The following is a 108,831-nucleotide window of genomic DNA, read 5'->3' as shown; positions in this document are numbered from 1 at the left end:
CTACACTCGACCTGAAAACCCCAGCCCAAGCGCTGGACGAACTGCTCGCCAACCCGGCAGCAGCATGACCGTTGCTTACACCGATGGACACCGCCAGGCCTGCAAGGGTGGTGACGCAGGGAATTCCATGGTGAACGTGGTCAATCCCGGGGCGGTCCGGGGAGTTCGGCGCCGTACCAGCCCTCGACGAGGCGGCGGGCGATGGACACCCCGCCGGGCAGCACGATGTCGCCCCCGAGCGCGGCGTCACGCAGCTCGTCCCGGCTGAACCACTGTGCCTCGACGATCTCGTCGCCGTCGGGCCGCGGACTCCCCCGGCCGGTGGCGTAGTAGCCGAGCATCAGGCTGGACGGGAACGGCCACGGCTGCGCCCCGGCATAGCGGCACGAGTCCACCTGCACGCCGGACTCCTCGAAGACCTCGCGCGCGACGGCGTGCTCCGGTGTCTCGCCGGGCTCGACGAAACCCGCCAGCGTCGAGAACCGCCGCTCCGGCCACGCGGCTCCGCGCCCCAGCAGGCACCGGTCCGCCTGATCAAGCACGAGCACGATCACGGCCGGATCGGTACGCGGATAGTGCTCGGAGCCGTCCTGCGGGCAGCGACGGACGTGACCGGCGGCACGCACCTCGGTGACCGCGCCACACCGTGCACAGTGCCGATGCTGCGCATGCCAGTTCGCCAGCGCGACCGCGTGCACGGCCAGCCCGGCGTCACGGTCACCAAGAACCGGGCCCGCTTCGCGCAGCGAGGAACCGTCGTCCGGCTTAGCGCCGGTGTCGACGGCGAAGTAGGCGACACCGTCGTCGACACCGAGCAGGTACCGCTCACCCGTGGGCGCGTCCTCCGGGGAGACGAAGCGCAGGTCGCCGCCCAGCACGGGGAACGACCCCCCGCCCACCGTCAGCACCCTGGTGCCCGGGTCGCGCCAGGCCGCCTCCAGCCACGCCGCGTCGGTGCGGCGGTGCGCCACGCGGTCGGCTGTCGCGCGGGACAGCGCCAACGGGCCGGGCAACAGGTAGGCCGGGGAGGAATCGTGCACGACGCCCGACATTACGCTGCCCGCCGCCGTCCCTCCGATACGGTCGTGCCCCGTGAGCACCCACATAGCCGCCGCGCCCGGCGAGATCGCCGACACCGTCCTGCTCCCCGGCGACCCGCTACGCGCCGAGTGGATCGCGCGGACGTACCTGGACGACGTCACCTGCTACTCGCGAGTGCGCAACATGCTCGGATTCACCGGGACGTACCAGGGCACACGCGTGTCGGTGCAGGGCACCGGTATGGGGCAGCCGTCGCTGGCGATCTACGTGCACGAGCTGCTCGCCGAGTACGGCGCCCGCACGCTGGTGCGGGTCGGCTCCTGCGGCTCGATGGTCGAGCACGTGCGGATCCGCGACGTCGTCATCGGGCTCAGCGCCGCGACGGACTCGTCGATGAACGCGCTGCGGTTCGAGGGCTTCCATTACGCGCCGACGGCGGACTTCTCGCTCGTGCGCGGCTGCGTCGAGCGCGCCGAGGCCGCCGGCACCACGTTCCACGTCGGGCAGCTGTTCAGCACCGACAGCTTTTACCACGACCGGGCCGACCTGTCCGACCGGCTGCGCGACTACGGCGTGATCGCGGTGGAGATGGAGGCCGCGGCCCTGTACACGATCGCCGCCAAGTTCGGTGCGCGCGCCCTGTCGGTGTGCACGGTCAGCGACAACCTGGTGACCGGCGAGCAGACGACCGCCGACGAGCGCGAACGCACCTTCGGCGAGATGGTGGAGCTGACGCTCGGCGCCGTGTCGGCATGACCTCTCGTGTCGCGGGGTGCGTCGTCGCCGGCGTGCTCTCCGCCGTGGTGGCCCTCGCCGCCGTCTGGCCGCGCGCGCTGGGTCTCGCGGACCGCTACGGCCCGGCCCAGGTCGTGGCGATGCGCGGTGTCGTGGTGCTCGCCGGGCTGGTGCTGCTCGCCGCTCTGCTGGCGACAGCCCGGTGGTGGCGGCGGTCGCGGCCGTACGTGCTGACCCTCGCGGCCGTGACCGGCGTGGCGACGGCGTGCTCGGCGGTGATCCTGCTGGTGCGAGGGCCGGCCGACGACCCGCTCGACGCCGCCGCGCGCGGCGATCTCACGGTGCTGACGTTCAACACGCTGCACGACGGGGTCGCCCCGGACGCCATCGCCGCGCTGATCGACGAGCACGCGGCCGACGTCGTCGTACTGCCGGAGACCTCACGTGCGACGACGCGGGAGGCCGCCCGGATCGCCGGCGGTTTCCAGGTCTTCCACCACACCGTCGACAGCATCACGTCGGCGACCGGCCTGCTCGTGGCCGACCGGCTGGGCCGGTACGAGCCACTCGTGCCGCATCCCGGCGGCGCGCTGGGATCGTTCACCGTCCGCCCTCGTGCCGCGGACGGTGTGCCGATCACCGCGGTGCACGCGTACCCGCCCGCATCCGGTGCGATGCAGCTCTGGCGCACGGACACGGCCTGGGCCGTCCGGGCGTGCCGGCAGGCCCGGGGCGGCATCGTGGCGGGTGACCTGAACGCCACCGTCGACCATCCCGCGCTCGCCGACGCCGAACCGTGCGTCGACGCGGCCGCCGCGCGCGACGCCGCGGCGACGGGCACCTGGCCGGCCGATCTGCCCCGATGGCTCGGCGCGCCGATCGATCACGTCCTCGTGGACGCACGGACCTGGCGGGTCGAGGCCTTCCACGTGCTGGACGCGCGGGGCGGCAGCGACCACCGGCCCGTCGTGGCGGTGCTGCAGCGGCGACCGTGAGCGATCGACTCCGGGCAGGTCAGCCAACCGCGCGCAACGCCTCGACGGTGACGGCGGTCTTCGGCAGTTCCTCGACCTCGGCCGGGTCGAACCAGCGGGCGCCGGTGGTGGACCCGCCCACGTCGGCCAGCACCACCTCGGTCGGGTCGTCGACCACCACGTCGTAGTACGGCCGGACACCGTGCCAGTCGATGGCGAACCCTTCGGGCCCGATCTGCTCCGGCTCACGGTGGCTGGCGACGCCGAGCAGGGCGTGGATCCGGCCCGTCTGGCCGGTCTCCTCGGCCAGTTCGCGCAGCAGCGCCTGAGCGGGCTGCTCGCCGAAGTCGGTGCCGCCGCCCGGTAGGTGCCAGCAGCCGGCGTCCGGATAGCCCGGCGCGACCTGAGTCAGCAGGACCCGCCCGGCCACGTCGCGGACCAGCCCGTACGCGGCGAAACGCTGCACCGTGTGCCGCCCGTCCGGCGCCTGCTGGATATCGAAGCCGGGGAAGTCCGGCATCTGCTCCGGCGGCAGGTCGACCGTGGACAGCGGCAGTTTGAGGATCTGCGCGACGAACGGGCGCAGCTGCAGCGTCTCGGCCTCCTCCATGCTGATCCAGCGCACGTCGTCGACCGTCGGCGACAACGGCTCCGGCTCTCCGCTGATGACCTGAGCCGCGAACACGACACGGTCGGTGTGCAACGTCACCTGCCGCTGCCGGCGAGCACGGGTGTCGGCCAGCACGTCCAGCGCGGCGTTCGCCCGGAGCAACAGCCCCGACTCCGCCGCGGCCTCGCGCACGACCGCGTCACGTGGATGCTCACCGTGCAGCACGCTGCCGCCGGGAAGCGTCCAGACCCCGGGCGTGCCGGACCGGACCGACTCCCGGATGAGCAGGACATGGCCGTTGTCGTCGGTGCACGCCGCATAGGCGGCGATGCGGCGCAGGGGCGTCAGCTCAGCGGTCACGAGATACGAGTGTTCCCGGCCGACCGGCATCGATCAAGGGGAGTCTCCGAGGACGAGACAACTGGTCAAACCGCAAGACAACGGCTGTTTCCACCCGGTAGTATCCGCGTTTTCGCCGCACCGCTCGGGTCCGCTCCCACCTTCGCGCCGGCACCGCACTCACCCCTCCGCCACCGGCACCGACGTGATCAGCTCGCGGAGTTCGTCCGCGTCGAGCAGGTCCGCCCGGCGCAGCGTGAGATCGTCGGGCACGTAGTGGAACGCCGCCGTGACCCGGTCGAGCGGACGATCGTGCAACGTCGCGAACGCCAGCCGGTACGCGGCCAGCTGCACGGTGCGGACGGTCTCGTCGGCGTCGTCGCGCGGCGGGCGCCCGGTCTTCCAGTCCACGACCTCGATACCGCCGTCGTCGGTCTCGAAGACCGCGTCGACCCGGCCGCGCAGCAGCACCCCCGCCACCATCAGCTCGAACGGCGCCTCGACCTCGACCGGAGTGCGCCGTGCCCATGCCGAGGCCAGGAAGGCCTCCTGCAGCGCGGCGATCTCGCGGTCGGCCGCCGCGCCGTCGTCGGCGGACCCGGGCAGTTCGTCGACGTCCAGCAGGCGCGGCGCGCCCCACCGCGACTCCAGCCAGGCGTGGAACCGGGTACCGCGGCGCGCCAGCGGCGACGGCGGGCGGGGCACCGGACGGCGCAACGTCCGTGCGAGCTCGTCGGGGCTGCCGCGTAGCGTCACCAGCTGGGACACGGACAGGTGCCGCGGCAGTTCGACCTCCACCGGCCGCGACTGCGACTCGCGCTCACGCTCGGCCAGCAGCCTCTCGATCTCGTCGTCCCACTCGGTGGCCGGAACGTCCGGCACGAACAGCGCCCCGTCGAGCTCCGCCTGCGCGGCGCGCACCCGCGCGGCGCCGTCCTCGAGCAGTACTCGGCGCTCGCCGAGCGGATCGTACGGCCACTGCAGCACCGGCCGGTTCTCGGCCAGCGGGTTGCTCTCGCCGGGGTCGTCGGCCCAGACCGCCACGTCACCCGCGCCGTCGTCGCAGGCGGCACGGATCTCGGCCAGGAACGGCGACGGCTCACGCGGGCGGACGGCGTCGTCCCAGCGGTAGCCGCTGCAGGCGAGCACGCGTCTGGCACGGGTCACCGCGACGTAGGCCAGCCGTCGTTCCTCGAGGCGGCCCGCGTCGGCCGCGTCGTGGTAGAACCGCTCGACCGCGTCCCGCGCGCCCTGCTGGTCGGCGGCGCCGTCGACGTCCAGGACCGGCAACGCGGCCGCGTCGCCACGCAACGGGTACGGCAGCTCGCCCGGATCGCCCAGCCAGGCGCGGTCGCGCTCGCCGCCTGCCGGGAACACCTTGTCCACCAGCCCGGTGACGAAGACCGCGTCCCACTCGAGGCCCTTCGCTCCGTGCACCGTGAGCACCTGCACCCGGTCGCCGCTGACCTCGACCTCGCCCGGCGCCAGCCCGCGCTCTGCGGTCTCGGCCGCGTCGAGGTAGGCCAGGAACGACGAGAGCCGGCCGCCGGCCCCGTCGCCCTCGTACTCCGCCGCCACGTCGAGGAACCGGTCCAGGTTGGCCCTGCCGGTGGGTCCGCGCCTGGCGGTCAGCTCGACGTCCAGGCCGAGCGTGCGCTCGACGTCGTGGACCAGCTCGGTCAGCGACTGGGCGGTGCGCCCTCGTAGCTCGCGCAGCTCCGCGGAGAGCGCGGTCAGCCGGCGGTAGCCCTCCGGCGAGAACCACTCCGGCCCCGGCAGCGCGTCCAGCGCGTCGACGATGCCCAGCTCGTCGATCTCGTCCTGCGCCGCACCGGCGGGAACCGCGGACGCACCGGTCTGGGGTGCCTGCGCGGCCGCTTCGGCGTGCGCCGTCCGGGACGCCGCCGGGCCCTGCCCGGTCGGCCGGCCCAGGCGCCGGGCCCACCGCCCCAGCGCGTCCAGATCGCGCGGGCCGATACGCCAGCGTGCGCCGGTGAGCAGCCGCATCAGGGCGTCGCCGCGAGCAGGATCGTTCACGACCCGCAGCGTCGCCACGATGTCGCCGACCTCGGGGGTGGCCAGCAGGCCGCCGACACCGACGACCTCGACCGGAAGGTCGACCGCACGTAGCGCCGCCTCGAGACGCGGCATCTGGCTGCGGGTGCGCACCAGCACGGCCGCGGTCCGGCCCTCGTCCGACGCGTCCCAGAACGCGCGCGCCCGCCGCGCCACGTCCGCGGCCTCGTCCTCGGCGGTGAGATGCAGCGACGCCGTCACCTCGCCGTCGCCGAGACCGTCGAACGCGGACAGCTCCGGCACGTCCAGGCCCTCGGCCCGCAACGGCTCGGACAGCCGGTTGGCCACCCGCAGGATGTCCGCACCGTTGCGGAAGCTCGTCGCCAGCGAGTCGAGCCGGGCCGGCGCCGCGTCCGCGGTGCGGAACTCGCGGCGGAACGAGGTCAGCGTCCCCGCGCTGGCGCCGCGCCAGCCGTAGATGGACTGCGCCGGGTCGCCGACCGCGGTGACCGGGTGCCCGTCGCCGAACAACGACCGCAGCAGCACCAGCTGCGCATGGCTGGTGTCCTGGTACTCGTCCAGCAACACGACCCGGTACGCGTCACGTTCGGCCACGCCGACCTCGGGGAACCGCGCGGCCAGGGTGGCCGCCAGCTCCGCCTGGTCGGCGAAGTCGAGCACCTCGTCGGCGCGTTTACGCCGCCGGAACTCGTCGACCAGCGGGAGCAGCGCCACCCGCGCGTCCTGCACGCCGAGAGCCTTCGCGACGTCGGCGTACAGAAGCTCTTTCGTCCGCTGCTTCTCGGCCTTCGGCAGCGCGTGCACGCGGTGGCGCAGATCGGTGGTGAACTCGCGGACGCTGTCCGGTGGGACGAGGTGTCCCGCGAGCTCGCCGTGCAGCGCGAGCACCTTGCTGACGACCGTGGACGGCGCGTAGCCGACCGCGTCCATGTCGCCGTCGTAGGTGGCGACCACCCGCTGAGCGTACTGCCACGCCACCGCCTCGGTGATGAGCCTCGCCCCGGGCTCACGGCCCAGGCGCAGCGCGTGCTCGGCGACGATACGCCCGGCGTAGGCGTCGTAGGTCAGCACCGTCGGCTCGCCGTCGAGCAGGTCGCCGCCGGGATCGATGACGCCCCGGCTGGCGAGCTGGGACAGCCGGCGACGGATGCGCGCGGACAGCTCACGGGCGGCCTTGCGGGTGAAGGTGAGCCCGAGCACGTGTTCCGGACGGACCGCGCCGCTGGCGACCAACCACACCACGCGGGCGGCCATCGTCTCGGTCTTGCCAGAGCCGGCGCCGGCCACCACCACGCCCGGTTCCAGCGGTGCGGCGATGGCGGCCGCCTGCTCGTCCGTCGGGTCGGGCCGGTCGAGCCGCCTGGCCAGCGCGGACGGCGTGATGGTCGTCATGGCGTCACCTGCTCGCCCTCGGGGAACGCGGGGCAGGACGGCCGGGCCGGACACACCGCGCACCAGCCGCCCTTGCGGGCCCGGAACGTGGGCCGGCGCATCCCGGCCGCGGTCTCCTCGACGAGCTCGTGCGCCCACGCCGGATCGTCGGCGTCGCCCAGCGGCGGCTGCGTCTGCTCCCGGGCCTCGCCCTTGGACGGCTTGCCCAGCTGGACCAGGCTCGCGCCGCCGGAGCTGCGACTGCCCTCGGCGACGTCGTCGAACGCGCCGTGCTCCACGGCCAGCTGGTACGTGGCGAGCTGCGCGTGCTCGCCCAGCTCGGCGGCGGTCGGCGCGTACGTGCCGGTCTTGTAGTCGACCACGACCAGACGCCCCTGCCCGTCGGCGTCGAGGCGGTCGACCCGGCCGACCAGCCGGGCCGAGCCGACCGGCACGTCGAAGGACACCTCGGCGCCGACGAGGGTGCGCGGGTTGGCCCGCAGCCACCGCCCCAGCCGCTCGACCATGTCGCGGGCCCTGGCGTACTCGCGCGCGGCGACCCAGCCGGTGCCCACGTCCATGCTCGGCCATGCGTTGTCGAGCTCGGTGAGCAGCTTGTCGTCGCTCCAGCCCTCCGCCGCCGCCCGCTCGGCGAGATCGTGTATCAGGGAGCCGACGCCGGCCCGGCCGAGGTCGCCGTCGGTGGCGCCGCAGGCCTTGAGCAGCCAGCGCAGCTCACAGCGGTTGAACTCTTCGACCTTGGACGGAGAGATGCGCACCGGCGTGCCCGGCTCGCCGAGCGGTTCGGGCACCGACAGCTCACGCATGCCGTACCAGTGGTCCGGGTCGGCGGCCGCGACGCCGGCCGCGGCCAGCCGAGCCAGCTGATGCGCCGCACCGGCACGGCGCTGCTCCGGCTCGTCCGGGTCGCACACCACGCCGCGCAGTTCCGCGGTGACCGCGGGCAGGCTCAGCCCGCGTCCGGGGCTCTGCACGACACGCTCGGGCTCGGCGTCGGCCGGCAGCGGATCGATGTCGTCGAGGAACCGGGACGGCTGCTCGTCCTCGTTCGACACCGCCGTGACGTAGAGCCGGCTGCTCGCCCGCGTCACCGCGACGTAGAACAGCCGCCGCTCCTCGGCGAGGCGCGCACTGGCGCGGGTGACGTCGGAGTCGTCGCGCCGGGCGACCAGGTCGACCAGCACCTCGGTGCGGAGCAGGCTGCCCCGTTCACGGACGTCCGGCCAGACTCCTTCCTGCGCGCCCGCGACGGCGACGACGTCCCACTCGAGACCCTTGGCGGCATGAGCGGTGAGAACGCTCACCGACGCGGACTGCGGGCCGGCGGGGCCGGACGTGTCGGCCGGCAGCTGCTGGTCGCGCACGTGCTCGGCGAACCCGGCCGGGCCCGCGCCCGGCATCCGGTCGACGTAGCGAGCCGCCGCGTCGAACAGCGCGACCATCGCGTCCAGGTCCGCATCGGCGGCCGCGGACGAGCGTCCGCCACCGACGGCCGCCCGCGTCCAGCGGGCCTCGAGACCGGAACGACTCCACACCGCCCACAGCACGTCCTCAGCGGTGGCACCGTCGGCCTCGGCCGCCGTACGGCCGGCCGTCAGCAACGACGCCATCCGCTCGGCCGGCCGGACCGCATCGTCGTCCAGGCCCGCGAGCACGTCCGGATCGGTGAGGGCCTCGACCAGCAGCTCACCCGACGAGCGTTCGCCACCCGCGGCCAGCTCGCCGGCGCGCAGCTCCTGGCGCAACCGCCGGATCGCCAGCGCGTCGGCGCCGCCGAACGGCCCGGTGATCAGGTCGAGCGCGGTCTGGACATCGAGCTCACGCACGCCGGCGGCGAACTCGAGGACGGTCAGCAGAGCCCGGACCGGCGCCTGCTCGACCAGGGGCACGTCGTCGAGGCGGACGTCGACCGGAACCCCGGCGCCGGTGAGAGCGCGCCGCAGCACCGGAACAGCCGAGGCCGACCGCACCAGCACCGCCATCGAGCTCCACGGAACGTCGTCGAGCAGATGCGCGGCACGCAGCCGCGAGGCGATGAAGGCCGCCTCCTGACTGGCGCTGGCCAGCACGTGCACCGACACCTCCCCCGCCGCGGACGTGTCGGCCGCGGTGAGTTCGCGGTGCCGGAACGGCCCGCCGAGCCGAGCGGCCACCCGGCGCGAGGCGTCCAGCAGCCGCGGCCCACTCCGGCGCGACTCGGTCAGCGCCACGACCTCGGCCGGTGACCCGTCGGCGGCCGGGAAACGCTCGTCGAAGCGGCGGATGGCCTCCGGCTCGGCGCCGCGGAACCCGTAGATGGACTGGTCCGGGTCGCCCACCACCAGCAGGTCTCGGCCGCCGGCGCACAGCAGCCGCAGCAGGTCCTCCTGCGCCGGGTCGACGTCCTGGTACTCGTCCACGACGACGAACGGGTACGCCGCGCGTTCGCGGGCCAGCAGCGTGGGGTCGTCGCGCAGCAGACCCGCCGCCGACCGGACCAACTCGGCCTGGTCGTAGGACGGCGGGTGCCGGAACGCGGTCACGCCGCCGTACTGATGGGCGAACCGCGCGGCCGCGACCCAGTCGTCGCGCCCGTGCCGCTCTCCCAGCTCGGCCAGCTCGTCCGGGCCGACGCCGCGCTCGAACGCGCGCATCATCAGGTCGCGCAGCTCACCCGCGAAGCCACGGGTCAGCAGCGCCGGGCGCAACCGCTCGGGCCAGTAGTCCGCACCCAACTGCTCGACGTCGCCGCGCAGCAGGTCACGGACCAGCACGTCCTGTTCGGCGCCACCCAGCAGTCGCGGGGTGGCCTCGCCGGCGGCGACCGCCTCGCGGCGGACCAGCCCGAACGCGTACGAGTGGAACGTCCGAGCCAACGGCTCGCGCACCGTGCGGGCGAGCCTGCGGGTGATGCGCTCGCGCAGTTCGGCGGCCGCGCGGCGGCCGAAGGTGAGGACGAGGACTTGCTCGGGCCGTAGCCCGTCCTGCTCGACGCGGTGCGCGACCGCCTCGACGATCGTCGTGGTCTTACCGGTGCCCGGCCCGGCAAGCAGCAGCGCCGGGCCGCCGCGGCGTTCGACCGCGCGCCGCTGCGCGGCGTCGAGTCGGATCGGCGATGCCTCCGGGTCCGCCGTCGTACCGTGGTCCGCCGTCGCACCGGGGTGCGCCGTGGCGCCGGGGTCCGGCGTGTCCGGGGCCACCGTCGTTCCTGGGGCCGCGGGAGCGTCGGCCACCGGGGCGTCGTTCCGGGCACCGGGTGCCGCGGACGATGCGGCACGGACGAGTCGGACAGCGGGCTGGTCGGCGGATCGCCTCACCGGCAACGGCTCCTCTCCCTGACGACGACGTGCCCATCCCACCACGCGGGTCCGACAGGGTCGCCACGTCCACGCCGCGGGAGCCGGGTGCTCGTCCGTCGGGCGACACGACGGCGTTGCCGCCAGACGACGCGTCGGTACCGTCGGGCGCCGCGACCCTCGTTGCTGTCAGGCGCTGGGGCGTCCGTCCATCACGAGGCTTTCGCACGCGTCACCAGGGCTGTACGGGTGGTGACGCATGGAATTCCATGGTGAACGTGGTCATTCTCCAGGACGGGTGGCCTCCGGCGTACGGGCGGCGGGGAGTCGTGCGACGATCGGATCTCGATGACCGCGCCCACGGAACCGCCAGGCAGGTCGGCCGTGCTGAGCACGGTCGACGAGGCGCCGCTGCCCCCGCGCACGCGACGGCCGATCGACGGGCTCTGGCTGCTGGTCGTCTCGGCGGGCATCACGGCACTGGTGGCGATGTCGATCATCGCCGAGCGGACCATGACCGCGATCACCGCGGACCTGGCCGACCTGAACGACCGGGTGCCCGAGGGACTGGTCGAGATCGTCTCGTTCACCGCGGACCTGGCGGGTGTCGTGATGCCGCCGGTCCTGGTGGTCATCCTGATGATCCGCGGCAGGGTCCGCACCACCGTCGAGCTGCTGGTCGCCGGCGTGCTGGCCGCCGCGACGGCGTCACTCGTCTCCTCGTGGCTGCGCGGCCGCGCGCCGGCGCGCCTGCACGACAGCCTGGTCCCGGTCATCGACGGGGTCGAGGGCACCCCCGTACCGCCCTACCCGGCGATGCTGGTCGCGCTGGTCACCATCGTCTCCAGGCAGGACCTGCGGCGTTCGCGCCACGTCGCGATCTTCGCCATCGCCGGGAGCTTCGGCGTGGGGCTGCTGCAAGGCGAGGCGACCGTGGGCGGGCTGCTGATCGCCCTCGGCATCGGCGCCGCCGCGGGCCTGGTGGTCAGGCTGTTCGGCGGACAACCGTCGGTAGCCCCCAGCGGCCAGAAGATCGCGGCGACGCTCGAGGCGAACGGCTACCGGGTCGACGCACTGCGCGCCGACCGCGACGACCAGTACCGCCACCTCACCGCAGACACGCCCGACGGTCCGCTGAGCGTCATCGTGCTGGACCGCAACGACGAGGGCGCCGGCACCCTGGCCCGCCTCGTCGACCGGGTGCGCACCCGCGAGGACGTGCTGCCGCGGCAGGCGGTCACCATGCGCGAGACCATCGACCGGGTCGCGCTCCAGTCACTCGCGGTCGCCCGGGCCGGAGTGCGGACGCCTCCGCTGCGGTCCGTGCTCCGGGTCGACGGCGACTCCGCCGCCCTCGTATACGACCACGTCGCGGGTCGCGCGCTCGCCGACCTCTCTCCCGACGACATCGACGACGCCACCCTGGACGACCTGTGGCACCAGCTCCGTAAGCTGCAACGCAACCACGTCGCGCACCGTCAGTTGTCCGGGCGGACCATCCGGATCGCCGACGACGGCACGACGTGGCTGCTCGCGCCGTCCGGCGGCGAGGTGGCGGCGACCGACGTCGCGCTTCGCGCCGATCTCGCGCAGGCGCTGACCGCCGTCGCCGTCACCGTCGGTGCGCAGCGCACGGCCGAGACCGCGCTGCGCGTGCTGGGTCCGGGACCGGTGCGATCGGCCGTCCCCCTGCTGCAGCCGGTCGCGCTCACGCCCGGCACGCGGCGCCGTCTCAAGGGCCACCGCGACACGCTGATGCAGCTGAGGACGCTGCTGATCGATCAGGTGGGCGCACCTGCGGAACCGGTCCAGCTGCAGCGCATCAAGCCGCTGTCGCTGCTCACGGGTGTCGGCACGGTCGTCGCCGTCTACCTCGTGGGCACCCAGCTGTCCGACGTGTCGCCGGAGCAGTTGCTGGCCCAGATGCAGTGGCCGTGGCTGCTCGCGGCCGGGGCCGCCATGTTCGCCAACTACGTCGGCATGGCGCTGGGCATCCTGGGCTTCGTCCCCGAGCGGGTGCCGTTCCGGCGGGTCCTGGGCGCCCAGGTCGCGCTGAGCTTCCTCCGGCTCGTCGCACCGACGACGGTGACCAACGTCGCACTCAACATCCGGATGCTCACCAAGGCCGGCGTCGCGGGGCCACTGGCGGCCGCCAGCGTGGCCGCGAACCAGGTCGGCCAGGTGGCCGTGACGTTCCCGCTGCTGGCGGTGCTGGCCGTGGTTTCCGGGACGTCGGCCATCGGCGGGCTGCCGTCGACGACCACCCTCGTCGTCATCGTCGGCGTGCTGCTCAGTGCCGCGCTGCTCGCGTTGATACCGCCGATCCGGTCACGGCTACGCACCGTCTGGAGCGACTTCGCCGAACGCGGCCTCCCCCGCCTGCTGGACGTCCTCAGCGACCCGCGCAAGCTGGTGATGGCGGCCGGCGGCATCCTGTTGCAGACCATCAGCCTCGTGGTCTGCTTCTACGCGGCCCTGCGCGCTGTCGGCGAGGTCGTCGACATCGCCGGCCTGGCGGTGGTCCAGCTGGTCGGCAACACGCTCGGCATGGCGGTGCCCACGCCGGGCGGGCTCGGCGCCGTCGAGGCAGCGCTGGCCGCCGGCGTCAGCACCCTCGGCGTCACCTCGACGGCCGCCGTGACCGGCGTCCTGGTGTTCCGCATCGTGTCCTTCTGGCTGCCGGTCCTGCCCGGCTGGATCTTCTGGACTCAGATGCGCAAGCGCGACCTGCTGTAAACGCGCCCAACAGCGGGTCGCCACCACACCGTCGTCCGCTCACGTGCGACGATCGGATCTCGATGTCCGAGACGAGCGATGCGCCGAGCTCGCGGGGCCGTCCACCCGGGAAGATCCGGGTCGACGAGCCGCCGCTGCCGCGTCGTACCCGTCGTCCCATCGACGGCCTGCAGCTGCTGCTCGTCCTGACCGGGATGACCGCGCTCGCCGCGCTCGCCGTCGTCGCCGAGCGCACCCTCACCGGGCTGACCGCGGACCTCGCGGAGTTCAACCAGAGCTTCCCCAGCGGCCCGGTCCAGACGGTGTCGTTCGCCTCCGAGCTGGCCACGCTGGCGCTGCCGCCGGCGCTCGTGTTCATCCTGATGATCCGCGGCCGGATGCGCACCACCATCGAGCTGCTCATCGCCGGCGTGCTGGCCGCGGTCGCCGCGGCGCTCGTGTCCACCTGGCTGCAGGGACCGGCACCGGAACGGCTGCACGACACGTTCGTCCCGTCGGCCGGCGGCGTCGAGGGCACGCCGGTGCCGGCCATGCCGGCGCTGCTGGTCGCGATCGTCACGGTCGTGTCCAGGCTGGCTCTCAAGCGCATCAAGCAGGTCGCCGCGCTGGCCATCGCCGGCAGCTTCGCGGTGTGGCTGCTCCAAGGCGAGGTCACCGTCGGCGGCATGCTCGTCGCGCTGGGTGTCGGCCGGGCGGTCGGCCTGCTGGTCCGGCTGGTCAGCGGGCAACCGTCGGTCGCGCCGAACGGGCGCAAGGTCGCCGCGGTCCTCAGGTCGAACGGCTACGACATCACCTCGCTCACCACCGACCCGGTCGACAAGTACCGCCGCTACATCGCGGAGAGCTCGCAGGGCTCGCTGGGCATCCTGGTGCTGGACCGCGACGAGGACGGCGCCGGAGTGCTGGCCCGCGCCGCCGACCAGCTGCGTACCCGCGAAGAGGTGCTGCCGCGGCAGATGGTCACCATGCGCAACGCGGTCAACCAGATCACGCTGCAGTCGCTGGCCGTCGCCCGCGCCGGCGCACGCACCCCGAAGCTGCGCAACGTCCTGCGCATCGGCGCCGACGCCGCGGCCATCGTCTACGACCACGTTCCCGGGCGGTTGCTGGCCAACCTGACCGCCGACGAGGTCACCGACGCCATGCTCGAGGACCTGTGGCGACAGCTCGGCCGGCTGCGCCGCAACGAGGTCGCGCACCGGCGGTTGTCGGGACGGACCATCCTGATCGCGGACAGCGGGAAGGTCTGGCTGCTCGACCCGTCCGGCGGCGAGGTGGCCGCTCCGGAGCTCGCCGTCCGTGCCGACCTCGCACAGGCCCTGGTCGGGACTTCGCTGGTGGTCGGCCCGGATCGCACGGTACGTACCGCCATCAAGGTCCTGGGCCGCGACGTCGTCAGCGCCTCCATCCCGTTGCTGCAGCCGGTCGCGCTCGCCCGCTCGACACGCCGGGACCTGAAGGGCCGACGCGAGGTGCTGTCCCGGCTGCGCGACGGCCTGGTCAGCAGCACCGGCTTCGAGGCGCCGCAGCCGATCCAACTGCGGCGGCTGCGCCCGCTGTCCCTGCTGACCGGCGTCGGCGCGGTCTTCGCGGTCTACCTGGTGGGGACCCAGCTCTCCGACATCTCGTTCGGCACGCTGTGGGAACAGACCGACTGGCGGTGGCTCTTCGTCGCCATCGTGCTGATGTTCACCAGCTTCCTCGGCGCGGCGTTGGCGCTGCTCGGGTTCGTGCCCGAGCGGGTGCCGTTCTGGCGCGTCGTCGGCGCGCAGGTCTCACTCGGATTCCTGCGCCTGGTGACGCCGTCGACCGTCGGCAACGTCGCCATCAACATCCGGCTGCTCACCAAGGCCGGTGTCGCCGGGCCGCTGGCCGCGGCCAGCGTGGCCGCCAACCAGGTCGGCAACGTCGCCATCACGTTTCCGGTGATCGGCGTGCTCGGTGTGCTGTCCGGCTCGTCCGCCGCGCCGAACATCGACCCGTCGATCAACACGCTGATCATCGTCATCGGTGTGCTCCTCGCCGCGGCACTGCTGGCGCTGATACCGCCGGTGCGGGCACGGTTGCGGGGGCTGTGGAGCGATTTCGCCGAGCGCGGCCTGCCGCGCCTGCTGGACGTGATGAGCAACCCGCGCAAGCTCGCGGTGGCGCTGGGCGGCATCCTGCTGCAGTCGGCCAGCCTGGTGCTGTGCTTCTACACCTGCCTCAAGGCGGTCGGCGGCAGCGCCAACCTGGCGGCGATGGCCGTCGTCCAGTTGGTCGGCAACACGCTCGGCATGGCGGTGCCCACGCCCGGCGGCCTCGGCGCCGTGGAGGCCGCTCTCACGGCCGGGCTCAGCACGCTGGGCGTCGGCGCGACGACCGCGGTCACCGCCGTGCTCGTGTTCCGCATCGTGTCCTTCTGGATGCCGATCCTGCCCGGCTGGATCCTGTGGACCCAGATGCAGAAGCGCGACCTGCTCTGACCGCCCGCCGCCGGCCCGGCATGTCACCTGATCGTCAGATGTTCACCTGATCGTCGTGCTGACAGCGATCAGGTGAAGTTCGCCGGGTCCATGTGCGCCCGGACTGCACCTGATCATGTCCAACATCTGGACCGATAATGATCAGGTGACATAAGCGCCGTCCTCCGGCCGAGATGTCACCTGATCATCGACGCGGACGAGTGTGTGGCGCCACCATCGCCGGCACGACGGTGACGCCACACGATTTCACTGGTGAGCGACGTTGGCGACGACTACCGGCCGACCTCACCGGACGCGGCCGCCCGGATCACCGCGCCGCGATCGCGCCGGTCCAGGACGCCGTCGGCGACCAGCTGCGTCGTCACGTTCTCGACGTGCCGGACGAACGCCCCGTACGTGTCCCACGTCCGCTCGTCCAGCACCAGGTCGTTGACGGTGCACCCTTCGGCCGTCGACCGGTTCGGCACTTCGCTGTCCACGCCCTCGACAAGTCGGGATCACGCCGTCGTACTGCTCGGCACCCTTTGCTGGAAAGGGCTTTCCAGATGTGGTGAGAGATTAGGAAGATCAGACGTGCCGTGTCAACCCCGCCGGCGTCGGCTCACGCAAGAAAGCGGTGTGGGATCACTACGGCAGGCCTGTGGAGTAGGTGGGGCTCGCACCCCAGTAACTCCTCATCACTGACGCAGTGATCCCACACCGCTTTGGAACAAGCCGGGTGGCAAACCAGGCGGCAGCCCCCGGGTGGCGACCCCGGGCGGTGGACCCGAGCGCGCCACCCGGCGGGACCAGCCTCAGTAGGCGGGCTGCGACGGGTCGATCTGGCTCACCCACGCCGCGACGCCACCGCCGACGTGCACCGCGTCGGCCATGCCCGCGCCCTGGACGACGGCGAGCGCCTCGGCCGAGCGCTGCCCGGACTTGCAGTGCAGCACGACCTGCTTGTCCTGCGGGAGCTTCTCCAGCGCCTCGCCGGTCAGGAACTCGCCCTTCGGGATCAGCACCGACCCGGGGATCTGGTTGATCTCGTACTCGTTCGGCTCGCGGACGTCGACCAGGACGAAGTCGCGCTGGCCGCTCTCGCGCTGGCCGAGCCAGTCGCTCAGCTTCTTCACCGAGATGGTCGACTCGGCGGCGGCCTCGGCGGCCGCGTCGCTGATCGAACCGCAGAACTCCTCGTAGTCGATCAGTTCCGTGATCGGCTCGGCGGTCGGGTCCTTGCGGATCTTGAGCGTCGTGTAGCTCATCTCGAGCGCGTCGTAGACCATCAGCCGGCCGACCAGCGGGTCGCCGATACCGGTGATGAGCTTGACCGCCTCGGTCACCATGACCGAGCCGATGGACGCGCACAGCACGCCGAGCACGCCGCCCTCGGCGCACGAAGGCACCATGCCGGGCGGCGGAGGCTCCGGGTACAGGTCGCGGTACTGCGGGCCGTGCTCGGCCCAGAACACGCTGATCTGGCCCTCGAACCGGTAGATCGAGCCCCACACGTACGGCTTGCCCAGCAGCACCGCGGCGTCGTTGACCAGGTAGCGGGTGGCGAAGTTGTCGGTGCCGTCGAGGATGAGGTCGTAGTCGGCGAAGATCTGCAACGCGTTGTCGTTGTCCAGCCGGCCCTCGTGCAGGACGACGTCGACGTACGGGTTGGTCTCCTTGATCGAGTCGCGCGCGGACTGCGCCTTCGACCGGCCGACGTCGGACTGGCCGTGGATGATCTGCCGCTGCAGGTTGGACTCGTCGACCTCGTCGAACTCGACGATGCCGAGCGTGCCGACACCGGCGGCGGCGAGGTACAGCAGGGCCGGGGACCCGAGCCCGCCGGCGCCGATGACCAGCACCTTGGCGTTCTTCAGGCGCTTCTGGCCGACCATGCCGACATCCGGGATGATCAGGTGCCGGGAGTAGCGGCGGACCTCGTCGACGGTGAGCTCGGCGGCCGGCTCGACCAGCGGTGGAAGGGACACGATCGGCTCCGTATGAGTGCGTGGCATCCGTTGTCTCTGTCGCCAACGGTGCCACGGGCCGCGTGATTCCCCAGCAACCTGTTCGCTTTCTGGACACCCGTCTTGCGATATGGACAGTACCGGCGTGACCATCTCCCCGCGGCGTCGGAACCGGCGTGACCGCGTCCCGGCGGCGGTGTCGCTCACCTGCGGCCGGAGGTGTCGCGGAGGAACTCCCGGATCAGGTCGGCCACCGCTCGCGGGTGCTCCATCATCGCGACGTGTCCGGAGCTCGGCAGCGTCACCAGCCGCGTCCGCGGTCGTGTCCGCCGCCACCGCGCCCGGCCCCAGGAGCCCACGAGCGTGTCGCGCCCGCCCATCATCACCAGCGTCGGGCACAGCACCCGTGCGGCGGCGCCCCAGGCGGAACGGCGAGGCGGCATCGTGTACTGGGCGACGATCGAACGCAGCGTGCCCAGCAGGACGGCGTCCGCGTACGGCTGGTGCATCCACCGCGTGCGCTCACGCACCGCGAGGTCGAACTCCGCGGCCGGCAGCGCCGCCGGGTCGGCGAACAGCACGGCCGCCAGCTGTGCGATCTGCCGCTCCGACGGGTTCGCCCCAGCGGCCGCCAGGATCCGCTCACCCAGTCCGGGCACCGCCATCACCGCCGTGACCTGCGCCGCCCACGGCAGCCGATACTGCGGCATCGCCGGCGACACCAGGCTCAGCGTCCGGACCAGGTCCGGGCGGCGGGCCGCGACGTAGACGCTGACCATCCCGCCGAGCGAGTTCGCCACCACGTGTGACGGCGAGCCGAACCGCTCGAGGAACGCGACGACGTCGGCGACATAGCCGTCCACCGTGTGCCGCGGCGCCGGCGGCGACTCGCCGAAGCCGGGCAGGTCGGGCGCCCACTGATCGGCGTCCGCACGCAGCTCACGCATCAGGGCGGTCCAGTTCGTCGCCGCGCCACCGAGCCCGTGCACGTGGACGATCCGCTCGCCGGCCGGCCCATCGGCCGTCCGAGGGGCGGACGCACGACGGACGAACACCGACCGCCCGGTCGACAGGTCGTACCACTCTCCCGGCCACGTCTCTATCGGCTCCACACGCCGATGCTGGCACAGCGGCACATCGACATCGCCGCAACGGGTACCGTCGTGGCGACGAAGGAGGTGCAGTTGTGTCCGAGAGCGACGTGAGCCGGCCGCGAAACGACTCCGCGGCTGCGGAGGCCGACCTGTACGAGCAGGAACGCGAGATCTCCGACCGTGCGAACAACGACGTCGACGGCGACCGGGAACCGGTCCCGGAAGACGTCGATCCCGCCGATGCGCACGAACAACAGGTGATCGTCGAGTACGACGAGGACGACTACCGCTGATTCCGTTGACCGTGGGACGGTACGATCCCGGCATATCGCGAGTGTGAGGAGTGCCGTGGCTTCCCTGTCCGACGTGCCGGCCCGCGGGGTGCGAATGCCCCGGGACCAGCGCCGCGCCCAACTGCTCGGCGCCGCCAGGGAGATCTTCGTGGCGCAGGGCTTCCACGCGGCCGCGATGGACGAGATCGCGGTACGCGCCGGCGTCAGCAAGCCCGTGCTCTACCAGCACTTCCCCGGCAAGCTCGAGCTGTACCTGGCGCTGCTGGACACCTCCAAGGACGAGCTGCTCGAACGCGTACACGAGGCGCTGGCCTCGACCGACGACAACAAGCAGCGGGTCATCGCCACCGTCAACGCGTACTTCGAGTTCGTCGACAACGACTCCGGCGCGTACCGGCTGCTGTTCGAGTCGGACCTGCCCAACGAGCCGGCCGTCAAGGCGCGCCTGGACGGGCTCACCGAGGTGTGCGCACAAGAGATCAGCCAGATCATCGCCGAGGACACCGGCCTGCCCGAGGAGGAGTCCACGCTGCTGGCCGTGGGCCTGGTCGGCATCGCGCACGTGACGGCGCGGTACTGGCTGGCCTCGGCCGGGTCGATCCCCCGCACCACCGCGGCCGAACTCGTCGCCGCGCTGGGCTGGCGGGGCATCCGCGGTTTCCCGAAACGGGACGGCTGAGGCCGCCCGATTACGCTCCGGGCGCACACGTCAGGTCCAAGGGGACGGGCCGGAATCGCCTCGACTAGCCTGGCGTTGACGAAGACCCGGGCGGCGACCCACGACGCGCTCGCCGCCGGCGCGAAAACGACGAGGAGAGGTGCCTGTGGAGGTCAAGATCGGCGTGCACAACGCCACCCGCGAGCTGACGCTCGAGACCAGCAAGACACCCGAGGAGATCGACTCCGCGGTCCGCCAGGCACTGTCTGACCCGCAGGGCGTGCTGAATCTCACCGACGAGCGCGGGCGTCAGATCCTGGTCCGCACCGAGCATCTGACCTACGTCGAGATCGGCGAGCCACTCGAGCGCCGGGTGGGCTTCGGCACCGCCTGACCGCGCACCGCCTGACGACCGCGCACCGCCCGCCCCCGTGGGGCCGCCACGGCTCCCCGCGGGGCTGGCACGGCCGCCCGCGCGACGGTCACGACCGCCACGCCCGCGGGGCGGTCACGACGACAGGCCGAGCCGGCCCAGCCGTTCGGCGTGGTTGCGCGTCAGCCGCGTGAACAGGTCACCCAGCTGCGCGAGGTCGAGCCCGTCGCCGTCGGCGCCGCCCACCACCAGGGCGGCCAGAGCCTCGCGGTCGACGGCCACCCGCTGCGCCTGCGCCAGCGCCTCGCCGACCAGGCGGCGCGCCCAGAGAGCGAGACGGCCGGCGACCCGCGGATCGTCGTCCAGGGCCTGACGCACCCGGTCGACGACGAAGTCGCTGTGGCCGGAGTCGGCCAGGACCTCGCGCACCAGCTCACGGGTTTCCGGGTCGACCGCCTCCGCCACCTCCCGGTAGAAGTCGGCCGCGATGCCGTCGCCCACGTACGCCTTGACCAGGCCTTCGAGCCAGTCGGACGGCGCCGTGTTGGCGTGGAACTCCTCGTAGGCCGTCCGGAACGGTGTCATCGCCTCGTCGACGGACACGCCCAGGTCACCGAGGCGGTCACGGATGCGCTCGAAATGGTGGAACTCGGTCACGGCCATCGCCGCCAGCGCCGCCTTGTCCGCGAGCGTGGGGGCCAGGCCGGAGTCGGCGGACATCCGGTCGAACGCGATGAGCTCGCCGAGTCCCAGGACACCGAGCAGATCGACGACGCCGGCACGGTACGTGGGATCGCCGCTGGACAACGGACTCGCGGGTGGTGTCACGGCAGCCACGATAGCGGGTGACGGTGCGCCTGCCGGGATCTGATACGGACTTGCCGTACACTGGCGGGTGGTATAGATGACGTCCGGGCGAAACGGGCGTCCCTGAGGACGGACCGGACGTCCGTACGCGCCGGGTCGCGGTGCTCCCCGCCGGTCGAAGGCGGGTGTGTGGCCCCGTGCCGCGCGACGAGCTCGTCACGCGACGCCTCGGGAAACCCTGCGACGAATGAGGCGAGACGCCCTGACAACCTTCACCGACCTGGGGGTCCTACCCTCGGTGGCCGAATCCCTCGAACGGCTCGGCATCACCGAGGCGTTCCCCATCCAGGAGATGGCCCTGCCGGTCGCACTGACCGGCACCGACCTCATCGGTCAGGCCCGCACCGGCACCGGCAAGACGCTCGCGTTCGGCATCCCGCTCCTCCAGCGCATAGTGGCGCCGGGTGACCGTGACTACGCCGAGGCGACCGAGCCCGGCAAACCGCAGGCGCTGGTGGTCACCCCGACCCGAGAGCTGGCCGTACAGGTCAGCGACGACCTGGTGAAAGCGTCGACGACGCGCCAGGTCCGCATCCTCACCGTCTACGGCGGCCGTGCCTACGAGCCCCAGCTCGACGCGCTCGCCGCCGGTGTCGACGTCGTCGTCGGCACACCCGGCCGGCTGCTCGACCTCGCCCGCCGCGGCGATCTCGACCTGGGACACGTCAAGGTCCTGGTGCTCGACGAGGCCGACGAGATGCTCGACCTCGGTTTCCTGCCGGACGTCGAGAGCATCATCGGGCAGACCCCCGAGCTGCGGCAGACGATGCTGTTCTCCGCGACGATGCCCGCCGCCGTGATCAGCCTGGCCCGCCGCTACATGCGCCATCCGGTGAACATCCGCGCGGAGTCGCCGGACGAGACACAGACGGTTCCGGCCACGGCGCAGTTCGTCTACCGGGCGCACCAGCTCGACAAGGAAGAGCTGATCGCCCGGCTGCTGCAGGCCGAGGGCCGCGGGCTGAGCATGATCTTCAGCCAGACCAAGCGCGCGGCGCAGCGGCTCGCCGACGAGCTGAAGGACCGTGGGTTCGCGGCCGCGGCCGTACACGGCGACCTCGGCCAGGGCGCACGCGAGCAGGCACTGCGTGCCTTCCGCAGCGGCAAGGTCGACGTCCTGGTCGCCACCGGCGTCGCCGCTCGCGGCATCGACGTCGAGGGCGTCACCCACGTCGTCAACCTCACCTGTCCCGAGGACGAAAAGACCTACCTGCACCGCATCGGACGTACCGGCCGGGCGGGCGCGTCCGGGGTCGCGGTCACGCTGGTCGACTGGGACGATCTGGCCCGCTGGCGGATGATCAACGACGCGCTCGGACTGCCCTACCCGGAGCCGGTCGAGACGTACTCCAGCAGCGAGCACTTCTTCCACGACCTCGGCATCCCGGCCGGAACCAAGGGGGCGCTGCCTCGCGGCGCCCGCACCCGCGCCGGCCTCGACGCCGAGCAGGTCGAGGACCTCGGCGAGACCGGCCAGGCGCGTTCCCGGCGTTCCACGGGCGCGTCGCGCAACCGCCGGCGCACCCGCAGGGGCGAATCCACCGGTGGCGGGCGTACGCAGGCGCGGACCGAGCGGCGCGAGGGCGACGAGGCGCGGCCGAACAAGTCGCGCCAGCGCAAGCGGCGCCGTACCCGCGGCGGCCAACCGGTCGACTCCGAAGCGGGCGCGTCCTCGCAGGACCAGCCCCGGGACGAGAGCTCGCGCTGACGGAGTGCTCCCCACGGCCGGCCCTGAGCTCCGGGCCTCCCGGGTGACCGCCGGCCGAGGGGTGACCTCGGGGTGGAGTGCGCCGGCGATCACCGGGAGGGTGTCCGGCCGCGGAGGACGCTGACGTCCACGTCCGCGCCGGACCGGGAGTTCGACGACGTCACCAGCCCGCCATCGCCCCGATGGTGCCGGAGCGGGCGCGCAGCCCCAATCGGCACCGCGGCCCATGCTAGGGATGCGCCGACGGCGGCACATCCGTAGTGATTACCTAATTTTCTCCGCGTAGTCACCTGCGCGGAGCGGCGACAGCCTCTACGGTAGGCGAGCATGGCAGAGCCCGCGGATCCGAGCCCCACCGCACCGCTTGCGTGGCCGCACGTCGGCCGTTCCGCCGAGTACACGACCGCGCTGCGGCTTTTGAGCGGGACCGACCCGGCGGAACCTCCGGGGGTGCTGTTGGTCGGCGACGCCGGCGTGGGCAAGTCCAGCATCGCGAACCGGGTCGAGCACGCCCTCGGCGAGTCCGCTCACGTGGTCACCGTGCTGCCGCCCGGCACGATTCAACCCGTCATGCTGAGTGCGCTGGCTCCCCTGCTCTCCAGTGTGTCCGCCAACGACGCGACCAGCCCGGTCGCGGTGTTCCGGGCAGCCGCGCAGCGGCTGGAACACGACGCCGACGGCCGCCCGGTCGTCCTCCGGGTCGAGGACTGCCACCTGCTGGACGGCGCCAGCGCGCGGGTGCTGCGGATGCTGTCAAGCGCGCGACGGGCCCGCCTGCTCCTGACCGGACGCGGCACGCCGGCGCTGCCCGACGACGTCCTCGCGCTGTGGAAGGACGGCCAGCTGACCCGGATCGACGTCGAGCCGTTCGACCGCGAGGCCACGTCGCAGCTGCTGCACACCGCACTCGGCGGCGTCATCGCGCGCGAGACCGACCGCCGGATGTGGGATGCCAGCCGCGGCAACCCGCTGTACCTGCGCGAACTGGTCCGCTCCGCGCTCAGCCGCAGTGAGCTGGACCGCGGCCGCGGCGTCTGGACGTGGACCGGTCCTCCCGTCCCGGGCCGGCTCCTCGAGCTCGTGACGTCCGAGCTGCACCGGTTGACCGCCGACCAGCGTGAGGTGCTCGAGACGGTGTCGCTGGCGGATTCGCTGCCGCTGCCGCTGCTGTTCGAACTGACGGACACCACGTCCGTCGACGTCCTGGTGGAAGCCGGCATGCTCACCGTCGACCAGGCCGCGGCGCCGCCGACGGTCCGGCTCGCGCATCCTGTCTACGGTGAGGCCATCCGGGTCCTCGTTCCGCCCGGCCGCCGCCGGGTCCTGCGCGAACGGGTGGCGCTGCAGCTGCCCGCCCCGGGGCACGCGTCACTACCGGACCTGCTGCGCTGGGTCGCGTGGACGCTGGAAGCCGGCTCGGTCCCCGAGCCGGCGCTGCTGGTCGACGCGGCGTCGCTGGCCAACCACCTGCAACAGGCCGGCGACGCGCAGCGGTACGCCGACCTGGCCCTGCTGGCCGACGCGCCGTGCGACGTCGTCGCCGCGGCGCTGGCCGAACGTGCCCGGGCGAACCGCATGCTGGGCCTGATCGACAACGCCCAGGCCGATCTCGACCGGTTCCACGCGCGCCCGCCCGGCACATGGACCAGCAGGTTGGTCGCGCACGCCGCCATCACCGGCGCGGACGTCCGGTACTACGGTCACGCCGACGTCGCCGGCGCGATCCGGCTGCTGGACGAAGCCCTGGAGCACGCCGCCGGCGACGCTCCGGCGGCGGCCGACCTGCGAGCGCACCGGCTGGCGATGATACTCACCGCCGGGCACACCGGCGCGACACTCGCCGACGCGCTGGAGTTCCTGGACGACGGCTCGCTGCCGCTGCTGGCGCGGGTGCGCCTCGCCGCGCCGGCGCAGCTGACCCTGGCGCAGACCGGCCAGGTGCGCGAGGCGCTCCGCCTCGGTGACCGGTACGTCGCCGCGGCCCGCGCACCACTGTCCGAGGCCACCGCCTACCTGCCGGCGCTACGCGGCCTGGCCGTGCTGCTGCGGCTGTTCGCCGGGGACGTCGACGACGCCGAACGGCTGCATCGCGACGACCTCGACGACGTCGTCGACGTCGCGCACGAGCCCCAGCACCGTGCCATTCCGGGGCTGGTCGAAGGGCGGCTGGCACTGGCACGCGGGCGCTGGTCGGAAGCGTACGGACACTTCGGCGTCGCTGCCGCCGCGCTGCGCGAGCGGGACCCGCTGGGGCTGCTCCCCGCGGTCCTGGCGTTCACCGCCGAGGCGGCTGTCCGGCTGGGTGAGCTCGACGACGCGGCGCGGCAGCGTGACGAATCACTGCGGACGGCGTCGGGTGTCGGCACGGCCGGGCACGGCTGGCCACGGACGTTGCTGTGGGTCGGCCTGGCCCGCCGCGAGGCCGACGCCGTCTCCGCCGCCCTGCGGACCGCGGACCGGGCATCGGCCGAAGGACTGCCGCCGGCGGAGCTGGACGCGCTGTTCGTGGCCGTGCTGGGCGTCGCCGACGGCCTGCCCGCCGACTCCGGGGTGACGCTGCCGGCACTGGCCGACCGGATGGAGTCCGTCGCCGGACACTGCCACGGCATGTCCCGCACCGCTCCGGTGGTCCGGTTCACCCGGGCCCTGGCAGCAGGGGACGCCGGCGAGATCGCCGCGGCCGAGGCGAGCCTTTCGCGGCACGGCATGTGGACCGTCGTGCCGCGCGACAGCGCGGTGACCCTGACCCGGCGCGAGCAGCAGATCGCGCCGCTGGCCGCGGCCGGGCTCGCGTCTCGCGACATCGCGCACCGGTTGAGCATCTCGACCCGCACGGTCGAGAGCCACCTGGCCCGCGTCTACAGCAAGCTCGGCATCTCGAGCCGCGCCGAGCTTCCCCGTGCCCTGCACGATGGCCGCATCGACGGGGACCCGGGCGCGCCGGTGGCCTGACTCAGGTCCGCACGACCACCACGGGCGTGCCGACCGGCGCGTGCTTCCACAACGCCACCGCGTCCTCGAGGTCCTGACGGATGCACCCGTCGGACAGCGGCGTGCCCAGCTGGGACAGCGTCTGCACCTCGTTGCCCGTCTCGGTCTTCACCGGGATGTCGTGGAACCCGATGTTGGAGTTCTCGCCGCGGTGGAACCGGACCATGTATTCCATGGTCTCGGTGCCGTGCCAGCTGACGGCGTCGCGCGACTTGGAGAACACCTCGAAGGTGCCGGTGGGCACCTGATCGAAACGGCTGCCCGAGACCATGTACGTGCGCTTGACGACGTTGCCGTCGCCGACGAGCCAGACCTGCTGGCCGGTGATGTCGAACACGACACGGTGACCGGAGCCGCTGTTGGACGGGAGCGGAGCGGTAGCCGGTGGCTTGACGTTCGGTTCCGGGGTCGACGTGGGCGCCGGTGCGGCGAACTCCGGCCCCGGCACGCGCAACGCCTTGGCGGCCACGGGCTCGTCACGCTGGTTCCCGCGCGAGAGCTCGCCGGCGTCGCGGTCGCTCGCCGGCGGCGCCGCCAGCGCGTCCGGTGACGCGTCCGGAGCGGTCGCCGTGTCGGCCAGCCCGAGCGCACCCACGACCACGGCCGAACAGCTGAGCAGCGTGACACGGGTACGGCTGACCCGTTGGGACGCACGCACATGCGCAGCATCGGACCGGGACGAGACGCCGTAGCGTCCGGGCATCCGCACTCCTCGTGATCGACGACACCACCCGGATACCACCGGGCGGGCACGGCGACGCCGTGAAACCGGTGTGCAATCGTGATCAACCCTAGACCATCGTTCCCGGCCGGACCAGCGTAAGAGACGGATGCACACCGGCCGGACGCCGGGTCGCCCTCAGACGGACGCCGGGTCGCCGTCAGCCCGCCTCCTGCGCGGCCAGGCCCGCCCACGGCGCACGCGGACCGACCGCGGCGCTGCCCTCCGGACAGTGCCGCACATAGTCGCACCAACCGCACAGCGGCGACGGCCGCGGCGGGAACGTCTCGTCACTCGCGTCGCCGTCGTGGAAGGCCTGATCGGCCTCGGCGCACTCGGCCGCGATCGCGTCGGCGCGGTCGAGGTGCCGCGTGAGGGTGCGCTCGTCGTGCTCCCACGCCACCACCTCGCCGGACGGCAGGTGGTGCAGCTCGACGCGGTGGCACGGCGCACGCAACGTACGCGTGGCCGCCGCGGCGTAGACGGCCAGCGCCAGCGACGACCGCGCGTCGTCGGTGCTCAGCACGTGCCGCCCGGTCTTGTAGTCGACGACGACCAGCACGCCGTCGCGTTCGTCGATGCGGTCCACGCGCCCCGACAGCGACGTGCCCTCGTGCACGACGCCGACCGTGCGCTCCACGCCGCGGGGTTCGTCGTCCGGATCCAGCCCGGAGACGTAACGCGTCACCATATCGACGGCGCGCGTACGCCACAGGCCGGCCTGCTCCGCGTCGCGGAAGCCCTCGTCACCCCAGTACTCGGCGACCAGTGACGGCACCACCGCGACGGTGCGTTCCTGCCGCGGCAACCGCCACCATGCGGCCAGCGCGTTGTGCACCACGGCCCCGACCGTGTTGTGCGCCCACGGCGGCCCCTTCGGTGGCGGCGGCCGGTCGAGGTAGCTGAACCGGTACCGGCGGGGACAGTCGAGCCAGGTCGTCAACCGGGTCGGCGTGGCTCTGTACAACCGACGGGGCATGCCGTCGAGAATGGGCCCGCTCATCACCGTCATTGTCGCACCCGTGGCGGGTGCGGCCCGCCTCAGCCACCACCCTCGATGAAGGCGCGCACCGCGTCGGCGATCAACTGCACCGCGATGGCCGACAGCAGAAGCCCCGCGATCCGCGTCACCAGCAAGATGCCGGACTCCCTGAGCACGCGCAGCAGGAAGACGCTGTAACGCATCGACGCCCACAGCGCCAGGTGAACCGCCACCACGCCGAGCGCCAGCGAGAAGTAGTCCATCCCGCCCTCGGATTCCTGGACGAACACCATCGTCGCCACGATGGCGCCCGGCCCGGCGAGCAGCGGCGTCCCCAGCGGCACCAGGGCGACGTTCGCGCTGCCGGAGCCCTCCGGATCGTCCGCCCGCCCGGTCAGCAGTTCCAGCGCGACCAGCAACAGCAGCAGACCGCCGGCCGCCTGCAACGCGGGCAGGCTGATGTTCATGTACTCGAGGATCGTGCGGCCGAACAGCGCGAACACGCTGATGACACCGAACGCGACCGCGACGGCCTGCCACGCGGCACGCTTACGCTCCGCGGCTCGCCGGTTGCCGGTCAGCGCCAGGAAGACCGGGATCGTCCCGGGCGGGTCCATGACCACGAAGAGCGTGACGAACGCCTCGCCGAACAGCTGCCCGTTCATCGGCCACCGACCCCCATCGCGAGTGCACGCAGGCGTTCCCACTGCTCCGGCGCGGTGGTGTTGACGCCCAGATCGTGGCCGGTCTTCCCGGTGCCGTGGTAGTCACTGGCCCCGGTGACCAGCAGGCCGAGGTCCTCAGCGATCCGGCGCAGGTCGCGGCGGACGATCCGGTCGTGGTTCTGGTGATCGACCTCGATGCCGTCGAGACCCGCCGCACGCAACCCGGCCATGGACGCCGCGCCCAGGACCCGCCGTGAACCCCGTCCCCACGGGTGGGCCAGCACACCGACACCACCGGCACCGTGGACGAGCCGCAGCGCTGTGACCGTCGACGGCGCGTACTTCGGCACGTAGCCGACCCGCCCCTCGGACAGGAACCGGGTGAACGCCTGCTCACGGTCGGCGACGTAGCCCTTGGCGATCATCGCGTCCGCGACGTGCGGCCGGCCGACGGACGAGGCGGTGCCCGACACCGCGGTCACCTCGTCGGCGCCCACCGGATAGCCCGCCGCCGTAAGAGCGGCCGTGATGCGGTGCAGCCGGCCCCACCGGTCGGCGCGGATCCGGTCCAGCTCCGCGCCCAGCGCCGGATCGGCGCGGTCGACGAAGTACGCCAGCAGATGCACCCCACGGCCCAGGTGCTCGGTGGAGATCTCGACTCCGCCGACGAACTCGACACCACAGCCCGCCGCCGCCTCGTGCGCGTCGTCCCAGCCCTCCAGGGAGTCGTGATCGGTCAGCGCCACGACGTCCAGACCCGCCGACGCGGCCGCGCGCACCAGCTCGGCCGGGGTGTCGGTGCCGTCCGACACCGTGCTGTGCGTGTGCAGGTCGATACGCAACACGGGCGTCCTGGGTCGTCGGGCCGGAGAACTCACAGATCGTAGCCCCGGGACAGCCACGGCGGCGGCGTTCCGTAAGGCAGCAGGTCCGCTTCGTGGCCGAGATCACGCAGATCCACGACCTCCACGTCCTCGAGCAGCAGCACCCCCGCCGTCGAGGGCGACAGCACCGCCCACAGCCAGGTCCCGCCCCAGTGCCCCGCGTACACCGCACGGTCGGCGGGCCCGTCCACGAACCACAGCGGAACCGCGCGGTTGTGCACCAGGACCTTCGCGCTGGGCTCGCCCTGCACCGCCGTCCCGGGGTCGGGGCCGTCCAGGCCGGCCAGTCCCGCGCCGAGGCCGACGCCCTGCTCCTCGCTGACCAGCACCAGATCGGCCGGGCCACCCAGCGGATTGGGGCCGCTGATCGCCACCCCCGCCGCCCGCACGCCGGTGGCGTCGTCGCCGGCGTGCACCATGGCCCCGACCACCCAGCCGTGCGGCAGCGGCCAAGGCAGCCACATCGGGACCCTGGACCGTTCGCCGAGCCGGCGCACCAGCCGCGCGGACGGCGCGACCAGCGGCGCCACCGGGTACACCTCACCGTGCCTGGCACAGACCCACCGGCTGGACCATGCACCGGGCGGACGCGGTTGATCCCCACAGCGCGGGCAGGTCGGCTCACCTTTCACAGCGCCGACGGTTCCGCGACAGCAACCGCCCGTCAAGCACCTTCCCCGTTTCCCCGGCCTCTTGGGAATGATCACGTCCCGCATGGAATTCCATGCGGGACGTGATCATTCTCGGGGTGGCGCGGGACGGAGTGGTGTGCCGTGTGGGTGAACGGCGCCGAGGGTCACCGTCCGCTCGGCGCGGTCCGCATCGAGGCGCTCGACCGCGGCATCGGGCCGCTCGGCGTCGTCTGCACGGGTCGTGAGCGTCAGGGCGATGTCGGAGACGCGGTGCGGATCGACCGGTTCCATCGACACGTGGGCCAGTGGCATCCGCGCGGCAGCGGCGTCGATCACGGCATCGGCCTCGCGCCGCTCCTGCTGTGACAGGTACTGCCAGACGACGGAGTGCCACACGACGGTCAGCACGTCGTCGCCGACGGGCTCGGCCAGCTGCGCGCGTAGCCACGTCGCGGCGCCCGCCCGGTCCACCGCGACCTCGGGGTGCCGCGCGGCGACCGCGAGCGCTCCGTCGAGGCGCCGGTACCGCTCGACGTCGTCCGGCCAGACGAACGACCGCAGCCGCAGCCTGCCTTCGTCGGACCGCGGGTCGACGGGGTCGCGGTCGCAACCGCGTCGTGCCACGATCTCGACCGGGACCGGAGTGACCGGCACCTCCACCGTCGCGTCGATCCGCACGTCGGCGTCCGGCGGCCCCCAGGACCAGCTGCCGGTGTCGATCCGGTACTCGTCGGGCAGCAGGTTGAGCCCGGCGCTGGCGCCGACCTCCAGCAGCCGGACTCGACGGCGCCCGGTCGCGGCCGCGGCCGCGTACAGTGCCACCACCAGCGGAACCGTCCGGCCCACCTCGTTGGTCTGCGGGACGATCTCGAGGTCGTGCCGTAGTTCGTCCCGGTGCCGGACCACCACGTCGACCGCGGTCTCCCACGCGTAGTCAGGGGCGCGCTCACCGCCGAGGTTGCGGTAGTACGGCTCGAGCGCCGGCGCCCGCCCGGTCAGCACCAGACGGTGCACGCCGGCCAGGAAGCGCAGTTGGACGACGTCGGCGTCGGTGGCGTCCTCCCAGCCCGCGCAGATGTCGCGCACGACGCCGCCGGCCTCCCAGTCGCCGGCCATGCCGCGCATCAGGACGCCGTACAGCGGCGCGCCCATCCGGTCACAGGCGTCCGCGTGCGAGCGGAACCGCTCGGCCAGTGTCACCGCCGACTCGCCGCGTCGAGGTCCCGCTTCCGGCCGGTCTTACACAGCATCATGCTGGCAACGCTAACGGAGTGGATGGACGGCGAAACCGGCCCATCCGCGTTCGGCTGCTGCGCAGGCGCGACGGTGATCGAGTGGAGTCGGTACCGGGACGGGAACCGCCAGGACGATCACGGCTACGACGACGCGGTCGCGGCGGCCCGCGCGGGCGACGGCTTCGTGCGGGGCGCAGCTGTCGGTGGTGCAGAACGACGACATGCGCACCATCACGTCGTGGGCGGTCAGGCGGCGCGGGTGGCTGTAGGCGTCACGACGTGGGCCGGTCGGACTGCAGTGACAGCTTCGCCAGCAGGTCGCGCGCCTGTGCGGCGTGCTGGTGCTGGCAGTAGATCTCGTACCGTGCGGCGATGGTGACGCTCTTCGAGGTGAAGTCCCGCCGGCCACCGGTGAACGCGTACCCGGCGACCCCGAAGATCGCCATGAACACCGCACCCCACGCCACGCTGAACAGGATGATCTGCGCCCAGCCCTCGTTGGTGAACAGGCCGAGCAGCAGTCCGACGAAAAGCCCGAGCCAGGCACCACTGGCCAACCCGCCCAGCGCCGCCTTGCCCCAGGTCAGCCGTCCGGTGACGCGCTCGACCTGACGCAGGTCGGTGCCGACGATGGCCAGCTGCTCGACGGGGAACTTCTGGTCGGACAGGTAGTCGACCGCACGCTGGACGGTCGGGTAATCGTCGTACGTCCCGACCACCATGCCGGTCGGCAGACCCGGAACCGGACTCACCATTGGCACACCTCCTGTCTACTGATGACAGTACCCACCTGGGCAGCGCTGATGAGCGCACTCGTCCGGTTCGCTCAGGTAACGGCGGCGGCGAGCCAGTCGGGCAGCGCCTCGCTGGTGGGCACGCCCAGCGCCAGCACCAGCGCACGGTGTGCCTTGGGCTCGTACGGCTGGACCAGCAGCCGCATGCCGGCCTCGGCGGGGGTACGGTCCGCCTTGGCCTGGTTGCAGGCCACGCACGAGGCGACGGTGTTGCGCCAGCTGCGCGATGCTCCACCCCGTGAGGTGGGCACCAGGTGGTCGATCGAGGACGCGCGCCCGCCGCAGTAGGCGCAGCGTCGCCCGTCCCGGTCGAGCACGCCGCTGCGTGACCACGGCACCTTGCGGCGGTACGGCACCCGCACGAACCGCAGCAGCCGAACCACCAGCGGTGTCGGCAGCTCACGGGTGGCTGATCGGATGAGCTTGCCGGAGTCGGCGTGCTCCATGACGGCCTTCTCGGTCAGCACGAGGATGACCGCGCGGCGGACGGGGACCACCGCGAGCGGCTCGTAGGAGGCGTTCAGGACGAGAGTGTTCACGCACGCACCTCCTCTCCGACCCGCCTGACGCAGCTCGTTGCTGACGACTCTAATGTCGTACGCCGGACAGGAGGGAGACCCGCCGGCGAATTCTGCGCCAACGGTGTCCCCTGCCGGTCGCCGTCCACGGTGCCCCGGCGGCTCCGCCGGTCACAATGGTTTTTCCTGCGGACCGGCCTCGGGCACCGCCTCACCGGCCTCGGGCACCGCCTCGCCGGCGTCGGGCACCGCCTCACCGGACACCGCGCGCCAGACCTCGACGACCCGATCCTGGACCAGGTCGACGACGTCGCGCAGCGGGAGTCCGGCGAACTCGTCCGGGCGGATCGGCTTGCCGACGCGCAACCGGACGGTGGGCCGGCGCACGATCGACGTGAGCGCACCTCCGAGGCTACGCGCGACGGAGCCGGAGCCGATACGGCGCGCGTCGTGGTGCGCGATGGGCACGACCGGAACGCCCGCTTCGGCGGCCAGCCGCCCGACCCCGAACCGGAACCGGCGTGGTGAGCCGTCCTCGGTGGCCGAGACGTCACCCTCCGGGTAGATGCCGACGACCTCGCCACGTGCCAGGGCGTCGTGCGCGGCCCGCAGCGCCACCGCGCCGGCCTGCCGCAACCCGACCTCGATCATCCCGGCCTGCCGTGCGAGCGGACCGATCGTGCGGCTCGCGAATACCTGCGACGACGCCATGAACCGGACATGACCGTGGTCGGCGCCGCAATTGGGCCGTTCGCACGGAATGCTGGGGCGCAGACCGGAGCGGTACAACGTGGCCAGCACCGGCGGCACGTCCGCGATGGTCGTGTGGTTGACGGCGAGGATCGCCGGCCCCCGCTTCGGCAGATGGTCCAGGCCCTCCGGGCGGACCCGGCCGAACAACGCCGTCAAGCCGACGGCCACGGATCCCACGAGTTCCACAATGCATGATTATGACCCGTGCCGGCGCGGACCGCCGCAACGGAGGGGTCCGACACGCCCTGGCGGACAGTCGCGGGCAACCAACCGGGCTACTTCGCGGCGACCTGCCGGGGCACAGCCAGGGTTATTGCGCGGGCAACTCGTCGACCGTCAGCACCTCGTCCTCGGCCGGCGCGGTCACCTCGACGTCGGCGCCGAAATTGCTGAAGGTCAGCACGCCCTTGCCGGCGGTGGCGCCCTTCTCCTCGAACCGCAGCGGTAGCGGCTCACCGGTGGCGGCGACCCACAGCGTTGCGCCGGTGTCCGGGAACAGCAGCCCGACCGCGAGCTTGCCGTCGACCTCGCTGACACCGGTGATCCGCGACGGAGCGGCGGCGCCGAGGACGGCCTCGGCGAAGGTGGCGCCGTCGGAGAAGATCGAGAACCCGGAGCTCGACTTCGGCGAGAGGGCCAGCCACCGGTCCCCGATGGTGGCCTCGACGTCGTCGCCGACCAGCGCCTTCATGCTCTCTTCGTCACCTCGGACGTACACGGCGCCCTGGACCGACACCAGCTTCACCGGGTTGCCCGACTTGATCGTGCCGGTGGAGCCGACGCCGACCTCGAAGACGATGTTGAGCGCGTTGCCGTCGGTGGTGGTGCCCTTGACGCGGTACGACCCGGTGGACTCCATCGCGGAGATGGCACGCTCGAGCGCCTTCTCCGGCGCGACGTCGGCGATGCCGTTCTCCGCGGCGTCGTTGCTGACGGAGATCTGCGCCAGCGGCGCGACCGAGGGGTGTTCGGATTCGCCGCCGCAGCCGGCGACGGCCACCGCAAGCAGAACGGTGGAACCGAGTGCGACCTGTCGGCGGGCCAGTGGCATCGCGGCAGACCTCGTTCGGCTCGACTCTTCAGGGCGTGCGTCGGCGGCCCGGGCGGACCGCCGTCACGGAGCATACCCCCGACAAACCGGAACGTCACCGAAACGTCACCAGACCGACGGCAGACGAATCCGGTCACAACGGTGTATCCTCGGCGCAACAACTTCATACCCACGACAGGGGAGCGCTGCAGCGCTGAGAGTGCGGGACCGACCCGCAGACCCTCGAACCTGATCCGGATCATGCCGGCGCAGGGAGTCAACACCTCGAATCAGCCGCAGCGCGTTCGCGGGCATCGCCCGTGGACGCGCTGCCGTGCGTTCAAGTGCTCCTCGCCGCGTGACGAGCCCGCCGAAAGAGGAGCCGCTCGCCATGAGAAGTCCGCAAGACCCGACACATCCTTCCAACGCGCCCACGTCCCGGATCCGCCGGTGGCGCTGGCGCACCGTCGACATCGTCGTCGCCTCCGTGCTGGCGGTGGCGTTCGGCGTGCTGTTCGCCGTCTGGAACAACCTGATCTATCCGGCCATCAGCGGCCCGTTGACCGGTTCGCCGGCGGCGCCGCTGATCGGCGGGGTGTGGCTGCTTCCCGCGGTCGTCGGCGGCCTGGTGATCCGCAGGCCGGGGGCCGCGTTGTACACCGAGGTCGTCGCCGCGACGGTCTCGATGCTGTTCGGCTCGGCCTGGGGACTGTCGGTCTTCCTGTCCGGCGTGTGGCAGGGCCTCGGCGCCGAGGTGGTCTTCGCGCTGCTGGCCTACCGGCGCTGGGGCGTCGTCGCCGCCGTGTTCGCGGGAGCCGGCGCGGGGCTCGCCATGGGCGTGTACGAGGGCTTCGTGCTGAACGCCCCCTACGCGTGGGACTGGAAGATCGTCTACACGCTGTGCGCCATCACCACCGGCGTGGTCATCGCCGGCGTCCTCGGCTCGGTACTGGTACGCGCGCTGGCCCGCACCGGCGTGCTGGCGCCGTTCGCGTCCGGCCGGGCGCAGGCCGAGGTCTGATGGCCCCGGCCAGGGTGGTCCTGCGCGGTTGGGGCTGGCGCTACGCCGGGCGCCGGGCGTGGGCGTGTCGTGGCGTCGACCTCGACATCGCGCCCGGTGAGCGCGTGCTGCTGATCGGCGCCTCCGGCGCGGGCAAGTCGACGATGCTGCGCGGCGTCGCGGGACTCCTCGACCCCGAGACCGCCGCCGAGCACGAGGGCGCGGTGCTGATCGACGGCGAACCGGCCACGTCGGTCCGGGGCCGCCTCGGCATGGTGCAGCAGGACCCCGAGGCGTCACTGGTGATGTCGCGCGCCGGCGACGACGTCGCGTTCGGCCTGGAGAACGCCGCCGTGCCGCCGGACGCGATCTGGCCGCGGGTCGACGAGGCGATGCGCCGGGTCGGCTTCGGCTACGGCCGCGACCGTGCCACGTCGGCGCTGTCCGGTGGCGAGCAGCAGCGTCTCGCGCTCGCCGGCGCGCTGGTCCGCGAGCCGGCCGTGCTGGCGCTCGACGAGCCCACCGCCAACCTCGACCCGCCGGGACGCGCGGACGTGCTGGCCGCGATCGACCGTTCGCTGACGGCCGAAGACACCACGGTCCTGATCGTGGAGCACCGCGTCGACGACGTCATGGACCTGGTCGACCGCGTCGTCGTCCTCGAACCCGGCGGGGGCGTCGCCGCGGACGGCACGCCGGCACGGGTGTTCGCCGAGCACGGCAGGTCACTGGCCGACGCCGGCGTCTGGGTGCCCGCGCCCTGGGGCCCGGCGCCGCCAGCGCACCTCCCGGGTCCCGGAGGAGCACCGCTGGCCGCGGCACGCGGCGTGTCGCTGACGTACCCGCGGACCAGCGAGCCCGCGCTGCGTCCCACCGAGTTGACCGCGCACCGCGGCGAGGCCGTGGCCGTCACCGGTCGCAACGGCAGCGGCAAGTCCACGCTCGCGATGCTGATGGCCGGGCTGCTGGCCCCGGACACCGGATCGGTGCGGCTGCTCGACGACCCCGATCGCTCCCTGCACGCGTGGCGCGCCCGCGACCTGTGCCGGCGGGTGGGCACCGTGTTCCAGGACCCGGAGCATCAGTTCCTGGCCCGTACCGTCCGCGACGAGCTGCTGATCGGCCCGCGACGGGCCCGGCTGGACCGCACGTACGCCGCCGAGCGCGCCGACGAGCTGCTGTCCCGGCTGCGCCTGGACCGGCTGGCCGAGGCCAACCCGTTCACGCTCTCCGGCGGCGAGAAACGCCGGCTGTCGGTCGCCGCGGTCCTGGCGACGGCGCCGGACCTGCTGGTTCTCGACGAGCCGACGTTCGGCCAGGACGCGCGGACCTGGGCCGAACTGCTCGACCTGTGCGTGAGCCTGCGTGCCGACGGCGCCGCGCTCGTCACCGTCACGCACGACGAGACCTTCGCCGGCGCACTGGCCGACCGCCACGTCGTCGCCGACGGCGGCACCGTCCGGGCACGCGCGGACCGTCACCCGGAGACCACGACATGGACCAGGACATGACCCTGCTGCAGACCCGCATCAGCATCGACGCCGGCGCCCCGCTGGCGCGCCGCAACCCCGTCGCCAAGCTCGCCGCCGCGTTCGTTCCGGCGGTGATGCTGCTGGTCACGGTGGACGTGGTCACCGCGGGCGTGGTGCTCGCGGCGGCCGTGGCCAGCGTCCCCGCCTGGGGCATCGGCTGGCGGGCGCTGTTCCGGCGCGCCTGGCCGCTGTCCGTCGCCGTCGTCACCGTCGCCGCCGGCAACGCCGTGTTCACCGGCACCAAGAGCGGCACGGCGCTGATCGACGTCGGCGCGCTGCTGGTGACCACGGACAGCGTTGGCGTCGGATTGGCCGCCGGCCTGCGAGTGGCCGGGATCGCGCTGCCCGGCGTGCTGGCCGTGCTGACCATCGACCCGGTCGACCTGGCCGACTCGCTGGCGCGCCAGCTGCGCGTCCCGGCACGGTTCGCCTACGGGTCGCTGGCCGCGCTGCGGCTCGCGCCGGTCATGGCCGCCGAGTGGGAGATCCTCGGCCGGGCCCGGCGCGCTCGCGGGTTCGGCGGGGACCGCAACCCGGTGACCGCGGTCCGGGTGTTCGGCGGCCGCGTGTTCGCACTGCTCGTTGGTGCCGTGCGGCGCGGTACCCGGTTGGCCGTGGCGATGGACGCCCGCGGCTTCGACGCCGTGCACACGCGTACGTCGGCGCGGCAGGCGCGTTTCGGCCGCGCCGACGCGGCGCTGCTGGCGGGCTCGGCCCTGCTCACCGCGGCCGCCGTGGTGCTGGCCGTCGCCGCCGGGACGTGGAACCCGATCCTGTCGTGACGCAGCACTCCCCGGCGGGCGACGCCGGCGCTACTCGTCCACGCGCTTCAGCAACTCGGCGACGGTGCGCAGCTCGTCGTCGCTGAACCGGCCGACGACGTACTCGCGGATACCGCGCAGATGGGTACCGCTGGTCTCGCGCAGCCGTTCGTACCCGGCGTCGGTCAGCACCGCGAAGTAACCGCGGCCGTCGCCCTCGGCCTGCACCCGCCGCACGAGCCCGTCGTCGGCCATCCGGTCCACCAGCCTGGTCAGGCCGCTCGGCGAGAGCATGACGCGCTCGGCGAGCTCCGTCATCCGTAACCGGCGCTCGTCGGCCTCGAGCAGCCGCGCCAGCACGTCGTACCACGCCAGGGACATGCCGTGGTACTCCTGCAGATCGGCTTCGAGGCGGCGCAGCACGCGAGCGTGAACGCGGATGAACAGCCTCCACACTTCGAGCTGTTCAGGGGTGACGCGGAGGTCCGCGCCGTCGGTGGCTGTCATGGGTCCCACATCCTAAGCCGCCCGGCCCCGAACGTGGGGACACCCGGCATCGCCGACATAGCATCGGGGGCATGACTGCGCTCCCTTCCGTCGAGGACGTCAACGCTGCCCTCGCGGGTGTCCAGGACCCCGAGATCAAAAAGCCGATCACCGAGCTCGGCATGGTCAAGTCGGTCGACGTCGCCGACGACGGGAGGGTGACCGTCGAGGTCTACCTCACCATCGCCGGCTGCCCGTTGCGCGACACGATCACCCGCGACGTCACCGCCGCGGTGATGGCGCTCGACGGGTCGACGTCGGTGGACGTCCAGCTCGACGTGATGTCCGACGAGCAACGCAAGGAGCTGCAGAAGCAGCTGCGCGGCGGCGCTCCGGAGAAGGAGATCCCGTTCACCAAGGCGGACTCGCTCACCCGGATCTACGCGGTCGCGTCCGGCAAGGGCGGTGTCGGCAAGTCGTCGGTCACCGCGAACCTGGCCGCGGCCATGGCGGCCGACGGCGTCTCCGTCGGGCTCGTGGACGCCGACATCTACGGCCACTCCGCGCCGCGGATGCTCGGCGTCGACGGGGCACGACCCACCGTCGTCGACCAGATGATCATGCCGATCCCCGCCCACGAGGTGAAGCTCATCTCCACCGAGATGTTCAAGAAGGATCGCGACACCCCGGTCGCCTGGCGTGGGCCGATGCTGCACCGGGCGCTGCAGCAGTTCCTCACCGACGTGTTCTGGGGCGACCTCGACGTCCTGCTGCTCGATCTGCCGCCCGGTACCGGCGACGTCGCCATCTCGCTCGCGCAGCTGCTGCCCAACGCCGAGATCGTCGTCGTCACCACCCCGCAGCTTGCCGCCGCCGAGGTGGCCGAGCGCGCCGGCTCCATCGCGATCCAGACGCATCAGCAGGTGGCCGGGGTCATCGAGAACATGTCCTACATGCCGTGCCCGCATTGCGGCCCGGAGCACCGCATCGACGTCTTCGGCACCGGCGGCGGTCAGAGCGTCGCCGACGGGCTCGCGCGGCGGCTGGGCGCGAACGTCCCCATGCTGGGCGAGGTGCCGCTGGACATGCACCTGCGCGAGAGCGGCGACGACGGCAAGCCGCTGGTGCTCAGCGAGCCGGACGCCCCCGCGTCGGTCGCCATGCACGACATGGCGCGGCGGCTGTCGCACCGCCAACGCGGCCTGGCCGGGATGTCGCTGAGCCTCTCGCCCAGCTCCTGACCGCTCCTCCGCGTCGGCCCCGCCCCCGCCCCTGCGCGTTGGTCACCTGATCGTCGTTTGCTCACCTGATCGTCGTTTGCTCACCTGATCGTCGCTTCCGGAGCGATCAGGTGACGACGCGCGATGACAATTGGGAGGTCACATGGACGGTGCTGCACCTGATCGCGTCTCGGATCGCGGACGGGAAACGATCAGGTGACGTACTCGCGGCGAGAGACGCCGGTACGGCACCTGATCAACAAACCGCGCCCCGGTCACGACACCCCGCGCCCGTTCACGACGAACCGCACCCGGTCACGACGAACCGCACCCGGTCACGACACTCCGTCGGACACCACACCGTCGGCGTCGACGTCCACCAGGCGATCGCCCACGCGCAGGTTGCGCAGCCGCGCCTCCGGGTCGACGCCGTCCAGCTGCGGCGCTGCCGTCACGGTGCCGTCCAGCGCCACGTCGACGCCGAACAGCCCTTCGACCACCAGCGCCGCCCATGATCCCGCCGACGAGCACGCCCAGTCGATCAGGTACGGGTACTGTGGTGGCGCCTTCGCCGCACCGCCGTTGACCGGCTCCGCGGCCTCTTCCACGAAATGCGCCTGCCCGGGCGGTCCCTGGTTGGCAGTACGTGCCAGCCCCGGCAGCCACCCCGCGACGACGTCCGCGCGGCCCAGCTGGATCAGCGCCCGCGCCGCGTCCGCCGGCCACGCCGGGTAGGCGCCGTTCCACTGATGGTCCGGGCGCAGGCTGAACGACGCGTCGTCGTCGTACGGCGACAGCGCACGCATCCACGACGGTGTCTGCAGCTCCCGCACGAAGAACGCCACCATCTCGGCACGCTCACGCTCCGGGAGGTCCCGCCCGATGGTCGTGCCGACGGTGGCGAAGTCGTAGCAGTGCCGCACCGGCACCATGCGCCCGTCGGGCTGGCGCGCGTTCCAGTACCCGCCGCCGTCGACGTACAGCTCGCGCACCTGCGTCAGCAGCTCGTCCGCGCGCGCCCGCAGGTCGGCTGCTTCCGCCGTGCGGCCACGGAACCCGGCGACGTCCGCCGCCGCCCGCATGCACCACACGTTCGCGGCGTTCAGCGAGGCCACCTCGTGCACGTACGAGCTGACGCACTCCAGCAGGTTGTCGATCTCGCCGTAGTCGGCGAGCGCATGAGCGCCGCGGAAGGACTCCCACGCCGTCGCCCAGTCCCGCAGGTGCTCGGCCACCGGGCGGCGCGGCCCGTCCGAGGCCGCCAGTTCCACGTCGAGGAAGTCGCGCCGTCCGTTCCACCGGACGTAGTCGCGCACCAGCCGCGTCATCGCGTAGTCGTTGACGGAGTACCAGTAGCCGGCCGGGCCGCCGGTGAGCCACTCGGTGCCGAAGTGCCGGTGGATGTCCAGGGCGATCCAGTGCTCGAGCTGGCGCCGCATCGGTTCCGGGTCCAACTGCGCATGCACCATCGAGCTGAGACTGAAGTCCCAGATGAACGTGGTGGTCTGCCAGTACCGCGGTGTCAACGTGTCGTAGACGCGGCCCAGGACGCTCGCCGGGTTGTCGCGGCGGAACCAGATCACGCCCAGCACGCCCCACCAGTACAGCCGGCGCACCGCGTCGTTGCTGGTCTCGAGCACCGGGACGTGCCCGCTGAACCGGTCGTTCCCGGGCGTGAACGCGGCCTCGAGGGTGGCGTTCCACCAGGCTCGTGTGGCGTCGATACGCCCGGGCACGTCCGCGGCGGCCTCGTCGAAGGCGGCCAGCGCCGCGGCCTCGTCGCCGTCGATCACGTGGACGTAGCCGAACCGGTACGTCTCTCCTGCGGCGACGTCCGCGGTCACCTCGACCGTGCGGTCGAGCACCCGGGCTCCGGGCACGTCGACGCCCTGCACGCTGACCGCTGAGCCCGCCCGCGCCCGGCCCACCAGCGCCGCGCGGCCGTCGGCGGGCGTCAGCGTGTTCGGCTCCGACGGCGGCACCGGCTGCGTCCATCCGCCGGTCGAGCGGGTGACCGTCGACGCGGCGGACAGTCCCAGGCGTACGTTCCGGGGCCGGTCCGACGTGTTGGTCACCTCGACGGCCATCACGACGCCCTGGGTGTCCGGCGGCATCGCCGTCACCGTCGTGATCGACAGGTCACCCAGCCGGGCCCACCGCAGCACTCGGTCCGGGCGCCACCGCGTCGACACCGGCTCGCCGAACGACCGGAACAGCCGCCCGTCCACCGACAGCACGCCGGTGACGGTGTCGCCGTGCGAGAACGGCGGCACGTTGACGCTGCGCACGCCGGTGACATCGTGGTCCACCTGGGCCGCGCCGAGACCGTTGGTCAGCCCCGGCGGGTTGACCATGTCGTCGAATCGCTGCCGGACGACGTCACCGTCGAAGTCGTCCACCCGGGGGATGAACCGCTCAGCCATCACAGTCCGATCTGTCGTCGTGGCATCAACGCGAGGGTGCGGACAGGTCGACGGGACCGCCGACGGTCGGGTCGGCCCAGTCGGTGTTCGGCAGCAACGGGTACCAGCCCGGCCGCCCGGGGTCGCGGTCGTACGGGTAGCCACCCAGCTCGCGATAGAGCTCGGCGTACTCGGCCACCTTGTCGCGGTCCAGCGTCACCCCCAGCCCGGGCCCGGACGGCACGTCGATCGCGCCGTCGCGGTAGCTGAACATCCCGCCGTCGACGACGTCGTCGGCGAGGTGGTGATAGTGCGCGTCGGCGGCGAACGACAGGTTCGGCACGACCGCGCCGAGGTGCAGCATCGTCGCCAGCTGGATGCCCAGCTCGCCGGAGGAGTGCACGGCGACGCCGAGCTGGAACGTCTCGCACACGCCGGCGGCGCGCACGCAGGCACGGATGCCTCCCCAGAACGTCGTGTCCAGCAGGATGATGTCGACCGCGGGGTCGCGGACGTTCGCGGCCAGCTGCTCGAAGTTGACGACGACGGTGTTGGTGGCGATCGGGACCGTGGTGCGCTCGCGCACCCGGCGCAGTCCGTTGAGCCCGTAGGTCGGGTCCTCGACGTAGTCGTTGTTCAGGCCCTCGATGCCCTTCGCGAACCGGATGCCGTCCTCCGGCGACAGCGCCGCGTTCGGGTCGTGCCGCAGCCGGTCGTCCGGGAACGCCTCGGCCAGCGCCCGGTAGCACGACAGCTCGTACTCCGGCGCGAACACGCCGCCCTTGAGCTTGTGCACGGTGAACCCGTGCTGCTGCTTCAGCTCACGCGCGTGCTCGACGAGCTGCTCCGGGGTCCGCACCTCGCCGCTGCCGTCCGGCGCGGGGTAGCGGAAGAACAGGTAGCTCGCGAACGGCACCCGGTCGCGCACCCGGCCGCCGAGCAGCTCGTGCACGGGCACGCCGAGGTGGCGGCCCTGTAGGTCGAGGCAGGCGAACTCGACGGCCGCGAGCAGCTGGGTGCGGTTGTTGTACAGGCTCGCGGTGGGGTTGGCGAGCATGAACCGCAGGACCTCGGTCCGCGCCGGGTCGTGTCCGATCAGGTAGTCACGCAGCGCCCGGACCGCGTCCTCGGCGCTGTGCCCTCCACCACCCATCTCGCCCAGGCCGACGAGCCCGTTGTCCGCCTCGACCTCGACGATGGTGCGGACGAACCGGCCCCAGTGGGCTCCGTTGCTGTGCCGAAGCGGCGCCTGCAACGGGACGGTCACCGTGGTCGCTCGGATGTCGACGATCCGCATGCCCTACTCCTCCCCCGTGTTCTCTTCCGGCAGCGCGACCCCCAGCGCCGCCATGACACCACCGTCGATCAGCAGATCCGTTCCGGTGACGAAGCTTGCTCCGGGCCCGGCCAGATAGGCGACGGCGTCGGCCACCTCGGCCGGCTGCGCGACCCGGCCGACCGGGTGCGTCCGTCCCCACTCGCCGACCACCTCGTCACCTCCGCGGCCACCGCCGAAGCGCTCGGCCGCCGTACGAAGCATCGGCGTGTCCACCGACCCCGGGCAGACCGCGTTGACGCGGACACCGTCGGCTGCGTGGTCCACCGCCATCGCTTTCACCAGCGACAACAGGGCGCCCTTGGTCGCGGCGTACGCGGCGATGCTCTCGTACCGTTCGGCCAGCTCGGCGGCGCACCTGCGCACGTCCTCGTCGGAGGCCACGTCCAGCGGCGTCGGCACGACGGTCCAGCCCTCGTCGTGCGCGCGGGCGCCGAGGCGCTCCAGAGCCGCCGCGTCGCGGTCCACGGCGACGACGGTGTCGCCGTCCGCCGCCAGCCGCTCGACGACCGCCAGGCCGATCCCGGCGGCCGCGCCGGTCACCACGGCCACATTCGTCATCGTGTCTCCCTAGAACTGCCCGAGGTTCAGGCCCCGGGTGAAGAAGCGCTGCGTCGACAGGAACAGCACGACCGTCGGCACCGAGACCAGCAGCCCGCCGGCCAGGACCGTCGGCAGCTGCGAGCCGCCGTACGTGCTCTGCATGCCGGTCAGCGCCGTCATCAGCGGGCGTACCTCGTCGGACTGGCTCAGCGTCAGCCCGAGCAGCAGGTCGTTCCACACGAACGTGGCCTGCAGGATGAACACCGCCACCAGGGCGCTGGCGGACATCGGCAGGTAGATCCGCCAGAAGATCCGCCAGGTCGACGCGCCGTCCACCACCGCGGCCTCGAAGACCTGATGCGCGATCCCGCCGAGGAAGTTGCGCATGACCAGGGCTGAGAACGGGACGCTGATGGCGACGTAGACCAGGATCATGCCCAGCCGCGAGTCGTACAGGCCGACCTCGGCGTAGCCGACGAACAGCGGCAGCACGATCATCTGCAGCGGGAACACGGTGCCGCCGAACACCAGCACGAACCAGAAGAAGCCGTGCCGGAGCCGCAGCGCCACGATCGCGAACCCGAGGGCCGCGCCGACGAGCACCGCCACCGCCGGGCCCAGCACGCTGTAGATCGTGGTGCTGACGACCGCGTCGCCGAGCCCGGCCCGCTCCCACGCGTCGGCCAGGTTGTCGAACAACGCGAAATCGGCCAGCGGCTTCCACACCTCGTCCGAGACGTATCCGGCCATCGGCTTGGACGCGTTGACCAGCAGCAGGTACAGCGGAGCGAGCCAGACCAGCCCGAGCAGGCCCAGGAACAGCGGGCGCAGCACACGAGACATCGTCATCACCCTCAGATCTCGTGCTTGGTGGACAACTGGCGACGCAGGTACGTGATCGCCGCGACGAGCGTCACCACGGTCAGGAACAGCGCCACCGCCGAACCGGCCCCGTAGGCGCTGCTGACGAACGCCTCGCGGTACATGGTCAGCGCCAGCGTCTCGGAGTTGCGGCCCGGCCCGCCTTCGGTCATGGCCATGACGATGTCGAACGTCTTCAGGCTGGCCACCAGCGCCAGGCCGACCACCACCGTCGTCAGCGGCCGCAGCATCGGCCAGAGCATGTGCCGGAACATCCGCCACCCCGACGCTCCGTCGAGCCGGGCCGCCTCGAGCGGCTCCTTCGGGATCGACTGCAACCCGATGACGAACAGCAACGCGTTCACGCCGGTCTGCTGCCAGGCCCACGCACCGATCATCATCAGCGTGTTCAACGGCTCGTCGAGCAGCCAGCGGCTGTCGGCGCCGGGCAGCCCGAGCCCGTCCAGCGCCTGGCTGAGCCCGCCGCCGTTCTGCAGCACGAACGTCCACACGACGCCGACCGCGACCGGCGAGACCGCGTAGGTCAGCAGGAACGGCAGCCGGAACCATGCGCCGAAGCGCATGTCGTGGGTGAGGACGGCGATGAGCAGGCCCAGCCCGACCGGCACGGTGATCGTGCCCACCACCCACATCAGCGTGTTGCGCATCGAGGTGGTGAAGTTCGGGTCGGCGAACATCTCGGTGTAGTTCGCCCACCCGACCCACTCCGGCGAGCCCAGGCCGTCGTACTCGGTGAAGCTGATGGCCGCCGTCCACAGGAACGGCAGGTACAGCAGCACCGCCACGAACAGGATCGCCGGCAGGCTGAACGCCCGCGCCGACCACCGGTACGGGCCGCCTCGTCTCCGCCCGCGCCCGGTGGCGCCCGGCCCGCGCCCGGCGGTGGTGCGGGCGGGCGCGGGCGTGCTCAGCCCCGTCATCGTCGTCTCCCCCAGTTGCGGCTGTGTCGGCGGCGGGTTGTCAGCCCTGTTCGCTCCAGTACGCCTCGGCCTCGGCCTGGATCGTCTCCAGGTGCGGCATCGGGTCGCCCGGGTTGGTGACGAACGCGCTGAACTCGTCCAGCGCCACGGTGAGGATCGGCTGCGGCGTTGCCTCGAAGTACCGCTCGAGCAGCTGGTATCCGTCAGTGCCCGCTTCCTCGTTCAGCGTGGCGAGCTCCTCGTCGTTGATCAGGGCCTTCGGATTGAACGAGACGTCGCCGCGCGCGTTCGCCCACGCGGTCTGCGCTTCCTCGGTGAACCACCAGGACGCGTACTGCAGCGCGGTGTCCTTGTTCTCCGCGTCCTTGGCGGTGCAGATCGGCGAGGTCTCGAAGATCAGCGACTGCTTGCCGAGGTCGGGGTTGACGTTCGGGATCGTGAAGAAGCCGTAGTCCTCGCCGGCGACCATGTCGACGGAGTTGAGCTGGCCGCTCAGGAACGTGCCGAAGTTGATCATCGAGACGGTGCCGGCCTTGAGCTGCTCCTGCGGCGGCGTCTGGTCACCCGGGTCGCCGAAGTAGCCCGCGTCGAGCATCTTCCGCCAGCGGTTCATGACGTCGACGACGCCCTGATCCGTGTAACTGGCCTCACCCGTGGACAACGCCTGGTACAGCTCCGGATCGGTACCGGCCAGCAGGGTCTGGAACCACACGAACGAGAACAGGATGTTGGTCTCGTAGAACGGCGTCTCGCCCGCGGCCACCAGCGTGTCCGCCGCGTTCATGAGCTGGTCCCAGGTCTTGGGCTCCTTGATGCCGTGCTCGGCGAAGATCTTCTTGTTGTAGTACATCACCCAGTACGCGGCGTTCATCGGCACGCAGTACTGCTCCTCGCCGACGGTGAAGTTCTTCCGCAGCTCGGCGGGCACGTTGCCGTCGTCGATGGCCTGCTGCCAGATGTCCGTCGTCGGCGCCACGAGATCCTCGGCGACGAGCTCCTCGAGCTGGCTGCCCGTGTGCCAGGTGAACAGCTCGGGCTTCTCGTCGGTGCGGAACGACTGCTTGATGAACGCGTTGTACTGTTCCGCGTCGGAGTACCCGGTGAACTCGAGCCCCAGCCCCAGGCTGTGCTCGGACACGTCCGAGACCTGCAGGAACTGCGGCTCCCACGCGGCCTTGTCCGTGTAGAACGAGACCGTGCCAGGCGCCTCGGAACCGCCGTACTCGCCTTCGCCCTCCCCGCCACAGGCCGCCAGGACCAGCGCCGACGCAGCCAGCCCGGCCACCGTCGCGCTGTATCGGAGTCTCACGTTGAACCACCTCGTGTGCCGTTGATGAATGACGTGCGGACGTGCCGGCCGATCGGCGTGGAAGCCTTGGCCGGGGTCAGATCTCCGTGCCCTGGTCCCGGGCCCGGATTGCCTCGATGACGTTCGTCAGGTGATCGTGCGTGGCGCGGTAGGCGCCGTCGACGTCGCCGTCGAGGACGGCTCTCGTGATCGTCCGGTGCTCGGCGAAGTCCTCGGACTCGTTTCCGTGCAGGCGGAGAATCTCTTTCTGCTCGTGCGCGTGGACGAGGACGATCGAGTCCACGACCTCCGCGAGCACCGCGTTGCCGGCGGTGTGTGCCAGCGCGCGGTGGAAGTCGAGATTGACCAGCCACAACCGGTCACGTTCATGGGTGAGGCACTGCTCGGCCTCGGCGAGCTTCTCCGACAGCAGGGCGCTGCCCTCGGCGTCACGGACGCGCGCGGCCTGCGCCGCGATCGGAGGCTCGATGACGCGGCGCGCTTCCAGCAGGTCGATCAGCCGCTCTGCGGTCAGGAGCTGGCTGTGCGGGTTGGGCAGCACCGAACGGTGCACGTTCGCGCCGACGTACACGCCGGAGCCGTGCCGGAGCACGACGACCCCCATGGCCTCCAGCCGGCGCAACGCCTCGCGCAGGGTCGGCACCGCCACCTCGAAGCGCTCCGCCAGTGCCCGGACCGTGTCCATCTGCGCGCCCGGCTCGAGCCCCTGGGAGTAGATGAGATCGACCACCCCGGCGGCCAGCTCGTCGGCCAGCGTGCGCCGGCTCACCTCTCCGGTGGTCACGGTCGACTCCTTGGCTGGTCAGGGCGCGATCGGCGCTCGCAAGTCCGTCGGGTGCCCGGAGCGGCGTCCACGGACACCCGACAGATTGATTAGATCACCAGATCAGTTGCCTGTCGACGCTCGTAATGCAATCGAAACGTGACGAATGGACAACATCCTGTCATACCGGTGAACATACGGATTCACACGTGCGAACGGCCGCGACGAGTCGCCCGGACCTTGGTCATGATCATCAACGTTTCGCCCCGTCATGGTGGGGTGGATCGTTGATGATCACGGAGGTGACACGGGGCCATCGGTATCACCGTGGGCGGACCCGTCGGGTGAGCCCGTCGGGTGGACCCGTCGGGTGGACCCGACGGGTGGGCTCGTCGGGGCTGGTGTCAGGTGGCGTCGGGGTCGAACCGTGGCGCCTCGGCGCCGGCCCTGACCGTGTCCGGATCCGCCGCGGCGGCGCCGTCGCTCACGGTGTCCGCCGAGTCCGCCGCGGACGGGGCGGACTCGGCGGCACCCGCGCCGTTCGGGTTCACCTCGGAGCCGTTCGGGCTCACCTCGGAGCCATCTCCGCCGGCGTCGGCATCGGTTCCGCCCGAGCCGGTGGAGTCGCCGGAGGCGTCCGAGCCGGTGGCCGTCCCGGTCTTGCGTGACGTCCGCTCCACCGACCCGTCCGACCGGGAGCCGTCGCGCGACTTGCCGTTGGTGGCGTGGCCGTTCTTCGGCTCGTCCTCGATGCCGAGGTCGTCCAGACCGAGGTCGACGCCGTCGAGCACCTTCTTGCGGACGAACGACTGCGGGTTGCGCAGGTCCGAGAGCGTGCGCAGGTCGTCCTCGTCGATGCCGAGGTCACTGACGCTGCCGGAAAGGTCACGTCGCGCGTTGGCGACCATGGTGCGCAGGTCACGGACGAACGAGGCCGCCTGCTTGGCCATCGCGGGTAACCGGTCCGGCCCGAAGACGAGCAGTGCGACGACGAGAATGACGAACACCTCGCCGATACCGATATCGAACACGCCGCTCCAGCTCCCAGCTCGGTCGGGCTCTCAGCCACTCGGGCGATCGTGCGATCCAGCTTACGTGGCGCGTCAACCGACCGCCGCATCGAGGGTCACCGTGAACTCCAGGACCTCGTCGTCGCGCTGCACCGTCAGCGTGACGTCGTCGCCGGGCTGGTGTGCCCGCAACCGCACGATGAGCTCCGCCGGGCTGCGCACCCGCTCGCCGTCGATCTCGACGATGACGTCGCCCGACCGGATGCCGACGTCGTCGGCGGGCCCGCCGGGCGTGACGCCCGGACCGTTCTCGCCGTCGTCGGCCACCTGCGCGCCCGGGCCGCCGTAGCCGTTGTCGAGCAGCACGCCCATGATCGGATAGACGGCCTCACCGTCGCTGATCAGCTGCTCGGCGGTCCGGCGCACCTGCTCGATGGGGATCGCGAACCCGAGACCGATGCTGCCGGCCGTGCCGCCGGCGCCGAGCGAGGCGATCGCGGAGTTCACCCCGATGACGCGCCCGGCGCTGTCGACCAGCGGACCGCCGGAGTTGCCCGGATTGATCGCGGCGTCGGTCTGCAACGCGTTGATGTACGACTGCGACGCCGGCCCGCCCGCGGTCACCGGGCGCTCGAGGGCCGAGACGATGCCGCTCGTCACGGTCGCGTCCAGCCCGAGCGGGCTTCCGATGGCCACGACCGGGTCACCGACCGCGACCGAGCCGGAGTCGCCGAAGACCACGGGCGTGAGGTTGTCGGCGTCGATCCGGAGGACCGCGACGTCGTAGCTGGGGCTGCTGCCCACCACCTCGGCCTCGAACCGCCGGCCATCGAACAGCGTCAGCCCGACCGTGCCGTCGTCGGCGGCGGAGACCACGTGGTTGTTCGTCAGGATGTAGCCGTCTTCGGCGATCACGAACCCGGACCCGGCGGCGTCGTTCACCTCGACGGACACCACGCTGGGCAACACGCTGGCCGCGACGCCCGCGACGGACTCGGGCGGGCGCCTCTCGAGCCCGGTCGGGTCCGCGCCGATGACCGTCATCGTGTCCGTGGAGCCCTCGGACTCGTCGAACCGGTCGGCGACGAGCCCGCCCGCGGCTCCGGACGCCACCGCCACCGCGAGCAGCGCCGGCACCATCCGCCCGCGGCGGCGTCGCGCCGGCTTCGCGCCTCCCGCGCCCGCCGCCGTGGCTGCCGCGGGCGCCGTGTCCGCCGCCGGCGTGGGCGTGGGCGTGGGCGTGGGCGTGGGCGTGGGCGTGGAGGAGGCTCGCACCGCATCGGCCTGGACGTCGGCGAAGCGCCACGTCCCGCCCGCCCACGGGTCGGCACCCTGGCACCGCGCCGAGGCGATGTCACCCAGACTCGTCCAGCCCGCCTTCATGAGGCCATTGTTCCAGCGCCGGCGGCCGCTGCCCAACGCGTCTGACGCGCACTCGCCGCCGCACTCGCCGCCGCGCTCGCTCTCCGCGCTCGCTGTGTGCGCGGTTCGATCGACGGGTCCGAGCCGAAGGGCGTTCAGCCGAACGGGTTCAGCCAGGAGCCGACGCGCTGCGCACCACGGCCGATCCGGTCGAACAGGCCGTCGTCCTTCTCGGCGGGTTCGCTCACCCGCTCCGGCGGCATCCGGTCGATGAGGACCTCGACCATGTGCATCGGCGCCTCGGCCACCACCGTGATGACGTGCTCGCCGGTGGACCAGGTCAGCCGGGCCGGCGGCCCCGGACGGGTGTAGACGAGACCGTCACCGTATTCGGTGGCGGTGTAACCGTCGAGCTGCTCTCGGTCGAGACGTCCGGGCTGCTGGAACACCGACACCGTCATGACGCCGTCGGAGTAGCTGAGCTGGACCGCGTCGCCGAGCCGCCGCGCCTCGTACAGCACCATGCCGCCGGACAGCGTCGGCGGGCAGTGCCAACCCTCGTCGCGCAGCCGCTCGATGTCCGACCACCGCAGCATCGACGTGTCCGGGTCTAGCGTCTCGGTGTCGCCGGCGGTCTCGAACTCGCAGCACATGTCCGCGCCGCCGATGGAGATGTCGACGAAGGCGCTGGCCCCGAGCGGGTAGCCGTCGCGCGCGAACGACTCGCGGCGCAGCGACAGCGCGGTCTCACGGTCCAGCCACAACCGCACCGCGACACTGCCGTCCGAGCGCCGCGCCTCCACCACGTCGGTGCTGCGCCCCGCAACCGTCGCGGTTCCGGCCATCCGCACGTTGTACGCGTCCAGCAGCAGGTCGACCGGGTCGTCGCCGGCGAGCCAGTTCGTGGTGCTGTGGCCCTGCAGGATGGCCGACTGCTCGTTGTGCAGGCCGACCTCGGTCTCGCCGCCCGCAGCGTGGCGGACCTGCACGATGGCGCTGGTGGACGTGGCCGATTTCGTCAGCGCCGACCACGTGGACACGTACTGGGTTCCGGTGTAGGAGACCTGCTCGCCGGCGCCGGCCGACTGGTGCAGCAGCTCGACGGCGCGCGGGTCGTCCCCGATGTCCAGTGGCGTCGCCGTCGGTGCGGGGATGAACACGGCCAGCGCGCTGACCAGCATCGGGACGGCGAGCACCGGCAGAACCATCGCGGCCAGGCCGCCGGAGCCGCCCGGTGCCGCCCACCGGTGGTGGATCACCAGCCGGCCCCCGTGGATCCGGTGTTGCCGACGTTGCCCACCAGCAGAGATGCCGACTCGACGAACGGCAGCCCGCCGGTGGAGCGGGCGTGCTCGAACGTGAAGTCCTCCATCGGCGGGACCACGCTGGCCGGCGTCGCCGGCGGCTCGGTGGTTCCGGACTGCCCGCCCAGCGCGGCGAACACCACGAGCATCGCGCCCGTGGTGCACATGCCCAGCGCGGCCACTCGGACCGTGCGGGTGCGCCGGGACGTGCGCCGTTGCGGTCCGGGACGGCCGTCGGCAGGACCCGCCGGTGGCCGCGAGCCGCGCGGGCGCCAGTTCGCCACCGGCGCGGACAGACCGGTGCCCTGGGGCGGTTCGGGCGGCAGCGGCTCGCCCGGCTCGGCCAGCGCGAGCAGGTTCTGGACCAGCTGCTCCGACGGTTCCGTGTCGGGCAGCGAACGCAGCGCGTTCCTGGCGTGCCGCTCGGACTCGACGGCGTCACGGCAGGTGGCGCATTCGGTCAGGTGGACGAGTGCGCGGTCGCGTTCGTCGTGCTCGAGCCGGTCGTCGACGAGATCGCTGATCCGCTCGTCGAGGTGTCTCATGCCGGCTCCCCGTGACCACGTGGGGTTCCCGGCTGCCCGGTGTCGCCGTCGAGACCACTGGCGTCGAGACCACTGACGTCGAGACCACTGGCGTCGTCGGGCGCGCGGTGCTCCAGCGCCGCCCGCAACTGGGCCCGGCCACGATGGATGCGGCTGCGGACGGTGCCGAGCTTGATGCCCAGCGTCGCGGCGATCTCTTCGTACGACAGACCCTCGACGTCGCACAGCACGACCGCGACCCGGAAGTCGGGCGGCAGCGCGTCCAGAGCATGGTGGATGTCGGCGTCGAGCATCCGGTCGGACAGTGCGCGTTCGGGTGTCGGCTCGCGGCCCTGGAGGCGTTCGGCGGCGTCGTCGGCGAGCGCGTCGAAGCGGATGCGCTGCTTGCGCCGGACGGTGTCGAGGAACAGGTTGGTGGTGATGCGGTGCAGCCAGCCCTCGAACGTCCCCGGCGTGTACGACGACAACGACCGGAACACCCGGACGAACACGTCCTGGGTGAGATCCTCGGCGTCGTGGGCGTTGCCGGTCAGCCGGTAGGCGAGCCGGTACACCCGCGCCGAGTGCTGGCGGACGATCTCCTCCCAGCTGGGCGGCGTCCACGCAGCTGCGGTATCCGCATCGGCCACCAGGGGACCTCCCTCGACAGGGCTCGTCGACACGAGCGTTGTCACCATCGTGACTCATCGCTCCTTTCCCGGCCAATCAGGGAAACCACCGATCCGTCCCCCGATGTTCCTGCGCAGTCAACGCGCCGGACCCGCCCGCGGGTTCCACGCCGGCACGGATTCCGGCATGCCGCACTCGACCGCAGCGCCCCGGAACGCTCTAAGCTCGGCGGTGACACATTCGCCGGGCATGCCGGGACACTCGCAGGAGGCCGTCATTTCTACGGGCAGCACCACCGCCATCACGCCGGAGTCGTGGGCCTACGCGGAGGCCTATCTGGACGAGGACCAGGCGGCCGCCCGCGCCCGCCAGCGCGCCGCCGAGGTCGGCGCGGTGCCGGTGGGTCAGGGCGGCGCGGCCGCACTGCGCCTGCTCGCCGCGACCCTGGAGGCACGCACGGTCGTCGAGATCGGGACCGGGGCCGGCGTCTCGGGGCTGTACCTGCTCGCGGGTATGCGCGACGACGGCGTACTGACCAGTGTGGACATCGAGTCGGAGCATCACCGCCTGGCCCGTGAGGCGTTCGCGGAGGGCGGGTTCGCCGCGAATCGGGTGCGGCTGATCGCCGGCGCCGCGCTCGAGGTTCTGCCGCGCCTCACCGACGGCGCCTACGACCTCGTCTTCTGCGACGCCGACAAGGCGGAGTACGGCGACTACCTCGACCAGGCGCTGCGGCTGCTGCGCCCGGGCGGCGTCGTCGCCTTCGACAACGCACTGTGGCACGACCGGGTGGCCGACCCGGCCCAGCGTGACCCCGAGACGGTCACGATCCGTGAGCTGTGCCGCACCGTGCGCGAGGACGAGCGGCTGATGCCGGCGCTGCTGCCGGTCAGCGACGGGATGCTGGTCGCGGTCAAGCGTCCGCAGTGACTCCGCGGCGCCGCGGGTGACTCGCGCAGCAATAGTCGCGATTCGGCGCCTGATCACCGCCGCGCCGGGGCAATATTGATACGTGCCCACTCTCGTCCGTCCCACCGTCGACGTTCACGACTCCTGGCTCGAGGCCGTCGGAGAGCCCGGCTACGAGCCCCGCTGGCTCGATGACCTGCAGCTCGCCGACATGGTCACGCCGGAAGGCTTCGCCACGTACGTCAGCCGCCAGCTCGACGACGAGCACGACGCCGCGGTGCGTTCCCGCGGCATGGTCCCCTCGACGCACCTGTGGTTCGTCGACGGGAAGATCTTCCTCGGCCGGCTGTCCATCCGGCACCGGCTGACCCCGTGGCTGCGCGACTACGGCGGGCACGTCGGCTACGACGTCCGCCCGTCCGCCCGGCAGCAGGGGCACGCCACCGAGATGCTGCGCCAGGCCCGGCCCTGGGCGGCCGAGCTGGGTATCGACCCGTTCCTCGTCACGTGCGACACCGGCAACGTCGCCTCACGCAAGGTCATCGAACGCGCCGGTGGGGTGTTCGAGGACGAGCGCAACGGCAAGCTGCGCTACTGGGTGCCGTCCACGTCGTGACGGGAGCCGTGACCGGAGCGTGGCCCTCGGCGCTCCCCCGGGCGCCGCGGCCAGCGTCTCACGGGCCGGTGCGGACGCGTTGGCGGTGCGTGTAGACGTTCATGCCGCCGGCACGGACGAACCCGACGAGGGTCAGCCCGCACTCGTCGGCCAGGTCGACGGCGAGACTCGAAGGCGCGGACACGGCGGAGAGCATCGGCACGCCCGCGGCCGCCGCCTTCTGCACCAGCTCGAACGACGCCCGTCCGCTGACCTGGAGCACGTGCCCGGCCAGCGGCAGCCGCCCGGAGCGCAGCGCCGCCCCGACGACCTTGTCGACGGCGTTGTGCCGGCCGACGTCCTCACGCGTCACGATCAGCCGGCCGGAGGCGTCGAACAGGCCCGCGGCGTGCAGGCCACCGGTGCGGTCGAAGACCCGCTGCTCGGCGCGCATCAGCTCCGGCAGCGCGGACACGGCGGCGAGGTCGACGCGGGTGAGGTCGCCGGACAGCGGCCAGCGCAGCGCCGCGTGCACGTCACTCACCCGGTCGGCCCCGCAGACGCCGCAGGCGCTGGTCGTCGCGAACGCACGCGGCCGCGGCGGCGCGACGCCCTCGGCGAGGGCGACGTCGACGGTGTTGTCCTCGTCGACGCACTCTTTCATGCCGGCGATGTCCGCCTTGTCGGCGACGGCGCCCTCACCGACCAGCCATCCGGCCACGAGGTCGAAGTCGTGGCCCGGTGTGCGCATGGTGGTGGTGAGGGTCTCGCCCGCGACGCGCACCACCAACGGCTCCTCGACCGCCAGCGTGTCCGGCCGCTGCGCCGCCCGCCCGGACCGCAGCCGCAGCACCGGGCGCCGGGTGGTCATCTGCCCCATGAACCCACGGTAGTCCGCTCAGCGTGGACGCGTGTCCCGAAGCAGGTCCGCGGCGAGCTCGTCCACCCGGCCGGAGTCCAGGCCCCGGGCGACGAACCAGTTGCCGACGTTGCGTACGTCGCGTTCGAGGTACGCCGGGCCGTTCGGGTTGACGATCACGTCCACGATCTGCGGCACGTCGATGATCACCAGCCGGCCGTCGTGGACCAGGATGTTGTACGCGGACAGGTCCCCGTGAGCCAGGCCCTCGCGGGCCATCAGCGACAGGTTGCCGCGCAGCTGGTCCCACAGTTCGGTCAGCTCCGGCGGCGACGGACGCAGCTGCGCGAGACGGGGCGCCGCCGCGCCGTCGTCGCCGCCGACGAACTCCATCAGCAGCTCGGTGCCGACGATCTGCACCGGGTACGGCACGGCGACCCCGCCGGACCACATCCGGCTCAGCGCGGCGAACTCCGCGTTCGCCCACTGCCCGGCGATCACCTCCTTGCCGAACGCGGTGCGCTTGGCCATCGCACGATTGACCCGCGACTCCTTGTCCTGCCGGCCCTCGAGGTAGCCGGAGTCGCGGTGGAACATCCGGTGCTGTGGGTCGCGGTAGCGCTTCGCCGCCATCAACACCGCCGGGCCGGTGTCCGGGACGCCGCGTTCGACCAGGAACACGTCGGCCTCCTTGCCGGTCTTGAGGACGCCGAGCTCGGTGTCGACGGCGGCCAGCTCGGTGACGACCCACTCCGGTCGCGGCAGCGGGCCGCGCTCGCCGGCGGTCGAGTGGTCCCACGTGGACCAGCGGTCCCCGTGCGGCGGATCGTCCGGTGCGGCGCCGGACGCGGCGTGCGGCACCGCCTCGGACGCGGTGTCCTGGCCGAAACGCGCGGCGTACTCGGCGAAGGCCGCGTCGAGGTCGTACCGGGTGTCGTCTTCGCGGCGGTTGCCGCGACGGCGGATGCGGGCGAAGTTCTCCTGCTCGTGCATGGCGGATGGTCTCCTTGACCGGGAGGCGCCCGCCGGGACGAGTGCGCGGATCAGCCGGCGGGCGGACGGAACGGGGCGCTGGCGGCGCCGTCGGAGGCGCGCGACATCAACCGGACAGCCATCGTCGTCGCCTCCTTCCGTTCACTCCCGGGCTTCACCCCGGGCCTCACCGAGTGGATCGACCGGCATCGTAGTGGCAGGCGCACGTCGGTCTCATCCGGTTTTCGACCAGCCGTTTCCCATGATCATCGGCACTTGTCCGCCACATGAGCGGCAAAGTGCCGATGATCATGGGAAAGGGTGCCCGCAAGTACTACCGTCAGTACATGACGACACCGCCTCCCCGGCGCGACGACAACGACGACGAGCTCCGGGTCGGCGCGCCGAAGCGCAGCGCCGCCGGGGCCGCCGGCGTGGTCCACGGACTCAAGTCCGTACTCGAACAGTCCGGGGTCCGTCGTGGCGTGAAGACACTGCGTCTGGTCAACCAGCAGCGGGGGTTCGACTGCCCCGGCTGCGCATGGCCCGAGCCGGGCAAACCGCACCTGGCCGAGTTCTGCGAGAACGGCGCCAAGGCCGTCGCCGAGGAGTCCACCGTCCGGCGGGCCGGCCCCGAGTTCTTCGCCCAGCACCCGATCAGTGAGCTGGCCGGCTACAGCGACCACTGGCTCGGTCAGCAGGGCCGGCTGACCACCCCGATGCTCCGCGACACCGACGACGACCACTACCGCCCGGTGTCGTGGGACGACGCGCTCGGACTGATCGCCGACGAGCTGCGCGCCCTGGACAGCCCGGACGAGGCCGTCTTCTACACATCCGGGCGCACCAGCAACGAGGCCGCGTTCTGCTACCAGCTGTTCGCCCGGTCGTTCGGCACGAACAACCTGCCGGACTGCTCGAACATGTGCCACGAGTCGTCCGGCGCCGCACTGTCCGAGACGCTCGGCGTCGGCAAGGGCAGCGTCTCGCTCGAGGACATCACCGACCACGCCGACCTCGTCGTCATCGTCGGGCAGAACCCGGGCACCAACCACCCGCGCATGCTCACGTCGCTCGAACAGGCGAAGCGGCGCGGCGCGCGGATCGTGGCCGTCAACCCGCTGCCCGAAGCCGGGCTGCAGACGTTCCGGAACCCGCAGACCGTCCGCGGCGTCGTCGGCCAGGGGACGCTGCTGTCCGACCTGTTCGTCCAGCTGCGCCTCGGCGGCGACCTGGCGTTCTTCCAGGCCGTCAACCACCTGCTGGTCGCGGCCGACGAGGCCCGCGGCGACGTGCTCGACCACGCGTTCATCCGCGAGCACACCACCGGCTTCGACCGGTCGGCCGCGGCATGGGCGGAGCTGAACTGGGACGACGTGCGCACGGCGACGGGTCTGCCGGACGAGGCGCTGCAGGGCTTCGTCGACGAGGTCCTCGCCGCTGACCGCGTCGTCGTGTGCTGGGCCATGGGCCTCACCCAGCACAAGAAGTCGGTGCCCACCATCCGCGAGATCGTGAACTTCCTCCTGCTGCGCGGCAACATCGGCCTGCCCGGAGCCGGCGCCTGCCCCGTCCGCGGACACAGCAACGTCCAGGGCGACCGCACCATGGGCATCTGGGAAAAGCCGCCCGCGGCGTTCCTGGACGCACTGGAGGCCGAGTTCGGGTTCTCGCCGCCGCGGCGGCACGGGCTGGACACCGTCGACACGATCCGCGCGATGCGCGACGGTCGGGTCGGCGTCTTCATGGCGATGGGTGGCAACTTCGCCACCGCCACCCCGGACAGCGAGGCGACCGCGCGGGCGATGCGGTCGGTCCCGCTGACCGTGCACGTGTCGACCAAGCTGAACCGGTCGCACACACTGCCGGGGCGGCGCTCGGTCATCCTGCCGTGCCTGGGCCGCACCGAGGTCGACCGGCAGGACGGACGCGAACAGTTCGTCACCGTCGAGGACTCGATGAGCGCCGTGCACGCCTCCCGCGGGACCCTGCCGCCGGCATCGGACGAGCTGCGCAGCGAGATGGCGATCATCTGCGGGCTGGCGCGCCGAGTGCTCGGGCCGGGCGACCCGACACCGTGGGAGGAGTTCGGCGCCGACTACGCGCGCGTCCGCGAGCGCATCTCGCGGGTCGTGCCCGGCTTCGACGACTTCGAGCGGCGGGTGGCCGAGCCCGGCGGGTTCGTGCTGCCACACCCGCCGCGCGACTCGCGCACCTTCCCCACCGCCGACGGCGCGGCCCGGTTCACGACCAACGAGCTCGAGGTGCTGCGGCTGCCTCCGGGGCGGCTCATCCTGCAGACCATCCGCTCGCACGACCAGTTCAACACCACGATCTACGGGCTCGACGACCGTTACCGCGGCATCCGGAACGGCCGGCACGTCGTGTTCGTGAACCCCGACGACCTGCGCGAGCTGGGCATCGCCGACGGCACCACCGTCGACCTGGTCGGCGAGTGGTCCGACCAGGAGCGCCGCGCGCCGGGCTACCGCGTCGTCGCGTATCCCACCGCCCGCGGCTGTGCGGCGGCCTACTACCCGGAGACGAACGTGCTGGTGCCGCTGGACCACACCGCCGAGGTCAGCAACACGCCCGCGTCCAAGTCGGTCATCATCCGCCTCGAGCCCTCCGCCACCCCCGCCTCGCGTTGATCTTGGAGTTCTTCGTTCATCTATCGGACATTCCGGACGCGATACCCGGAACAACTCCAAGATCAACGCGCTGAGGCGGCGGGCGGGAGGCTGCGGCTCGCGTCGGCGAGGCGCTGCACCGTCTCGACGTCGCCCGCCACGTCGATCCGTCCGGCGGCCACGGCCGCGGCCGCGGACTCCGTGCCGTCCAGCACGGCCTTGAGGGCGTCGCGACTCGCACTGACGACGATGTCCGGAGCACCGCTGGGCACGTCCCGGGCCAGCCGCTGCAGCCGTCCGTCCAGAATCTCGACGACGTACGAGTCGAAACCCGCACCGTCGACGCCGTCAGCGTCGCCCCCGTCGACGCCCTCCGGACCGCCGGACCCGGATCGGGTGATGCGCACCTCGTACGTCGCCGACCACGGAGGATCCACCGTGGACGGGAAGAACGTCCGCAACCCGAGCATCATCGAGTCGGAACTGATCGGACCCTCGAGCGGCACGATCGGTGACCGCGCACCCCACCGCGCCAGCGCCCGGAACACCGGCTCCAGTTCGGCACCCCAGTCCGTCAACTCGTAGATCCGCGCGTTGGCGGGCGACGGCAGCGTGCGCCGCCGCAGCACGCCGACGCTTTCCAGGTCACGCAGCCGCTGGGACAACACGGTCGGACCGGCGCCGGGCAGCGCCTCCTGCAGGTCGCTGAACCGGCGCCCGCCCAGCCGCAGTTCGCGGACGACGAGCAGAGCCCACCGCTCGCCGATCATGTCCAGCGCGTGCGCGACGGGACAGCCCTGGCCGTAGCGCCTGCGGACGCTCATGCGGAAACCACCACTTCCATGAGTACTACAGAAACTGTAGCATCTTCTTCATATTCAATAGGAGGCCGCCATGACCGAGCCCACCACGTCCGCTGACATCCCCCGATCCGACGAAACGTTGCTGCCGTCCGGCGACGCGACGCTGTGCGCCCAGGCGTTCGGCACCCCGTCCCACCCGCCGATCCTGCTCGTCGCCGGCGCTGCCGCGTCCATGGACTGGTGGGAGGACGAGCTGTGCGAGCGCCTCGCGGCGGGCGGGCGCTACGTCGTCCGCTACGACAACCGCGACACCGGCCGTTCCACCAGCTACCCGCCCGGCGCGCCCGGCTACAGCGGCACCGACCTGGTGACCGACGCCCTCGCCGTCCTGGACGGGTTCGGGATCACGGCCGCGCACGTCGCGGGCGTCTCGATGGGCGGCGGAATCGCCCAGCATCTGGCCGTGCTCCACCCGCAGCGGGTGGCCGGGCTGACGCTGATGTCCACGACACCCGACGGACCACACGGCCCGGACGCACCGGAACTTCCGCCGATGGAACCGCGCATCTCGGCAGCGTTCACCGACGACGCGCCCGAGCCGGACTGGTCCGACCGGGCGGCGGCGGTGGAGCACCTCGTGCAGAGTGAACGGCCGTTCGCCGGATCGGTCCCGTACGACGACGACCGGGCCCGCACGATCGCCGGCCGGATGTACGACCGCACCACCGACATCGTGGCCTGCCAGACCAACCACTGGATCCTCGAGGGCGGCGAGCCGGTACGGCACCGCCTGGCCGAGATCACGGCGCCCACGCTGGTCATGCACGGCACCGACGATCCATTGCTCCCGTTCCCGCACGGTGAAGCGCTGGCGCGCGAGATCCCGGGCGCCCGGCTCGTGGCATTGCCGGGCGTCGGTCACCAGATGCCGCCGCAGCAGCTGTGGGACCTCGTCGTCGACGCCGTGCTGAACCACACCGCCCCGCCCCGTTGAGCGTGGAGTTTGCGGGCTCCAGCGACCGAAACGTCCGGTCCTGAGCCCCTTCTTGCCCTGCTCGCTGTAGCTCTCGGCGCCGGCCTTGCGAGCCGAAACTCCAAGATCAACGCAGGAGGGGCGGGCGAGGTCTGGGGCGGGGCGCCAGGGCGGGCGCGAGGGCGGGCTTGGGCTAGGCGGGGTCCGGGCCGGGGCCGGCCGCGAAGCCGGCCTTCCCTTCCGCGACGGCGACGACGTCGAACGTCTCCTGCAGAATCGGCGGCGAGCCGATCATCCGCGAGCCCGGCGAGTCGGCGGCCGTGGCGGCGAACGACTCGGCGAACTCGTCCCGCGCCTGTGCCGTCTCGAAGACGTAGGTGCCCTCGAACCACTCCCCCGGCCGGGTGCGCCAGGTCTTGAACCGCAGCCCGTCCATCTCGCTGAACCTCGCCAGCGACGTGCCGTGCACGTATTCGCGCAGCTCCGCGTCGACACCCTCGGGCGCCTGCGCCAGCGACCAGCGCACCGTCAGTCCGTACATCTCCTACCTCCACGTCGGGACGTGCCGTCAGTGCCGCGGGCGCCGGCATCAGCGCGTCGGCCGATGATCAGGTGACAATGCCGCCCGTATCCGGCCCCTGCTGTCACCTGATCATTTCGCATCCGCATGCTGAGACGCGATCAGGTGACGCCCCGCGCCCCACACCCGGCATCGCGTCACCTGATCGTTCACGCGGCGGTGATCAGGTGACGAAATCGCGATCAGGTGACAAAAGCTACCGGCCGAGCCGACGGGGGTGCGAAGCCGTCCGCCGGCTTCTCACCGAGGCCGCCCCGCTCCGCCGGGCGCGACCGAGACGCCCTCCTCGAGCCAGTACAGCAGGGCGCGGACCCCGAACGCGGTGCCGCCCTTGACGACCTCGGCGCGATCCGCGTCGGCCCGGCCAACCCCCGCGATGTCGAGATGGGCCCACGCGACGTCACGGACGAATCGCTGCAGGAACAGCGCGGCAGTGATGGAGCCGCCGCCGACCTTCGTGGTCTCGATGTGCGCGACGTCGGCCACCGAGGACTCCAGCGCGGAGCGGTAGTCGTCGACCAGCGGCAGCCGCCACATCCGCTCGCCGGAGGCGTCGCCGGCGCGGGTGAGCGCGGCGGCGAGGTCGTCACCGGTGGCGTACATGGCCGCGTGGGTGCGCCCGAGGCCCTGGGTGGCGGCACCGGTCAGGGTGGCGACGTCGACGACGACGCTCGGTTCCAGCTCGGCCACCGCGTACCCGATGGCGTCCGCCAGCACCAGGCGGCCTTCGGCGTCGGTGTTCAGCACCTCGACGGTGGTGCCGTCGTACTGCCGGATGACGTCGCTGGGCCGCTGCGCGGACGCGCCCGGCATGTTCTCCGCCGCCGCGACCAGCCCGGTCACCCGGACGTCCACGCCGAGCTCACGCACCGCCGAGAGCACGCCCATGACGACGGCGCCGCCGGACATGTCGGTCTTCATCGGCACCATGGCCTCGCGCGGCTTCAACGACAGCCCGCCGGTGTCGTAGGTGATGCCCTTGCCCACCAGGACGACGTGCGGTGTGGTGGCGCCGGCGCCCTCGGGCTCGTAGCGCATGGCGATCAGCCGCGGCGGCCGCGCCGAGCCCATGCCCACCGCGAGAATGCCACCGAAGCCTTCGGCCTCGAGCGCCTTCTCGTCGCGCACCCGGACGTCGAGACCGTGCGCGGACCCCAGCTGGCGTGCCCGCTCGGCCAACCACGCCGGATCTTTCACGTTCGACGGCGTGTGCACCAGGTCACGGGCCGTCCACGTCGCCTCCGCCACCGCGGACGCCAGCCGCACCACGGTCGAGCGGTCCTCGTCGCCGGCGAGCACGAGCGTGCCCAACGGCAACGTCCGCGCGGGGGCCTCGGAGCCGCGGAACCCGCCGAGGGCGTACGTGGCCAGCACCGCGCCCTCGACGAACGCGCGGACACGGGCGTCGTCGGCGCCCGCCGTGACGGTGCTGCCCAGGCGCTCGACCCCCTTGGCGGCACGCGCCACGGCGGCGCCGGCGCGGCGGAACGACGCGGCCGTGCCGTCGCCGACACCCACGAGCAGCACCCGGGTGACGTCGACCTCGCCGTCGACGCTGGCAGCACCGCGGCCGGCGGCGTAGACGGGCACGGAGACGATCTCGCCCGGCTCACCCTTCGCGTTCTCACGGTCGAGGATCAGCGGCAGGTCGAGCCCCAGGGCGCTCGCGACCTCGTCGGCGCCGGTTCCCACCCTCGGGCCCGCCGGGCCGGCCGGGCCACCCGGACCATTCTGGCCGCCAGGGCCGCCCGCCTCACCGGACTCACCGGACTCCGGGTCCGTCTCCGGCCACACCGGCAGCGCCAACGTACCGGCCTCGACGTCCAGCACCGGCCTGGCGTCGGCCACCACTTCGGTCGGACGGATGGTGCTCTCAGCTGGCACGCCCACTCCTCGTCACCCGTGTACGTCTTCGACGATCACCGCTCCCGTCCGGTCCACTCGGCGCCGGACGGGAGCGGTTCACAGAGCTCGTACGGCTCACGACACCGATCCGTCAGCCGACGACATCATTCAGCGCCTCGCCCAGCGCGCCGGCCTCGTCGGCCGTGAGCTCGACGACCAGACGACCGCCGCCCTCGATCGGGACTCGCATCACGATGCCACGCCCCTCTTTGGTGACCTCGAGCGGCCCGTCGCCAGTCCGCGGCTTCATCGCCGCCATCCGCGCACCCCTTCCTTCCTCACAGCGCGCACACGGCCCCCTGGATTGCCAGAGGGCGACCCCGTGTGCGTCACGATGAGGTCATTATCCCGCATCGCGGTCGCAGCAGGGAGACCGCGGTCACTCCGGCCGCGACGGCGGATGCCGACGTCGGGCAGGATGGCAGACGTGAATGCCCGGTCCGCACTGTTCGACCTCTACGGCGACCACATCCGTGCACGTGGAGGCCGTGCCCGCGTCGCGGCCCTCGTGCGCCTGCTCGAACCGCTGGGCATCGCCGCGCCCGCGGTGCGCACGGCGGTGTCCCGGATGGTCAAGCAGGACTGGTTGCGCCCGGTCCGGCTCGGCGGCGCCCCTGGGTACGAGCTGACCGAGCGCGCCGACCGGCGGCTCCGCGAAGCCGCTGCCAGGATCTACCGCACCGACGGCGCCGACTCGTGGGACGGCCGCTGGCACGTGGTGGTGCCGCAACGCTCGGCGCAGCGTGCCACACGTGAACGCATCCGCAACGGCCTCGCGTACCTGGGCTACGCGCCGGTGGGCGACGGCACCTGGATCGCCGCTCGCCCGTCACCGGAGCTGTCCTCGCTGCTCGACGCGGAGAAGCTGCGTGCCGAGCGGTTCAACGCGCGCCACCAGGGCGACGACGCCGAGCTGGTGCGCCGGGCGTGGGACCTCGACGCCGTGGGCCGCTCCTACCAGCGCTGGCTCGCCGAGGCGCGGGAGCTGCTGGCCGCCCTGCCCGACGCGCCGACGGACGAGCAGGCGTTCGCGACCCGCAGCCGGCTGGTCCACGAGTGGCGCAAGTTCCTCTTCACCGACCCGGGGCTGCCGCGGACCCTGCTACCGGACGACTGGCCCGGCGACGACGCGGCCCGGTTCTTCGACGAGCAGGCCGGCCGGTTGCTGCCGGCTGCGGCGCGTTTCGTGGACCACTGCCTGGCCATCGCCGGGCCGAGCAGGAAGGAAGACACGTGACCGACGACCCGAACGACCCCGCTGACCCTGCTGACCTCGCCGACCTGGACGGCCAGGACGGCCCGGACGCACCGGTCCGGTACGAGGTGACCGACGCCGTCGGCGTCATCACGCTGAACCGCCCGGACACCATGAACAGCCTCGACACCCGGACGAAGGTGGCGCTGCGCGACACCGTTCTCGCCGCCGCCGACGACCCCTCGGCGCGCGCCGTCGTGCTGACGGGGTCGGGGCGCGCCTTCTGCGTCGGCCAGGACCTCAAGGAACACGCCCGCGCCCTGGAGTCCGGCGACGGCGGGCTGGCCGGCACCGTCCGCGAGCACTACAACCCGACGGTCCGGGCGATGGCGACGATGCCGAAGCCGGTGCTCGCCGCCGTGAACGGTGTCGCCGCCGGAGCCGGCGCCTCGTACGCGTTCGGCTGCGACCTGCGCGTCGTCGCGGACACGGCGGGCTTCAACCTCGCGTTCACCGGCATCGGCCTGTCGTGCGACACCGGGTCGTCGTGGACGCTGCCGCGGCTGGTCGGCTGGGCGAAAGCTCGCGAGCTGCTGTTCTTCCCCCGGACGGTCCCCGCCGACGAGGCCCTTCAGCTCGGCCTGGCCACCGAGGTCGTGCCCGCCGACGAGGTGCTCGCCCGCACGCTCGAGCTCGCCCGGCAACTGGCGGCCGGTCCGACGCTCGCCTATGCGGCGCTGCGCAGCGCGCTGGAGGTGTCCTCGACGCACACGTTCGACGAGTCGATCGAGCACGAGGCCGCGATGATGCAGGCCAGCGGCGAGTCCGAGGACCATCACGCGGCGGTCCGCGCGTTCCTCGCCAAGCAGCAGCCGGTGTTCCATGGCCGCTGAACCCGCCCCGCGTCCGGCGGCGCCCGGCCCGGACGGCCGTCCGCGCTGCCCGTGGGCGCTGAGCACACCGGACTACGTCCGCTACCACGACGGCGAGTGGGGAAGGCCGGTGCACGGCGACACCGCCCTGTTCGAGCGGCTGACGCTCGAAGGGTTCCAGTCCGGCCTGTCGTGGCTGACCATCCTGCGCAAACGCGAGGCGTTCCGGCACGCGTTCGCCGGCTTCGACCCCGCCACCGTCGCCGCGTACGGCGACGACGACGTCGCGCGGCTGCTGGCGGACCCGGGCATCGTGCGCAACCGCGCGAAGATCGCCGCGGCTGTGACGAACGCCCGAGCCCTGGTGGCGTTACGCGAGTCCGGCGGCGACGGTGCGCTGGACCGGCTGGTGTGGTCGTTCGCGCCGGACGGTTCCGACCGGCCGGCGCCGGACACTCTCGAGGACGTTCCCGCCATCACGCCGGAATCGAAAGCACTGGCCAAGACGTTGAAGACACACGGCTTCGTGTTCGTCGGGCCGACGACGGCCTACGCGACCATGCAGGCCGCCGGGCTCGTGAACGACCATCTCGCCGGGTGCGTCGCCCGGTGACGATCACGAGGGGCCGCCGCGAGCCTCGCCGGGGCGCCGGCGCGGTAACGGAGTCACCTGCGCCGCCCTCGCCTCGAGATCGGCGATGCGGGCGTCGCGCTCGTCCAGCTCACGGCCGAGCCGGTCGAGCACCCGGTCGACCTCGTCCATGCGGTAGCCCCTGGCCGTGACCGGGAAACGCAGCTGGTCGACGTCGCTGCGGGCGAGCGCGCGCTCCGGCAACCGCAGCGGCAGCACGCGCGCGTCGTCCGCGTCGAGCACGTCCCCTCGACCGGCGGCCACCACGACGACAGTGAAGAGGACCACAGCCGCCACGACCACGAACACCACGAACATAAGGTCTGATCGTGCCATGCCACCGAATGCGGAAGGAGCGGCGGTGAGCGTACTGCGCCTCGGGCGGTCGAGTTTCGGACCCGGCGAGTTCGCCGTGATGGCGATCGTGAACCGCACGCCGGACTCCTTCTACGACCGTGGCGCCACCTTCGCGTTCGAGCAGGCGTGGCGGCGCGTCGAGCAGGTTGTCGCCGAGGGCGCCGACATCGTCGACGTCGGCGGTGTCAAGGCCGGGCCCGGCGCGCCCGTGGACGAGGACGAGGAGATCGCGCGCACCGCCGACCTGGTGGCGGCGATACACGAGAAGTTCGCCGACGTCGTCGTCAGCGTGGACACGTACCGGGCGGGGACCGCGGCGGCGCTGTGCGAGGCAGGCGCCGAGCTGGTGAACGACACCTGGGCCGGCGCGGACCCCGAGGTCGCCGCCGTCGCGGCCGAGCACGGCGCGGGCCTGGTCTGCAGCCACACCGGAGGACAGCGGCCGCGGACGCTGCCGCACCGGGTGCGCTACGCCGACGTCGTCGACGACGTGGTGCGGGACACGACCGCGCTGGCCGAGCGGGCGGCCGGCCTGGGCGTCGCGCCGGAGAGCCTGCTGCTGGATCCGACGCACGACTTCGGGAAGAACACGTACCACTCGCTCGAGCTGACCCGCCGGCTGGACGAGCTCGTCGGCACCGGCTGGCCGGTACTGGTCAGCCTGTCCCGCAAGGACTTCGTCGGCGAGACGCTGGGCCTGCCGGTCGGTGAGCGGCTGCCGGGCACGCTCGGCGCGACCGCGATCTCGGCATGGCACGGCGCACGCGTGTTCCGGGCCCACGACGTCGCCGCGACCAGGCAGGTCCTGGACATGGTCGCGGCCGTGCGCGGCGACCGTCGTCCCGTCGCCCCCTACCGCGGCCTGGCCTGATGGGTGCGTGCCCGTTGTGGAGATGATCAGGTGACGTTTCCGCGGACGTGGGCGCCGGATCGTCACCTGATCATCTTCGGTCCAGGTGATGGACATGATCAGGTGACGGCCGAGCACTCAGCACGGCGCCACCGTCACCTGATCGCGCAGCGAGGGCTCGTGCTCAGAGCGCCCCCGATCACTCGCCGTCCGTCCCGCGGCCACGCCGCGCCGCCTCGGCCACGGCGAGCACGTTCAGCACCTCGTCCAGGTCGTCGGTCAGCGTGACCAGCTGTGCGTCCTCGGGCGCGATCGTCTTGGCGTCCACCAGGGTCCGGCGGATCCAGTCGACCATGCCGTCCCAGTAGTCCGAGCCGACCAGCACGATCGGGAACGCGGTCACCTTCCGGGTCTGTACCAGCGTCAGCGCCTCGAACAGCTCGTCCAGCGTCCCGAAACCGCCCGGGAACACCACGAAACCCTGCGCGTACTTGACGAACATGGTCTTGCGCGCGAAGAAGTACCGGAAGTTCACGCCGAGGTCGACGTAGTCGTTCAGCCCCTGCTCGAACGGCAGCTCGATACCGAGACCGACGGAGACGCCACCGGCCTGGTTCGCGCCCTTGTTCGCCGCCTCCATGATTCCCGGCCCGCCGCCGGTGATGACGGCGTAGCCGGCGTGCACGAGCCGTGCGCCCAGCTCCGCCGCGCGCTCGTAGTGCGGATCGTCCGGCAGGGTGCGGGCCGAACCGAAGACGCTGACAGCGGGGCCGAGGTCGGCCAGTGCGCCGAAGCCCTCGACGAACTCGGACTGGATCCGCATGACCCGCCACGGGTCGTTCCGGACCCAGTCCGACGATCCCGCGGTGTCCAGAAGGTGCTGATCGGTGGTGCTGGTCTCGTACTGCGAGCCGCGGAGGACCACCTGTCCGCTGTGCTTGGCGGTCCGGCCGGCGCGTGGGTCGGTATCTGTCACCCGTGCAGGCTAATGCGCGGCTCTCCCGGCGCCGGTGAGCCACCCCCGCATCCGGTCCTCGCAGGTGTCGATCTCGGCCACGGTCACCCGTTCGTCGTCGGCATGTGCCAGCTGCGGGTCGCCGGGCCCGTAGTTCACGGCCGGCACGCCGAGCGCGTCGAAGCGGGCCACGTCGGTCCAGCCGACCTTCGCCTGCGGGCTGCCGCCGACGGCGTCGACGAACGCGGCCGCCACCGGCCGGTCCAGTCCGGGCCGTGCCCCTGGGGCGGAGTCGGCCAGCTCGACCTGGTAGCCGTCGAGCACCGAGCGCACGTGCTCGAACGCCTCCCGCTCGGTGGCGCTGGGCGCGAACCGGTAGTTCACCGTCACCACGCACCGGTCCGGCACGACGTTGCCGGCGATGCCGCCCTCGATGCCGACGGCGTTCAGACCCTCCCGGTACGTCAGCCCGTCGACGTCGACCTCGGCCGGCACGTAGTCACGCAGCCGCCCGAGCAGCTCGCCGGCGGCGTGGATGGCGTTGCTGCCCATCCACCAGCGGGCGCTGTGCGCGGCGCGGCCAGGTACGGTCACCGCGACCCGCAGCGTGCCGTTGCACCCGCCCTCGACGACCGCCGACGTCGGTTCCATGAGCACCGCGAAGTCGGCGTCGAGCCATTCGGGGTGGGTGCGGGCGATGCGGCCCAGACCGTTGCGCTCGGCCTCGACCTCCTCGTTGTCGTAGAAGACGTAGGTGACGTCGCTGGCCGGCTCGGCGATGTGCGCGGCCAGACGCAACGCGACCGCCACCCCGCCCTTCATGTCCACCGTGCCGCGGCCCCAGAGGACGTCGCCGGCGCGCTCGGTGGGCAGGTTGCCCGCCACCGGCACGGTGTCGAGGTGCCCCGCGACCACCACACGAGCGCGCCGGCCCAGGTCGGTGGCCGCGACGACGGCGTCGCCGTCCCGGTGGACGGTCAGGTGCCGGTGACGGCGCAGCGCGGATTCGACGGCGTCGGCCAGGTCGCGTTCGTCGCCGCTGACCGACGGCAGGTCACACAGCGCGGCCGTCAGCGCGGGCGCGGGCAGATCGAGGTCCAGTGCGATGGTCACGGCCCACGACCCTACGGCGCGGTGCGTCGGTTCCGGTTGCCAGGACCGCTCACGAGCGTGCGGATCACCACCGGCCGCCGTCCATGCGCTGGCCGGCGCACAACTGATCCTTTTCACCAGCACGGACGACGTGCGTAGGATCGCTGTCATCGGGTCGGCGCCGCACGGCGGCGGCCCGGAACTCGGCGAGGCGTGGCTGGTCACTCGCGTCGAGGCACGACGCTTGCCAGGCGCGTACGGTGCGATCCGACTCATGGCCGGCCACGGCAGCCGCGGGCACGGACAAGGATGTCACCCCGGACGGCCAGGTGGAACATGAACACCCGAGCGGAGGGACCACCCGACGACCAGCTCTGGTCGCGGGCGCGGCACGGCGACCCCTCCGCCTTCGGCGAGCTGTTCACCCGGCACTCGAAGACCGTCTACAACCAGTGTTTCCGGCTGACCGGAAGCTGGGCCACGGCCGAGGACCTCACCTCCGTCGTGTTCCTCGAGGCGTGGCGGCGCCGCGAGGAGACGACCGGCGAGCCGGGCACCGTGCTGCCGTGGCTGCTCACGGTCACCAGTGACGTCGTCCGGCACAGCACCCGGGCCGTCCGTCGGCACCGCCGGCTGCTGGCGCGGCTGCCACCCGCCGTCATCGAGGGCGACGCCAGCGACGACGTCATGGCCGCGGAACGGCAGATGCAGCAGATCCTGCGCGTGTTCCGCCGGTTGCCGCATGCCGAACAGGACGTGCTGGCGCTGTGCGTCTGGGGCGGGCGCAGTTACGCCGAAGCGGCCGTGGCGCTGGGCGTCCCGGTGGGGACGGTACGATCCCGCCTGGCCCGTGCCCATGCGCACATGCGCCGACTGACCGAATCCGTTCCGGCGAACGCCGGCGTGACCGAGTCACCACGGCTCGACACCTGAAGGGTTGGATCTGGCATGAGCCCGAGCATGGACCTCGTCCTCAATCCGCCGGCTGAGCGTGACATCCCCGCGCAGCGGCAGGAGGCGGCCCGGCGCCTCCTCGAGGACGTCGTCGCCCGGTCCGCGCGCACCCGGCGGCCGATGCCTCGTGGCCCGCGCCCGGGCTGGCGGCCTCGTCCGCGCCGGACCTGGCGTGCCGTCGCGCTGGCGGCAGCGAGCACGGCGGCCGCCGCGGTGCTGGTGGTCAGCGACCTCGGCGGGACGGGGGACGAGGTCGTGCACGCCGCTACGCCGCCGATGCTGGACGGTGCGCTCGGCCAGGGCGAGCCGGCCGAGCCGGTGCTGCGACGCCTCGCCGACGCGGCGGCCGGCTCCGGCGGACAGGCCGCGGACGCCACCGTCCGCACCGAGAACTGGGAGCTGGCCGTGTCCGTGGCGGGCGAGGGAGCCGAGCAACGCGTCACCACCGCCGTCGTGCCAACGCTGCGGGAGCGCACCCGCAACGACGACGGTTCGATCCACCTCCGCGAGGTCCGCGGCGAGCCGCAGTTCCCCGGCGAGGCCTACCGGCGCGCCTGGGACGAGGCCGGGCGTCCGGATCCCAGCGGCACCGTCCTGCTCGACCGGACCGTGCCGGCCGGGCGGATCGAGTCGCAGTACCCGGCCGACCTCGCGACGGCCCCGGGCCCGCTACGTGCACAGCTGCTGTCCGCGGCCCCGGAACCGACCGACGCGACGACCGCGCTGTTCCGCGCCGTCCGCGACGTCCACGCCGAGCGCCCGGTCGCGCCGGCCACCCGCGGCGCCGAACTGTCCGTGCTGGCCGGGCAGGGCGGCGTCACCTACCTCGGCGAGACGACCGACCGGGCCGACCGCGAGGCGGTGGCGATCGCCGCCGACGGCACCGACACCGGCCTGGCGCGCCGGCACGTCCTGCTGCTCGACCCGGACGACGGGCGCGTGCTCGGTTACGAGGAGATCCTCACTGGCGACACCGGGGCCCTGGACGTCGACGCGCCCGCGGTCGTGGCCTACACGGTCTTCCGCTAGCCGACGTCGCCGGCGACGGGTGTCGTGGAGACGTTCCAGAAATCGGCGTAGGTCCCGCCACGGCTCAGCAGCTCGTCATGGCTGCCTTCCGCGATGATCCGCCCGCGGTCGAGAAGGGCGACGCGATCGGCGCGCCGGACCGTCCGCATCCGGTGCGCCACCATCACCACCGTCCGGCCGGCCATCAGACGTTCGATGCCTTCGTGGACGGCCGCCTCGTTCAGCGGGTCCAGCGCGGAGGTCACCTCGTCCAGCAGCACCATGGGCGCGTCTTTCAACAGCGCCCGCGCGATCGACACACGCTGGCGCTCACCACCGGACAGCAGTGCGCCGCCCTCTCCGACATCGGCCGCCCAGCCGCCGGGCAGTCGCTCGATCACCTCGTCCAACCGTGCCGCGGTCGCTGCGGCTCGAACCTCGGCGTCGGAGGCATCGGGACGGCCGAGGCGGACGTTCTCCTCGATCGTGCCGTGGAAGAGATAGACGTCCTGGAAGACGATGGCGATCCGCGCCATCAGCACCTCGGTGTCGATCGCGCGCACGTCCACACCCCCCACACGCACCGCGCCCGCGTCCACGTCGTGGAACCGTGCGAGCAGCTGCAACAACGTGCTTTTGCCCGCGCCCGACGGTCCGACGACGGCGATCCGCTGTCCCTCGGGCACGGACAACGACACGTTCTCCGCCACCGTGCGGTCGCCGTACCGGAAGGTGACGGCGTCGAACTCCACGTCATGTCGTTCCGGGCGGATCGGTTCGTCCGGTTCCGGCAACGGCTCGGTGCGCAGCACGGTGTCGAGCCTGTCCAGCTCCGAACGTGCGCCGCGGAGCTTGGCGCCGATGTCCGACAGCGACAGCAACGGATCGGCACAGCGTGCGGCCAGCACCAGAATCGTCAGAACCTCCGCCGCACCGATGTTCCCGCCGAGCGCGAGGTAGGTGCCCAGGGCCAGCAACACGGTGAAGATCGCTTGCACCGTCAGTGTCAGGCCCACTGCGCCCGGCAGCATCGACAGCGTCTGGCGGCGGGACGTGCGTTCGACGTGCTGCAGCGAGTCGTCGAGCAGGCCGAAGCGTTCGCGGGTCCGGCCGCCGGCTCGCAGCACCGGCTGGGCTTGGAGGTACTCGATGACCCGCGCGGCGGCTTCGTGGTCGCGGTCGTGGCGCTGCGCATCGACGGTGGCCATGGAACGCGCGGTCCGGACCTGGGTGACCACCACGATCGGCACGGCGACCAGCGAGGCCAGCCCCAGCCGCCAGTCGAGGACGAGCATCACGGCGACGATCGTCAGCGGCGTCACCAGAGCGGAGATGAACGGTGCCAGCAGATGCGCCATGACACCCAGCGCCGCCAGCAGACCACGGCTGGCCATGACGGACACGTCTCCGACCCGGCGGTCGGTGTACCACCCGATGGGCAGCCGAGCCAGGTGATCGCCGAGCCGGTGGTACATGCCGCGCAACATCGTCGTCCCGACGCGCATGCCGGACAGATCGCTGATGTAGCGCAGTACCGCGTAGACCGCGACCGCTGCCGCGAAGGCGATCAGCCAGGGCCACGCGTCTGCCGGTGTGCGCCCGAACAATGCCCGCAGGATCGGAACCAGCAGCGCGTAGAGCACACCCTCGACCGCCGCCGTCGCCGTCATCATGGCCAGGGTGCGACGCATCGGCGTGGCGTACTCGTGTCCCAGTACACGCAGGAGTGTACGGATCATCGTGGCTCGACTCCTTCCGCTACGCCGTCGTGGGTTCGTGCTCGTCGGCGATCGCCGATGTCCGCGCCTGCCAGAACGCGGTGAGTTTCCCGTTCCGCGCCAGCAGGTCGGCCGGCCGTCCCTGCTCGACGATCACGCCGTTCTCCAGCATCACGATCGTGTCCGCGTCGGCGACCGTTTCCAGGCGATGTGCGATGACCAGCATCGTCCGATCGCCCTCGAGCGTCGCCAGGGCGCGGCGCACCGCCTGTTCGGTCTGCGGGTCGGCGAAGGCGGTCGCCTCGTCGAGCACCAGAACCGGCGCGTCGGCGAGCAGAGCGCGTGCGATCGCGATCCGCTGTGCCTCGCCGCCCGACAGCCCGGCGTCCTCACCGATCACCGTGTCGTAGCCGCGCGGCAGCTCGAGAACTCGATCATGCACGTTCGCGAGCCGGGCGGCGCGGACCACGTCTTCCAGGCCGGCATGCGGGACCGCCAGTGCGATGTTGTCCGCGATCGACGCGCGCAGCAGCGAGGTGTCCTGGAAGACGAACGAGACCGTCCCGTAGAGGTCCCGGCTGCCGAGTTCGCGTAAGTCCACGCCGCCCAGGACGACCGAACCGTGGGTCGGGTCGAAGAACCGCGGCAACAGCTGAACCAGCGTCGACTTTCCGCTGCCCGACGGCCCGACCACCGCCGTGACCGTCCCCGGCTCGAGCACCAGATCGACCCCCCTCAGCACGTCGTGACCGGGTTCGTACGCGAACCGGACGTGACGCAGTTCCACCCGGTGACCCTGTGGTGCGACCGGATCCGCAGGCTCCGGCAGCGACGGCACGGCGAGAACGTCCCGGATCCGTCCGACCGCGCGCCGTGCGGCCTGAATGTCGTCGAAGCCGTGGCCGAGGGCCGCCACCGGAGCGGTCAGCCCGAGCCCGAGTAGCAGGAAAGGCAGCAGGTCGGCCGGGGCCATGCCCCCGGACGTGATCATGGCCGTGCCGCCGGTCAGCACGACCACCAGCACGAACGGCGGCGACAGCGCCAGCTGCATGCCGGCGGCGACCAGGGACATGCCGCGTACCCAGCGAGAGAAGACGCTGACGAAATCGTCCGCGGCGGCGCGGAACTTCCGGTGGGCGCGCCCGGATCCACCGAACGTCTTGACCACCGAGATGCCCTGCACGAACTCGACGACGGAACTGGCGATCCGTCCCATGGCCGCGTCGTACTCCTCCTGCTCACGCTGCCGGGACGGGAGCATCAGCAGTGGGACCAGCGCCACCGCCAGCACCACCGGTGTCAGCGTGATCAGCGTGAGCCGCCAGTCGATGGTCAACAGGTAGATCAGCGACACCAACGGCACCACGAACGCGGAGACGAGCTCGCCGGGTGTGTGGGCGATCAACGGGTGCACGGCACTCACGTCCTCTCCCACGACCTTGGCCAGCTCACCGGTCCGGCGCCGGGAGAACCAGCCGATCGGCACGCGACCCAGCCGTGCGGCCAGCGCCCGTCGAAGAGCCAGTTGCACGTGACCGTCCAGAACGTGCCCGAGTCCGGACGATGCGGCGGTGAACAGCAGCCGGACGAACAGGCCGGCCGCGCCCACCATCACGGCGGCCCGGACGTGGTCCTGGTCGACCGGGCCGGGCGACAACAGCGCGCGCCCCAGCTCGACGACCGCCAGCAGCGGCGCCAGCCCCGCGACGGCACCCACGGCCTGCAAGGTCACGACGGCCGCCGCGGCGAGGACGAGTCCCGGCCGGGCGCGCGCCTCGAGCGTCGTGCGTCCGTCCGCGGTATTTCGGAACATGTTCCTAAACTAGCAACGTCGCCACTGCGCTGTCCATCGCCGCAGCGGCGGCGCCGCGGTTTTGCGGAGCGGAACGGCGAGAACGGATGATGAGCCAATGCCCCAAGGCACCGCACCGCGAGGCGGCAGCGCACCACGAGGCCGCACCGGCCGACCTCCCGTGACCTCCCGCGCGCAGATCCTTGCGGCGGCCCGCCGGCTGATCGATCGGGACGGCTGGGAACGGCTGACGATCCGCCGGCTGGCGGCCGAGCTCGGCGTCGGGGCGACGACGCTGTACCACCACGTACGCGACCGGGAGGACCTGCTGGTTCAGCTGATCAACGACATCGCCGACCAGACCCCGTTCCCCGAGCTGCCCAGCGCACCACGGGATCGCATCGTCGTGGCCGCCGCGGCGATCCACGACGGACTCGCCGCGCACCGGTGGGCCACCGAGATCATCGCGACCGACGGCTTCCTCGACCGCCTCGGCGAATCAGCTCTCCGGATGGTCGAAACCATCGTGGCCGGAGCCATCGACTGCGGATGCACACCCGATCAAGCCGTCGACGTCTTCCGCGGCGTCTGGTACTACACCGTCGGCGAGATCGTCGTCCGCGCCAACTCCGACCAGCCACAGGACGAGACGGCGCGCTCCGCCGACCGCGACGTCTTCTTCAGCAACCTCGACGCGTCGCAGCACCCACACCTGGCCGCCATCGGTGACAGATGGCCGGCGCTGGCCGCCCGAGACACCTACCTCCAGGGGCTACGCGCCTTCGTCGACGGCCTGCTCCCACGAGCCGGCCAGTGACGAACGCTTCGAGCAGGAGCGCTTTCGCCGACGTCTCCTACACGTACTGGCACCTGAAGTAGCTCATCTCGTTGTTGTCCGACGAGCCGACGTAGGTGTCCATCGCGCCCGGGCGCATGGTCCACAGCCAGCGGCCGCCCTTGTAGTCGTAGGCCCGCACGATCATGTTGTAGTTGCGGTTGACCCACGAGGACGTCACGTTGCTGAACCCCCAGGCGCCGGCGCCGCCGGAGCACCGGGTGCGGAACTGGAGCCTGGACCCGTTGTAGTACGTGCCGGTGTAGAAGCAGTAGTAGCCCGGTGAGCAGGTCCGCCAGTCGCCCATGGTGGACACCCCGTCCGCGGCGGCACCGTCGGACGGCGCGGCGTCGGACGGCGCCGACTGGGCGGGCGCCGACTGGGCGAGCGCGTCGTCGAGGTCCATCCGCTCAACGAGGTCGGTGCGCACGTTGGCGCCGAGCCCGGCCGGAGCCGCCTCCGCTCCCGGATCCGGCCACACCAGCACGACGTCGCCGCCGTCCCAGGCCATCGCGTTGTCCGACACCTGCACACCCCCGGGCCGCAGTTCCAGCGCTCGCGACATCTCGGCGGCCAGCGGGCCGGACGGCGTCCCGGCGGAGGGCTCGTCACCCGGGGTCGCGTGCGCGGCGGTCGCCGTCGTCATCGTGACGGCGGCGACCGCCAGCAGGGTCGTCAGCAGCCGTGATCGAGGGGGGTGAGGCATACCCGGGGCTCCTTTGTTTGCTGGTCACGCATCCGCGGTCGACGCCCCGCGGCGGACGCCCCGTAAGCTGAGCGCATGACCGACGCACGCTCGGCCTGGGGCTTCGGATTGGCCACCATTGCCGTAAATGGAACGATACTGGACGTTTGGTACCCGTTTCCGGCGCTCGGCAAACCGCCGACCGCCCTCGACGACGCGCTGATCGAGCTCCGCGACCTCGAAAGCGACGACCCGGACCGCCGTGTCCGCCGCGCCGTGGTCGAGACCGAGATCGACCTGGACGCGCCGCCCGCGGACACCGCCGACGCGTACCTGCGGCTGCATCTGCTGTCGCATCGGCTGGTGGCGCCGCACGAACAGAACCTCGACGGCATCTTCGGCGTGCTCAACAACGCCGTGTGGACCGACCGCGGGCCGTGCCCCGTCGACGACTTCGAGAAGACCCGGCTGTCGATGCGCCGGACCGGTCCGGTGACCGTGTACGGCATCGACAAGTTCCCGCGGATGGTCGACTACGTCGTGCCGTCCGGTGTGCGCATCGCGGACGCCGACCGGGTCCGGCTGGGCGCCCATCTCGCCTCCGGCACCACCGTGATGCACGAGGGCTTCGTCAACTTCAACGCCGGAACGCTCGGCGCCTCCATGGTCGAGGGCCGGATCTCCGCCGGCGTCGTCGTCCAGGACGGCTCCGACGTCGGAGGCGGCGCCTCGATCATGGGGACGCTGTCCGGGGGCGGCAAGGAGACCATCACCATCGGCCGCAACTGCCTGATCGGCGCCAACGCCGGCGTCGGGATCTCCCTCGGCGACGGATGCGTCGTCGAGGCCGGGTGCTACGTCACCGCCGGGACCAAGATCAGCCTGCCGGACGACCGCATCGTCAAGGCGCGTGAGCTGTCCGGCAGCGACGGGCTGCTGTTCCGCCGCAACAGCGTCACCGGAACGGTCGAGGCACTGGCCCGCTCCGGCGACTGGGGCGGGCTCAACGCCGCCCTGCACGCCAACTGAGCCCGCGCGGCCCGGCCGAGCCGGCACACCCTGACCCTGGCCCTCCTCGCTGCCGACGGTGGAACCTCGTGACCCGTGAACCCGTTGTCATGACCTCATGAGCCGACCCGCACGCCTGCTGGCCACTCTCGGTGCCGTCGCCGCGCTCGGCGGTGGCGTGGCCGCCCTGCTCATCTTCTGGGCGGGCGGGCCGAGCGGGCCGTGGCAGCCCGCCAACGAGTGCCGGGCGACCGCGGACGGGCACACGGCCGTGCTCGGCCCGGAACAGGCCCGGCACGCCACCACCATCGCCACCGTCGGCATGAACCGCGGGCTGCCCGCCCGCGCGGTGACCATCGCCCTGGCCACCGCCTACCAGGAGTCCGACATCTACAACCTCGACTACGGCGACCGTGATTCGCTGGGGCTGTTCCAGCAGCGGCCGTCCCAGGGGTGGGGCTCGCCCGCGCAGGTCCAGGACCCGGTCTACGCGGCCCGGGCCTTCTACGAGGCGCTCGAGCAGGTTCCCGGCTACCGGAACATGGAGATCACCGAGGCGGCGCAGGAGGTCCAGCGCAGCGCCTACCCGGACGCCTACGCCGACCACGAGGACGACGCCCGGGTCCTCGCGTCGGCGCTGACCGGCTACTCCGAGGCCGCGTTCTATTGCACGTTCGAGCGGGACTCGTACGAGGCCCAGCCCGAGGGGGCCGACGGGCTCACCGAGCGGGCCCGCACCGTCCGCGACCAGCTGGTCGAGGCGTTCGGCGACCTCGACATCGGCGGCTATCGACCTGGCGGCATCGACTCCGGGCACGTCGAGGGCTCGGCCCACTACGACGGGCGCGCGCTGGACGTCATGTTCCGGCCGTACGACGACGCCGCCGTGAACCGCCGCGGCTGGGCGCTGGCCCAGTGGGCGACCGCGCACGCCGACGAGCTCGGCATCGCCGTCGTCATCTACGACGACCGGATCTGGAGCGCGCGACGCTCCGACGAGGGCTGGCGGGCCTACACTCATCCTTCCGGCGACACCACCGACGTGACGCTGCGCCACCTGGACCACGTCCACATCGCCGTCGCCGAAGGGAGCTGAACGTGCCCGCGGTCGCGGAACCCGTACGCGGCGACGGCGGCATGGTCACCACTCCGCATCCGCTGAGCTCCGCTGCCGGCGCGGACGTCCTGCGCGCGGGCGGCAACGCCGTCGACGCCGCGATCGCCGCCTGCGCCGTCCAGGGCGTCGTCGCCCCGGAGACGTGCGGGGTCGGCGGCGACCTGTTCGCCCTGGTGCACGTGCCCGGCCTGGCCCGGCCGCACTGCCTGAACGCCTCCGGGCGGGCCGGCTCGGGCGTCGACGCCGACGAGTTGCGCGCCGCCGGGCACCACGCCGTCCCGTCGACCCATCCCGCGGCGATCCCCGTCCCGGGGTGCGTGGACGGCTGGGTGACGCTGGCGCGCGACCTCGGGCGGATGCCGCTGGACGCGGTTCTCGCGGCGGCGATCGAGTTCGCCGCCGACGGCTTTCCGGCCTCCGCCGACCTGGTCCGTGCGGTGCGGGCCGGACGTGACCGGCTGTCCGGGCAGGAAGCGGCGCTGCCACTGCTCACCGCTCAGCCCGGGGCCATGGTCGTGCGCGGGCAGCTCGCCGCGACGCTGCGCGCGCTCGCCGCCGGCGGACGAGAGGCCTTCTACGAGGGAGCGCCGGGCGCGGCCGTCACGGCGGCCACCGACGGGGTCGTCTCGGCCGACGACCTGCGGCGTGACCAGGCGGACTGGGTCGACGCGCTCGGTGTCGACGCCTGGGGCGCGACGGCGTGGACCGTTCCGCCGAACTCGCAGGGCTACCTGGCGACCGGTGCCTGCGCCGTGCTCGACCGGCTGCGCCGCGACGGCGCGGACCCGGGCGACCCGCGCCGCCAGCATCTGATGATCGAGGCGTACCGGGCGCTGGCCACCGGGTACGACCGCGTCGCGGTGGATCCCGGCGCACTGTCCGGCGCGCCGGACCAGCTCCTCGGGGCCGCCCAGCTCGACGCCGTCGCCGCCGGTATCGACGCGTCGGCGGCCCGCCCGCGCTACCCCTCGGCGCACGCCGCCGGCGGGACCGCGTACATGTGCGTGGTCGACGCCGACGGCATGGGGGTGTCGCTGAGCCAGTCGAACTTCCACGGCATCGGTTCCGGTGTCGGCGCCGGAACGGCCGGCTTCCTCCTGCACGACCGCGGGCTGGGGTTCAGCCTGGAGCTCGGACACCCGGGCGAGCTCGCACCCGGCCGGCGGCCGTTGCACACCCTGTCGCCGACACTGTGGACGCAGGACGAGCGGCTGCGCCTGCTGCTCGGCACCCGCGGCGGACCGGTACAGCCGCAGGTGGTGCTGCAGCTGGCGGCCGCGATCGTCAGCGACGGGCTCGACCCGGCGACCGCACAGGCGCGGCCGCGCTGGACCGTCGACCCTCCGGCGGACGACGCACGCGTGACCGGCGGGTCCCGGGTCCGGTTCGAGCCGGACGTGCCCGGCCACGTGGTCGACGACCTGCGCCGCCGCGGGCACGAGGTCGCCGTGCTCGACAGCCCGCAATCAGGCTGGGGCCCGGCGTCGGCGATCGACGTCGACGACGCGGGCGTCCGGTCGTCGGCACCGGACCCGCGGGTCGAGACGACCTCGGTGACACCGGTGCCGGGCCCGATACGGTGAGACGACCATGAGCGCTGACACGCCACCGCCGCCACCACCGTCGGAGACGTCGAGCCCGCAGGAGCAGCCGCCCGCGGCACGCAGCGCCGCCCGCTGGAAGGTCGCCACCGCTGTCGTGTCGGTGCTGGGCCTGGCGCTGACCGGGACCGTGTACGTCCTCATGGACCAGCGCGCCGACGAACTACGCTCCGAGCGGGACACCGCCCGCGCCGAGCTCGAGGACGCGCGTGAGGAGGCCGACAGCGGCCTCGGCGGTCTGGAGGACCTGCTGGGCGGGCTCGGCGGCTCCGGCGAGGGCGACGGGTCCGACGGGTCCGGGGAAGGGCTCGGCGGGCTCGAGGAGTTGCTCGGCGGTGACGGCGGCCTGGGCGATCTGCTCGGCACCGGCGGCCTCGACCCGATCCTGCTGCAGTGCCTGGGCGGCGCCATGGGGCTGGGCGGCGACGGCTCCATCCCCGAGGGCGACGTGCGCACCCAGGTCACGGCGATCAAGGACATCATCGAGGCCGAGCGCGGCCTGCCGGCGGGCGACGACGTCGACATCGAGTTCGTCAGCCGCGAAGAGGTGCAGCGCCGCGCCGTCGAGCGTAGTACCGAGGACATCGACCGCCAGCGCGCCCGCGTCGACTCCCGCATGCTCGCCGCGCTGGGCGCTGTCGAGCCCGGCACCGACCTGGCTCAGGCGCAGCTGGACGCGCTGGAGGCCGGCGTCGGCGGTTTCTACGATCCCGAGACCGAGAAGCTGGTCATCGGCTCGAAGCAGATGGACGGGCTGGGGGCGTTCATCACGTCGCACGAGCTGGTGCACGCACTGGCCGACGCCGAGCTCGGTCTGCCGGACCAGCAGGCGCTGGCGCGCCGGTCCGGCTCCGACGCCGCGTACGCGGCGCTGAACGCCATCGAGGGTGACGCGTCGCTGTACAGCCAGCGGTTCGTCGGCAAGCACCTGCCGATGGACGAGCTGCTGGCCCTGCAGTCGACCTCGGCGCAGACCGACGCCAGCCTGGACCAGCTGCCGCACGTCGTGGCCAGGGAGCTGGAGTTCCCCTACGTCGAGGGCATGACGTTCAGCTGCGACCTGTACCTGCAGGGCGGCTGGAAGGCCGTCGACCGCAGCTACGACGACCTGCCGGACACCACGGCGCAGATCCTGTTCCCGGACCGCTACCGTGACGACGAGCAGGCCGTCGACGTGACCGATCCCGCCGGGCCCGAGGGCTGGAAGCCGCTGCGCACCGACACCTTCGGCGCCGCCGACCTGTTGTTCCTGCTGGAGGCTCCGGGCGACGACGAGGACGCCGCGCTGTCCGACCCGAAGAAGCGTGTCGCCGCGTGGGCCGGCGGAGAGATCAACGTCTGGGGGCGCGGCGGCGACACCGCGACGGCGCTGACACTCGCCGACCGCGGCGGGAGCACGCCGATGTGCGACACGGTGACGCGGTTCTACGCCGCGGCGTTCCCCGACGCCACGCGCACCGACACGACCACCAGCGGGGAGAACACCACGTTCGAGTCGCAGCGGCAGTCCGCGGTCGTCTCGTGCCAAGGCGACGAGGTCCGGCTGAGCACCGCCCCCGACCTCCCGACCGCCCGCTCCCTCGCCTTGTAAATGACCACGTTCACCATGGAATTCCATGCGTCACCACCCCTGCAGCCCTGGTGACGCATGCACAAGCCTAGTGATGCTCACAAAAGGAACCGGCAGCTTCGCCCGGTGAGCGGCGAGCCGCCGTCCGTGCCCGAACCGGCTCAGGCCAGCCGCTTGACCGCCGCGTCCACCCGCTCGTCCACCGCGGTCAACGCCACCCGCACATGCCGCGCGCCCAGCGGACCGTAGAACTCCCCGGGCGCCACCAGGATGCCCAGTTGCGCCAGCCGGTCCACGGTGTCCCAGCAGCCCTCGTCACGGGTGGCCCACAGGTACAGCCCGGCCTCGGAGTCGTCGACCCGGAACCCGGCACCGGCCAGCGCCGTGCGCAGCGACGCGCGCCGCCGACGGTACCGTTCCCGCTGGACCTCGACGTGTTCGTCGTCGGCCAGCGCCGCCGCCATCGCCTCCTGCACCGGGGCGGGCATCATCATGCCGGCGTGCTTACGGACCTCGAGCAGCTGCCGAACGATCGCCGGGTCACCGGCGACGAGCCCGGCCCGGTACCCGGCCATGTTCGACCGCTTCGACAGTGACTGCACCGCCAGGATGCCCTCGAGCGACCCGCCGTTGACGTCACTGTCCAGGACCGACACCGGACGGGCGTCCCACCCGAACTCCAGGTAGCACTCGTCCGACGCGACCACCGCACCACGCTCGCGCGCCCAGGCCACGACCTTGGCGAGGTGTTCGGCGGGCAGCACCCGCCCGTGCGGGTTCGCCGGCGAGTTCACCCAGACGAGGCCCACCCGGCGGGGTCCCAGCGCGACGACGGCGTCGGCGGCCACCGGTTCGGCTCCGGCCAGCCGGGCGCCGACGTCGTACGACGGATAGGCCAGCTCGGGGTGCACGACCACGTCACCGGCGCCCACACCCAGCAGCGTCGGCAGCCAGGCCACCAGCTCTTTCGAGCCGATCGTGGGCAGCACGCCCGGATCGCCGCCGGACGCCCGCAGGCCACACCGGCGCCGCAGCCACTCGACCGCCGCAGCACGCAACTGGGACGTCCCCGCCGTGGCCGGGTACCCGGGAGCGTCGGCGGCCGATCTCAACGCCTGCTGGACGACGTCCGGTGTCGGGTCCACCGGCGTGCCGACCGAGAGGTCGACGACCCCGCCAGGGTGCGCCGCCGCACGCTCGCGGTACGGCACCAGCGCGTCCCACGGGAAGTCGGGCAGGCGCCGACGCTGCGGCACCGCCTCAGTGCTCCCCGGTTTCCTGCGGCGGCAGCGCCGCCACCAGCGGGTGGTCCTTCGGGATCGCGCCGAGTTTCGCGGCGCCGCCCGGTGAGCCCAGGTCGTCGAAGAAGTCGACGTTGGCGGTGTAGTAGTCCTTCCACTCCGCAGGCACGTCGTCTTCGTAGAAGATCGCCTCCACGGGGCAGACCGGTTCACAGGCGCCGCAGTCGACGCACTCGTCGGGGTGGATGTAGAGCATCCGTTCGCCCTCGTAGATGCAGTCGACCGGACACTCCTCGACGCAGGCGAGATCCTTGAGATCGACGCACGGCTGCGCGATGACGTATGTCACGGCGATGTCCTCCTATCGAAAGCCGACGAGGGGGTGCCGGCTCAGTGGTCACGCGGACTACAGACCTAGTATCGCGATGGCATCTACCAATCGTCCATCAAGGCCAGCCTATGAGACAGCGATCCGGCACCCCCGCCCGGCCCGAACTCGTCGGCCGGCGCGTCGTCGTGCGCCACCGCATCCACGACCAGCGTTTCGGGGCGACCGACGTCCTGGGCACGCTGCTGTCGTGGTCGCCGGCGGGGCTGCGGGTGACGCCGGACCGCGGCGACGACGTGGTGGAGATCACCAACGACGACGTCATCGCCGTCAAGGCGATCCCGCAACGGACCGTGACCCGCCGCGACGTCCGTGACCTGGAGGCGGCCGCGGCCGCGGGCTGGCAGGCGCTCGAAACCGAGTGGATGGGCGGGTGGCTGCTCCGCGCCGCCGACGGGTTCACGCGCCGCGCGAACTCGTGCCTGCCCCTGGACGATCCCGGCCTGCCGCTCGCCGACGCCGTGGACGCCGTCGAACGCTGGTACCGCCGACGCGGTCTGGTGCCCGCGTTCCAGGTCCCGCAGCCGTTGGGCGGCGTGCTGGACCCGTTGCTGGACACGCGTGGATGGGACCGCGTCACCGAACCGGTGCTCGTCATGACCGCCGACCTCGACGACGTCGCAGCGGCCGCCCGTGCCGACCTGCCGCCGGTGCGCATCGACGACGAGCCCGACGCCGAGTGGCTGGCCGGGTACCACTACCGGGGCGGTGATCTTCCGGACCATGCCGTCGCGGTGCTCACTCACGCCGACACCGTCGCGTTCGCCTCGGTCGACGACGACGGCGGCAACGGCGACGGCGACGGCGTCGCGGGCCGGCGGCTGGCGATTGCTCGGGGCGCCGTCACCGAATCGCCGGCCGGACGGCGATGGCTGGGGCTCGCGGCGGTCGAGGTGGTGCCGGAGGCCAGGCGACGGGGCCTCGGCAGCCACATCGTCGCCGGGTTGGCGACCTGGGCGGCGGGGCACGGAGCGCGTCAGGCCTACCTTCAGGTCACCGAGTCGAACAGCGGCGCGCAGGCCACGTACCGCGGTGTCGGCTTCGCCGAGCACCACGCGTACCACTACCGCCGGCTGGCGCCGCCGGAGAGCTGACGCTCGCCCTGCTGCGCCATCACCAGGCCTGTGCACGCCTCACGAGGCTTGCAGGGGTGGTGACGCATCGAATTCCATGCGGAACGTGATCATTCCCGTCAGGGATCGTCGTTGCCGCCGGAATCGTCGTTGTTGCCGGAATCGTTGTTCTCGTCGTTCTCGTCGGAGTTGTTGTCCTCGTCGGGTTCGGGGCCGCAGACGACCTGGTGGTTGGGGTTGTACGTCCACGGGTCGGCCTCGTCCTTCACGAGCTCGCCGTCGGGGTTCCAGACCTTGCGGTACGAGGTGATGCTGAACCCCTGGCTTCCGCTCTGCGGCGAGCACTGATCCGACGTGTCGTAGATGGTGCGCGGTGAGGTGTAGTCGTGCCGCTCGGACAGCGACGTCTCCACCTCGAAGTGCTCGGTGCTCCAGAGCCGCACCGTGAGCGAGCCGTCCGAGCTGGGCGTGCTGGCCGTGAAGACGGTGTCGACCACGACGCCGTACGGGCTGTCGTTGGCGAAGCGCATGTCCTTGGCGCCCCACGCGACGGTCGCCTCCTGCCCGACCGGGTACCGGTCGAAGTAGATGGAGTGCGGCCAGTGCTCGACGTCCTCCAGGCCGGCCTTGTAGGCGGCGTGGAAGGTGGTGGTGGCGACCTGGGACACCCCACCGCCCAGCGCCTCGACGAGCCGTCCGCCGTTGATGATGGTGCCGGAGGTGAACCCGTTCGCCTCGGTGCGCTCGCCGACGATGCCGTTCAGGCTGAACTCGTCGCCGGGTTGCAGCAGCGTGTCGTCGATGCTCTCGGCCGCGGTGCCGATGTTGACGTTGCGGTACTCGGCGTACGGGAACGACGTGGTGAACTCGGAGATGACCTCGGTGACGCCCAGCTTCTCGGCACCCTCGGTCGTCAGCTCCGGCTCGACCTCGGTCAGCTCGACCTGCGCCTGCCGGGCGTCGCCGGAGCGCGACAGCGCCGGCAGCACCGCGTCCACCAGCATGCCGGGGGCGATGCCCTGTCCGGTCTCGCCCGGGACGACGGTGGGCTCGCCGCCCTCGATGGTGACCGTGGCGTTCTTGCCCTCCTGGCCGATCTCTTCCAACTCGTCGTGCGCGACGTCCATGAGCGCCTTGCCGTCGAGCTCCGGCCGCAGCGTGCCGGAGTCGTCCGGCGCCATGGACAGCGCCTGCCCCACGACGTCCGGAGCGATCTCGACGCTCTCGTCGCCGGCGACGACCGTGACCGGGGCCGCCATCGCGGGCTCGGCGAACTCCGAGACCGCCCGGTCGAGTTCGGCGGCGTCGACCGCCGGCTGGACCTCGTCGACGGCCAGCGGCACCTCGCCGATCGGCAGCTCGGCCCCGCCGTCACCGAAGTAGGCGTCGATCATCGCCTGCACGGTCGCCTCGACGTCCACGGCCCGGCCGGTCTGCGGCTCGCTGGTGACGACCTCACCGTCCTCGAAAGCCACTGCGGCGTTCACCGGATCGGTGTTGGCCCGCTCGGCGATGCCCTGCACGGCCGACTCGGCGGCGGCACGGTCGACCGCCGGGACCGGAGTGGTGTCGCCGGCTCCGAGCACAGCGTCGACCAGCGACAACGGGTTCGCACTGCCGCCGGGCACGGCGTCGACGGTCGCGCCGACGTCCACCGTCAACCCGGCCTCGGACGGCACGACCTCGTAGGTGGTCTCGCCGCCGGCGCTGAGCAGGATCGGCTCGTCGACCACGCCGGGAAGCCGCTCAGTCAGCCGGGCCTCGGCGTCGGCCGGGTCCATGCCGCCGACGTCGATACCGGCGACGGTGGCCCCGCGCGCCAGGGAGCCGCCCGCGACTGCGTAGAGCACGCCGTAGGCGACGCCCAGCACGCCGAGCACCACGGCGGCCGTGATGCCGACGCGGCGCAGCGTGCGGCGGCGCCCCGGCGAAGCCTCCGGAGCGGCATCCGGCGCGGGTTCGCCCGGAACGGCGCCGCCGGCTGTGTCGTATCTCTCACCCGTACCGAAGCCGCCGTGCGCGCCGGCCTGGGCGGTATTGTCGTGAGCAGTCGTCGAGTCCGGCACGACGCCGGTGGCGGACGTCGATTCGGTCGTGTCGGCGGCTCCGGCGCCGGTACCGTCGGAGTCGGCAGCGCCCCGACCTGGGGTGCCTGACTGATCGGTCACTCTCGGACACCTATCGTTCGAGTGGTCTCGGTTGCGGATCTCAGCAGGCCCGTCTCGGCTGCACGGCGCATCTTACGTGACCGCTCGCGGCGAGTTCCGCCCAGCGCCCAGCCCCAGTGCGACGGCGTGGCTCACGGACCCGCCGAACAGGAAGACGAGCCCGACCGGCTCCCCGGTGATCACCAGATCGTCGCCCGGCGAGTGCTGCGCGAGCACCAGCGTGGGCGCCAGCCACGCGACCGCGACGACGCCGCCTCCGGCCCGGGTCCGCGCACACGCGCGGGCCAGCACCGCGACGCCGGCGGCGCCGCCCACCGCCAGCACCAGGCCGGCGGGCGACGCCCACATGTGCACGAAGGCGCCGGCCACGGCCACCACCGCGGCCACCACGGCGAGCAGGAACACCCCGACGATCGGCAGGACACGTGCCCCGGTTCGGCGCCGGGCACCGCCTGCCGCCACGGTCACGGGACCACGCCGGCGAACAGGTCGGTCTCGACACCGGTGGCGGGGTCGACCGGCCCCTGGACACCGCGGACCAGCCGGTAGTGCTCCTTGGCCCAGATGCTCTGCCCGACGTTGTCGGCCAGCGCGAAGAACGGACCGTCGACGTCGATCTGGGTCGCGTGCGCGCGCATCGCCGCGACCTTCGCGTCGATGTGGGCGCCGCCGTCGACGACCGCGGCGACGTCGGCGTCCTCGACGACGAACCCGAGGTCGTCGGCGGACTCCACACCCCCGAAGCCGTCTTCGCCGCGCTCGCGCATCGCGTCGATGCCCTGCTGGATGGCGCTGCGGGGCATCGCCGTCCAGTAGACCTTCGCGATGTCCCAGCCGGCTCCCAGTTCGGGCCGGTAGGTCGGCACGGCGGCCAGCAGCGAGGCGTACATGGCCACCCGGTGTGCCTGGATGTGGTCCGGGTGGCCGTACCCGCCGTTCTCGTCGTAGGTCACCAGGACCTGCGGGCGAACCTCGCGGATGATCTCGACCAGGTGATCCGACGCGTCGCGCAGATCCGCCGCCCAGAAGCTGCGCGGGTCGACCTGCTCGGGCGCGACGGCCCGGCGGCCCTCGTCGCCCCAGACCATGCCGGAGTCGCGGTAGCGCCCCGGGCCGCCGAGGAAGCGGTGGTCGGACACACCGAGGTGTTTCATCGCCTCGGTGAGCTCGCCGACACGGTGCTCGCCGAGGCGGTCGTCGTGCTCGGGCGCCAGATGGGCCAGCTCGGGCACGAGAATCTCGCCGAGCTCGCCTTGAGTGCAGGTCACGAGGGTGACGTGGGCGCCTTCGGCCGCGTACCTGGCCATGGTGGCGCCGGTGCCGATGGTCTCGTCGTCGGGGTGGGCATGAACGAGCAGGACACGGCGGTCAACGGTGGAATCGGGCATGGACCCAGCCTAGTGAGACCTCGGTCCCCGGTCCGACCTCGGCCCAGCGGATCGAGCCGCCGGAGCACCTCTCGTCCCTATTGACCCGATATGGGAAGAGGTCTAGCCTCTGTGGATTGAGGTCTAACCTCCGGTCATCGCCGTTGTCGATAGTCGCCCTGTGAGGCCCACATGTCCAACGCGAGTCAAGACCCGACCACCCTGACGCGGCGAAGTGGGCACGCCCCCTTCCCGGCCCGGCGGAGGAGGTGAACACCGATGACGGCTGAGAAACAGCAGCAGCGTCGCGGGCTGACCCGGCGAGATCTGCTCAAGACGAGCGGGGCCGGGTTGGCCGGCACGGCACTGGCGTCCGCGCCGTACTCGGCCATGGCGAGCCCGCGCGACGGCGCCGCCGGCAGGCGGCCGAACTTCGTGTTCGTCTACACCGACGATCTCGGCTACGGAGAGCTCGGCTGCTACGGCCAGGAGCACATCCGCACGCCGCACCTGGACCGGCTGGCGTCGGAGGGCGTGCGCTTCACCAACCACTACGCCGGCTCGCCGATCTGCGGCCCCTCGAGGTGCACCCTGCTCACCGGACTGCATGTCGGCCACAGCACGGTGCCGAAGAACCCGTTCGGCGAGGACGAGCGGAGCTCGCTGCGGCAAGAGGACGTCACGTTCGCCGAGGTCCTCAAGGCCACCGGCTACCGGACCGCCTGCTACGGCAAGTGGGGACTCGGGCTCGAGAATCCGGACCAGCCGAGCCACCCGAACCGGCGTGGCTTCGACGAGTTCTTCGGTTACATTTCGCACCGGCACGCGCACGACCACTACCCGACGTATCTGTGGGACAACGGCGACCGGGTGAACCTGCCGGAGAACGAGAACGGCCGGAAGGCGGCCTTCGCCCCGGACCTGTTCACCGACAGGGCGCTGGACTTCATCGAGCGCAACCGGGACGACCCGTTCCTGCTGTTCCTGCCCACCACGCTGCCGCACTCGCCGCAGGACGTTCCCAGTCTGGCGCCGTACGAGGACCGGCCGTGGGGCGAGGGCGAGAAGGCGCATGCGGCACAGATCACCCGGATCGACAGCCACGTCGGGCGGATCATGGACACGCTGGCCGACCTGGGCCTCGACGAGGACACGATCGTCTTCTTCACCAGCGACAACGGACCACACCAGGCGGGCAGACCGGGCTTCGACGCCGAGTTCTTCGACAGCAACGGCGGGCTGCGGGGGTACAAGCGCAACCTGTACGAGGGTGGCATCCGGGTGCCGATGATCGCGTGGGCGCCCCGGATCCTGCGCCGGACCGCGGGGAGCACCAGCGACCACGTCTGGGCCTCTCACGACGTCTTCCCGACCCTGGCCGACTTCGCGGGCGCCCCGGTCCCCGACGACCTGGACGGCATCTCCATGCGCGGTGCGCTGGACGGCGCGCCGAGCCGCCGGCCGCGCGAGCACGACTACCTGTACTGGTTCCGGCTGGACCGACACGTCGGGAGCGCACCCGCGAGGGAAGCGGACCGGGGAAGGATCCTCACGCTGTGCGAAGCGGTCCGCCGGGACGACTGGAAGGCGGTGCGGTTCGCTCCTGGCCGCGACCGGTTCGTGCCCGACGAGCAGTGGGACGTCGAACTCTACGATCTCGGCACGGACCCCGGCGAGACCACGAACGTGGCTGCCGACCATCCCGAGGTCGCCCTGAGCATGGTGGCGCTGATGCACGAGGCGTGGGAGGAACGCCCGTTCGAGCGCGACGTCTGGAGCCCCGAGGACCTCTCGGTCGCCGGCCCGGAGTTCCTGGTGGCCGGCGCGACGTCCACCGTCACCGTCACCTTCACCAACCACCGGCAGCACGCCGTCTCCGACGTCGCGCTGATGCTGGACGCCCCGGACGGCTGGCGCGTCGCGTCGGTGTCCGACAGCACCTTCCGCGCCGTTCACCCGGGGCAGTCCGTGGACGCCAGCTGGGAGGTTTCGCTGCCGGCGGGTACCGAACCGAGCCCGAGCGGCTACGAGACGTCCTCCGTGCCCGGCCCGGACGCCTACCGGGTCCGTGCGTCCGCGTCCCACCGCAGCGGCGGCCGCCGGGGAGGCACCCGGTTGCCGGTCATCGTGACCGTCGTTCCCGCGGCTCCTGAGCGCGACACCTACCTGAGCGACCTGGCCTGGATCTCGGCGGCCAACGGCTACGGTCCCCTGGAGCGGGACATGGGCAACGGCCGGCAGGGAGCCGACGACGGGGCCACGATCAGCCTGGACGGGCGGACCTACGACAAGGGCCTCGGCAGCCATGCGCCCGCCGACGTCCGCTACTACCTCGGAGGCAACGGCACACGTTTCGTCGCCGACGTCGGCATCGACGACTTCAAGAGACCCGGCCGGGGACGCGTGACGTTCTACGTGTTCGGCGACGGCGAGATGCTCTACGACAGCGGCATGCTGGACGCCACCGACCCCCCGAAGGCCGTCGACGTCGACATCAGCGGCGTACAGGTGCTCAAGCTGACCGTCGAGCACGCGACGGACAGCACCGCTGACGGCCATGCCTCCTGGGGAACCGCCCTGGTGCGGTGCTCGGACGCGGGGCGGGAACCGTGAGGTGATCGGACGCTTCCCCACGGTGGCGGCCGCGGCGCCGGCACACCCCGCATGCCGATCACCACCGGAGGCTCTACGCTGGGTTTGAACATCGACGTCGAGCGGACCGGCTGCTCGGAAGGTCGGCCCCGTGGGGAGAACAGAGATGTCCAAGCTCTCGCTCGCGCTGCCGCAGGGCGCCGACCCCACCAGCCGCTGGCGCAGCACCATCCGCGCCCACGAGCAGTTCGTCTCCGCGCCCGGGCAGGACGTCCTCGACGTGCGTCCGATGGTGCTCGAGTCCTGGCGGCGATCCGCGGCGATGCGTGTCGACCCGGACCGTCGGGCCTCGCCGCTGACCCTGGACGACGCGGATCTCGAGTCCGCACGGCGCTCGCACCCGCTGTCCAGGGCGATGCCCGTCGTACGCAAGCTGCTGGTCGACGGCGCCTCCGACGCCGGCGTGATCGTCGTCGTCGGCGACGCGCAGGGCCGCCTCCTGTGGACCGAGGGTGACGATCAGCTACGCCGCCGGGCCGAGCGCATGCACCTCGTGGCCGGCGCGACCTGGCGCGAGGACGACATCGGCACCAACGCCATCGGCACCGCTCTCGCCGTCGGCGACACCGTCCAGGTGTTCGGCAGCGAGCACTACGCCCGGACCGTCCAGCCCTGGAGCTGTACCGCTGCGCCGATCCGCGACCCGTGGTCCCGAGACGTCATCGGGGTCCTGGACATCACCGGCGGCGCGGACGTGGTGTCGCCCCAGTCGGCGTTCCTGGTCCGCTCCGCGGTCGCCGCCATCGAGGCCGAGCTACGGTTCGCGCCCCGGCTGGACATGACCGACGACGACAACGGTTCCGGACGCCTCGCCGTGCTCGGGCGCGACCGGGGCGCGCTCACGCTGCAGGGCCGGCCGGTCCAGGTGAGTCTGCGGCACACCGAGCTGTTGCTGCTGCTGGCCGCCAATCCCGAAGGGCTGTCGGCCGCCGACCTGGCGTGGAAGATGTACGAGCACGACGCCGCCGAGGTCACGGTCCGCGCGGAGGTCTCGCGTCTACGCAAGGCGATCCCCGGCCTCGTCTCCCCCTCGGCGCGATATCAGCTGTGCACGGAGATCCACACCGACGCCGCGGAGGTCGCCGACTGCCTCTCCGCCGGCGATTACGCCCGTGCCGTCGAGCTCTATCGCGGCGAACTGCTCCCGCGCTCGACGGCGCCGGGCGTCGTGACGATGCGCTACCGGCTGCACGGCTGGCTGCGCAACGCGCTGCTCAGCCACGGCGACACCGAGGCGCTGCACCGCTACGTGCGCTCGCCCGCGGGAGCCGAGGACGTCCAGGCGTGGCGGAGCTACCTCGATCGGCTGCCGTCGGACTCGTCGGCCCGCGCGGAGGTGTCGGCGGTGCTCGCCGAACTCGAGGCCGACCTCGGCGACGGTCGCTGACGCGCCGCCGCGGAGCGAGCCCGCCGCGGGTGGTCGACGGCCGGGTCACGATGTCGGACCGTCACGGAAAGTGACCTTCCGGTCACACCGTGTCAATGTCGCAACGGCGATGCAACGTCAGGTCCATTACTCTCGGTAGCACGACCGGGCGGGTGACCCAACAAACCCAGCCCGCCCCGTGCCCGCCCGGTCGAACCCCTTCTTCGGGCCACACTCAGTGGTGAACGACGACGTCCTCGCGCACGTCCGCGTAGTGACACGCCGACTCGTGGTCGCTGCCCGGCCGGACCACCAGCTCGGGCGTCTGCTCGGCGCACAGGTCGGTCGCCTTCCAGCACCGGGTGCGGAACCGGCAGCCGCTGGGCGGGCTGGCAGGGCTGGGCACGTCGCCGGACAGCAGGATCTGCTGACGCTGGCCGCGCACCGACGGGTCGGGCACCGGAACCGCGGACAGCAGCGCCTGGGTGTACGGATGCGTCGGCTTCTCGTAGATCTGCGCGTCCGAGCCGATCTCGGCGACACGGCCGAGGTACATGACCGCCACCCGGTCCGAGATGTGCCGCACCACGGACAGGTCGTGAGCGATGAAAATGTAGGACAGCCCGAACTCGTCCTGCAGGCTCTCGAGCAGGTTCACCACCTGCGCCTGCACCGACACGTCGAGCGCCGACACCGGCTCGTCGCAGATGATGACGTCCGGGCGCAGGGCCAGCCCGCGCGCGATGCCGATGCGCTGGCGCTGCCCACCGGAGAACTGGTGCGGGTAGCGGTTGATGTGCTCCGGGTTCAGCCCGACGATGTCGAGCAGTTCCTGGACCTTCGCCCGGCGCTGGCCCTTCGGCGCCGCCTCGGGGTGGATCTCGTACGGCTCGCCGACGATGTCGCCGACGGTCATCCGCGGGTTCAGCGACGAGTACGGGTCCTGGAACACGATCTGGATCTTGCGCCGCATCTCGCGCAGCGCCTTGCCCCGCAGGTCGTAGATGTTCTCGCCGTTGTACATGACCCGTCCGCTGGTGGGCTCCTCGAGCCGCATCAGCAGCTTCGCCAGCGTCGACTTCCCGCAGCCGGACTCGCCCACGACGCCCAGAGTCTCGCCTTTGCGCAGCTCGAAGGACACGCCGTCGACGGCCTGCACGGAACCGACATGGCGCTTGAAGACGATGCCCGTCGTCAGCGGGAAGTGTTTGACGAGGTTCTGGACGTCGAGGACGGCATCACTGCTCGGCGTTGTCGAAGTCACCCTCGAGCACCTCCTGTGCGAAGTGGCACGCGCTGAACCGCCCGGGAGCGATCTCGAGCAGCGGCGGCCGGGTGTCATGGCAGATCTGCTGGGCGTACGGGCAACGGGGCCGGAACTCGCACCCTTCCGGGATCCTGCTGAGGTTCGGCGGCAGGCCCTTGATGGCCGACAGTTCCTGGCCCTTGAGGTCCACCCGCGGAATCGATCGCAGCAGGCCCTCGGTGTACGGGTGCGCCGGCGCCCCGTAGATGTCGTGCACCGACGCCTGCTCCATGATCCGGCCGGAGTACATGACCTCGATGGTGTCCGCGACGTCGGCCACGACGCCGAGGTCGTGGGTGATCAGGATCATGCCCATGTTGCGCTCGCGCTGCAGGTCCGCGAGAAGGTTCATGATCTGTGCCTGGACGGTCACGTCCAGCGCGGTGGTGGGCTCGTCGGCGATCAGCACGTCCGGGTCGAGCGCGATGGACATCGCGATCATGATGCGCTGGCGCATACCGCCGGAGAACTGGTGCGGGTAGTCGTTCACCCGCTCGCGCGCGGCCGGGATACGCACCTGGTCCATCAGGTCGACGGTCCGGGCGCGCGCGTCCTTCTTGGACAGCCCTTCGTGCACGCGGAACATCTCCGCGATCTGCCAGCCCACCGGGAACACCGGGTTCAGCGACGACAACGCGTCCTGGAAGATCATCGCGACGCTGCGCCCGCGGTAGGCGCGGCGTTCCTCCTCCGGCAGCTGCAGCAGGTCCTGCCCCCGGAACCGGACCGCGCCACCGGTGACGTAGCCGGGAGGCGTGTCGAGGATGCCCATGATGGCCTGCGCCGTCACGCTCTTGCCGGAGCCCGACTCGCCGAGCACCGCCAGGGTCTCGCCCTCGCTCAGCGTGTAGGACACTCCGTTGACGGCCTTCGCGACGCCGTCACGGGTGCGGAACTCGACGTGCAGGTCGTCGACCTCCAGCAGCGGAGCCGCACCGGCGTCCGGCGGCCGCGGCGCGGCCGAGGGTTCTGTCGTGGCCACTAGTTCGTCCTCCTCGAGGCTCGCAACTGCCCTAGCGCAGCTTCGGGTCGAAAGCGTCGCGCACCGCGTCGCCCAGCATGATGAACGCGAGCACCGTCACGGAGAGGAACGCACTCGGAATCAACAGCATATGCGGCGACTGGCGTACGTAGTCCTGCGCGCTGTTGATGGCGATGCCCCAGGAGATCACCGGCGGCTGCAGCCCGATGCCCAGGAACGACAACGTCGCCTCGACGCCGATGAACACACCGAGGGTGATGGTCGCGTAGACGATGACCGGTGCCATGGCGTTCGGCAGCACGTGACGCATCAGGATCCGCCGGGTGCCGCCGCCCAGTGCACGGGCCGCTTGGACGTAGTCGGCCTGCTTCACCTGGATCACCGTGGAGCGCATGATCCGGGTGACACTGGTCCAGCCGAGCACACCGAGCGCGAGCACCACCTTGGCGATGGTGACCCACTCCGCCGTGCCCTGCCCGGACGGGAACGTCGCCAGCACGATGATCGCACCGAGCAGCAGCGGGATGGCGAAGAAGATGTCGGTGAACCGGGACAGGAGCGCGTCGACCCAGCGGCCGTAGAAGCCCGCGAACATGCCGATGAGGCTGCCGACCACGCACACCACCACCGTGGCGAACACCCCGACCAGGATGGACGCGCGGGCGCCGTACACGGTGCGCGCGTAGATGTCGCAGCCCTGCAGGTCGTAGCCGAGCAGCGACCCGTCGCCGGGCGCCTGTCGCGAGAACTGCAGGTTGCAGTACCGCGGGTCGGCGTTGGTGAACAGGCTGGGGAACGCGGCCATCACGATCAGCACCAGGACGATCCCGCTGGAGATCAGGAAGACCGGGTTGCGCCGCAGGTCGCGCCAGGCGTCGCCGGCCAGCGACCGGGCCTTCTCCGGGCCCGGGTCGCCGTTCGTCGCCGGCGCGGCGTCCTCTTCGGCCACCGCGGTGCCGCCCGGCGCCGCCACCTCGCCGCCGAGACCGGCGCCGCGCGGGTTCGATTCAGTGGAGCCACTATTCATAACGGATCCTCGGGTCGAGCGCCGCGTACAGCAGGTCGACGAACAGGTTGACGAGCAGGAACACCAGCACCAAGATCGTGACCGCCGCGGTGACCGTCGCGCCTTCACGGTCGCGGATGCCGCGGAAGATCATGTTGCCGACGCCGGGGATGTTGAAGATTCCCTCGGTGACGATCGCGCCGCCGAGCAGGTTGCCGAAGTCCGCGCCGATGAACGTGACGACCGGGATCAGTGAGTTGCGCAGGGTGTGCACGCCGATGACGCGCTTCTGCGGCATGCCCTTCGCCGTTGCCGTGCGCACGTAGTCCGAGCGCAGGTTCTCGACCAGGTTGGTCCGCATCAGCCTCGCCACGTACGCGAGCGACAGGCTGCCCAGGACGAACCCTGGCAGGATCAGCGAATAGACCGTGCCGTCGTAGGTGACGGGCAACCACCCCAACTGCACGCCGACGACGATCTGCGCCACCAGCCCGATGACGAACACCGGGATGGAGACCACGACCAGCGTGCTGACCAGGACGAGATTGTCGATGAAACCGCCGCGGCGCAGGCCCGCGACCACGCCGGCCGCGATGCCGATGACGAGCTCGAAGACGATCGCGATCACCGCGAGCTGGACGGTCGTCGGATAGCGCTGCAGGAGCTCGTTGACGATCTCGGTGCCGCGGAACGTCTCGCCGAAGTTGCCCTGCATCAGGTCGACCATGTACAGGCCGTACTGCACCAGCAGCGGCTCGTCGAGGTTGTACTCCGCGGTCATCATGCTGATGTATGCCGGGGGGCATGCTCGGTCGCCGCATTTGCCGGCGAACGGGTCCCCGGGAAGCGCCCACACCATCGTGTAGATGATGAACGTCGTTCCGATGACCACCGGGATCATCTGCAAGAGGCGCCGGATGACGTATCGGCCCATGTGCCTTCCTTACCGGATGCCGAGTGCGCGTCGCTGCACAGGAGTCTGCCATCCGAGTTCCGCCGGCCGGCCTCCGACCCGGACTCGGGCCGTGGGCCGGCCGGCGGAACACCTCGGACAGACCACGCCGGTCCGCCACGCCCGGTGCGATTCCGGTGTGGCGGACCGGCGTCCGTGCCTCAGCTCGTGGTGGTCACGCTGGTCAGGTCGACAGTGCCGAACGGCGTGATGTGGACGTTGTCGACGTTGGTGGAGTAGCCGGCAACGACCTTGTAGTACCACATCGGGATGGCCGTCATCTCCTCGGCCAGCAGCGCCTCCGCCTGGTTGTACAGCTCGGCGGCCTCCTCGCCGGTCTTGGTGGCGGCCTCGTCGACCAGCCGGTCGAACTCCGGGTTGCTGTAGTCGCCGTCGTTCGAGGACGCGCCGGTCTTGTAGAGCGGCACCAGGAAGTTCTCGGCCGACGGGTAGTCCATCCGCCACCCGGTGCGGAACATGCCCGGCATCTCACGGTTGCCGATCTTCGTGCGGAACGTCGCGAAGTCGACCTCGGGAGCACCGTTGCACTTGATGTCCAGGGTGTTGCGGATGCTGTTGCAGGTCGCGTCCACCCAGCCCTGGTGGTCGGCGTCGGCGTTGTAGGACAGCGTCAGGGTGCCGTCATAGCCTCCGGCCTCGGCCAGCAGGTCCTTAGCCTTCTGCGGGTCGTACTGGCAGAAGCCACCGCAGGCGCCGGGCTTGTACCCGTCGACGGTCGGGGCGACCCAGCCGGTGGCCGGCGTCTTCGTCCCGGCGAAGATGGACTCGATGATCGACTCACGGTCGATGGCCATCGAGATCGCCTGCCGCAGCTTCGGGTTGGCCAGCTCCGGCGACACCGACTCCGGCGCGAACGTCACGGTCTGGATGGTGCCGACCTCGCGCTCGACGAACCGCTCGCCGAGGTCGTTCTTGTACGCCTCGCCCGCCAGCGCCGACGTCGGCAGCTGCGGCATCAGGTCCAGCTGGTTGGCCTGCAGGTCGTTGTAGGCAGCGTTGTCGTCCTCGTAGATCTCGAACGTCGCCGACTCGATCTCCGGCTCCATCTCGCCGGCGTAGTCGTCGTACTTGGAGATCTTGATGGAGCGGTTCTTCTCCCACGAGTCGAACTTGAACGGCCCGGACCCGACGGGCGCGTCACCGAAGGCCTCGGGGTCCTCGAAGAAGACCTCGGGCAGCGGGGCGAACGCCGAGTAGCCGACCATCAGCGGGAACGAACCGCGCGGCTCCTTGAGCGTCACCTCGAAGGTGTGCTCGTCGATGACCTTGAGCCCGGACATCTTCTCCGCCTTGGCCGAGCCCTCGATGTACGCGCCTTCCTCGTCGAACTCGCCGGCGACCGCGTCGTAGCCCTTGAAGGGCTCGAAGAAGTACTGGTTGTACTGGGCGTTGGAGCCGTGGGCGGTGTAGTTCCACGCGTCGACGAAGCTCTGCGCGGTGATCGGGGTGCCGTCGTGGAACGTCCAGCCGTCCTTGATCGTGATGGTCCAGACCCTGTTGTCCTCGGACTCGATCGATTCGGCGATGTCGTTGTGTGGCTGTGCGGTCTCGGGGTCGTAGCGCACCAGCTTCGAGAACAGCTGCTGGACGACGTCACCGCCGCAGGTCTCACCGGTGTTGCCGGGAACCAGCGGGTTCTGCGGGTTACAGCCGCGGACGGTCACGTGCCCGCCTCCGCCTTCGGCCGAGCCGCCTCCGCCGTCGCCGCTGTCATCACCACCGCACGCGCTCAGGGCGAGCGCCATTGCGGCGGCCCCGGCCACCGCCGACTTGCGTGCCGAGACTCGCATGGATGCCTCCTGGGGTCTGCCTGAGGTAAGGGCCACACGGCCGCACCGGTTGGTACGCCGTAGCGACGGGTTCGCAGCCTTGATCCCAGGCATGGAGACACCGACGCGAACTACTTTCTATGCGGCCCAGTGTCTGGCGGCAAGCCCATACACGAGACGGACGTCACTCCGCAATCAGAATGTGACCTCTCCGGCGAATTGCCGTGATCCTCCGCCTACCAGCGAAGATGGCCGGAAGATTTGCCGCTCGAACTCGTCGGCGGTCGACGATCGCACGTTCGTGAGCTTCTTGGTGACGGGCACCTCGTCGTGGCTGACCGGATTGCCGTGCGGTAGCGCTGAGCGCCGCGGCGGTCAGGACAGCCGGTCCAGAAACGTGAGCGTGCGCTCGGTGAGGTCTCCGGTTGCGGACTCGTCGTGGCCGGCCAAGGACGAATCCGCGAACAGGTGCGCGGTGCCGGGGTACAGGAACAACTCGGCGTCCCCGGCCGCTGCGACGAGTTCCCGAGCGGCCGCCAGATCCTCGTCGAACCACTCGTCGTCCGACCCACCATGAACCTGCACTGGAAGGTTCTGGGGCCATGCCTCGCCGAACTCACTCACGGGCAGGCAGGCATCGAAGAACAACGCGCCGAGGGCACGCGGACGGGTCTGGGCGAGCTTCTGGGCCGGCATCACGCCCATGGAGAACCCCGCATAGACGATCTCGGTGGGCAACGACTCGACGGCCCTGACGCCTCGCTCCGTGACCTTCCCGAACCCGATCTCCCGGGCATGGGCGACGCCCGCCTCGAGGTCGTCGAAGGTCCGTCCGTCGAACACGTCCGGGAGGTGCACGTGATGACCAGCGTCATGGAGGCGGCCGGCGAACGCACGCATCCCGTCGGTCAAGCCCTGCGCGTGGTGGAACACGACGATCTCGGCCATGTGCACCTCCATCTAATGAACCAAAAAATTAGTACGTTCCAGGACGCTAGTATGTTCAGCGATGGAAAGCAACCTCCCTGACTACGAACTCGAGGACCAGCGCGCTCTCACCGAGCCGGAACAGGTCAAGGCCCTGGCCCACCCGATGCGCACCACGATCCTGGGGCTCCTGCACGAGCGGGCGGCGAGTGTGACCGAGCTGAGTACGGCGCTGGACCGGCCCAAGAGCACGGTCGCTCACCACGTCAACGTGCTCGTCGACGCGGGGCTGCTGAAAGTCGTCCGCACCCGGCGAGTCCGGGCCATCGAGGAGTCGTTCTACGGACGCACTGCCAGGTCCTTCCACGTCGCGGACACGAGCCCTTCCGGCCGAAGGCTGCCCGTGGACTTCAACGACTTCGAGGTCGCCGCACGTGAGTCCCAGCCGGCGTACGCCGAGGGCGAGCTGTGGGGTTTCATCCGGCACGCTCGAATCAGTCCGGAGCGCAAGCGCGAGTTCTGGCGGCGGATGTCCGCGCTGGTGCAGGAGTTCGACGCGCTGCCACGCGAAGGCGACCTCGTCCATGGGTTCGCGGTCGGGATCTATCCCATCGCGGACTATCCCCAGTTGCCGGAGTCCCGGACGTCGACAGCGGAACCGGGCCCGTGATCACGCCGCCAGGGCGCGGCCCGCTCCGACGTCCCCGGCTCCGGGGCCCGTCCCGGGTCCCTGACGCCGGGCGTCGGGCACGGGCTGCCGCTCAGCGCGCCGGCGGTCCACCGTGCTTGCGACGCGACGCGGCACGCCCGCGCTCGGCACTGTCCAGGACCACCTTGCGGATACGCACGGCCTCCGGCGTCACCTCCACGCACTCGTCGTCGCGGCAGAACTCCAGCGCCTGCTCGAGCGAGAGGTGCTGCGGCGGAACCAGCCGCTCGAGCTCGTCGGCGGTCGACGATCGCACGTTGGTGAGCTTCTTCTCCTTGGTGATGTTCACGTCCATGTCGTCGGCACGCGCGTTCTCGCCGACGATCATGCCCTCGTACACCTCGGTGCCCGGCTCCACGAACAGCGTTCCGCGTTCCTGCAGGTTGAACATGGCGTACGAGGTCGCCGCGCCGGGCCGGTCGGCGACCAGCGAGCCGGACGGGCGGGTCCGCAGGTCACCCGCCCACGGTTCGTAGCTCTCGAACACGTGGTGAGCGAGCCCGGTGCCGCGCGTCTCGGTCAGGAAGTGGGTGCGGAACCCGATCAGCCCGCGTGCGGGCACCACGAACTCCATCCTGATCCAGCCGGTGCCGTGGTTCGTCATCTGCTCCATGCGGCCCTTGCGGGAGGCCAGCAGCTGCGTCACGGCGCCGAGGTAATCCTCGGGGCAGTCGACCGTGAGCCGCTCGAACGGCTCGTGCACGGCGCCGCCGACGTCCTTGGTGACGACCTGCGGCTTGCCGATGGTGAGCTCGTAGGCCTCGCGGCGCATGGTCTCGACCAGCACCGCCAGCGCGAGCTCGCCACGGCCCTGCACCTCCCACGCGTCGGGACGCTCGGTGGGCAGCACCCGCAGCGACACGTTGCCGATGAGCTCGGCGTCGAGGCGGTCCTTCACCAGCCGTGCCGTGACCTTGGTCCGGCCGGACCGCCCCGCCAGCGGCGACGTGTTGGCGCCGACGGTCATCGACAGCGCGGGCTCGTCCACGGTGATCAGCGGCAGCGGACGCGGGTCGTCCGGGTCGGCCAGCGTCTCGCCGATGGTGATGTCCGGGATGCCGGCGACGGCGATGATGTCGCCCGCGGACGCGGACTCCGACGGCACCCGGTCCAGCGCCTCGGTCACCAACAGTTCGGTGATCTTGACCCGGTTGATGCTGCCGTCCTTGCGGCACCAGGCGACCTGGGAGCCCTTGACGATCTCGCCCTCGCGCACCCGGCACAGCGCCAGCCGGCCCAGGAACGGGGACGCGTCCAGGTTGGTCACGTGCGCCTGAAGCGGCGCCCCCTCGGTGTACGTGGGCGCCGGAACCGTGTCGAGGACAGTGTCGACGAACGGGCTCAGGTCGTCACCGTCCGGCACCTCGCCGTCCGCCGGCCGATGCAGCGACGCCTTACCGTCGCGAGCGCAGGAGTAGACGATCGGGAAGTCCAGCGCGTCCTGGTCGGCGGTGTCGTCGAGCAGGTCGAGGAACAGTTCGTAGGTGTCGTCGACCACCTCCGCGATGCGGGCGTCCGCCCGATCCGTCTTGTTCACGACGACGATGATCGGCATCTTCAGATGCAGCGCCTTGCGCAGCACGAACCGGGTCTGCGGCAACGGCCCCTCGCTGGCGTCGACCAGCAGGACGACACCGTCGACCATGGACAGTCCTCGCTCGACCTCGCCGCCGAAGTCGGCGTGGCCGGGCGTGTCGATGATGTTGACGGTCGTCTCGCCCCACCGCACCGCGGTGTTCTTGGCGAGAATCGTGATGCCCTTCTCGCGCTCGAGGTCGCCGGAGTCCATGACGCGTTCGGCCACGTCCTGGTTTTTGCGGAACACGCCCGACTGCCACAACAGGGCGTCGACGAGTGTGGTCTTGCCGTGGTCGACATGGGCGACGATGGCGACGTTGCGGAGGTCGTCACGGCGGCGCGTGGACATGCTGAGGTCTCGTTCCTGGCTGGGGGATGCGACGCCCCATCTTACGTGCTCCCGGAATGTACGGCCGAGCCGGAAAGTGTGGAGGTGGTGTCGCCAGAACCACACGACCTTCACACCGTCTGGTCGTGACCGACACCGACCTCACACGGTCGGCCTCCGCATCACGCCGCGGAGCGGTTCGAGCCCGCCGTCACCGCGTCCTCGATCTGGTTCAGGACCGACGCAGGCTCCTCGCGCAGGCGACGCGGCGAGATCGGCACCACGGCCCAGCCGAGCGCCGCATAACGTGCGCGACGACGCTCGGTACGCTCGACGGCTTCACCGCCCCGATGCCACTCCGCCGAGTCGATCTCGACGACGACTCGGGCCTCGGCCCAGCACGCATCGGGGACGAGCAGTCCGCCGGTTCCGTCGGGCAGCGGCTCGTTCCACCGTGGCTCGGCGAGCACCGCCGAGCTGCGGACGAGGTCACGCAGCTCGCATTCCGGCGCGGACCGGCACCCTGCGGCGACGTCATCGAGGGCTTGCCGCACGAGACGGGCGCCCTTCCACCGGGCTGCACCGGCCTGCGTGCGGATCCGCTCCGGAGTCGTCAGTCTCGTTTGGACGCTCTCACACAGCAGCGCCCTCACCTCACGCAGTCGTGTCCTGTCGACGCAGGCATCCACCACCGCTCGTTCCGGCGGCGCGACGGGAACGCCGCGCAGCTCACGCGCCAGCGGCATCGAACGGACGCGCCGGAGGACCGCGACCGGCCGACAGGACCGCTGAACGTCGGCCGGCACGAGCAACATCAGTGGTCCGTGCGGGACGTACCTCAGCCCGTAACCCCGGCAGGCGACCACTCCGGTGACGACGGCCCCGGGGCCGGCTCGCAGAAGGGCTGCCCGGACCACATGACGTTGCTGCAACGGACCGGTGAAGTCCGCATAGACGCCGTCGAGGACGCGCTGCCACCGCCCACCGTCGCCGAGTGCGTGCCGCACCGCCGCGACGGTCATGCCGAGGCTCAGAGCCTGGGACCGCGTCACCAGGCCGTCCTGCTCGCGTGCGACACGCACTACCTCGTCCGGAACCCGCATGGGTCGAGCGTCACCCGGCCGGAGCACGCTCGCACCCCACTCGAGGCCAACTGTGGAAAAGCGGGGGCCGAGCCGGCAGCCTGTGGGCGCGCGCCGCCGGTGCAGAGGCGAGAACGGTGTGAGGGTGGTGTCGCCGGAGCGACACCACCCTCACACCGATTCGTCGTGACCGACACTCATTTCACACTGTGCCGACCGACACCGGACGTCACTCGTCCTTGCCCTGCTCACCGCCCTTGCGACGCGGCCTGCGCAGGCGCCTGGCGTGTCCAGACGGGGACACCGCGCCGCCACCGGCCGAGCCACCGGCGGACCCGTCGCCGCTGCCGGCCTCGCCGTTGGCACGTTCACCGTCGGGCAGTGCGCCGACACCGACGAGTGCCTGGTCGATGCGGTCGTCGACCTGCTCGCCGAAGTGATCGTCGAAGTTGTCGGTGAGATCACCGGTGACGCTCTGGGTGATGTGCCGCTGCAACTCCTCACGGCGTTGCCGCCGTTGCGCTGCCTGCAGCACCCGGTGTTCGGACTTCAACGACTTGTACGTCGCCACCATGATCACGATCATCACGACGCTGAACGGCAACGCCGCGATGATCGCACCGGTGCGCAACGCCGCCAGTCCGCCTGCCAGCAGCAGCGCGATCGCGATGGCTCCCTCGAGCACCGCGAACAGCACCCGGCTCCACTTCGGCGGTTCCGGCTCGCCGCCGGAGGCCAGCATGTCGACCACCAGCGACCCGGAGTCCGACGACGTGACGAAGAAGATCGCGACCAGCACCACCACGATGACGGTCAGGATGCCGCCCATGGGCAGGTCGCTGACCATGTTGAACAGCACGTTCTCGGGGATGACCCGCTCGAACATGCCCTCCTCGCCGCGGCTGACCAGCCCGCCTTCGCCGTACAGCTGGCGGTACAGCGCACTGCCGCCCATCACGGCGAACCACAGGAAGGTGACCATGGTCGGCACGATCAGCACGCCGGCGACGAACTCGCGGATGGTCCGGCCGCGGGAGATGCGGGCGATGAAGACACCGACGAAGGGCGCCCACGAGATCCACCAGCCCCAGTAGTACGTCGTCCAGGATCCCTGCCAGGCCTGGCCGGCGTCACCGGTGTAGGTACTGGTGTCGAACGTGGTCGGCAGCACGTCCTGCAGGTACACGCCCATGGACTGGACGAAGTCGCGCAGGAAGAACAGGCTCGGGCCGACGATCAGCATGACGACCAGGAACACCGCCGCCAGGCCGAGGTTGAAGTTGGACAGCCACTTGATGCCCTTGCCGACACCCGAGACCACGGAGACGGTGGCGAGCGCGGTGATGATGACGATCAACGTGACGAGAACGCCGTCGGTGGGCTCGTCGAACACGCCCATCTCGACGAACCCGGCCGCGATCTGGCTCACGCCCAGGCCGAGCGAGGTGGCGACACCGAACAGCGTGCCGATGATCGCGATGATGTCGATGACGTCGCCGATCCAGCCGCGGACCCGGTCGCCCAGCACGGGCTCGAGGGCCCAGCGGATCGAGACCGGACGGCCCTTGCGGTGGATGGCATAGGCCAGCGCGAGACCGACCACGACGTAGATCGCCCACGCGTGGAATCCCCAGTGCACGAACGTCTGGGCCATCGCGTCCTGGGCCAGCTCGGCGCCCTCCGCGCCGATGCCCTCGCGGCCGTGACCGTCCTCGCCGAGGGCGCCGCCACCGTCGGTGCCGGGCTTCGGGGAGTCGTAGTGGATCAGCGGCTCGGCCGCGCCCCAGAACACCAGGCCGATGCCCATGCCGGCGGCGAAGAGCATCGCGAACCAGGCGAGGAGGCTGAACTCGGCGTCCTCGTCGTCCTTGCCGAGTTTGATGTCACCGAACCGGCTGACGCCCATCCAGATCGAGAACACCACGAACACGGCGACGAGCAGGGTGTAGTACCAGCCGAACCCGCCGACGATGTCGGTCTGGACGTTGCTGAGGAACTCGCCCACGTCGTCCGGGAACGACACCGTGATGATCACCACGAACGCGAGGATGATCAACGACGGATAGAAGACCTTGGGAGCCACGCCGTGTTTGTTGCCCGCACCGGGCTCGTATGGGTCGAGTGGCTTTCCTGATTTGGCGACATCCGTCGGTGGGCTCATTCGACTCGCCTTTCATTCGACAACACACGTATGCCGAAGCTGACGGGTCGGCCTCGGCCGTGTCACACAGTTTCGCCTCGACGATACCGTCGTCAAACCAGTCTGGGAATCGTTGCACGTCCGCAACACCCGACATCCCTGGACAAACGTGACCAGGCAGGCGGACGCCGCGCTACCCTGCCGACTCGGCGCGTGACCAGGCGAATGACCCTGTCACGAGGGGACCCGCACGACCTCCTCGGCGAAGTGGCACGCCACCGGGTGGCCCTGGCCGCGGTCGACCAGCGCCGGCTCCTCGGTGGCGCAGATGTCCTGCGCCTTCCAGCATCGCGTGCGGAACCGGCACCCGCTCGGCGGGTCGATCGGGCTCGGCACGTCGCCGGCCAGGATGATCCGCTCGCGGTGGCGCTCGACCCGCGGATCGGCGGTCGGCGCGGCCGACAACAGCGCCTGCGTGTACGGATGCGCCGCGCGGGTGTAGATCTCGTCCTTGGTCCCCGACTCGACGATCTTGCCGAGATACATCACGGCAACCCGGTCGCAGATGTGGCGCACCACCGAGAGGTCGTGCGCGATGAACAGGTACGCCAGGTCGAGCTCGTCCTGCAGGTCCTCGAGCAGGTTGACGACACCCGCCTGCACCGAGACGTCCAGCGCCGACACCGGCTCGTCGAGCACCAGCATCCGCGGCTCCAGCGCCAGCGCCCTGGCGATGCCGACGCGCTGGCGCTGCCCGCCGGAGAACTCGTGCGGGTAGCGGTTGCCGTGCTCGGGGTTGAGGCCGACCAGGCGCAGCAGCTCGCCGACGCGTTCCAGCCCGCCCGGGCCGTAACTGCCGTGCACCTTCATCGGCTCGCCGACGATGTCGTTGACCGGCATCTTCGGGTTCAGCGACGCGAACGGGTCCTGGAACACGATCTGCAGGTCACGCCGCAGCTCACGCATCTGCTTGGTGGAAAGCCCGGTGAGCTCGCGTCCGTCGTAGCGGACCGATCCGCCCGTGGGCTTGTGCAGCTGCAGGATGGCCCGGCCGGTGGTGGACTTCCCGCAGCCGGACTCGCCCACCAGGCCGAGCGTCTCACCCGCGTCGACGTGCAGCGAGACACCGCTGACCGCGTGCACCTGGCCGATGGTGCGCCGCAGCAGCCCTTCGCCCTTGACGGGGAACTCCATGACGAGGTCGTCCACCTCGAGCAGGTGGGCGCCGGAGCCTCCGGGCGAGGAACCGGACGGCCGGTCGTCCGTGACTGTCATCTACGACGCCTCACTTTCGCTGCGGAAGAACGTCGTCGGGTCGTCGGCCTCGGCGAGGCGCCGCCAGTGGTGGCACGCGGCGACGTGACCCGTGACGTCGGTGTCGAACAGCTCCGGCTCGGTCTGGCGGCACAGGTCGGTCGCCAGCGGGCAGCGTGGCGAGAACGGGCAGCCGGCCGGCAGGTGGATCAGCGACGGCGGCGTGCCGTGGATCGGCCGCAGCCGGCCGTCGTCATCCGAGTCCAGCGACGGGATGGAGCCGAGCAGCCCTGCCGTGTACGGCATCCGCGTGCGGTAGAAGATGTCGTCTGTCTCGCCGACCTCGACCGCGCGTCCGGCGTACATGACCAGCACCCGGTGCGTCATCCCCGCGACGACGCCGAGGTCGTGGGTGATCAGCACGATCGCGGCGCCGATGGCGTCCTTCACCTCGACCAACTTCTCGAGGATCTGCGCCTGGACGGTGACGTCGAGCGCGGTCGTCGGCTCGTCGGCGATGATGACGTCCGGATCGTTGATGATGGCCATCGCGATCATCGCCCGCTGCCGCATGCCGCCGGAGAACTCGTGCGGGTAGTTGCGCAGCCGCGTCTTCGGCTGCGGGATGCCGACCATGCCCAACGCCTCCTCCGCGCGGGCGAGCGCCTTCTTGCGCGGCATCAGCTCGTGCGAGAGCACCGCCTCGGCCAGCTGGTCGCCGACCGTGTGCACCGGGTTCATGGCGGTCATCGGGTCCTGGAAGATCATCGCGATCTTGCGCCCGCGCAGGCTGCGCTGGACCGCCGGTGGCATGCTCAGCACGTCCTCGCCGCGGAACGAGACGTCGCCGCTGATCCGCGCCGAGCGTGGCAGCAGCCCCATGACCGCCATCGACGACACCGACTTCCCGGAGCCGGACTCGCCGACGATGCCGAGCACCTCGCCCGCGTGCAACGCGTACGAGACACCGCGCACCGCGTGCACCACGCCGTCGTCGGTCGGGAACTCGACACTGAGATCGTCGACGCGCAGCAGCTCTTCGCCGCCGACGGCCGAGCGGCCGAGGTGGCCGACGTGCGCCTGGGTTGCCGACTTGACCTGCTCGGTGGGCTCGGCGGCGCCGACGTCCAGCGGGTCGGAGCCGGCCGCGCCCATCGACCGGTGGTCGACGAACGGGTCGTCGGACGAGGGTTTGGTCATGGTCTAGCTCCGCACCTTGTTCTGCCGGGGGTCGAACGCGTCGCGCAAGCCGTCGCCGATGAAGTTGACGGTCAGTGCGATGGCCACGATGAACACACCCGGCCAGATGAACAGCCATGGCCGGGTGACGAAGGCGCCCTGGTAGACGCTGACCAGCCGTCCGAGCGACGTGTCCGGCGGCTTGACGCCGAAGCCGAGGAACGACAGCGCGGTCTCGAGGATGACCGCGCCGGCCAGGCTCAGCGTCGCGCTCACCAGGATGACGCCGAGCGTGTTCGGCAGGATGTGCTTGCGGATGATCCGCCACGCCGGCGTGCCCGCCGCGCGCGCCGCCTCGACGAACTCCTTCTCGCGCAGTGACAGGAACTCGCCGCGCACGATCCGCGCCAGCCCGGTCCAGGTGAACAGCGCGATGACGACGGCGAGCCAGAACGGTCCCGCGTTACCGGCCTGGTTCGCGATCACCGCCACGATGGCCAGCAGCGGCATGATGATGATGACGTCGGTGAAGCGCATCAGGATCGTCTCGGTCCACCCGCGGAAGAAGCCCGCGGCCGCGCCGATCAGCACGCCGATGAACGATCCGAGCCCGCCGACGATGAACGCGATCATCAACGAGATCTGGGTGCCGCGCATCGTCAGCGCGAAGTAGTCGATGCCCTTGTTGTCCTGGCCGAACGGATGCTCGCCGAGATGTATGCCGTCGCCGCCGAGGAAGCCGGGCACCACCGACAGTGTCGGCCGGCCGCCGTCGACGACCGTCCCGATGGTCGTGTAGTCGTGCTTCCACCACCCGGGGATCGGCCCGATGCCGGTCGAACTGAAGGACAGAACCAGGATGGCCACGAACACCACCAGCGAGATCATCGCCAGCCGGTGCCGGAAGAACCGCCGCCGCACGAGTTGGCCCTGGGTCCGCGCGACGACCGCGATCCCCTGGTCCTCGTCACCCGCCCCGGGCCGCTGCTGATCTGGTGTGCTCACGTGTGGTCTCCTCCGCTCTGGCCACTCGGTACGGCGACGCTCATCCGAGCCGGATCCGCGGGTCGAGGTAGGCGTAGGCGATGTCGGCGAGCATGTTGAACAGAACCGCGACGATCCCGGTCACCAGGAAGAACGCCATGGCCGGGTTGGGGTCGGTGTTGCGCAGCGCCTCGACGAACATGAAGCCCATGCCCTGCCAGCCGAAGACCGTCTCGGTGATCACCGCGCCGCCGATCAGCCCGGCCAGGTCGAAGGCCACCAGAGTCGTGACCGGGATCAGCCCGTTGCGCAGCGCATGCCGCACGATGACCGTCCGGTCGGTGAGGCCCTTGGAGCGGGCGGTGCGCACGTAGTCCTGGTTCATCACCTCGAGCATGCTCGCCCTGGTGTAGCGGCTGTAGGTCGCCAGCGACACCAACATCAACGCGAGCGTCGGCAGGGCCAGGTGCGTCACGGTGTCGAGCAGGTTCCCCCACGTTCCGCCGTCGTAGTTCGGCGTCCGGGCGCCGAAGGTCGCGACGACGCGCCCGCCGACGAACTCGTAGTAGTTGTCCCACGCGGTCAGCATCCGGTCGGCGGTGATGGTGAACGCCATGATGACCGCGACCCAGACCGACGTGCTGATGGCCTGCCGACGCTGCAGCCCGCCGATGGCGTAGCCGATGCCCACCGCCACCGCGACGGCCAGCAGCAACAGCAGGAACAGTGTGCCCCACGTCGGGTCTGTGAGCAGCGGGTCGAACGCGAGGTTCGCGACAATGCCCGCCCCGGCGGTCGCCAGCGCCGCGTACAGCACGTTGCGGTACCGGAAGCCCGCGACCACAGCGGTCAGCCCGACGGCTGCCGCCACCCCGACGACACCCACCACCACGGGCCCGAGGCCGGGGCTGCGGAACCAGCCGCTCGCGGACAGCAGCAGCAGCGCACCGCCGGTGGCGACGAACGCGACCGCGAACGACGTCAGCACCCGGCGTCTGTCGCCGCCGACGATCGACCCCCAAATCAACCCACTGATCACGCCGACGATCGCCGCCGCCGGTAGCGACACGGTGGGATCGGCCAGCCAGTCGTTCAGGTCGATCGCGATGTACTGCTTCAGCAGGACGGCGAACCAGAAGATCGGCAGCGACACGAAAACGAACGACGCAAATGTCGCGCTGTAGTCGAGCCGGGTGTACTGCCGCAGCGCCGTGACGATGCCGACCAGCACGCCGATGATGACGGCCGTGACGGTCGCGACCGTGATCAGCTGCAACGTCGCGACCATCGCGTCGGCCAGCAGGGCAGACACGTCCTGGCCGCGCACGGACTGTCCCAGGTCGCAGGTCCCGACGAACGGCACCACGCACTGTGCGGCACCGCCGAGCCACTTCAGATAGCGCAGCGGCACCGGTGTGTCCAGGTCGAGCCGCTCGGTCATGTTGGCGATGCGGTCCTCGATACCGGGCTCGTTGCTCTGGCGCAACTGCGCCAGCGGATCGCCGGACAGCGCCACCAGGACGTAGGCGATGAACGTCCCCGCCAGCAGGATGCCGAACGCGGCGATCACGCGGCGCACGATGAAAGCGAGCACGGAGTACCTGCTCCTTACGGGTGAAGTCGACTGCGCAGAACGGTAACCGAGAGCGCGCCTGCGTCCCGAGCCGGCCGGGTGGCGCGAGGCGGGAGTGTCCGCGCGCGACGCCGCTGCCCAGGCGCCGGACGCGATCGAGGGGCCGGCTGGGATGGCCCGGCCGGCCCCTCGGTCAGCGTGCTGAACTCATCGGGCTGTGTCAGGTCAGGACGACCGCGACCACTCGTCCATGTTGAACGTCACGCCGGTCTGCGTGGCGTTGACCTTCACGCCCTCGAGGTCGGACGCGAACGCGTTGATGTTGGCGTTGACGTACAGCGGGATGTTGAAAACGTCCTCCCACAGCAACCCCTCCATCTCGGCGATCAGCTGCTTGGCCGCCTCACGGTCGGTGCTGGTGACGATCTGGTCCCAGAGCTTGTCGACCTCTTGGTTGGCGTAGCCGTACGGGTTCTGCGCGCCGTCGCTGACGTACAGCGACTCGCCCGCGGCGAGGACGCCGGAGCCGGCCCAGGCGAACATCGTCGCGTCGTAGGACCCCGGCTGGCCGGTGAGGCGGGCGCCCCA

Annotated in this window: 94 protein-coding genes and 1 riboswitch (1 of these 95 only partly in view); of the genes, 32 read left to right on the top strand and 62 right to left on the bottom strand. The window is 71.6% G+C overall.

Going from position 1 to position 108,831, the window contains the following annotated elements:
- Nucleotides 1-140: 140 nt before the first annotated feature.
- Nucleotides 141-1,052, bottom strand: a complete 912-nt coding sequence (gene nudC, locus CLV30_RS16755; RefSeq protein WP_106538364.1) for an NAD(+) diphosphatase — start codon at nt 1,050-1,052, stop codon at nt 141-143.
- A 40-nt stretch (nt 1,053-1,092) separates the two neighbouring features.
- Between nudC and deoD the strand changes: the two genes are divergently transcribed.
- Nucleotides 1,093-1,797, top strand: coding sequence for a purine-nucleoside phosphorylase (gene deoD / locus CLV30_RS16750; RefSeq protein ID WP_106538363.1), 705 nt, complete (start codon nt 1,093-1,095; stop codon nt 1,795-1,797).
- Nucleotides 1,794-2,771, top strand: a complete 978-nt coding sequence (locus tag CLV30_RS16745) for an endonuclease/exonuclease/phosphatase family protein (RefSeq protein WP_106538362.1) — start codon at nt 1,794-1,796, stop codon at nt 2,769-2,771. Before deoD ends, CLV30_RS16745 begins: the two co-directional genes overlap by 4 nt.
- A 19-nt stretch (nt 2,772-2,790) precedes the next feature.
- On the opposite strand, the gene CLV30_RS16740 is transcribed toward CLV30_RS16745, so the two are convergent.
- The 3 genes from CLV30_RS16740 to CLV30_RS16730 all read right to left on the bottom strand — a co-directional run bounded on the left by CLV30_RS16740 (nt 2,791) and on the right by CLV30_RS16730 (nt 10,424).
- The gene (locus tag CLV30_RS16740; RefSeq protein WP_106538386.1) at nt 2,791-3,720 is read right to left on the bottom strand and encodes an NUDIX hydrolase; all 930 of its coding nucleotides are present in this window, start codon (nt 3,718-3,720) and stop codon (nt 2,791-2,793) included.
- A 159-nt stretch (nt 3,721-3,879) separates the two neighbouring features.
- The gene (locus CLV30_RS16735) at nt 3,880-7,128 is read right to left on the bottom strand and encodes an ATP-dependent helicase (protein WP_129711072.1); all 3,249 of its coding nucleotides are present in this window, start codon (nt 7,126-7,128) and stop codon (nt 3,880-3,882) included.
- Nucleotides 7,125-10,424 carry an ATP-dependent helicase gene (locus CLV30_RS16730; RefSeq protein WP_129711071.1) on the bottom strand — a complete coding sequence of 1,100 codons (3,300 nt, stop codon included), beginning with the start codon at nt 10,422-10,424 and terminating at the stop codon, nt 7,125-7,127. The genes CLV30_RS16735 and CLV30_RS16730 overlap by 4 nt, the downstream gene beginning before the upstream one ends.
- Before the next feature lie 327 nt (nt 10,425-10,751).
- On the opposite strand from CLV30_RS16730, the gene CLV30_RS16725 reads away from it, so the two are divergent.
- Both CLV30_RS16725 and CLV30_RS16720 read left to right on the top strand, forming a co-directional pair.
- Nucleotides 10,752-13,139, top strand: a complete 2,388-nt coding sequence (locus tag CLV30_RS16725; protein ID WP_106538359.1) for a lysylphosphatidylglycerol synthase transmembrane domain-containing protein — start codon at nt 10,752-10,754, stop codon at nt 13,137-13,139.
- 62 nt (nt 13,140-13,201) lie between these two features.
- Nucleotides 13,202-15,604 (top strand): flippase-like domain-containing protein, encoded by a 2,403-nt coding sequence (locus tag CLV30_RS16720; protein WP_106538358.1) that lies wholly within the window; start codon nt 13,202-13,204, stop codon nt 15,602-15,604.
- Between the two features lie 272 nt (nt 15,605-15,876).
- Here the strand turns inward: CLV30_RS16720 and CLV30_RS16715 are convergent, their stop codons facing one another.
- The 3 genes from CLV30_RS16715 to CLV30_RS16705 all read right to left on the bottom strand — a co-directional run bounded on the left by CLV30_RS16715 (nt 15,877) and on the right by CLV30_RS16705 (nt 18,662).
- Complete coding sequence (locus tag CLV30_RS16715; protein ID WP_106538357.1) at nt 15,877-16,083, bottom strand: hypothetical protein; 207 nt, start codon at nt 16,081-16,083, stop codon at nt 15,877-15,879.
- A 315-nt stretch (nt 16,084-16,398) separates the two neighbouring features.
- A complete protein-coding gene (gene moeZ, locus CLV30_RS16710; RefSeq protein WP_106538356.1) occupies nt 16,399-17,571 on the bottom strand; it encodes an adenylyltransferase/sulfurtransferase MoeZ in 1,173 nt (390 codons plus the stop codon).
- 182 nt (nt 17,572-17,753) lie between these two features.
- Nucleotides 17,754-18,662, bottom strand: coding sequence for an alpha/beta fold hydrolase (locus CLV30_RS16705; RefSeq protein ID WP_165358705.1), 909 nt, complete (start codon nt 18,660-18,662; stop codon nt 17,754-17,756).
- Between the two features lie 74 nt (nt 18,663-18,736).
- Here CLV30_RS16705 and CLV30_RS26575 point away from each other — a divergent pair, with 74 nt between their 5' ends.
- The 3 genes from CLV30_RS26575 (at nt 18,737) to CLV30_RS16695 (ending at nt 19,989) form a co-directional block, all read left to right on the top strand.
- On the top strand, nt 18,737-18,937 hold the full coding sequence (locus CLV30_RS26575) for a hypothetical protein (protein WP_165358704.1): 201 nt from the start codon (nt 18,737-18,739) through the stop codon (nt 18,935-18,937).
- A 94-nt stretch (nt 18,938-19,031) separates the two neighbouring features.
- Nucleotides 19,032-19,616, top strand: a complete 585-nt coding sequence (locus CLV30_RS16700; RefSeq protein WP_106538354.1) for a TetR/AcrR family transcriptional regulator — start codon at nt 19,032-19,034, stop codon at nt 19,614-19,616.
- A 145-nt stretch (nt 19,617-19,761) separates the two neighbouring features.
- Complete coding sequence (locus CLV30_RS16695; protein ID WP_106538353.1) at nt 19,762-19,989, top strand: DUF3107 domain-containing protein; 228 nt, start codon at nt 19,762-19,764, stop codon at nt 19,987-19,989.
- Nucleotides 19,990-20,103: 114 nt separating this feature from the next.
- Here the strand turns inward: CLV30_RS16695 and CLV30_RS16690 are convergent, their stop codons facing one another.
- Complete coding sequence (locus CLV30_RS16690; protein WP_420842007.1) at nt 20,104-20,805, bottom strand: ferritin-like fold-containing protein; 702 nt, start codon at nt 20,803-20,805, stop codon at nt 20,104-20,106.
- 217 nt (nt 20,806-21,022) lie between these two features.
- On the opposite strand from CLV30_RS16690, the gene CLV30_RS16685 reads away from it, so the two are divergent.
- Together CLV30_RS16685 and CLV30_RS16680 are read left to right on the top strand one after the other, a co-directional pair.
- Nucleotides 21,023-22,543 (top strand): DEAD/DEAH box helicase, encoded by a 1,521-nt coding sequence (locus tag CLV30_RS16685; protein WP_106538351.1) that lies wholly within the window; start codon nt 21,023-21,025, stop codon nt 22,541-22,543.
- Nucleotides 22,544-22,870: 327 nt separating this feature from the next.
- A complete protein-coding gene (locus CLV30_RS16680) occupies nt 22,871-25,495 on the top strand; it encodes a LuxR C-terminal-related transcriptional regulator (protein ID WP_106538350.1) in 2,625 nt (874 codons plus the stop codon).
- Nucleotide 25,496: 1 nt separating this feature from the next.
- Here CLV30_RS16680 and CLV30_RS16675 read toward each other — a convergent pair whose 3' ends face one another.
- From CLV30_RS16675 to CLV30_RS16625, 10 genes are all read right to left on the bottom strand, one after another.
- A complete protein-coding gene (locus tag CLV30_RS16675) occupies nt 25,497-26,237 on the bottom strand; it encodes a L,D-transpeptidase (protein WP_106538349.1) in 741 nt (246 codons plus the stop codon).
- Nucleotides 26,238-26,415: 178 nt separating this feature from the next.
- Entirely contained in the window at nt 26,416-27,267 is an 852-nt protein-coding gene (locus CLV30_RS16670; RefSeq protein WP_420842006.1) for a RecB family exonuclease, read from the bottom strand.
- 29 nt (nt 27,268-27,296) lie between these two features.
- Nucleotides 27,297-27,902: a MarC family protein gene (locus tag CLV30_RS16665; protein WP_106538347.1), complete on the bottom strand. Its 606-nt coding sequence runs from the start codon at nt 27,900-27,902 to the stop codon at nt 27,297-27,299.
- Nucleotides 27,899-28,744, bottom strand: coding sequence for a PHP domain-containing protein (locus tag CLV30_RS16660; protein WP_106538385.1), 846 nt, complete (start codon nt 28,742-28,744; stop codon nt 27,899-27,901). Before CLV30_RS16660 ends, CLV30_RS16665 begins: the two co-directional genes overlap by 4 nt.
- A 32-nt stretch (nt 28,745-28,776) precedes the next feature.
- Complete coding sequence (locus CLV30_RS16655; RefSeq protein ID WP_106538346.1) at nt 28,777-29,418, bottom strand: DUF6758 family protein; 642 nt, start codon at nt 29,416-29,418, stop codon at nt 28,777-28,779.
- A gap of 105 nt (nt 29,419-29,523) precedes the next feature.
- A complete protein-coding gene (locus CLV30_RS16650) occupies nt 29,524-30,618 on the bottom strand; it encodes a DUF2332 domain-containing protein (protein WP_106538345.1) in 1,095 nt (364 codons plus the stop codon).
- Nucleotides 30,619-30,925: 307 nt separating this feature from the next.
- The gene (locus CLV30_RS16640; protein WP_205741009.1) at nt 30,926-31,408 is read right to left on the bottom strand and encodes a YflT domain-containing protein; all 483 of its coding nucleotides are present in this window, start codon (nt 31,406-31,408) and stop codon (nt 30,926-30,928) included.
- A gap of 71 nt (nt 31,409-31,479) precedes the next feature.
- The gene (locus tag CLV30_RS16635) at nt 31,480-31,986 is read right to left on the bottom strand and encodes an HNH endonuclease (protein ID WP_211300072.1); all 507 of its coding nucleotides are present in this window, start codon (nt 31,984-31,986) and stop codon (nt 31,480-31,482) included.
- Between the two features lie 150 nt (nt 31,987-32,136).
- Complete coding sequence (locus CLV30_RS26570; protein ID WP_165358703.1) at nt 32,137-32,895, bottom strand: lysophospholipid acyltransferase family protein; 759 nt, start codon at nt 32,893-32,895, stop codon at nt 32,137-32,139.
- 133 nt (nt 32,896-33,028) lie between these two features.
- Nucleotides 33,029-33,769 (bottom strand): hypothetical protein, encoded by a 741-nt coding sequence (locus tag CLV30_RS16625; RefSeq protein WP_106538342.1) that lies wholly within the window; start codon nt 33,767-33,769, stop codon nt 33,029-33,031.
- A 166-nt stretch (nt 33,770-33,935) separates the two neighbouring features.
- Nucleotides 33,936-34,041: riboswitch (TPP riboswitch) on the top strand.
- Nucleotides 34,042-34,139: 98 nt separating this feature from the next.
- On the opposite strand from CLV30_RS16625, the gene CLV30_RS16620 reads away from it, so the two are divergent.
- From CLV30_RS16620 to CLV30_RS16610, 3 genes are read left to right on the top strand one after another with little or no spacing between them, the layout of a single operon-like run.
- A complete protein-coding gene (locus CLV30_RS16620) occupies nt 34,140-34,769 on the top strand; it encodes an ECF transporter S component (RefSeq protein ID WP_106538341.1) in 630 nt (209 codons plus the stop codon).
- Entirely contained in the window at nt 34,769-36,259 is a 1,491-nt protein-coding gene (locus CLV30_RS16615) for an ABC transporter ATP-binding protein (protein ID WP_106538340.1), read from the top strand. The genes CLV30_RS16620 and CLV30_RS16615 overlap by 1 nt, the downstream gene beginning before the upstream one ends.
- Nucleotides 36,256-37,062, top strand: coding sequence for an energy-coupling factor transporter transmembrane component T family protein (locus CLV30_RS16610; protein ID WP_106538382.1), 807 nt, complete (start codon nt 36,256-36,258; stop codon nt 37,060-37,062). The genes CLV30_RS16615 and CLV30_RS16610 overlap by 4 nt, the downstream gene beginning before the upstream one ends.
- Nucleotides 37,063-37,092: 30 nt before the next feature.
- Here the strand turns inward: CLV30_RS16610 and CLV30_RS16605 are convergent, their stop codons facing one another.
- Nucleotides 37,093-37,548: a MarR family winged helix-turn-helix transcriptional regulator gene (locus CLV30_RS16605; protein WP_106538339.1), complete on the bottom strand. Its 456-nt coding sequence runs from the start codon at nt 37,546-37,548 to the stop codon at nt 37,093-37,095.
- Between the two features lie 71 nt (nt 37,549-37,619).
- On the opposite strand from CLV30_RS16605, the gene CLV30_RS16600 reads away from it, so the two are divergent.
- Nucleotides 37,620-38,768, top strand: a complete 1,149-nt coding sequence (locus tag CLV30_RS16600; RefSeq protein WP_106538338.1) for an Mrp/NBP35 family ATP-binding protein — start codon at nt 37,620-37,622, stop codon at nt 38,766-38,768.
- Nucleotides 38,769-39,082: 314 nt separating this feature from the next.
- On the opposite strand, the gene CLV30_RS16595 is transcribed toward CLV30_RS16600, so the two are convergent.
- From CLV30_RS16595 to sigE, 12 genes are all read right to left on the bottom strand, one after another.
- On the bottom strand, nt 39,083-41,170 hold the full coding sequence (locus CLV30_RS16595) for a glucosidase family protein (protein ID WP_106538337.1): 2,088 nt from the start codon (nt 41,168-41,170) through the stop codon (nt 39,083-39,085).
- Nucleotides 41,171-41,195: 25 nt separating this feature from the next.
- On the bottom strand, nt 41,196-42,446 hold the full coding sequence (locus CLV30_RS16590) for an enolase C-terminal domain-like protein (RefSeq protein ID WP_106538336.1): 1,251 nt from the start codon (nt 42,444-42,446) through the stop codon (nt 41,196-41,198).
- A 3-nt stretch (nt 42,447-42,449) separates the two neighbouring features.
- Nucleotides 42,450-43,046: an SDR family NAD(P)-dependent oxidoreductase gene (locus tag CLV30_RS16585; RefSeq protein WP_106538335.1), complete on the bottom strand. Its 597-nt coding sequence runs from the start codon at nt 43,044-43,046 to the stop codon at nt 42,450-42,452.
- A 9-nt stretch (nt 43,047-43,055) separates the two neighbouring features.
- Nucleotides 43,056-43,871, bottom strand: coding sequence for a carbohydrate ABC transporter permease (locus CLV30_RS16580; protein ID WP_106538381.1), 816 nt, complete (start codon nt 43,869-43,871; stop codon nt 43,056-43,058).
- Nucleotides 43,872-43,882: 11 nt separating this feature from the next.
- The gene (locus tag CLV30_RS16575) at nt 43,883-44,830 is read right to left on the bottom strand and encodes a carbohydrate ABC transporter permease (RefSeq protein ID WP_106538334.1); all 948 of its coding nucleotides are present in this window, start codon (nt 44,828-44,830) and stop codon (nt 43,883-43,885) included.
- Nucleotides 44,831-44,870: 40 nt separating this feature from the next.
- The gene (locus CLV30_RS16570) at nt 44,871-46,139 is read right to left on the bottom strand and encodes an ABC transporter substrate-binding protein (RefSeq protein ID WP_106538333.1); all 1,269 of its coding nucleotides are present in this window, start codon (nt 46,137-46,139) and stop codon (nt 44,871-44,873) included.
- A 76-nt stretch (nt 46,140-46,215) separates the two neighbouring features.
- Complete coding sequence (locus CLV30_RS16565; RefSeq protein WP_205741007.1) at nt 46,216-46,923, bottom strand: FadR/GntR family transcriptional regulator; 708 nt, start codon at nt 46,921-46,923, stop codon at nt 46,216-46,218.
- A gap of 383 nt (nt 46,924-47,306) precedes the next feature.
- Nucleotides 47,307-47,933, bottom strand: coding sequence for a twin-arginine translocase TatA/TatE family subunit (locus CLV30_RS16560; protein WP_106538332.1), 627 nt, complete (start codon nt 47,931-47,933; stop codon nt 47,307-47,309).
- 72 nt (nt 47,934-48,005) lie between these two features.
- The gene (locus CLV30_RS16555; RefSeq protein ID WP_165358702.1) at nt 48,006-49,295 is read right to left on the bottom strand and encodes a S1C family serine protease; all 1,290 of its coding nucleotides are present in this window, start codon (nt 49,293-49,295) and stop codon (nt 48,006-48,008) included.
- A gap of 134 nt (nt 49,296-49,429) precedes the next feature.
- Nucleotides 49,430-50,533 carry a sigma-E factor regulatory protein RseB domain-containing protein gene (locus tag CLV30_RS16545; protein WP_106538330.1) on the bottom strand — a complete coding sequence of 368 codons (1,104 nt, stop codon included), beginning with the start codon at nt 50,531-50,533 and terminating at the stop codon, nt 49,430-49,432.
- Nucleotides 50,530-51,123, bottom strand: coding sequence for an anti-sigma factor family protein (locus tag CLV30_RS16540; RefSeq protein ID WP_106538329.1), 594 nt, complete (start codon nt 51,121-51,123; stop codon nt 50,530-50,532). Before CLV30_RS16540 ends, CLV30_RS16545 begins: the two co-directional genes overlap by 4 nt.
- Nucleotides 51,120-51,800: an RNA polymerase sigma factor SigE gene (gene sigE / locus CLV30_RS16535; protein ID WP_106538328.1), complete on the bottom strand. Its 681-nt coding sequence runs from the start codon at nt 51,798-51,800 to the stop codon at nt 51,120-51,122. The genes CLV30_RS16540 and sigE overlap by 4 nt, the downstream gene beginning before the upstream one ends.
- Before the next feature lie 181 nt (nt 51,801-51,981).
- Between sigE and CLV30_RS16530 the strand changes: the two genes are divergently transcribed.
- Nucleotides 51,982-52,662: an O-methyltransferase gene (locus tag CLV30_RS16530; RefSeq protein ID WP_106538380.1), complete on the top strand. Its 681-nt coding sequence runs from the start codon at nt 51,982-51,984 to the stop codon at nt 52,660-52,662.
- Nucleotides 52,663-52,744: 82 nt separating this feature from the next.
- On the top strand, nt 52,745-53,257 hold the full coding sequence (locus tag CLV30_RS16525; protein WP_106538327.1) for a GNAT family N-acetyltransferase: 513 nt from the start codon (nt 52,745-52,747) through the stop codon (nt 53,255-53,257).
- A gap of 58 nt (nt 53,258-53,315) precedes the next feature.
- Here the strand turns inward: CLV30_RS16525 and fdhD are convergent, their stop codons facing one another.
- Both fdhD and CLV30_RS16515 read right to left on the bottom strand, forming a co-directional pair.
- Nucleotides 53,316-54,116 carry a formate dehydrogenase accessory sulfurtransferase FdhD gene (fdhD, locus tag CLV30_RS16520; protein ID WP_205741006.1) on the bottom strand — a complete coding sequence of 267 codons (801 nt, stop codon included), beginning with the start codon at nt 54,114-54,116 and terminating at the stop codon, nt 53,316-53,318.
- 18 nt (nt 54,117-54,134) lie between these two features.
- Complete coding sequence (locus tag CLV30_RS16515; protein ID WP_106538326.1) at nt 54,135-55,088, bottom strand: serine protein kinase RIO; 954 nt, start codon at nt 55,086-55,088, stop codon at nt 54,135-54,137.
- A gap of 326 nt (nt 55,089-55,414) precedes the next feature.
- On the opposite strand from CLV30_RS16515, the gene CLV30_RS16510 reads away from it, so the two are divergent.
- Nucleotides 55,415-57,718 carry an FdhF/YdeP family oxidoreductase gene (locus CLV30_RS16510; RefSeq protein WP_106538378.1) on the top strand — a complete coding sequence of 768 codons (2,304 nt, stop codon included), beginning with the start codon at nt 55,415-55,417 and terminating at the stop codon, nt 57,716-57,718.
- Between the two features lie 62 nt (nt 57,719-57,780).
- Here the strand turns inward: CLV30_RS16510 and CLV30_RS16505 are convergent, their stop codons facing one another.
- Nucleotides 57,781-58,521 carry a winged helix-turn-helix transcriptional regulator gene (locus CLV30_RS16505; RefSeq protein ID WP_106538325.1) on the bottom strand — a complete coding sequence of 247 codons (741 nt, stop codon included), beginning with the start codon at nt 58,519-58,521 and terminating at the stop codon, nt 57,781-57,783.
- Between the two features lie 70 nt (nt 58,522-58,591).
- Here CLV30_RS16505 and CLV30_RS16500 point away from each other — a divergent pair, with 70 nt between their 5' ends.
- A complete protein-coding gene (locus CLV30_RS16500) occupies nt 58,592-59,494 on the top strand; it encodes an alpha/beta fold hydrolase (protein ID WP_106538324.1) in 903 nt (300 codons plus the stop codon).
- A 172-nt stretch (nt 59,495-59,666) separates the two neighbouring features.
- On the opposite strand, the gene CLV30_RS26565 is transcribed toward CLV30_RS16500, so the two are convergent.
- The 3 genes from CLV30_RS26565 to CLV30_RS16485 all read right to left on the bottom strand — a co-directional run bounded on the left by CLV30_RS26565 (nt 59,667) and on the right by CLV30_RS16485 (nt 62,217).
- On the bottom strand, nt 59,667-60,014 hold the full coding sequence (locus tag CLV30_RS26565; RefSeq protein ID WP_165358701.1) for a hypothetical protein: 348 nt from the start codon (nt 60,012-60,014) through the stop codon (nt 59,667-59,669).
- A gap of 279 nt (nt 60,015-60,293) precedes the next feature.
- Nucleotides 60,294-61,937, bottom strand: coding sequence for a leucyl aminopeptidase family protein (locus CLV30_RS16490; protein ID WP_205741005.1), 1,644 nt, complete (start codon nt 61,935-61,937; stop codon nt 60,294-60,296).
- Nucleotides 61,938-62,049: 112 nt separating this feature from the next.
- A complete protein-coding gene (locus CLV30_RS16485; protein ID WP_106538323.1) occupies nt 62,050-62,217 on the bottom strand; it encodes a DUF3117 domain-containing protein in 168 nt (55 codons plus the stop codon).
- A gap of 168 nt (nt 62,218-62,385) precedes the next feature.
- On the opposite strand from CLV30_RS16485, the gene CLV30_RS16480 reads away from it, so the two are divergent.
- The 3 genes from CLV30_RS16480 to CLV30_RS16470 are packed head-to-tail and all read left to right on the top strand — an operon-like array spanning nt 62,386 to nt 64,638.
- Nucleotides 62,386-63,195: a PaaX family transcriptional regulator gene (locus tag CLV30_RS16480; protein WP_106538376.1), complete on the top strand. Its 810-nt coding sequence runs from the start codon at nt 62,386-62,388 to the stop codon at nt 63,193-63,195.
- A 44-nt stretch (nt 63,196-63,239) separates the two neighbouring features.
- Complete coding sequence (locus CLV30_RS16475) at nt 63,240-64,046, top strand: enoyl-CoA hydratase/isomerase family protein (RefSeq protein ID WP_420842008.1); 807 nt, start codon at nt 63,240-63,242, stop codon at nt 64,044-64,046.
- On the top strand, nt 64,036-64,638 hold the full coding sequence (locus tag CLV30_RS16470; protein ID WP_106538322.1) for a DNA-3-methyladenine glycosylase I: 603 nt from the start codon (nt 64,036-64,038) through the stop codon (nt 64,636-64,638). The genes CLV30_RS16475 and CLV30_RS16470 overlap by 11 nt, the downstream gene beginning before the upstream one ends.
- A 3-nt stretch (nt 64,639-64,641) precedes the next feature.
- Here the strand turns inward: CLV30_RS16470 and CLV30_RS16465 are convergent, their stop codons facing one another.
- On the bottom strand, nt 64,642-64,992 hold the full coding sequence (locus CLV30_RS16465) for a DivIVA domain-containing protein (RefSeq protein ID WP_205741003.1): 351 nt from the start codon (nt 64,990-64,992) through the stop codon (nt 64,642-64,644).
- Between CLV30_RS16465 and folP the strand changes: the two genes are divergently transcribed.
- Complete coding sequence (gene folP, locus CLV30_RS16460; RefSeq protein ID WP_106538320.1) at nt 64,991-65,884, top strand: dihydropteroate synthase; 894 nt, start codon at nt 64,991-64,993, stop codon at nt 65,882-65,884. The two genes, CLV30_RS16465 and folP, sit on opposite strands and share 2 nt — an antisense overlap.
- A gap of 178 nt (nt 65,885-66,062) precedes the next feature.
- Here folP and CLV30_RS16455 read toward each other — a convergent pair whose 3' ends face one another.
- Both CLV30_RS16455 and dapE read right to left on the bottom strand, forming a co-directional pair.
- Complete coding sequence (locus CLV30_RS16455) at nt 66,063-66,839, bottom strand: LOG family protein (protein WP_106538319.1); 777 nt, start codon at nt 66,837-66,839, stop codon at nt 66,063-66,065.
- A 9-nt stretch (nt 66,840-66,848) separates the two neighbouring features.
- The gene (gene dapE / locus CLV30_RS16450) at nt 66,849-67,931 is read right to left on the bottom strand and encodes a succinyl-diaminopimelate desuccinylase (protein ID WP_106538318.1); all 1,083 of its coding nucleotides are present in this window, start codon (nt 67,929-67,931) and stop codon (nt 66,849-66,851) included.
- A 315-nt stretch (nt 67,932-68,246) separates the two neighbouring features.
- Here dapE and CLV30_RS16445 point away from each other — a divergent pair, with 315 nt between their 5' ends.
- On the top strand, nt 68,247-68,843 hold the full coding sequence (locus CLV30_RS16445) for an RNA polymerase sigma factor (protein ID WP_106538317.1): 597 nt from the start codon (nt 68,247-68,249) through the stop codon (nt 68,841-68,843).
- A gap of 15 nt (nt 68,844-68,858) precedes the next feature.
- Nucleotides 68,859-69,893: a CU044_5270 family protein gene (locus tag CLV30_RS16440; RefSeq protein WP_129711069.1), complete on the top strand. Its 1,035-nt coding sequence runs from the start codon at nt 68,859-68,861 to the stop codon at nt 69,891-69,893.
- On the opposite strand, the gene CLV30_RS16435 is transcribed toward CLV30_RS16440, so the two are convergent.
- On the bottom strand, nt 69,890-71,611 hold the full coding sequence (locus CLV30_RS16435) for an ABC transporter ATP-binding protein (RefSeq protein ID WP_106538315.1): 1,722 nt from the start codon (nt 71,609-71,611) through the stop codon (nt 69,890-69,892). The genes CLV30_RS16440 and CLV30_RS16435 overlap by 4 nt on opposite strands.
- A gap of 19 nt (nt 71,612-71,630) precedes the next feature.
- Nucleotides 71,631-73,403 carry an ABC transporter ATP-binding protein gene (locus CLV30_RS16430; protein ID WP_106538314.1) on the bottom strand — a complete coding sequence of 591 codons (1,773 nt, stop codon included), beginning with the start codon at nt 73,401-73,403 and terminating at the stop codon, nt 71,631-71,633.
- 97 nt (nt 73,404-73,500) lie between these two features.
- Here CLV30_RS16430 and CLV30_RS16425 point away from each other — a divergent pair, with 97 nt between their 5' ends.
- Nucleotides 73,501-74,199 (top strand): TetR/AcrR family transcriptional regulator, encoded by a 699-nt coding sequence (locus tag CLV30_RS16425; protein ID WP_106538313.1) that lies wholly within the window; start codon nt 73,501-73,503, stop codon nt 74,197-74,199.
- A 37-nt stretch (nt 74,200-74,236) separates the two neighbouring features.
- On the opposite strand, the gene CLV30_RS16420 is transcribed toward CLV30_RS16425, so the two are convergent.
- Nucleotides 74,237-74,923: a peptidase inhibitor family I36 protein gene (locus tag CLV30_RS16420; RefSeq protein ID WP_106538312.1), complete on the bottom strand. Its 687-nt coding sequence runs from the start codon at nt 74,921-74,923 to the stop codon at nt 74,237-74,239.
- A gap of 75 nt (nt 74,924-74,998) precedes the next feature.
- Between CLV30_RS16420 and dapD the strand changes: the two genes are divergently transcribed.
- From dapD to CLV30_RS27010, 4 genes are all read left to right on the top strand, one after another.
- Nucleotides 74,999-75,931 (top strand): 2,3,4,5-tetrahydropyridine-2,6-dicarboxylate N-succinyltransferase, encoded by a 933-nt coding sequence (dapD, locus tag CLV30_RS16415; protein ID WP_106538311.1) that lies wholly within the window; start codon nt 74,999-75,001, stop codon nt 75,929-75,931.
- Nucleotides 75,932-76,028: 97 nt separating this feature from the next.
- Nucleotides 76,029-77,006, top strand: a complete 978-nt coding sequence (locus tag CLV30_RS16410; protein WP_106538310.1) for a VldE C-terminal domain-containing protein — start codon at nt 76,029-76,031, stop codon at nt 77,004-77,006.
- Nucleotides 77,007-77,008: 2 nt separating this feature from the next.
- Nucleotides 77,009-78,610 carry a gamma-glutamyltransferase family protein gene (locus CLV30_RS16405; protein WP_106538309.1) on the top strand — a complete coding sequence of 534 codons (1,602 nt, stop codon included), beginning with the start codon at nt 77,009-77,011 and terminating at the stop codon, nt 78,608-78,610.
- 7 nt (nt 78,611-78,617) lie between these two features.
- Nucleotides 78,618-80,219, top strand: coding sequence for a hypothetical protein (locus CLV30_RS27010; RefSeq protein WP_106538308.1), 1,602 nt, complete (start codon nt 78,618-78,620; stop codon nt 80,217-80,219).
- A 140-nt stretch (nt 80,220-80,359) separates the two neighbouring features.
- Here CLV30_RS27010 and dapC read toward each other — a convergent pair whose 3' ends face one another.
- Nucleotides 80,360-81,454, bottom strand: coding sequence for a succinyldiaminopimelate transaminase (gene dapC, locus CLV30_RS16395; protein WP_106538307.1), 1,095 nt, complete (start codon nt 81,452-81,454; stop codon nt 80,360-80,362).
- Between the two features lie 4 nt (nt 81,455-81,458).
- Complete coding sequence (fdxA, locus tag CLV30_RS16390) at nt 81,459-81,788, bottom strand: ferredoxin (protein WP_106538306.1); 330 nt, start codon at nt 81,786-81,788, stop codon at nt 81,459-81,461.
- Between the two features lie 110 nt (nt 81,789-81,898).
- On the opposite strand from fdxA, the gene CLV30_RS16385 reads away from it, so the two are divergent.
- Nucleotides 81,899-82,921, top strand: a complete 1,023-nt coding sequence (locus CLV30_RS16385) for a GNAT family N-acetyltransferase (protein ID WP_205741000.1) — start codon at nt 81,899-81,901, stop codon at nt 82,919-82,921.
- Between the two features lie 98 nt (nt 82,922-83,019).
- On the opposite strand, the gene CLV30_RS16380 is transcribed toward CLV30_RS16385, so the two are convergent.
- From CLV30_RS16380 to mshB, 3 genes are all read right to left on the bottom strand, one after another.
- Nucleotides 83,020-85,068, bottom strand: coding sequence for a VanW family protein (locus CLV30_RS16380; protein ID WP_106538305.1), 2,049 nt, complete (start codon nt 85,066-85,068; stop codon nt 83,020-83,022).
- Nucleotides 85,069-85,140: 72 nt separating this feature from the next.
- Nucleotides 85,141-85,536: a DUF6113 family protein gene (locus CLV30_RS16375; RefSeq protein ID WP_106538304.1), complete on the bottom strand. Its 396-nt coding sequence runs from the start codon at nt 85,534-85,536 to the stop codon at nt 85,141-85,143.
- On the bottom strand, nt 85,533-86,456 hold the full coding sequence (mshB, locus tag CLV30_RS16370; protein ID WP_106538303.1) for an N-acetyl-1-D-myo-inositol-2-amino-2-deoxy-alpha-D-glucopyranoside deacetylase: 924 nt from the start codon (nt 86,454-86,456) through the stop codon (nt 85,533-85,535). The genes CLV30_RS16375 and mshB overlap by 4 nt, the downstream gene beginning before the upstream one ends.
- A 258-nt stretch (nt 86,457-86,714) precedes the next feature.
- Between mshB and CLV30_RS16365 the strand changes: the two genes are divergently transcribed.
- Both CLV30_RS16365 and CLV30_RS16360 read left to right on the top strand, forming a co-directional pair.
- Nucleotides 86,715-89,048 carry a sulfatase family protein gene (locus CLV30_RS16365; protein WP_106538302.1) on the top strand — a complete coding sequence of 778 codons (2,334 nt, stop codon included), beginning with the start codon at nt 86,715-86,717 and terminating at the stop codon, nt 89,046-89,048.
- Nucleotides 89,049-89,193: 145 nt separating this feature from the next.
- Nucleotides 89,194-90,474 (top strand): sigma-54-dependent transcriptional regulator family protein, encoded by a 1,281-nt coding sequence (locus CLV30_RS16360; RefSeq protein ID WP_106538301.1) that lies wholly within the window; start codon nt 89,194-89,196, stop codon nt 90,472-90,474.
- A 214-nt stretch (nt 90,475-90,688) separates the two neighbouring features.
- Here CLV30_RS16360 and CLV30_RS16355 read toward each other — a convergent pair whose 3' ends face one another.
- The 6 genes from CLV30_RS16355 to CLV30_RS16330 form a co-directional block, all read right to left on the bottom strand.
- The gene (locus CLV30_RS16355; protein WP_106538300.1) at nt 90,689-91,795 is read right to left on the bottom strand and encodes an ABC transporter ATP-binding protein; all 1,107 of its coding nucleotides are present in this window, start codon (nt 91,793-91,795) and stop codon (nt 90,689-90,691) included.
- A complete protein-coding gene (locus tag CLV30_RS16350) occupies nt 91,692-92,741 on the bottom strand; it encodes an ABC transporter ATP-binding protein (RefSeq protein ID WP_106538299.1) in 1,050 nt (349 codons plus the stop codon). Before CLV30_RS16350 ends, CLV30_RS16355 begins: the two co-directional genes overlap by 104 nt.
- A gap of 31 nt (nt 92,742-92,772) precedes the next feature.
- Nucleotides 92,773-93,768 carry an ABC transporter permease gene (locus tag CLV30_RS16345; protein WP_106538298.1) on the bottom strand — a complete coding sequence of 332 codons (996 nt, stop codon included), beginning with the start codon at nt 93,766-93,768 and terminating at the stop codon, nt 92,773-92,775.
- The gene (locus tag CLV30_RS16340; protein ID WP_106538297.1) at nt 93,761-94,681 is read right to left on the bottom strand and encodes an ABC transporter permease; all 921 of its coding nucleotides are present in this window, start codon (nt 94,679-94,681) and stop codon (nt 93,761-93,763) included. Before CLV30_RS16340 ends, CLV30_RS16345 begins: the two co-directional genes overlap by 8 nt.
- A 179-nt stretch (nt 94,682-94,860) precedes the next feature.
- Nucleotides 94,861-96,510 (bottom strand): peptide ABC transporter substrate-binding protein, encoded by a 1,650-nt coding sequence (locus tag CLV30_RS16335; protein ID WP_106538296.1) that lies wholly within the window; start codon nt 96,508-96,510, stop codon nt 94,861-94,863.
- Between the two features lie 354 nt (nt 96,511-96,864).
- Nucleotides 96,865-97,437 carry a dienelactone hydrolase family protein gene (locus tag CLV30_RS16330; protein ID WP_106538373.1) on the bottom strand — a complete coding sequence of 191 codons (573 nt, stop codon included), beginning with the start codon at nt 97,435-97,437 and terminating at the stop codon, nt 96,865-96,867.
- Between the two features lie 61 nt (nt 97,438-97,498).
- On the opposite strand from CLV30_RS16330, the gene CLV30_RS16325 reads away from it, so the two are divergent.
- A complete protein-coding gene (locus CLV30_RS16325) occupies nt 97,499-98,086 on the top strand; it encodes an ArsR/SmtB family transcription factor (protein ID WP_106538295.1) in 588 nt (195 codons plus the stop codon).
- A 91-nt stretch (nt 98,087-98,177) separates the two neighbouring features.
- On the opposite strand, the gene typA is transcribed toward CLV30_RS16325, so the two are convergent.
- The 8 genes from typA to CLV30_RS16285 form a co-directional block, all read right to left on the bottom strand.
- Nucleotides 98,178-100,052, bottom strand: coding sequence for a translational GTPase TypA (typA, locus tag CLV30_RS16320; protein WP_106538294.1), 1,875 nt, complete (start codon nt 100,050-100,052; stop codon nt 98,178-98,180).
- A gap of 161 nt (nt 100,053-100,213) precedes the next feature.
- Complete coding sequence (locus tag CLV30_RS16315; protein WP_129711068.1) at nt 100,214-101,134, bottom strand: PDDEXK family nuclease; 921 nt, start codon at nt 101,132-101,134, stop codon at nt 100,214-100,216.
- A 208-nt stretch (nt 101,135-101,342) separates the two neighbouring features.
- Nucleotides 101,343-103,274 (bottom strand): BCCT family transporter, encoded by a 1,932-nt coding sequence (locus CLV30_RS16310; RefSeq protein ID WP_106538292.1) that lies wholly within the window; start codon nt 103,272-103,274, stop codon nt 101,343-101,345.
- A gap of 213 nt (nt 103,275-103,487) precedes the next feature.
- Nucleotides 103,488-104,528 carry an ABC transporter ATP-binding protein gene (locus CLV30_RS16305; RefSeq protein WP_106538291.1) on the bottom strand — a complete coding sequence of 347 codons (1,041 nt, stop codon included), beginning with the start codon at nt 104,526-104,528 and terminating at the stop codon, nt 103,488-103,490.
- Nucleotides 104,529-105,707 (bottom strand): ABC transporter ATP-binding protein, encoded by a 1,179-nt coding sequence (locus CLV30_RS16300; RefSeq protein ID WP_240723353.1) that lies wholly within the window; start codon nt 105,705-105,707, stop codon nt 104,529-104,531.
- A 3-nt stretch (nt 105,708-105,710) separates the two neighbouring features.
- Nucleotides 105,711-106,691 (bottom strand): ABC transporter permease, encoded by a 981-nt coding sequence (locus tag CLV30_RS16295; protein WP_205740999.1) that lies wholly within the window; start codon nt 106,689-106,691, stop codon nt 105,711-105,713.
- A gap of 40 nt (nt 106,692-106,731) precedes the next feature.
- Entirely contained in the window at nt 106,732-108,264 is a 1,533-nt protein-coding gene (locus CLV30_RS16290) for an ABC transporter permease (RefSeq protein WP_106538290.1), read from the bottom strand.
- 204 nt (nt 108,265-108,468) lie between these two features.
- A protein-coding gene (locus tag CLV30_RS16285; RefSeq protein ID WP_106538289.1) for an ABC transporter family substrate-binding protein crosses the window boundary here: on the bottom strand, nt 108,469-108,831 show its 3' end. Its footprint extends 1,410 nt past the window's final position; only the last 363 of its 1,773 coding nucleotides appear in the window; its start codon lies beyond the right edge, outside the window — the gene reads right to left on this strand; it ends in the stop codon at nt 108,469-108,471.

This window comes from Haloactinopolyspora alba (assembly GCF_003014555.1).
Classification (GTDB): Bacteria; Actinomycetota; Actinomycetes; order Jiangellales; family Jiangellaceae; genus Haloactinopolyspora; species Haloactinopolyspora alba.
This window is presented reverse-complemented; position numbering and strand designations above follow the sequence as displayed.

What these genes read in the sequence shown, in the direction of transcription:
- CLV30_RS16595 (WP_106538337.1), bottom strand. Translation starts at nt 41,170, where the DNA reads ATGGCTGAGCGGTTCATCCCCCGGGTGGACGACTTCGACGGTGACGTC.
- CLV30_RS16500 (WP_106538324.1), top strand. Translation starts at nt 58,592, where the DNA reads ATGACCGAGCCCACCACGTCCGCTGACATCCCCCGATCCGACGAAACG.
- CLV30_RS16440 (WP_129711069.1), top strand. Translation starts at nt 68,859, where the DNA reads ATGAGCCCGAGCATGGACCTCGTCCTCAATCCGCCGGCTGAGCGTGAC.
- CLV30_RS16410 (WP_106538310.1), top strand. Translation starts at nt 76,029, where the DNA reads ATGAGCCGACCCGCACGCCTGCTGGCCACTCTCGGTGCCGTCGCCGCG.
- CLV30_RS16685 (WP_106538351.1), top strand. Translation starts at nt 21,023, where the DNA reads ATGAGGCGAGACGCCCTGACAACCTTCACCGACCTGGGGGTCCTACCC.
- CLV30_RS16700 (WP_106538354.1), top strand. Translation starts at nt 19,032, where the DNA reads ATGCCCCGGGACCAGCGCCGCGCCCAACTGCTCGGCGCCGCCAGGGAG.
- CLV30_RS16420 (WP_106538312.1), bottom strand. Translation starts at nt 74,923, where the DNA reads ATGCCTCACCCCCCTCGATCACGGCTGCTGACGACCCTGCTGGCGGTC.
- CLV30_RS16425 (WP_106538313.1), top strand. Translation starts at nt 73,501, where the DNA reads ATGCCCCAAGGCACCGCACCGCGAGGCGGCAGCGCACCACGAGGCCGC.
- CLV30_RS16310 (WP_106538292.1), bottom strand. Translation starts at nt 103,274, where the DNA reads ATGAGCCCACCGACGGATGTCGCCAAATCAGGAAAGCCACTCGACCCA.
- mshB (WP_106538303.1), bottom strand. Translation starts at nt 86,456, where the DNA reads ATGCCCGATTCCACCGTTGACCGCCGTGTCCTGCTCGTTCATGCCCAC.
- CLV30_RS16640 (WP_205741009.1), bottom strand. Translation starts at nt 31,408, where the DNA reads ATGGTGAGTCCGGTTCCGGGTCTGCCGACCGGCATGGTGGTCGGGACG.
- CLV30_RS16615 (WP_106538340.1), top strand. Translation starts at nt 34,769, where the DNA reads ATGGCCCCGGCCAGGGTGGTCCTGCGCGGTTGGGGCTGGCGCTACGCC.
- CLV30_RS16580 (WP_106538381.1), bottom strand. Translation starts at nt 43,871, where the DNA reads ATGTCTCGTGTGCTGCGCCCGCTGTTCCTGGGCCTGCTCGGGCTGGTC.
- CLV30_RS16385 (WP_205741000.1), top strand. Translation starts at nt 81,899, where the DNA reads ATGAGACAGCGATCCGGCACCCCCGCCCGGCCCGAACTCGTCGGCCGG.
- CLV30_RS16620 (WP_106538341.1), top strand. Translation starts at nt 34,140, where the DNA reads ATGAGAAGTCCGCAAGACCCGACACATCCTTCCAACGCGCCCACGTCC.
- CLV30_RS16540 (WP_106538329.1), bottom strand. Translation starts at nt 51,123, where the DNA reads ATGAGACACCTCGACGAGCGGATCAGCGATCTCGTCGACGACCGGCTC.
- CLV30_RS16590 (WP_106538336.1), bottom strand. Translation starts at nt 42,446, where the DNA reads ATGCGGATCGTCGACATCCGAGCGACCACGGTGACCGTCCCGTTGCAG.
- CLV30_RS16330 (WP_106538373.1), bottom strand. Translation starts at nt 97,437, where the DNA reads ATGGCCGAGATCGTCGTGTTCCACCACGCGCAGGGCTTGACCGACGGG.
- typA (WP_106538294.1), bottom strand. Translation starts at nt 100,052, where the DNA reads ATGTCCACGCGCCGCCGTGACGACCTCCGCAACGTCGCCATCGTCGCC.
- sigE (WP_106538328.1), bottom strand. Translation starts at nt 51,800, where the DNA reads ATGGTGACAACGCTCGTGTCGACGAGCCCTGTCGAGGGAGGTCCCCTG.
- CLV30_RS16665 (WP_106538347.1), bottom strand. Translation starts at nt 27,902, where the DNA reads ATGAACGGGCAGCTGTTCGGCGAGGCGTTCGTCACGCTCTTCGTGGTC.
- CLV30_RS16510 (WP_106538378.1), top strand. Translation starts at nt 55,415, where the DNA reads ATGACGACACCGCCTCCCCGGCGCGACGACAACGACGACGAGCTCCGG.
- dapD (WP_106538311.1), top strand. Translation starts at nt 74,999, where the DNA reads ATGACCGACGCACGCTCGGCCTGGGGCTTCGGATTGGCCACCATTGCC.
- CLV30_RS16315 (WP_129711068.1), bottom strand. Translation starts at nt 101,134, where the DNA reads ATGCGGGTTCCGGACGAGGTAGTGCGTGTCGCACGCGAGCAGGACGGC.
- nudC (WP_106538364.1), bottom strand. Translation starts at nt 1,052, where the DNA reads ATGTCGGGCGTCGTGCACGATTCCTCCCCGGCCTACCTGTTGCCCGGC.
- CLV30_RS16720 (WP_106538358.1), top strand. Translation starts at nt 13,202, where the DNA reads ATGTCCGAGACGAGCGATGCGCCGAGCTCGCGGGGCCGTCCACCCGGG.
- folP (WP_106538320.1), top strand. Translation starts at nt 64,991, where the DNA reads ATGCCACCGAATGCGGAAGGAGCGGCGGTGAGCGTACTGCGCCTCGGG.
- CLV30_RS16515 (WP_106538326.1), bottom strand. Translation starts at nt 55,088, where the DNA reads ATGCACGAGCAGGAGAACTTCGCCCGCATCCGCCGTCGCGGCAACCGC.
- fdhD (WP_205741006.1), bottom strand. Translation starts at nt 54,116, where the DNA reads ATGGGGCAGATGACCACCCGGCGCCCGGTGCTGCGGCTGCGGTCCGGG.
- CLV30_RS16465 (WP_205741003.1), bottom strand. Translation starts at nt 64,992, where the DNA reads ATGGCACGATCAGACCTTATGTTCGTGGTGTTCGTGGTCGTGGCGGCT.
- CLV30_RS16605 (WP_106538339.1), bottom strand. Translation starts at nt 37,548, where the DNA reads ATGACAGCCACCGACGGCGCGGACCTCCGCGTCACCCCTGAACAGCTC.
- CLV30_RS16610 (WP_106538382.1), top strand. Translation starts at nt 36,256, where the DNA reads ATGACCCTGCTGCAGACCCGCATCAGCATCGACGCCGGCGCCCCGCTG.
- CLV30_RS16680 (WP_106538350.1), top strand. Translation starts at nt 22,871, where the DNA reads ATGGCAGAGCCCGCGGATCCGAGCCCCACCGCACCGCTTGCGTGGCCG.
- CLV30_RS16435 (WP_106538315.1), bottom strand. Translation starts at nt 71,611, where the DNA reads ATGATCCGTACACTCCTGCGTGTACTGGGACACGAGTACGCCACGCCG.
- CLV30_RS16360 (WP_106538301.1), top strand. Translation starts at nt 89,194, where the DNA reads ATGTCCAAGCTCTCGCTCGCGCTGCCGCAGGGCGCCGACCCCACCAGC.
- CLV30_RS26565 (WP_165358701.1), bottom strand. Translation starts at nt 60,014, where the DNA reads ATGTACGGACTGACGGTGCGCTGGTCGCTGGCGCAGGCGCCCGAGGGT.
- CLV30_RS16300 (WP_240723353.1), bottom strand. Translation starts at nt 105,707, where the DNA reads ATGACCAAACCCTCGTCCGACGACCCGTTCGTCGACCACCGGTCGATG.
- CLV30_RS16555 (WP_165358702.1), bottom strand. Translation starts at nt 49,295, where the DNA reads ATGAAGGCGGGCTGGACGAGTCTGGGTGACATCGCCTCGGCGCGGTGC.
- CLV30_RS16725 (WP_106538359.1), top strand. Translation starts at nt 10,752, where the DNA reads ATGACCGCGCCCACGGAACCGCCAGGCAGGTCGGCCGTGCTGAGCACG.
- CLV30_RS16585 (WP_106538335.1), bottom strand. Translation starts at nt 43,046, where the DNA reads ATGACGAATGTGGCCGTGGTGACCGGCGCGGCCGCCGGGATCGGCCTG.
- CLV30_RS16745 (WP_106538362.1), top strand. Translation starts at nt 1,794, where the DNA reads ATGACCTCTCGTGTCGCGGGGTGCGTCGTCGCCGGCGTGCTCTCCGCC.
- CLV30_RS16505 (WP_106538325.1), bottom strand. Translation starts at nt 58,521, where the DNA reads ATGAGCGTCCGCAGGCGCTACGGCCAGGGCTGTCCCGTCGCGCACGCG.
- CLV30_RS16325 (WP_106538295.1), top strand. Translation starts at nt 97,499, where the DNA reads ATGGAAAGCAACCTCCCTGACTACGAACTCGAGGACCAGCGCGCTCTC.
- CLV30_RS16430 (WP_106538314.1), bottom strand. Translation starts at nt 73,403, where the DNA reads ATGTTCCGAAATACCGCGGACGGACGCACGACGCTCGAGGCGCGCGCC.
- CLV30_RS16670 (WP_420842006.1), bottom strand. Translation starts at nt 27,267, where the DNA reads ATGACGGTGATGAGCGGGCCCATTCTCGACGGCATGCCCCGTCGGTTG.
- CLV30_RS16625 (WP_106538342.1), bottom strand. Translation starts at nt 33,769, where the DNA reads ATGCCACTGGCCCGCCGACAGGTCGCACTCGGTTCCACCGTTCTGCTT.
- CLV30_RS16335 (WP_106538296.1), bottom strand. Translation starts at nt 96,510, where the DNA reads ATGCGAGTCTCGGCACGCAAGTCGGCGGTGGCCGGGGCCGCCGCAATG.
- CLV30_RS16305 (WP_106538291.1), bottom strand. Translation starts at nt 104,528, where the DNA reads ATGACAGTCACGGACGACCGGCCGTCCGGTTCCTCGCCCGGAGGCTCC.
- CLV30_RS16485 (WP_106538323.1), bottom strand. Translation starts at nt 62,217, where the DNA reads ATGGCGGCGATGAAGCCGCGGACTGGCGACGGGCCGCTCGAGGTCACC.
- CLV30_RS16735 (WP_129711072.1), bottom strand. Translation starts at nt 7,128, where the DNA reads ATGACGACCATCACGCCGTCCGCGCTGGCCAGGCGGCTCGACCGGCCC.
- CLV30_RS16470 (WP_106538322.1), top strand. Translation starts at nt 64,036, where the DNA reads ATGGCCGCTGAACCCGCCCCGCGTCCGGCGGCGCCCGGCCCGGACGGC.
- CLV30_RS16355 (WP_106538300.1), bottom strand. Translation starts at nt 91,795, where the DNA reads ATGACACCCGGCCGCCGCTGCTCGAGATCGCTCCCGGGCGGTTCAGCG.
- CLV30_RS16445 (WP_106538317.1), top strand. Translation starts at nt 68,247, where the DNA reads ATGAACACCCGAGCGGAGGGACCACCCGACGACCAGCTCTGGTCGCGG.
- CLV30_RS16340 (WP_106538297.1), bottom strand. Translation starts at nt 94,681, where the DNA reads ATGGGCCGATACGTCATCCGGCGCCTCTTGCAGATGATCCCGGTGGTC.
- CLV30_RS16345 (WP_106538298.1), bottom strand. Translation starts at nt 93,768, where the DNA reads ATGAATAGTGGCTCCACTGAATCGAACCCGCGCGGCGCCGGTCTCGGC.
- CLV30_RS16600 (WP_106538338.1), top strand. Translation starts at nt 37,620, where the DNA reads ATGACTGCGCTCCCTTCCGTCGAGGACGTCAACGCTGCCCTCGCGGGT.
- CLV30_RS16365 (WP_106538302.1), top strand. Translation starts at nt 86,715, where the DNA reads ATGACGGCTGAGAAACAGCAGCAGCGTCGCGGGCTGACCCGGCGAGAT.
- CLV30_RS16675 (WP_106538349.1), bottom strand. Translation starts at nt 26,237, where the DNA reads ATGCCCGGACGCTACGGCGTCTCGTCCCGGTCCGATGCTGCGCATGTG.
- CLV30_RS16575 (WP_106538334.1), bottom strand. Translation starts at nt 44,830, where the DNA reads ATGACGGGGCTGAGCACGCCCGCGCCCGCCCGCACCACCGCCGGGCGC.
- CLV30_RS27010 (WP_106538308.1), top strand. Translation starts at nt 78,618, where the DNA reads ATGAGCGCTGACACGCCACCGCCGCCACCACCGTCGGAGACGTCGAGC.
- CLV30_RS16530 (WP_106538380.1), top strand. Translation starts at nt 51,982, where the DNA reads ATGCCGGGACACTCGCAGGAGGCCGTCATTTCTACGGGCAGCACCACC.